This window comes from Streptosporangium sp. NPDC049046, from assembly GCF_040649155.1.
GTDB lineage: Bacteria > Actinomycetota > Actinomycetes > Streptosporangiales > Streptosporangiaceae > Streptosporangium.
The window spans coordinates 269,343-358,559 of the sequence record NZ_JBEZEZ010000006.1 but is presented as its reverse complement, the minus strand read 5'-3'; the positions used below and the strand labels follow the sequence as shown (position 1 = coordinate 358,559).

Below are 89,217 nucleotides of genomic sequence, written 5' to 3'. Positions count from 1 at the left end.
AGGTCAACGCCGACCTCGCCCTGCGCACCCCCGTCGACGTCACCGCCGGCGAGTACAACTCCACCCTCACGCTCTCGCTGTTCAACCAGTCCTGAACCAACGGCGGAGGCAGGACGCCACCGCCCGCTGTGCGTGTCCGGGACGTGTGCGAACCTGGCGTACGTCCCGGATGTTCACGATGAGACATTCGCGCTTCGGTGGCGGGCACCCGCCGTGCCCCGCCGCCACCCCCGGAAGGGAATCACGACCCGTGAACAAGGCCCTCAGATACGCCGCGGCCATCATGCTGGCCGGGCTCGGGCTGCTGCTCGGCGCCCCGGCCGCCTCCGCCGCACCCAAGTCACCCCTCAAGCTGGAGGTCGTCGGAGACGGCGGCCGCAACGTCAACGTGCTGGTCACCTGGAAGAAGGACAGCCGCCCGGTCACCGAGATCGTCGCGGCGACCCTGCTCGCGACGGCACCCGACGGCCGTACCTTCGGCCCGATCCCGCTGAAGTCGGCGCCCGAGGGACAGAACCTCTACAACGCGGCAGAACCGCTCCCTGTGGGTGAGTGGAAGGTCGCCGTGACCGTCACCAAGCCCGCCAAGGTCAGCAAGTCGGCGAGCGTGAAGGTACAGGACATCGTGCTTCCCCCGGACATCCAGCCGGCGTCCAGCACGGAGCTGGCCCAGCGCGCCCAGCTGGCCCAGCGTGCCCAGGAGAGCTCGTCGGACGACCTGTTCCTCCAGATCGGCGTCATCGCCGCCGCCGCGCTGGCCGCCATCGGGGTCATGTTCGTTCTCGTACGCCGCAGGAACGTTTCCGGCTGACCCTGCGTGGCCCGAGGGTCTGAGAGTCGAGGACAGCGCGCGTCGGGAACGTTCCGGCGGCGGGCCGGAGGATGCCCCGCCCGGCCCCCGGCCCGCCGCCGGAACGTTTCCGGCCTGAGAAGTCCCGGCCCACGTCCCGTTTCCCCCGCCGACGCGGGGTAGTCGACCCGGCATGCGCTATCACGTTCTGGCCTGTGACTACGACGAGACGCTGGCCACCGAGGGCCGCGTCGACGACGACACCCTGGACGCCCTCGAACGCCTCGCACGCTCGGGGCGGCGACTGGTCATGGTGACCGGCCGGCAGGTCGACTCCCTCACCCGGGACTTCCCGCGACTCGACCTGTTCGACCTGGTCGTCGCCGAGAACGGAGCCGTGCTCCACAACCCGGAGGAGCAGGAGAGCTCGCCCCTCGCGGAGGCACCGCCCGAGACCCTCGTCGAACGCCTGCGCGAGCTGGACGTGGAGCCGCTCAGTGTCGGCTCGGCGATCGTGGCCACCACGGAACCGCACGCAGAGACCGTTCTCGACGCCATCCGCGAACTCGGCCTGGAGATGCAGGTCATCTTCAACAAGGGCGCGGTGATGGTGCTGCCCTCGGGGATCAACAAGGCCACCGGCCTGACCGCCGCCCTGGCGGAGCTGGAGATGTCGGCGCACAGCACGATCGGCGTGGGCGACGCCGAGAACGACCACGCGTTCCTCGCCGCCTGCGAGTGCGCGGTGGCGGTGGCCAACGCGCTGCCCGCCGTCAAGGAACGGTGTGACCTGGTGACCGAGGGAGAGCACGGAGCCGGGGTCGTCGAGCTGATCGACCGGATCCTGGAGAACGACCTGGCCGACGTGGACGTGACACGCCACCATCTGCTGCTGGGCACCGACGACGCCGGAGAGGTGCGGTTCTCGCCGTACGGCATGCGCGTGATGGTCGCCGGCCCCTCGCACAGCGGCAAGTCCACCGTCACCGCCGCGCTGCTGGAACGGATCGCCAAGGCCGGCTACCAGTTTTGCCTGGTCGACCCGGAGGGCGACTACACCGAGGGGATCGAGGGCGCGGCCGTGCTCGGCGACGTCCAGCGCGCGCCCACCCAGGAGGAGATCCTCCAGGTGCTGGGCGACCCCGGCCAGAGCGTCGTGGTCAACCTGCTGGGCATCCCCCTCGACGACCGGCCCGGCTTCTTCCAGGACTTCCTGCCCCGCCTGCTGGCACTGCCGGCCGACTCCGGGCACCCGCACTGGCTGGTGGTCGACGAGGCCCACCACCTGATGCCCGACGGGTTCAAGCTGCGCTCGGTTGAGCTGCTGCGCGAGGTGGGCGGGCTCCTGCTGGTCACCGTGCACCCCGAGGCGGTGAGCGAGGCGGTCGTCCAGACCCTCAACACCGTCGTCACGGTCGGGGACGAGCCCGGGGGCGTCCTGGGCGCGTTCGCCGCCGCCACCGGCAACGACGCTCCCGACCGCGACCTCCCCGACTTGCCGACCGGGGAACTGCTGTTCTGGAGGCTCGGCGAGGAGCCGGTCAAGGTGCGGCTCGCCCCGCCCGAGGAGGAACGCCAGAGGCACCGCCGCAAGTACGCGGCCGGCGAACTCGGCGAGGACGCCAGCTTCTACTTCCGCGGCCCCGAGGGGGCGCTGAACCTGCGAGCGGGCAACCTGATCACGTTCTGCCGCATCGCCGACGGCGTCGACGAGGACACCTGGAACCACCACCTGCGCCAGGGGGACTACTCGCGCTGGCTCGCCGACTGCGTCAAGGACGAGGACCTCTCGGCCGAGGTGGCCGAAGTCGAGCAGGATCCCGGCGACTCCGTCGACGAGGCCAGGAAACGAGTGCGCGAGCTCATCGAGGCCCGCTACACCGCCCCCGCGGAACCGAGCGGGATCACCTCCTGACCCTCCGGCCGATCCGTGACGGTGCCGGACGGCGTGACCCCGCCCGACACCGTCACGGACATCCCACGGCCACCACCGCTGACACGCGTTGCGAACTCCGCGGTGCTGGCCTGCACTAAGGCGGACGCCCTTTTCTTGTCGGCTTCCACCTTCTCCAGGCTTCCGTAATGCTCCTTCGGGCGAACCGCACCGGGGTCGCTGGAGACTTTGATGCACTCCGACGCGATTCAATGTTCGTACGGCCGCAAATTACATGCCCCGCCATGAAGAATGTAAATTACATTCCCTATCACGAAGAAACCGCATGACAGGCCAGGTTCTGGCGATCGAGTGGTCAATGCCGTCTTTACCTTGGTCCGTTCGAAATTTATCCTCGGTCGATCCAATGATCCGGTCCTGTAGGAGAATCATGCGAAAAGGTACTCGGCTCCGCCGGCTCGGTCTCGTCTCAGCGGTGGTGGCGGCCGGCCTGGCGACCGCGCCCGTGGCCGCGCACGCCGACGGCTACGACACTCCCCGCAGCGCCACCGTCGTGGGGGCGGGAAACACCTACGCGGAGGGGTTGGCGGCGGCCCAGCAGCGGGCACGGGCGGCCGTCCTCGCGGTCGGCCACGACTGCACCCCCGGGACCTATTCCGCCATGTTGACCTATATGTCCCCGGGCGGCGGCACGTGGGTCTTCCAGGTCACTCACCAGGCGGTGTGCGTCGACTGATCAAGCTCGGCCTCGGCCACGGGAGAGTACACGGAGGGCTCACCACTCTCGGCATCACGGTCGTGGCGTTCGCGCCCTGGGAGATCCCCGGGCGAGATGGGTCGATCCGGCACCCGAGCGGGCGACCACCACCTGTGCCGACTTCCTACGTTCCCAAGCCGAGGCCATGCCTGTATGTGACTTCACCGAGACCGTCACCCTTGATGGACGGCGTCAGTACGTCCGGATCAAAAGTCCGCGGATCCGCCGGTAACCGTTCTTCACGTGTGAAGGTCGGAGAGGGGCCTCGACCTGGCAGTCCGGGAAAGAGCATGATGGCTGGATGTCGTACGCTGACGCCTTCGCCCGCAGCATCGCCGATCCCGAGGACTTCTGGGCCGAGGCCGCCGAGGCCGTCACCTGGAGCAGGCCGCCGCGCGAGGTCCTGGACGCCGGGGCGCCGCCCTTCTACCGGTGGTTTCCCGACGGGGAGCTCAACACCTGCCACAACGCGCTGGACCGGCACGTCGAGGCCGGGCACGGTGACCGGGTCGCGCTGATCTACGACAGCCCGGTGACGGGCACCGGCAGGCGTTACACGTACGCCGAACTGCGCGACGAGGTCGCGAGGTTCGCCGGGGTGCTGCGCTCGCTCGGGGTGGAGCAGGGCGACCGGGTGGTGGTCTACCTGCCGATGGTGCCCGAGGCGGTGATCGCGATGCTGGCGTGCGCGCGGCTGGGGGCGGTGCACTCGGTGGTGTTCGGCGGGTTCGCGCCCAAGGAACTGGCGGCCAGGATCGACGACGCGCGGCCCAAGGTGGTCGTGTCGGCCTCCTGCGGGATCGAACCCTCGCGCGTGGTGCCGTACAAGCCGATGCTCGACGCCGCGCTCGACCTGGCCGGGCACCGGCCCGCGCACTGCGTGATCCTCCAGCGCGAGCAGTCCCCCGCCGAGCTGGTGGAGGGGCGGGACGTCGACTGGGCGAGCGCGAAGGCCGACCCGGCCGAATGTGTGCCGGTGCGCGCGACCGACCCGCTCTACATCCTCTACACCAGCGGCACCACCGGCCTGCCGAAGGGCGTCGTGCGCGACAACGGCGGGCACGCGACGGCGCTGCTGTGGAGCATGGCCAACGTCTACGACATCGCGCCGGGCGAGGTGTTCTGGGCGGCCTCCGACGTCGGCTGGGTCGTCGGGCACTCCTACATCGTGTACGGGCCGCTGCTGCGCGGCGCCACGACCGTGCTGTACGAGGGCAAGCCGGTCGGCACCCCCGACGCGGGCGCGTTCTGGCGGGTGATCGCCGAGCACCGGGTGAACGCGCTGTTCACCGCGCCGACCGCGTTCCGTGCCATCAGGAGGGCCGACCCGCAGGCGGCCCTGCTCGACGGGTACGACATCTCGTCGCTGCGGACGCTGTTCCTCGCCGGTGAGCGTCTGGACCCCGACACCTACCACTGGGCGGCGGACAGGCTTGGCGTGCCGGTCGTCGACCACTGGTGGCAGACCGAGACCGGCTGGCCCGTCGCCGCCAACCTGCGCGGGCTGGAGCCCATGCCGGTCAAGCCGGGCTCCCCCACCGTGCCCGTCCCCGGATACGACGTGCGCGTGCTGCGCGCCTCGGGCGAGGAGTGCGCCCCCGGCGAGGAGGGCGCGATCTGCATCCGGCTACCGCTCCCGCCGGGCACGCTCCCCACGCTCTGGCAGGACGACGAGCGCTACGTGCGGTCCTACCTCACGGCCTTCCCCGGCTACTACCTGACCGGCGACGGCGGCCACCTCGACGAGGACGGCTACCTGTTCGTGATGGGCCGCACCGACGACGTGATCAACGTGGCCGGGCACCGGCTGTCGACCGGGTCCATGGAGGCGGTGCTGGCCGCGCATCCGGCGGTGGCCGAGTGCGCGGTCATCGGGGTCGCCGACGAGCTGAAGGGGCAGGTGCCGCGCGGCTTCGTGGTGCTGAAGAGCGGGACGGAGATCGACCCCGAGACCCTGCGGGCCGAGCTGGTCCTCGCCGTTCGCGAGCAGGTGGGCGCCGTGGCCGCCTTCAGGCAGGTGGACGTGGTCCCTGCCCTGCCGAAGACCCGGTCGGGAAAGATCCTGCGCAAGACCATGCGCGGGATCGCGGAGGGCTCCGACGAGCCCGTTCCCTCGACCATCGAGGACGCGACGGTGCTGGACGCGCTGCGCCCCGTCATCGGACGCCGCACCACGGCGGACGGGTAGGTCCCGGAGGGCCAACGCTCGGCATCATCACGGTCACAATCCGTTCCCTTTTACGGCTTATCGCACCGTGTCATCGTTAAGGTTTCAGCGTGGCGCATGAAGCGGGCATGCTGGTCGCCGGGCGATATCGGCTGATGAACGTGCTGGGCCGCGGCGGGATGGGCACGGTGTGGCGGGCACGGGACGAGAGCCTGGAGCGCCAGGTAGCGATCAAGGAGCTCATCCTCCCCGACTACCTGGACGTTGCCGCACGTGAGACCCTCTACCGGCGGATGGGGCGCGAGGCCCGCGCCGCGGCTCAGCTGAAACATCCGGCGATCATCACCGTCCACGACCACGTCGTCGAGGCCGACGGCCGCCCCTGGATCGTGACAGAGATCATCGACGGGCCCTCCCTCGACGAGTTGCTGAGAACCCAGGGGCGCCTGCCGCCCCGGCGGGTGGCGGCGATCGGCGCGCAGATCCTCGCGGCACTGCGGGTCGCGCACGCCGCCGGGATCACCCACCGCGACATCAAGCCCGCGAACGTCCTGCTCGAAGGTGAGCGGGTCGTGCTGACCGACTTCGGGATCGCCGCCGTCGAGGGAGACGTCACCCTCACCGGCGCCGGCGTCACCCTGGGCACCCCCGCCTTCATCTCCCCCGAGCAGATCAACGGCCACCCCGCCACCGCCGCGTCGGACCTGTGGTCGCTGGGCGCCACCCTGTACGCCGCGGTCGAGGGCCGCCGGCCGTTCGCCGGTACGACGCATGGATCGATCTACGTCTCGATCGCCACCCGGCCATTCGCCCCGCTCGTACACGCCGGTCCTCTCGCCCCCCTCCTGGAGGGACTGCTGCGCAAGGAACCCGCCCTCCGCCTCACCGGAGCCCAGGCCGCCGCCGTCCTCGCCGAGATCGCCGCCACGCCGGGCCCCGGGGAATCCTCCACCGGGCCGGATCCGGACGAGGGCGACACCCGGATCGCCGATCGGCCCGCTCCCGGCACATCGGCTCCTTCGCCGCCGACCGAGCCGTACACCGCGGCACACCAGGAGACCCGAAAGGCCCAGGAGACCCAGGAGGCACGCCCCGACACCCTGCGGTTCACCGCCGTGTCGCCCACGGCGCCACCCGCTGTGTCACCCGCTGTGTCGCCTGCGCTGTCCCCCTCGGCCCTGCCGCCCGCTCCCCTGTCGTCCACCGCCCCGGTCACCTCACCCGCGCTCGCGTCCGTATCCGAGGCCGCCCCCGAGGCCGCTTCCGCGTCCGAGGTCGCGGCTGCGGAGAGCGCGGCGCGTCCCCCTCGGCGCCGGCTCCTCCCGGTGGTCGCCGTGGCCGGGGCGCTCCTCGCCACGGCCGCCGTCGTGGCCTACCTGCTCTGGCCCGCGACGGGTCCCAGGAAGGTGACCGCTCTCGCACAGCTCAGAGGGCACACGGAAACGGTGAACACGGTGGCGTTCAGCCCGGACGGCGAGACGCTGGCCGCCGGCGGCGGTGACGGCGCGGTGATCCTGTGGGACGCGCGGACCCGGCGACCGATCGGCGAACCGATGAAGGGCCACACCAGGGCGGTGGACTCGATCGCGTTCAGCCCGGACGGCAGGCTCCTGGCCGGTGGCGGCAACAACGGCGAGGGGACCGAACCCGGCGACCACACGGTGATCCTGTGGGATGTGGCGACCCGCCGGCAGGTCGGCGACCCCCTCACCGGCCACACCAACTGGGTACGGTCGGTCGCCTTCAGTCCCGACGGGAAGATCCTCGCCACCGCGAGTGCTGACGCGACGGTGATCCTGTGGGATACGACGACCTGGCAGCCGATCCGCGACCCTCTCACCGGCCACGGCGACTGGGTGCAGTCGGCCGTCTTCAGTCCCGACGGCAAGATCCTCGCCACCGCGAGCGACGACGCGACGGTGATCCTGTGGGACACGACGACCTGGCAGCAGATCGGAGCCCCCCTCACCGGTCACACGGGGCCGGTGTGGCCGGTCGCCTTCAGCCCCGACGGCACAACCCTCGTCAGCGGCGGCAGTGACAAGACGGCGATCGTGTGGGACCTCGCGACCCGCCGTCCGGTCGGAGACCCCCTCCCACATCCTGGCGAGATCCACGCTCTCGCGTTCAGCCCGGACGGCGACATCCTCGCCGTCGGCACCGGCCCCGTCATCCGGCTGTGGAACACGCGGACCTGGCGACCGGCCGGCGATCCGCTCACCGGTCACACCGGGTCGGTGTGGTCGGTCGCCTTCGGCCCCGACGGCAGGTCTCTCGCCACCGCGAGTGACGACAGGACGGTGATCCTGTGGGACACGTCCTCACCGGTCGGAGCCGCGGCTTTTCCGTGACCGTGGCTCGTCGGAGCGGGCGTGCTCGTCATCGCGGCGGCGGGAGCGGGGGGCGGGGGTAATCCGTGGAAACCCCCTACTGTCTTGTCGGGGTTTCTTGAGCCTTGCCGGATCTCCCGGCAAGCCCCTGCGGCGCCAGGTACGCCCACTGCCAGAGAGTCTCGACGGGACCCCGCTCGAAGCGCCGCAGCCAGAGCGTGGACAGCGTCATGAAGAGCGCGCAGACTCCCGCCCAGGCCGCCACGACCCACCACGGCCGCAGGCCGTCGAGCGTCGCGGCCAGGCCGAGCCCCCAGCCGTAGCAGAGCGCCGAGGCGACCAGGTTCTGGAAGATGTAGGAGCTCAGGGCCGTACGACCGACGTTGGTCAGCCCTCGTCTCAACATGCCGGGGGCACCGCTCGCCCGCCGCGCGAGGGTGGCGACGAGACCGAGCAGCCCCAGCGCCACCAGCGGGGGCAGCAGGTACCGGTCCACCAGGAACCAGCCCGGACCGGCGAACGCGGTGGCCAGGTTCAGCGGCAGGCCCACGGCGAGTCCGCCGACCATGAGCCTCCGGCGCAGTGCCGCGCCCCGCTCCGAGTCCTCGAACACCCCGGCGCGCATCAACTGGGAGCCGAGCAGGAACAGCACGATGCCCATCGGAACGATGAGGAGGATCTCCAGCCGGTAGAGGACGATCATCTCGATCCGGGCGGCGACCTGCTGCGGGTAGGTGCCGTCGGTGAAGAGCGTGGACGACTCCGCCCCGGTGTCCAGGCTCGCCGAGCTGGTGCCGACGGTGAGCAACCCGATCAGCGCGGCGAACACCGACCCGACGGTGATCATCCACACCCTGATCACGCGGTCGCTCCTGCCGATCAGGTACGCCACGATGATCGAGGTCAGCGCGTAGCCCATGAGCACGTCGAACTCGAAGATCAGCAGGTAGTGGATCAGACCTTCGACGAACAACAACCCGGCCCGCCACAGATACCAGCCGGGCCACGGTACGCCACGGCGTGCGGCCGAACGGTACTGGAGTTCGAGCCCGACCCCGAAGAGCAGGGTGAGCAGTGCGAGGAACTTGCCGTTGGTGAGGAAGCGGAGGAAGGTCTCCACGGTTCCCGGCTGCCCCAGCGCCCCGATGATGTCGGCAGGACCGCCGGGATCGGTGAAGATCCAGATGTTCGTGCCCAGGGTGCCGGCGATGGCGATGCCTCTGAGCAGGTCGAGCACTTCGATACGACGACTTGTCACTCCTTCACGATCCCGTCCCGCGGGCCCGCGGACATCGTCTCGCAGACCCATTCGGGACGTACATCGATGTATGTACCGTGCCCGGATTCCGGTCCATGAGGTCCGTGCTCCCCACCCGGTCCCCGCGGCCGGTACGGTCGGCCCCGTGCTCGGCGCGTGCGCGATCGCCCCGGAGTGATCACACGCCGCACCGGATGCCGTCTCCGGCCCGCGGCACCCGTGGAGAACGGGGCCGGTCCGCCCGGGCAGCCGACCCGGCGGCTCCCGTCAGTCGCCGGAGACGACGCGGGCGTGCAGCCGGACGGCGGTCGCGGGGTCCCAGCCGAACGCCTCCCGGCCGGCCAGCCACGCCGCCGCCCCCGCGCCGTCGCCCGCCAGGACCGCCGAGGGCCCCAGCCTCTCCCGTACGGCGGAGGCGATCGGCCCCTCGCTGGTCAGCACGCTCCCGGCCAGCACGATCGGGCTCGTCTCGCCCGCCCGGCGGACCTCTGCGACCGTCTCGCAGAGCAGCCGGGCCGCGCCGGACACGATCGTGAGGGCGGCCGGGTCGCCCTCGGTCGCCGCCCGGCTGACGAGCGGGGCGAGCCTGGCCAGTTCCAGCGGGGGCCGCGACTGCGCGCGGACCACCAGCCTGATCGCGAGCGCCCTCAGCTCCTCCACCGTGCCCGAGACGGGCGCGCCCGAGGCGAGCGCCCCAGACTCCACCGCACCCGCCTTCACCGTGCCCGAGGCGGGCGTGCCCGAGTCCACCGTGTTCGAAAAAAGCGGCTCGCCCTCCAGCAGGGCGCCCATGACCAGGCCGGTGAGCCTGCCGCCCGCGTCGCCCCTGCTGAGGGCGTGGACGGCGGCGGACGCCGCCTTCCTGCCCAGCCAGAACCCCGAGCCCGCGTCGCCCAGCAGCCAGCCGAGCCCGTCGGCGATCATCACCGGCTCGCCGTCCTCGATCCTGGCGGCGATCGCCCCGGTACCGGCGATGAGGGCGGTGCCGCGCGGTTCCGCCGTCCCCGCGGCGAAGGCGATGCCCAGGTCGCCGGTGAGCCGGGGCGGGACGCGCAGACCGGCGGCGGCCCACATGGGGTCGAAGACCAGGCGGTCCAACGCCCCGCCACCCGCCAGCCCGATGACCGCCCCGCTCACCAGGCCCGGGTCGATCCCGCGCAGCGCGAGCCCCAGCGCCCGGCCGATGTTGGCCACCGCGGCGGCGTTGCCGTGGGCCGCGGGGTTGCCGCCCGGCGCCCTGCCGTACCCGGCCCGCCGTCCCGAGGCGTCGAGCAGCAGCGCCCGCGAGGAGGTCCCGCCGACGTCCAGCCCGAGGACGTACATCGCGCTCAGAGATGCTCGCCGAAGAACGCGGTGACGGCCTCGACCGCCCGGGTGACGTGCGGCTCGGTGTCGTAGAGGTCGATGTGCAGCCTCGCGTCCAGCCAGACGATCCGCTTGGGGTCGTCCATCCGCCGGTACGCCTCCTCGGCGCCCTCGGGTGAGCAGAAGCGGTCGACCAGGCCGTGCACGATCAGACCGGGCTTGGGCGAGAGGAAGTCGGCGCCCATCATGTTGTCCACAGTGATCAACTCGCGGATGGAGGCCCGGGTGACCTCGTTGCGCCAGTGCTCCGAGGCCCCCCTGGAGGTGCCGTAGTAGGCGAACGGCTCGTCGCCCGGCATCGCCGCCTCCCCCTCCTCGGCCACCGCGGGGAGATACTCCACCTCAGCACCCCCGTCCTGGCGCTCCAACACCTCCGTGAACGAGGCCAGCGCCTCCTGGTATCCCGAGGGGGACATTCCGGCGCGCATGCCGTAGGGGTTGTTGTAGGCCCCCGCGACGCCCGCGAACGCCTTCACCCGGGGGTCGAAGGCGGCGAACCTGAGCGCGTAGCCCCCGCCGAGGCAGATCCCGAGCGCGCCGATCCTGTCGCCGTCCACCTCCGGGCGCGAGCGCAGCAGCGAGACCGCGGCCCGCAGGTCCTCCAGCTTGCCCTGGGGGTCCTCGTGGTTGCGTGGCTGTCCGCCCGACTCCCCCCAGTTGCGGTGGTCGAAGGCGAGCGTCGCGTATCCCGCGCCGGTGAGCCGGGCGGCGTACAGGCCGGTGACCTGGTCGCGGGTGCCGGTGAACGGGCCCGTGAGGACCACGCCGGGGTGCGGGCCCGGCCCCGCCGGGATCCGCAGGTCGCCGAAGAGGGTGATCCCTCCGGCGGTGAACTTCACCTTTTCCGACATGCTCCAAGTCTGTACGGTCCGCGCCGCGGAAGCCAACGAGCCCCCCGCCGCCCCCGCACACCCGCGGACCTCCGCTGTCTCCACACCCCCGGGTGTCTCCGGGCCGGCCCGTTCCCGCTCGTCCGGCCTGAGCCGGAAGCGGGAACGGGGACGGGACTTACCAGGATCTTCCGGGCCTCAGGAGTCGAATCCGAGCCCCATCCGATCCAGGGTGCGCAGCCAGAGGTTGCGGCGGCCCTGGTGCAGGTCGGCCTGGGCGATCGACCAGCGGGTCATCTGGATCCCGGCCGAGCGGACCGGCTCGGGCGGGAACGGGACGGGCTTCTCCTTGACCATCCTGAGCTCGGTCCGCTCGGTCCGCTCTCCGGCGAGCAGGTCGAGCATGACGTTCGCCCCGAACCGGGTCGCGCCGACACCCATGCCGGTGTATCCGGCGGCGTAGGCGAGGCGCCCGCCGTGCGACTGGCCGTAGAAGGCGCTGAAGCGGCTGCAGGTGTCGATGACCCCGCCCCACCTGTGGGTGAAGCGCAGCCCGGACAACTGGGGGAACGTGGTGGAGAAGTGTTCGGCCAGCTTGACGAAGGTCTCGTCGCGCTGGTCGTACTCGGGCTTGATCATGCCGCCGTTGTAGTAGACCGCGTCGTAACCGCCCCAGAGGATCCGGTTGTCCTCGGTCAGCCGGTAGTAGTGGAACTGGTTGGCCGCGTCGCCGACCCCCTGCCGGTTGTGCCAGCCCACCGAGGCCAGCTGGTCGGCCGAGAGCGGCTCGGTCATCAGGGCGTAGTCGTAGACCGGCACCAGGAAGTGCTTCAGCCGCCGCAGCAGCGGCTGGAACACGCCGGTGCCGAGCGCGACCCTGCGCGCCCTCACACTGCCATGCGGGGTGATCAGGTCCAGGCTGGTCGGGGTGTCCCTCATCGTCCGTACCGGCGTGCGCTCGTAGATGCGCACGCCCAGCGAGAGGCAGGCCTGCCGGAGCCCCCAGGCCAGCCGGGCGGGGTCGAGCATGGCGCAGCCGTCGCGCTCCCAGTGGCCGCCGATGTACGTGGGCGAGTTCACCTCCGCCCGGACCTGTTCGGTGTCGAGGACGTCGAAGCGGACGCCCAGGTCGCGGGCGATGCCGAGGTTGCGGTTCATCTCCTCCAGCTGCCACGGCTCGGTGGCCACGTGCAGCTCGCCGGTACGCTCGTAGCCGCAGTCGATGCCGTATGCGGCGACCGCCTCGCCGATCTCGTCGAGGTTGTCGACGCCGAGGCGTTCGAGCGTGTCGATCTCCTCGGGCCAGCGCTCCAGCCCGTTGGCGATGCCGTGGGTCAGCGTGGCCATCGCGAAGCCGCCGTTGCGACCGGACGCCGCCCAGCCGATCCTGCGCCCCTCAAGGAGGACGACGTCGAGCGACGGGTCGCGTTCCTTCGCCATCAGGGCGGTCCAGAGCCCCGAGAAGCCTCCGCCGACCACCGCCAGATCGGCGCCGGTCTCGCCGAAGAGCCGCGCCTGCGGCTCGGGTTTCGCCGGACTGTCGAGCCAGTACGGCTTGCGCTCCGCGTCAGCAAGAGCCTTCAGCGGATCCACAAATCTCACTTCCCTACGTGAGTCAGGTTGTCTTTGTGTGTATCGCGTGGTCGTGGAGATCACGCGCGGGTTCCCCCCGCCTGAGTCCGATCTCGCCTCCCTGTTCTGTGCCGGGAATCTGTACTCTGCCGGATTCTGCCTCTGCCGGATCCTGGTCTTTACCGGATTTCGCTCTCCTGCGGGACATTGTCCGCCGGAGTCCTCGTCACTGGTGATCCGGGTACACCGAATCCCCGTGGCCCGGTGAGGGCACGGGGATCGACGGCGGCTAGGTGCGGCGGCGCGCAGTGACCGTGTTGACCACGGCGATGGCGACGCCTACCGCGAATATAAGCGTTCCGAGGATGTTGACCTGAGGCGGCACCCCGATACGGGTGGCCCCCCAGATCCACAGGGGGAACGTCTGGGTGGCTCCGCTGGTGAACTGGGTGATCACGAAGTCGTCGATGGACAGGGCGAAGGCGAGCAGCGCGCCGGAGAGGACGCCGGGCAGGATCATCGGGAAGGTGATCCGCCAGAACGTGATCCACGTGGACGCGCCGAGGTCGCGCGCCGCCTCCTCGATCGACCGGTCGAGCCCGATCACCCGGGCCCGCACGGTGATCGCCACGAAGGAGAGCGAGAACAGCACGTGCGCGACGACCACGGTCGCGAAGCCGGTCTGCACGCCGACGCTGATGAACAGCGACAGCAGCGAGGCGCCCATCACGAGCTCGGGCGAGGCGATCGCGGCGAACATCACGAGGTTGGTCGCGCCCTGCCCGCGGAACCGGTAGCGGCCCAGGGCGAGCCCCATGAGCGTGCCGAGCACCGTCGTGATCATCGTGGAGAGCACCGCGATGTAGATGGAGTTGCGCACCGCGTCAAGCAGCTGGGGGTACTCGTCCAGGCGGCCCCACCACCGGAGGGTGAAACCCTGCCAGGTCACGTTCGACTTGCTCTGGGTGTCGTTGAAGCCGAACAGGATCATGACGAAGATCGGCAGGAACAGCCAGGCGATGATCAACCAGACGTAGCCGAGGAGCAGCCGGTCGCCGAGCCGCCTGCCGCTGCGCGGGGTCCGCCGCCCGGCGGGCGCGCTCGTCGTCGTGCTCTCCGGGCTCTCCGTGACGTCGATGGTGCCGCTCATCGGGCCGCCGCCTCCAGGACGTTCTCGGTGCCGAGCGCCTTGGCGTAGGCGAAGATGCCGATCAGCATCGCCGCCATCAGCGTGAACGACAGCGCGGCGGCGGTCGGGTAGTCGTTGTTGACCAGATACTCGGTCTGGATGATGTTGCCGATCATCGTGTTCTCCGGGCCGCCGAGGATGCCCGCGTTGACGTAGTCGGCGGTCATCGGGACGAACGTCATCAGCACCCCGGCGAACACTCCCGGCAGCGAGAGCGGCAGCACGATCTTGGTGAACGCCTCCCGCTTGGCCGCGTACAGGTCCTGGGCGGCCTCGACCACCTTGGGATCCACCCGCTCCAGCGCGACGTAGATCGGCAGGATCATGAACGGCAGGTAGTTGTAGACCAGTCCGCCGATCACCGCGTACGTCGTCTGCAGCACGTGGAAGTCCTCGGGCAGCAGCCCCGCCGACTTCAGCGGTCCGAGCAGCATTCCGTCGTCGGCGAGCAGGAACCTCCACGACACCGTGCGCAGCACGAACGAGACGAAGAACGGCAGCAGCACCAGCAGCAGGTAGGTGGACTTGCGGCTGCCGCCCCTGAAGGCGATCCAGTACGCCATCGGGTAGGCGAGCGCGATGGAGACGACGGTCGCGGTCAGGCCGTACCCGGCCGAGCGCAGGAACTGCGTCTGGTACTGCGCCAGCGCCTCGCCGTACACCGGGAAGTTGAACGTCTGGATGAATCCGTCGACCACGTTGCCCTCCTGGGTGGACACCGAGGCCATGAAGACCATCGGTACCACCAGGAAGATCGCGAGCCAGAGGCCGCCGGGCAGGATGAGCAGGTAGGGGGTGAGGCGCTTCACCGGCCGATGACCCCTTCCGGTCCGATTCGCTCTCTCATCCGCCTAGCCCTGCGTGACGGGTTGGAAGATGTCCTCGAAGATCTTCTCATCCGCGGAGGTGAGCGTCTTGTACGACCGCAGCTTGGCCATGTCCTCCTCCGAGGGGAAGATCAGCGGGCTCTCGGCGATCTGCTCCAGCGTCTTCTTCTCCTCCCCCGTCGCCTTGGCCGCGTCGGCGAGGACGAGATCCTTCGCGGAGGAGACCGGGGTGATGAAGTTGATGTACTCGACCAGCATCGTGGCGATCTTGGGCTGGTAGACGTAGTCCATGTAGGTGAGCGCGTCGACCGGGTTCTGCGCGGTCTTCGGGATGCACATGTTGTCGGTCCAGATCGTGCCGCCCTCCTCGGGCACCACGAACTTCAGGTCCTTGCCCTCGGCGACCTGCTGGAAGATGTCGCCCGACCAGGCCATGGTGATCCAGATGTCGCCCCTGGCGAGGGCGTCGACGTAGTCGTTCTCGTAGTACTTGCGCACCAGACCCGCGTCGCGCTGCTCCTTGAGCTTCTCCCCCGCCTTCTTCCAGTCGGCCTCGGTCGACTTGTCGGGGTCGATGCCCAGGGCGAACATGCTGAAGTTGGCGACCTCCTGGGTGTCGAGCATCATGCCGACCTTGCCCTTGTACTTGGGGTTCCAGAGGTCGTGGATGCTCTTGACCTCGTCCACGTACTTGGGGTTGTAGGCGATGCCGGTTACGCCGACCGTCCACGGGATCGTGTGGGCGTTGTTCGGGTCCCAGGTGGGGTTCTTCACCGCGGAGCTCGCGTTCGCCGCGAAGTTCGGCAGCTTGGAGTGATCGAGGGGGACGAGATAGCCCAGCGCGAGGGCCTTGCTCAGCTGGAGGCCGTTGGTGAGGACCATCAGGTCGTAGCCGATGTCGTTGTTGGCGGCGAGCAGCGGCTGGACCTTGCCGAAGAACGTGCTGTTGTCCTGGATCGCCTCCTGGTACTCCACCTTGATGCCGGTGTCGGCGGTGAACAGCTCCAGCGAGGGATACCGCTTGCCGTCCTTGTCGATGTAGAGCGGCCAGTTGGCGAAGCGCAGCGTGTTGTTCTTCTGCTTGGAGCCCCAGTATTCGGCGAGGGCGTCCTTCTGGGGAACGGCCTCCACCTTCTTGCCCTGCACACCGCAGGCGGCGAGGGCGAGGCCGGCGGCCGACATCCCGCCGAGGCGAAGGGCGTCACGACGGGTTACGGAGCGGCTCTGCGTCATGCCTCGCAGAAAGGCGGGGTTCGTGCGGGGGTCCATATCGAGCTCAACTTCCGATCGCGTACGAGTGGTGCGGCAGCCACGACAGCCAGACGGCGTCTCCACGCTCCGCCGTACTCGCGCTGTCCAGTGCGTTCTGCTGGAAGACGGTCACCTCTTCGCCGTGTGCCAGGCAGACCGTGTAACTGGTGTAGAGCCCCAGGTACACCACCTCTGAGACGGTGCCGCGCACGACGCTGAGGTCTCCGACGGGTTGCTCCTCCGTGGTTATCCTGATCTTCTCCGGGCGTACCGTGATCGCGATCGGCTCCCCGGCTCCGAACGATCCGCCCTCGGTGAGGACATGGTCGTCCTCACCCAGCTTAAGCACCGCAAAACCTGACCGGAACCGGTCGACAGTGCCGCTGAGCAGGTTGGACGTGCCGATGAACCCTGCCACGAAGGCGGTCGCGGGCCGCTCGTAGATCTCTCTGGGGCTGCCGAGCTGCTCGACCATGCCGTCGTTCATGACGGCGATGCGGTCACTCATCGTGAGCGCCTCGCTCTGGTCGTGAGTGACGTACACGAAGGTGATGCCGACCTCGCGCTGGATGCGCTTGAGCTCGATCTGCATGGCCTGGCGAAGCTTGAGGTCGAGGGCGCCGAGGGGCTCGTCCAGCAGGAGGGCACGGGGGTTGTTCACCAGGGCGCGGGCGAGGGCGACCCGCTGCTGCTGGCCTCCGGACATCTCCCTGGGGCGGCGTTTCTCGCGCCCGGTGAGGTCGACGATCTCCAGGATCTCGCCGACCCGGCGCTTGATCTCGGCCTCGGCGACCTTCTTGCGCCTGAGGCCGAACGCGACGTTCTCCCAGACGTTCATGTGCGGGAAGAGGGCGTAGGACTGGAAGACCATGTTGACGTCGCGCCGGTTGGGAGGGACGTCGGTGACGTCCTGACCGTGCAGCCGTACGGTGCCACCCGAGGGATCCTCGAACCCGGCGATCATGCGCATGGTGGTGGTCTTGCCACAGCCCGAGGGGCCGAGGAGGGAGAAGAACTCCCCCTCGGCGATCGACAGGGTGACACCCTTGACCGCCTGGACGACCTCGCCGTGGGAGACGTACTCCTTGACGACCCCGTCGAGTTCGATCGCGGGCACGTGGGACGAGTGGGAGACGGCGTCTGCCGTCTCCGTGCCCGCCTGAATTTCGGTCATGCCAGGCTTATCCCTCTGTTCGCGGCTATTCGCCGATGTAGTGCATGACGTGCTTGACGCGCAGGTAGTCGTGCAGGCCGAAAACGGACAGGTCCTTGCCGTAACCGGAGTGCTTGAAGCCTCCGTGCGGCATCTCCGAGACGAACGGGATGTGGGTGTTGACCCATACCACGCCGAAGTCGAGGCGGTTCGACACCCTCATCGCCCGGCCGTGGTCGGAGGTCCACACCGAGCCGGACAGGCCGTACTTGACGCCGTTGGCCTTGGCGACCGCGTCGGCCTCGTCGGTGAAGGTCTGGACGGTGATGACCGGCCCGAACACCTCGTTCTGCACCATCTCGTCGTCCTGCCTGAGGCCGTCGACGACGGTGGGGGCGAAGAAGTAACCGCGGTCGCCGACCCGGTTCCCGCCGGTCAGGACCTTGGCGTGGCCGGGGGCCCGGTCGATGAAGCCGGTGACGCGGGCCAACTGGTCGGCGTTGTTGAGCGGGCCGTACAGGGCGCTCTCCTCGGAGAGGTCTCCGGTCACGGTGCTCGCCGCCGCCTCGGTGAGCGCGGCCACGAACTCGTCGTGGACGTCCTCGTGGACCAGCACGCGGCAGGCCGCGGTGCAGTCCTGCCCCGCGTTGTACAGGCCCGCGGTGGCGATGGACTCCGCGGCGGACTTGAGGTCCTTGACGTCGTCGAACACGATGACGGGCGCCTTGCCGCCCAGCTCCAGGTGGACCCGCTTGAGGTCCTCGGCGGCGCTCCTGGCCACGGCCATTCCCGCGCCGACGGAACCGGTGATCGCGACCATCGAGGCGGTCGGGTGACCGACGACCAGCGCGCCGGTCTCCCGGTCACCGACGACGACGTTGAAGACGCCCTTGGGCAGGACGTCTCCGATGATCTCGGCCAGCTTGACCGTGGAGACGGGGGTGGTGTCGGAGGGCTTGAGCACCACGGTGTTGCCCGCGGCGAGCGCCGGGGCGATCTTCCAGACCGCCATCATCATCGGGTAGTTCCAGGGGGTGACCTGGCCCACCACGCCGATCGGCTCGTGCCTGATGACGGAGGTGTGGTCGGCGAGGAACTCGCCGGACGTCGGGCCCTCCAACGTGCGCGCGGCCCCCGCGAAGAAGCGGAAGTGGTCGGAGGCGACCGGAGTCTCGTCCTCGGCCATCCGGGCGCGCGGCTTGCCGGTGTTGAGGCACTCGGCCTCGTTCAGCTCCTCGGCCCTCGCGTCGATCGCGTCGGCCACCTTGAGGAGGAGGTTGGCGCGCTCGCCCGGGGTGGCCTGGCTCCATGACTCGAACGCGGCGGCGGCCGCGGCGTACGCCGCGTCGATGTCCTCGGTGCCCGAGACGGGGGCCTTAAGGTAGATCTCGCCGGTGCACGGATCGATGACGTCGGAGAACCGGCCGCTCCTGCCCTCCACGAGCTCGCCGTCGATGTAGTTCCGCAGGCGGGGGAGTTCGTTGGTCTCAACCGGGGTGGTCACCGTCGGCCTCCTATGGATCGGGGCTGAGTTGTCGCGACTCTTACAGAGCGAGAGTCCCACGACAAGGGATTTCGTTGTTAAGATACCAAATTGCTACGAAATCGCTTGACAGAGGCGCCGGAACTGACAGCATGTCGCATCGGAGCCGCAACATGCCGGCAACAGCCCCGCAACATGACGCCAGGGAGCGCCCATGACGACGCCGCCCAAGGTTCGCCGCGAAAACGACGCCAGGCCCGGCCCCGTCGTCCTCGACGAGATCTCCAAGCAGATCATCGAGCAACTGCAGACGGACGGGCGCAAGCCGTACGCCGCGATCGGCAAGGCCGTGGGGCTCTCCGAGGCCGCCGTACGCCAGCGGGTGCAGCGCCTGCTCGACGCCGGAGTCATGCAGATCGTCGCGGTGACCGACCCGCTCACCCTGGGCTTCCCCCGTCAGGCCATGATCGGCATCAAGTGCGAGGGCGACCTGGAGACGGTGGCCGACGAGCTGTCCGCCATCAGGGAGATCGACTACGTGGTGCTGACCGCGGGGTCGCTCGACATCATGGTCGAGGTCGTCTGCGAGAGCGACCAGCATCTTCTGGAGATCCTCGGCAAGATCCGGGCCATCCCGACCGTCAGGGCCACCGAGACCTTCGTCTATCTCAAGCTTCACAAGCAAACCTACTCCTGGGGTACCCGCTGACAGGCCCCCGAGCACTCCCCCGCCGTGTGGCGGCGAACCGGGAGAGGCCGAGAAATCGAGCGTGGTGAGCCGGGTGACCTACCGAGCGCGGCTTCCTGGAAATCCTCTTATTTTCTTGTCTATCAGGTCGAGCCCGCTTCCAGGGGGTAGATCGCATCACGGCCGGCGATCAACGGCGAACTCCGGCATGATCACCGGTAATGTTGCGGTTCATGCGGCTCTCCACGGTGTCCTTTCGATACTCGCGGCGCGGCCCCTGGATCCTGCGGGACGTCGAGCTCACCGTCCGCCCCGGTTCCGTCATCGAGGTCACCGGCCGCAACGGCGCCGGAAAATCGACGCTGCTGCGGCTGATGGCGGGATTCGTCCCTCCGTCCCAAGGTTCGATCGCCGACCGGCCAGAGGTCATCGGCTACGCCCCCGACGTGTTCCCGGTGGACCAGCCGTTCACCGTCGCCGCCTACCTCGCCCACATGCGCAGGATCCGGGGGCTCTCCTCCTCCGCCTCCGCGGCCGGGGACCTGGCGGAGCGGCTGAACGCGGCCCATCTGCTGGACCAGCCGCTCGGTGACCTGTCCAAGGGCAGCGCGCAGAAAATCGGGCTCATCCAGTCGCTGCTCGCCCCGCCGGACCTGCTGATCCTGGACGAGCCCTTCGCCGGGCTCGACGAGCAGACCCGCACCGAACTCCCCGTGATCATCGAAGAGATCGCCGCCCGCGGCGGTACGGTCGTGGTCAGCGACCACCAGAACCAACTTCGGCACTTCCCCGGCGCCGATCACTGGCTCGTCGCGAACGGCGACGTCACCGTCGGCGCCCGCGACTCCGCGGCACTTCCCACCCCCGCTCCGCAGGACTCCCCCGCTCCGCGAGACACCCCGGAAACCCGGCCCTCCCCGGACACCGCGAAGGAGCTCTCGCCGCCCCCTCGATCCCCCTCGGAAAGCTCGTCCTCGCAGGTGGTGATCGAGGTGATCGTGGACGCGGGCGACGCCGACGAGGTGGAGCAGAAGCTCCGTGCCGACGGCTACCTCACCAGGCGGTCATCGTGATCCATCTCGTCCGCTTCAAGCTCTCCGCCTACGCCCGGTCACACCGGCTGTTCCAGCCGACGATCGGGCTCTTCGCCATGCTGTTCGTCTTCTACTCGACGCTCGCCCCGCCGGGTAAGGAGCTGCCCGCGTACGCGGACTCGGCCGGTTTGCTGATCCTCGTCTTCGCCTGGGCCGCCCGAGGGCTGCTCGACACCGAACCCCCGACGCAGCGGCTGATCTCCATGACGGCCGCCGGACGTCCCGGCCGCGAGGTCGGAGCCGGGCTGCTCGCCGCGCTCACCGTCAACCTCGGCATGGCGGCGATCGCGGTCGGGCTACCGCTGCTGCACGGCTTCGCCGCCATGCCCGCCCCCGCCGACCTGGCGAGCGGCGTCGCGCTGCACGGGCTCGGCGTGAGCGCGGGAACGGCCCTGGGCGCCCTCACCAGCCGCCCGATCCTCGCCTCCCCGGCCGTCTCGATGCTCGCCCTCCTCGGTGGCTATCTCGCCCTGCTGCTGATCAGCCTCACCCCCGCGGGCCACCTCGCGGTGCCGATCATGCCCTGGATGCGCGCCGCCAACGCCGGCCTGCTCGGGGAGGTCCTGCTCCCCGTCTCCGCCGCCACCCTCTTCTGGACCGCCGCGAGCCTCCTGCTGTACACACGCCTGCGCCGCCTGAACCCCTGAACCCCTGAACCGGGGTTTTCCTACACGGTGAGGGCTACTCGGCGGCGGCGAGCTGGCCGCAAGCGCCGTCGATCTCACGGCCTCGGGTGTCGCGGACCGTCACCGGCACGCCGTGATACTCCAGGCGCCGGACGAAGGCCCGCTCGTCCTCCGGACGGGAGGCGGTCCACTTGGAACCCGGGGTCGGGTTGAGCGGGATCAGGTTGACGTGCACCAGCTTGTTCTTGATCAGCTTGCCGAGCAGGTCGGCGCGCCACTCCTGGTCGTTGATGTCCTTGATCAGCGCGTACTCGATGGAGACCCGGCGCTTGGTCCTGGCCGCGTAGTCCCAGGCCGCGTCGAGGACCTCGGCGACCTTCCAGCGGGTGTTGATCGGCACCAGGGTGTCGCGGAGCTCGTCGTCGGGGGCGTGCAGCGAGAGCGCGAGCGTCACCGGCAGGCCCTCGGCCGCGAGCTTGCCGATCGCCGGGACCAGGCCGACCGTGGAGACGGTGACGCCCCTGGCGGAGATGCCCAGGCCGTCGGGGGCGGGCTCGACCATGCGGCGCACGGCCCCGATCACGGCCTTGTAGTTGGCAAGCGGCTCGCCCATCCCCATGAAGACCACGTTGCTGACCCGTCCCGGACCACCCGGGACGTCACCGGCCGCGAGCGCGCGGGCCCCGGCGACGACCTGCTCGACGATCTCGGCGGTGGTCATGTTACGGGTCAGACCCGCCTGGCCCGTGGCGCAGAACGGGCAGTTCATACCGCATCCGGCCTGCGACGACACGCACATCGTCGTACGGTCGCTGTAGCGCATGAGGACCGACTCGACCAACGCGCCGTCGAAGAGCCGCCACAGCGTCTTGCGGGTGGTGCCGGCGTCGGTGGTCATCTCCTTGACCGAGGTGAGCAGTTTGGGGAACAGCGCGGTGGCGAACTTCTCCCTCGCCGCGGCCGGAAGGTCCGTCATCAGCTCGGGATCACCGTTGAGCTTCTCGAAGTAGTGCCGGGAGAGCTGGTCGGCGCGGAACGGCTTCTCACCCAGCTCGGCGACGACCGCGCGGCGCTCGGCCATGGTCAGGTCGGCCAGGTGGCGGGCGGGCTTGGCCCGGCGCGGCGCCACGAAGGTGAGCTGGCCGGGTGCGGGGGTCCCGGACGGGCTGACGGTCGACAAGTCCAACGCCTTCTCTCAACGGTTACGCGATTGCTCGAAGCGGTGCCCGACAGTGATCTAGAGTCCGGAGGTATGGCGACAAACCGCCCCACGGGCCCCGCAGGAGAGCGGGGAGACGGCGTCGAGGTCGTGCTTACCGACATCAATCCCTACGGAAGCCGCACCCTGGTGGTCGAACGTGACGAGACTTCCTCGGTAGCTTACCTGTGCGGGCCGGGAGGGACGGTGCACGGAGCCGTCTGGCTGGCCAACCACGGCCCGGCCCCGGACGGAATCGACCAGGACCGCCTGGAGGCCGAACTACCACCGGTCGCCCTCAGGGCGAACACCCGTCACCCCGGCGGCAGAGGACCCCTGGGCGCGCTGCGATCGCTGTGGTTCGAGGAGGGCGACGGCGTCGCCCTGTACGAGAACGACGAGCTGCTCGCGGTCATTCCTGGATGGGCGGACATGAGCCGGGGAATGCCCGGCTACTCCCGTGACGCTCTGGGCGAGTCCCCGTTCGCCTGGTCGCTGGAGGATGCCCACGACGGCCTGGCCCCTCGGATCTCCAAGGCTCGCGCCTACTGGGAGTGGCGTGGCGGAGACGGGGCCTGGGCCTCGTTCCAGCAGTTCGTGATGGGTCACCTGGACCGCAAGGTCGGCACCGCGGGCAGATTCTGGGACGCGGGGGGCGAGCGGATGCCCGCGGTGGGCATCACGGAACGCCCACCGGAACGCGGCAGGGAGCACACGATCCTGTCCACGGTCGGGATGAGCTGCCAGCGGATGCCCACCGTCGAGCAGTACATCGACCGTCCGGACGCGTACGCGCGGGTGGAGCTCGCCGTCGCCTCCCCTGGTGACGCCCGCGACGCGGCCCGGCTGTTCCTGTGGCTGGGGCAGTATCCGTGGCACTCGGTCACCTGGCTGGGGCACGGCCACACCGCCAGGTGGTATCACCGCCCTGAGACCTTCCCGCTCGGCTCCGCCTACGGCGGTGTGATGATGCTGACCGGGCTGCCGGGACTGCCCGACCTGTCGGGTTTCTCCTTCGGCGGCGACTCCGTCCAGTGGCTCTGGCTCGTCCCGATCACCCCGGACGAGCTGAGCCTGGTCTCCGCCGAGGGCTACCGGGCGGTGCTGCCGCGCCTGTCCGCGACCCGGCTCACCGGGGCGGGATGATCGACGCCCTCCCTGACTCGTACGGGTGACGACCGCACCGCGCCCGGGCGGGATACCACGGGCGGCCTCAGAGCAGGGCAGGTCCGGACCGGGGCGGGGCCCGACCGGGGCGGGCTCAGACCAGCAGGGTGAGCAGTACCCAGACCGGGATCAGCGTGGCGACGAGGGAGTCGAGGCGGTCCATCATGCCGCCGTGGCCGGGAAGCACGCTGCCCATGTCCTTGACCCCGAGATCTCGCTTGATCACCGACTCGATCAGGTCGCCGAGCGTGGCGAAGACCACCACGACCGCGCCGATCAGGACGCCCTTCCAGATGTCGGCCTCCAGCAGCCACGCCACCAGCCAGCCGCCCACCGCCATGCAGGCCAGCGCCGACCCCGCGAAGCCCTCCCAGGTCTTCTTCGGGCTGATCACCGGGGCCATCTTGTGCTTGCCCAAGGTAATTCCGGCGAAATATCCGCCGATATCGCTCGCGGCGGTGGTGGCGATGAAGACGACCACCCGGTCGGGACCCTGGTCGGGGTTGGCGAGCAACAGCGCCACGAACCCGACGAGCAGGGAGGGATAGACGACGACCAGGATGGTCGCGGCGGTGTCGCGGACGTAGTTCTCCGTGCCCAGGAACATCCGCCAGATCATCAGCCCGAGCACGGTCATCGCGAAGACGCCGACCAGCCAGGCCGTCCCGCCCCAGGCCGAGCCGGTCAGATCCCCGCCCCAGTAGGCCGCGGCCAGCATCGCGGCCATGCCTGCCAGCACCGGGACGAGGGGGACCTTGATGCCTCTGGCCTCGAACGAGCGGACCAGCTCCGTCACTCCGATACCCACCGCGGCGACCACCACGGCGAGGAAGAGCACCTTCACGAAGTAGAGGGAGGCGATGATGATCGCCGCCAGGGCGAGCCCCACCGCCACCGCGACGGGGAGATTACGGCCGGTACGGCTACTGCCCGCCACGGGTTCCACAGGGGGTCCTACTTTCATACCTACACAAAATCCTTGTCCCGCACGGACGGCCCGCGCGGGACAAGGATCATGGCTCAAACCTCGAGCAGCTCGGCTTCCTTGTGCTTGAGCAGCTCGTCGATCTTGGCGACATGCTTCTGGGTGAGGTCGTCGAGCTCCTTCTCCGCCCGGCGCACCTCGTCCTCGCCGGCCTCGCCATCCTTGATCATCTTGTCCAGGGTCTCCTTGGCGCTGCGCCGGATGTTGCGAATGGAGACCTTGGAGTGCTCCGCCTTGTTCCTGGCGACCTTGATGTACTCCCTGCGGCGCTCCTCCGACAACTCGGGGAAGGCCACCCGGATCACCGCTCCGTCGTTACCGGGGTTCACACCGAGGTCCGAGTTGCGGATCGCCTTCTCGATCGCGGCCATCGAGCTCTTGTCGAAAGGCTGGATGATGACCATGCGCGCCTCGGGCACGTGGAACGAGGCGAGTTGCTGAATGGGGGTGGGTGTCCCGTAGTACTCAGCGCTGATCTTGTTGAACATCGACGGGGTGACCCGACCCGTGCGGATGCCCGCGAAGTCGTCCTTCGCCACCGACACAGCCTTGTCCATCTTTTCCTCGGCTTCGAGGAGGGTTTCGTCGATCACAGCGGCTCCCTGTCTTCTCGGTCACTCCCCATCCTCACGCACTTCGCGGGAGGCCATCACGCCGGAGGTCCACCGGACCACCACAATGGCGTACCGCTCGGCTCGCTACGTCAGGTTCGCACCCTGTCTTCTCGGTCACGCGCCCTCCTCGCTCGCTTCACGGAACGCTCCTACCTCGCGTACCACTCCGCCGGCTACGTCGGGCTCGCTTCCCGTCCTCTGGTCGCTCACCACTCCTCGCTCGCTTCACGGGACGCTCCTACCTCGCGTACCACTCCACCAGCTACGTCGGGCTCGCTTCTTGCGCTACCGGCTCGTCACCGTGCCGACCCTGGCACCGTGTCGGCCCCGTGCCGGTTCGTCACCGTGCCGGGCTCACCAGCGTGCCGATCTTCTCACCGCGTACCGCCCGCATGATGTTGCCCTCACCCATGAGGTCGAAGACCACGATGGGAAGGTTGTTGTCCATGCACAGGCTGATGGCGGTGGCGTCCATGACCCCGAGGCCACGGGTCAGCACCTCACCGTATTCGAGATGGTCGAACCGGACGGCGTCAGGGTTCTTACGGGGGTCGGCATCGTAGACGCCGTCCACCTGGGTCCCCTTGAGCAGCGCCTCGGCGCCGATCTCCAGCGCTCGCTGGGCGGCGCAGGTGTCGGTGGAGAAGAACGGCGAGCCGAGCCCCGCCCCGAAGATGACCACGCGGCCCTTCTCCAGGTGGCGGATGGCACGGCGGGGCAGGAACGGCTCCGCGACCTGCTGCATGGTGATCGCCGTCTGAACGCGGGTGTCGATCCCCCGCTTCTCCAGGAAGTCCTGGAGGGCCAGACAGTTGATGACCGTGCCGAGCATGCCCATGTAGTCGGCCCTCGCGCGGTCCATGCCGCGCTCGGACAGGGTGGCGCCCCGGAACATGTTGCCGCCGCCCACGACGACCGAGACCTGCACGCCGCCGCGGACGGCCTCGGCGATCGAGTCCGCGAGGTGGCTCACGACGCCCGGGTCTATGCCCAGCGGCTCACCGCCGGCGAACGCCTCCCCGGACAGCTTCAACATCACCCGCTTCCAGCGAAGCGGATCCGAGTACGAAGAAACCGCCGGCGTAGCGGGTCCTGTGTTCTCCTGCACGGCGGCGGCCTCCTCGTTTGATGCTCTGCCTGAAGAGCGGATGTCAGGGATCAGGCCTGGCCGACCTTGAAGCGGACGAAGGCCTGGACCTTGACGCCGTTCTCGTCCGCGAACTTCGCGACCGACTTCTTGTTGTCCTTGACGAAGGACTGCTCAAGGAGGGTGAAGTCCTTGTACCAGCCGTTGACCCGGCCATCAACGATCTTGCCGATGGCGGCCTCGGGCTTGCCCTCCTCGCGGGTCATCTCCTCGAAGAGCGCGCGCTCCTTCTCGATGACGTCGGCCGGGACCTCGGCGGGGCTGAGGTACTTCGGGGCCATCGCCGCGGCGTGCTGCGCGATGTCCTTGGCGACGTCGCCGTTCGGCGAGTCGAGCTGCACGAGCACGCCGACCGCCGGGGGGAGCTGAGGGTCGGTCTTGTGCATGTAGGCGCCGATGAAACCGCCCTCGAGCACGGCGAACCGACGGATCTCGATCTTCTCGCCGAGCGCGGCGTTGGCCTCGTCGAGGTGCGTCTTGACGGTCTTGCCGGCGAGCTCGGAGTCGAGCAGCGAGGGCACGTCGGACGGCTTGGTGGCCAGGATGTGGTCGACCACCTGGGCCGCGAGCTCCTGGAAACGCTCGCCCTTGGCGACGAAGTCGGTCTCGCAGTTGAGCTCGAGCAGCGCGGCGGCGGAGTCACCCTCCTGCTTCAGGGCGACCAGGCCGTTGGAGGCGGTGCGGGCCTCACGCTTGCCGACGTCCTTGGCGCCCTTGAGGCGGAGGATCTCGACCGCGCGGTCGAAGTCGCCCTCGGACGACTCGAGAGCCTTCTTGCAGTCCATCATGCCGGCGGCGGTCAGCTCACGAAGCCGCTTGACGTCGGCCATGTTCACGGAAGCCATTGTCTTTTCCTCGTGGGAATCGTCGTGGATCGGGTGGGTGCCCCAACTGAGCGGCACCCACCCGGAAGGGTCTTGCGGGTCGTACGGCCGAAGGAGCCGTACGGAAGTGACCTAGGCCTGCTTCTCGGTGGACTCGGCCTCGGCGGCCGGAGCGTCCGCGACCTCGGCGGCGGGAGCCTCCGCAGCCTCGGCGGGGGCCTCGGTGGTCTCGGCCGGGGCCTCCGCGGTCTCGGCCTCGGCGGCCGAAGCGCTGTCGGCGCCGCCCGCGAGCAGCTCCTGCTCCCACTCGGCCAGCGGCTCGGCGCCACCGGCGACGGCCGGCTTGTCGTCCCCGCCACGGTTGGCGCCGGCGCGGGCCATGAGACCGGCGGCGACGGCGTCGGCGACGACGCGGGTCAGCAGACCGACGGCGCGGATCGCGTCGTCGTTACCCGGGATCGGGTAGTCGACCTCGTCGGGGTCGCAGTTGGTGTCGAGAATGGCCACGACCGGGATGTGAAGCTTGCGAGCCTCGCTGATCCCGATGTGCTCCTTCTTGGTGTCGACGACCCACACGGCGCTCGGGATCCGGGACATGTCCCGGATGCCGCCGAGGGTGCGCTCAAGCTTCTCCTTCTCGCGGCGGCGCATGAGGAGCTCCTTCTTCGTGAGCCCCGAGGCGGCCACGTTGTCGAAGTCGAGCTCCTCCAGCTCCTTCAGGCGCTGGAGCCTCTTGTGCACGGTGGAGAAGTTGGTGAGCATGCCGCCCAGCCAGCGCTGGTTGACATACGGCATGCCGACACGGGCGGCCTGCTCGGCGATGGCCTCCTGGGCCTGCTTCTTCGTGCCGATGAACATGATCGTGCCGCCGTGCGCGACGGTCTCCTTGACGAAGTCGTAGGCCCTGTCGATGAAGGCCAGCGACTTCTGGAGGTCGATGATGTAGATGCCGTTGCGCTCGGTGAAGATGAAGCGCTTCATCTTCGGGTTCCAGCGCCGGGTCTGGTGGCCGAAGTGAACGCCGCTTTCCAGCAGCTGTCGCATGGTGACGACGGGGGTGGACATTGATCGTCCTCCAGATCGGGGCACCCATCTCTGGGCGCTGTTCTCGGTTGGACGCGACAGCCCTCGGCTGTCGCCCTGATGCCCCGAACCGGATCCAGCCGAGCTCTCGCCCGGACCGAGGGATCCCGGTTCTTGACGGGGCATGCGAAGTCGGCCCATGACTCACAGGCCACCAAAAAGTGTACCCGTAACCGCGCCTCTCCCCGACCTTGGGATGTCAAGCACCCCTTACGCGTCGCGTGGAAGGCCGTGCGGCCGGCGCCGGGCCCGGGGGAAGAGGCTGACCTGCGCCTCGGAGACCCGCGCCCCGGGCGGGGCGTCCTCTCGATCCCTGACGGTGGTCTTGTAGGGGGCGAGCAGTTCCTCGATCCGCTCGTTCAGCGCCTTCAACTCCTCGGCGTCGACCAGCAGGAGGAACCGACCGAACAACGCGGCCTCGCGCCACTCACGCGACTCCCGCTCAAGATTCTCCAGCGCCCTGCCCTCCTCGTCCGCCGCCTGCTCCCGATACGCCTTGATCAGGAACTCCTTGGCACCGCGCACGTCCGGGCCGTCGTCCGGGTCTGGGCTGACGCTGAAGCCTGTCGCGCTGGAGCGCCACAGACGCTCCCTGCCGTCACCGCGGCCGTCGTCGCGCACGGGCGCGTCCTCGACGAAGCCGTACTTGGCGAGCATGCGCAGGTGGTAGCTGGCCGCACTGGGGGTGATCCCGACGACCTCGGCGACCTCGGTCGCGGTGCAGGGCCCCTCGGCCTGGAGCCGGTTCAGGATCGCGAGCCGCGCGGGGTGCGCCAGCGCGCGCATCGCGGTGGGATCGGTGAGGGACTTGCGCGTCGATGCCTCGGTCATGTGCAGACCGTACCCACTCCATACGTGAAGCATTGCCTTCATAACTATGAAGGGTTATCTTCACAGTTATGAAGCATTCCTTTCAAAATTTTCGGAGGCGGAAAGGGGACGGGTCACCGTGACCTCCACCACCCCCGTCACCCCTGACGACTCCGCGCCTTCCGCGCGCTCTACGCCCCCCGAGCCCTCCCTGTCCCCCACCGCTCCCGAGTCCTCTGCGGTCAAGCCGGGGCCCCTGCGGAGACAACGCGACTACCGGCTCCTGCTCTCCGCCCGTGCCGTCACCGAGACCGGCACGGAGATCTCCCGGCTCGCGGTACCACTGACCGCCGCCGTCCTGCTCGGCGCGTCCCCGGCCCAGATGGGCATGCTCACCGCCGCGACCTCCCTGCCCTACCTGCTGATCGGTCTCCAGGCGGGTGCCCTCGCCGACCGGCTGAGGCGGCACCGGCCGGTCATGGTCGCCTGTGACACGGTCTCGGCCGTCGCCATGGCCACGATCCCCGCGGCCTGGATCACCGGGTCGCTGAGCGTGCCGTGGCTGATCGCGGTGGCGTTCGTCGTCGGCACCTGCTCGGTGATCTTCCGGGCGGTCAACTTCCCGCACCTGGTCACGGTGGTCCACGAGAGTCAGCGGACCGAAGCCCTCGCGGGTTTCCAGTCGGCCTTCGCCGTGGCGACCGTCGCCGGCCCCGGTCTCGCCGGACTGCTCGTCCAGCTGATCACGGCGCCGTTCGCGCTCCTGGTCGACGCGGTGTCCTTCCTGGCCTCGGCGTTCCTGATCAGATCGATCAAGGCGCCGGAGAACCACGCTCCCGCTCCCCGGCGTGGCATGTGGACCGAGATCCGCGAGGGCCTGGCCACGGTGGCCGGGCACCCGACGCTCCGCGCGCTCTGCGGCGCCGGTATCACGATCAACTTCTTCGGCAGCGCCTACATGGCACTGTTCGTGATCTACGCGCTCAACGAGCTCGACCTGGCCGGAGGGCTGGTCGGCGCCATCACCGCCTTCTTCGGCGTCGGCGGCCTGCTCGGCGCGGCCGTCGTCTCGCGCCTGACCGGACGGTACGGCGAGAACCGCATACTGGCCTGCTCCGTACTGCTCTTCCCCGTCGACTTCGTGATCGTCGCGCTCACCTCAGGACCGGTGTGGCGCAGCTTCCTTCTCTTGGCCGTCAGCGCGGTGATCTCCGGCGTGGCCGTCGTGGCCTTCGCCGTCTGCATGGGCGCCATCACCCTGCGCGAGACCCCTGCCGAACTGCGCGGCCGGGTCAACGCCACGCAGGCCTTCATGATCCAGGGTGTCCTCACCCTCGGCGGTCTCGCGGGCGGCCTCTCCGGTGAACTGCTCGGACTGCGCCCGGTGTTCTGGATCTCCGCGGCCGGGGTGCTGACCGCGGCCGCGTGGATCTGGCTCTCCCCGCTGCGCCACCCCTCCGCCCCCCGAACCCGATGACCTCACCCTCCCCCTGACTCGCCTTCCAGAGCCCGCGGAAGACCTCACCACCAGGTGGGCGGGTGCTCGCCCCTCTCCGGAGGCGGGCTCGACCAGTACGGCGACACACCGTCGATCGTTCCTGGCGCCCGGAGATAGGTCAGGCGGCCGAAGGCGCTGTCCATCTCCTCGATCATGCCGGTGACATCGGGCTCCGGCGTGACCGCTCCGTCGACCCTGCCGAGGTCGTCCAGCCATCGCGCGGTCCGGGCCAGGGAGAGCTCCACCCGCCAGGAGCCCCCCTCGGCGGATCGGCGGAGCAGTGCGGCCATCGCGCCGAAGGCGGCCAGGTAACCGGTGGCGTGGTCGAGGACCTGGGCGGGCAGCGGGCGGGGCCGCGCCCCGTCGCCGCCCTCGTGAGCGATGCCGCACACCATCTGCACCAGGCTGTCGAACCCGCGCCTGCCCGCCCACGGCCCCTGCCCTCCGTACGCCGAGACGTCGACGCACACGATCCCCGGCCTGATCTCCGCCAGCCTCCGGGGGCCGAACCCCAGCGCCTCGAGAGCCCCGGGACGGTAGGACTGCACGAACACATCGGCCCCCGCCACCAGGTCGCGCAGTGCGGCGTGCCCGGCCGGGGTCCTCAGGTCGAGATGACAGGAGCGCTTGCCGAACGCGGTGCCGACCACCAGCCCCGGCACCTCGGGAAGGTGCCCGGCACCCACCCGGAGCACCTGGGCACCGTGGGCGGCCAAAGCGCGGGTCGCCACCGGTCCGGCGATCACCCTGGTCAGGTCGAGCACCCGCACCCCGTCGAGCGCCCGCCCTTCCCCGCCTTTCGAGGCGCCGGTCCTCGCACCACCCCGGGCTCCGACCCGGGTCAGGTGGACCAGCGGTGACGCGGCGACCGCCCGTGACTGCGGATGCCCACGCCACCCGGCGTGGTCGCGCATGGCCGCGGCGCATCCTCCCGAGGCCGTCACCGCCTCCTCGACCTCAACGGCGCCACGGCTCGCGCAGGCGCGTTCGACGGCGTCCCCGTCCGCCCCCTCGGGCAGTCCGAGCGCCGCGAGGGCCGCGTCACGGTGATGGTCGAAGTTGCAGTGCAGCCGAACCCAGCCGTCGGCGGTGCGGTAGTCACCGGAAAGGGGCGCCCACGGATCCACGGCCGCTCCGTCGATCCTGAAGTGGCGCTCGTCCAGAAAGGCGATCGCCGCCTCCCGCACGTCCACGGCGGCCCGGCTTCCGCCTCCTCTGAGCGCGGCCGCCGCCCCGGTGGCGGCCCCGACGGCGACGGCGGCGGCGGTGCCCACCCGGAAGACGGAGGGCAGTACCGGATCGTCCCCGCTCACCCGTACCGGCGGCAACTCGACGCCCACCTCCGCCGCCAGCTCGCGAATACGCTCTTCGACCACGCGATCCCCGCTCTCACGACGTCCTGGGCCGTCCTTTCTCCCCATCCTCAGTCACGCCTCCCGGCTTGGCCACGTCTACCGCCCACTGTCCACAGAATCCCGTTCGGTCCATCTCCGCCGCAGCACGGGTCTTCATGCTTGCCGACATGAAGACCGTCCACCCCGTGGGGCTGCGAGCCCTGCTGTGCTCACTGGTCCTGGCCACACCGGCTGGCGCCCACCGCGTGACCTCCCTCGCACCCCCCGTAGACGCGACCGGCCGCGCATATGGCACGGCGGCTCCCATGAGCACCCCCGCGACCGCCCGCACGGCCGCGCACGGCCACGCGGGGACGACACCCCCCGCTGGAGCACCCGTCACCTTCCCTTCCGGGGAGTCCGCTTCCATCGCTCCAGGGGGATCCCGTGGCAGGAAGTCCGCTCCCCCTTCCGGAGGGTCCTCTCCTTCTGAGTCCTCCCTCTGGGAATGGCCGCTCAGCGGACGGCCACGGGTGCTCAGGGGCTTCGCGCCACCCGCCCAGCCGTGGCTGGCCGGTCATCGGGGCACCGACCTCTCCGCGTCTCCCGGAGCCGAGGTGCGCGCCGCGGGAACGGGAACGGTCGGTTACGCCGGGCCGCTCGCGGACCGGGGCGTGGTGACCGTGCTCCACCCCGGTGGCCTGCGGACCACCTACCTGCCCGTCCAGCCCTCGGTGCGGCGCGGGCAGGCGGTGGCCGTCGGCGAGGTGATCGGCACCCTTCAGGACGCCCCCGGGCACTGCCCCGCCACCTGCCTGCACTGGGGCCTGCTCCGTGACCGCGCCTATCTCGACCCGTTACTCCTCCTCGGCCACGGCCAGGTCCGTCTGCTTCCCGTGTGGCCCGCCCCGCCCCCATGACCCCACCGAGACCGCGCTGACCGTCACCATCGGCTGGAAGCCACCCGGCCCACCCCGCCCCCATGACCCCACCGAGAAGAGGGCTTCACCCGCCGGGAGGGCGGTCGGGGCGGAGACGCCAGCCCCGGGAGACGCGTTCGACGTAACCCGCGGCGGCCAGACCTCCGAGGCAGGAGAGCACGGTCTCCAGGTCGACGCCCGCGGCAACGGCTATCGTCGCGGGCCCCACACCGACCCGGGTGGGCATGACCTCGACGACCTTCCGGCTCTCGGGGTCGAGCCGATCTCGGGGAAGCACCGGGCCGCGCGGCTCCGGGGCCAGGTCGGTGCCCATCGTTCCGACGAGCTCGATCACCTCTTCGGGACCGGTGACGCAGGTGGCCCTGCCCTGGCGGATCAGCCGATGACACCCCACGGAGAACTCCGAGGTCACCGGGCCCGGCACCGCGGCCAGATGACGGTTGAGCGCGATCGCGTGTCCGGCGGTGTTGAGCGCCCCGCTTCGCACGGCCGCCTCGACGACCACGGTGCCCCTGGTCAGGGCCGCGATGAGGCGGTTTCTGATGAGAAACCTCGGCCTGGTCGGGTGCGCACCCATGGGGCACTCGCTGACCAGCACCCCCTGCGACCGGATGGCGGCGAACAACTGCTGGTGCGCGCTGGGATAGGCGACGTCGGCGCCGCAGGCGAGCACGGCGACGGTCGGCCCCTCACCGGCGAGGGCACCCCGGTGGGCGGCCCCGTCGATGCCGTGCGCACCGCCGGAGACGACCCCCCACCTTCGCTCGCTCAGCCCCGCTCCGAGCTCCGCCGCCACGTGCGCGCCATACGGCGTGGCGGCTCGGGAACCGACGACCGCGACGGATCTGAGGCAGGAGAACCGCAGGTCGGCGTCACCGTGGAGCCAGAGGGCGTGGGGCCGGGAGTCTCCCAGGTCGTCCAGCTGGGTCGGCCATTCGGAATCACCGGGAGTCACCAGCCTCGCCCCTATCCGCTCGCCCTCGGCCAGGTCGCGCTCAGGGTCGGCCGTCCTCAGCCTGGCCGCCCAGGAGGCGACCGTCCTGTCGATCCTGGCCGCGAGCCGCCCATCCCGCACCGCCCCCGAGCCGTCACCCGCCTCAGAGCACTCGCCTTCGGAGCGACCGCATTCGGAGCGACCGCCGAACAGGACACCGCCGGACGGGACACCGCCGGATGGATCGAGCCTCCCGACCGATAGGCCGGTGACCCCACCCGGCGAGCCGAGGTTGCCGGCAGGTGAGCGGGGGCCTCCAGAACCGGGGCCTCCAAAAGCCGAGCCGGGCTCTGCAGCCGATGAACCGAGATCTCCAAAACCGAGGTCTCCGGCCGATGCACCGAGGTCTCCGACCTGCGAGCCGGGATCTCCAACCGGTGGACCGGGGTTTCCGGCCGGGCGGCCGTGGGCGTCGGCGAACCATCGGGTGAGATCCGCGCCCGCGGCGCCCTCGCGGATCAGGGCGACGGCGGCCTCGGGACCGCGTAGGGCCACGAGGGCGCCCATCACGGTGTCGCCCGGCTCGGCCAGGCGCATCAGGGTGAGTCGTGCCAGTCTGTCGCTCATCGTTCCTCCCCCAGCCAGAGCCCGAGCGCGGACTGGGTCTCGTGGAGCTCCGGCCGATCCTTGTCCGCGAGATCGGCGAGGGTCCAGGCCACCCGGAGAATCCGATCGAGGCCCCGGGCGCTCAACCGGCCGCTGTCGAGATGCCCGAGCAGCGGGGACATCGCCACTGCCGGTGGCCGGTATTCGGTATGGAGGGCACGGGCGGGCATCTCCGCGTTGCAGCGCCACGGCGTGTTCGCGAACCGCTTGGCGGCCCGCTCACGCGCGAGCAGCACCCGCTCGGCCACCACCCGGCTCGGCTCGATGAAGCGGCGGTCGGCGAGAAGCTCGCGCCTGGTCGAACGGAACAGGCCGACCTTGATGTCCACCCGGTCGAGCAGTGGGCCGGAGAGCCGGGCGAGATAGCGGCGGCGGGCCGCAGGAGCGCACGCGCACGGGTCGTTCGGGGTGGAGGGCCGCGCGCACGGGCACCTGTTGGCCGCCAGCACCAGCACGAACCTGGCAGGGAAGGTCACCGTGGCCAGCGCCCGGGAGACCGTCACCTGCCCCGATTCGAGCGGCTGTCTGAGCGCGTCGAGAACGGTCGTCGAGAACTCGGGGGCCTCGTCCAGGAAGAGCACCCCCCGATGAGCCAGCGAGACGGCCCCCGGACGGATCATCCCACTGCCCCCGCCGATGACGGACGCGACGGTCGCGGTGTGGTGGGGCGCCACGAACGGCGGGCGGACCAGCAGGGGACGGTCCTTGGGCAGCACACCGGCGACCGAGTGGATCGCGGTCACCTCCAGCGCCTGGTCCCGCTCCAGGGTGGGGAGCAGAGTCGGCAACCGCTCGGCGAGCATGGTCTTTCCCGTCCCCGGAGGACCGAGCATCCAGAGGTTGTGCCCGCCGGCGGCGCAGATCTCCAGCGCGCGACGGGCGAGAGGTTGCCCGGCGACGTCTCCCAGATCGGGGACGTCACCGGACTCCTCCCCCGCACCGCAGGCGTCTTCGGGGCCCGCCGCGCCGGGAAGTCCCCGCAGGGCAGGACCCCCGGCTCTCGAATCGCGATCCGCGGCACCGGCCCCGCCTCCCCCGCCCCCACCGGAACCGGCTCCTCCAGAACCGGGCGGGAGGCCCCCTACCGGCCCTTCGGTCCGCAACCAGCTCACCAGCGCGCTCAGCGTGGTCGCCGGAACCACGGTCACCCCCGGCACGAGACCGGCCTCGGCGGCGTTACGAGCCGGAACGACGACGGTGCGGGCACCGGCGGCGACGGCCGCCAGCACGGCGGGGAGCACGCCCCGCACCGGCCTGATCGAGCCGTCCAGGCCCAGCTCGCCCAGGAAGAACGGCTCGGCGACCCTCGCCGCGGGCACGAATCCCGCCGCCGCGAGCAGGGCCATCGCGATCGCGACATCGAACAGGCTTCCGCGTTTGGGCAGGCTGGCGGGGAACAGGCTCACCGTGATCCGGGAGTCGGGCCAGGCGTATCGGCTGTTGACCAGCGCGGAACGGACCCGGTCGCGGGCCTCGCTCAGCGCGGTGTCGAGCATCCCGATGAGGTGGAGACCCGCCACTCCGCTGCCGACATCGGCCTCGACCTCGACGAGACGGCCGGTCACCCCGACCAGGGCCACACAGCGCGTGCGCGCGACGGCCACTCACCTCACCCCCCGAGGGGAGCGAACGATCCATGACAGGCCGGGAGCCTCCGGAGCCCCTGAGGGTCGGGGAGGCATCAGCACACCCCCCGCTCGTGGCGGACGACGAAATCCCCGGCGAACCGCTCCAGGGCGACGACATCGACGCGGATCGCGTCGAACCGGCACCGGTCCTCACACTCGGCGAGCCATCTGGCCGCGAGTCTGCGCAGGCGGGAGATCTTCGCGTCCGTGACCGCCTCGAAGGCGGTGCCGTGACTGCGACCCGAGCGGGTCTTCACCTCCACCGCGACGAGCGTGTCCCCTTCTCGGGCGACGACGTCGATCTCCCCGTCGGGGCACCGCCAGTTGCGATCCAGAATCTGCAGGTCGTGTGCGAGCAGATAGTCGACGGCGAGCTGTTCGCCGTGTTTGCCGAGCTCGTCCTTCGCGGCCATGGAACCACCTCCGGTTCCAGACCTTCGCTCAGCTCACCGCACCGTCGAGGAACCGAATGCGGATCTGTGGAAAACCGGCCGGGCAGCGCGCACGCCTGTGGACAACCTCTCGTGTCCACTCGATCACGTACGGTGCCTCAGGCCGCTCGGCTGCCCTCACCTGTCCTCAAGAACCCTCTGAGCCTCAAGAGCCCCCTGGAGCCCCCGACCGTCCGTGGGCGAACCCCCTCAAGGCCGTCGAGGAAAGCCGCTCAGGAGGAGAAACCCTCCTTTGGCATCTCCAGGTCGGGCTTGGCGAGCTCCTCGACGTTCACGTCCTTGAAGGTCACCACACGGACGTTCTTGACGAACCTCGCCGGGCGGTACATGTCCCAGACCCAGGCGTCCTGCATCTTCACGTCGAAGAACACGTCACCGTTCTCGGCGGTGCGCACGTCAAGATCGACGGAATTGGTGAGATAGAAGCGCCGCTCGGTCTCCACGACATAGGTGAAGAGTCCGACAACGTCGCGGTACTCACGGTAAAGCTGCAGCTCCATCTCGGCTTCGTACTTTTCGAGATCCTCTGCGCTCATACCGGTCCTCCTGTTAAACGCCCACCCCGGCCCGCCCGATCAGACGGCACCGGCCCCCACTTCATTCTCACCCATCACCTCGCCCGCTCCTGACCGCGCCACCGTCGAGAACGAGAAGCGGTGATCCGGACACGGGCCGTAGGTTCTGAGAGCCCTGCGATGGTCGGCGGTGCCATACCCCTTGTGCACGGCGAAGCCGTACCGGGGATGGCGTTCGTGCAGCGCCACCATCATCTCGTCCCGCGTCACCTTGGCCACGATCGAGGCCGCGGCGATGCAGGCCGCCACCTGATCTCCCTTCCACACACCCAGCGACGGTGCGGGCAGGCCGGGGACGGGAAACCCATCGGTCAGAACGTAGCCGGGGTGACAGGGTAGTCGCGCCACCGCCCTGCGCATTCCTCCGATGTTGGATCTGTGCAGCCCTTGGGCGTCGATCTCACCCGGCGGGATCACCACCACGCTCACCGCCCGCGCGGTCGCCGTGATCCGCTCGTACAGCGACTCGCGCCGGGAGGCCGTGAGCAGCTTGGAGTCGTCCAGGCCGTCGATCCGGCCGCCCAGCACCACGGCGGCGACCACCAGCGGCCCCGCACAGGCACCTCGACCGGCCTCGTCGACCCCCGCCACGGGACCGAGCCCTCGGCGGCCGAGAGCCCGCTCGTAGCCGTACAGTCCCGAATCCCGCCGGACCACGCTGGGTCTGGGGCGAAACGCGACCGTCATGGCACCACGGGTAGCACAGCGACCATGACCAGAGAGTACGCCCCCTACGGGGCATTCGGTACCGCTATCTCACCTTCAGGAAGCTCTCCGGTCTGCTGAGAACGGCGGCCCTGGAGAACGGCCAGTAGATCGCGACGGCACGGCCGATGACGTCACTCTCGGCGACCGTCCCCTCCCCCAGTCTCTCCTCGTGGGCACGCGAGTCGGCGGAGGCGGTGCGGTGATCGCCCATCACCCACAGCCGCCCCTTGGGAACGACCTTCTCGAACGACTCCCCCGAGGGGAAGTCGTCAGGGTGGAGATAGGAACCCTCTTCGAGCGGCACCCCGTTGACCGTGATCCGCTTCTTGGCGTCGCAGCACTTCACCGTGTCACCGCCGACCGCGATGACCCGCTTGATGGTGTCCTCGCTGTTCCAGCCCTTGAAAACGACAAGATCGCCGCGCTCGGAGTCACCGTGCAACTTGTTGACGACCACCCGGTCGCCCACCAGAAGGGTGTTCTCCATCGACTCGGACGGGATGTAGAACGACTGGAAGACGAAGGCCTGCAACAGCAGCGCCACCACCACCCCGCACACCAGCAGGAACAGTGACTCGCGCAGGCCACCGCCCTTACCGTTCTTCTTTTTCTTCTCAGCCTCGGGTTCGACGGTCATGAGATCCGGCTACCGCCTTGAGAGCCGGCGACGACGCCACAGCACCAGCGGCGCGGCTCCCGCGAAACCCGCGAGGAGCGGTGTCGCCCCTCCCACGGCCGCGGCCGCCTTGAGGGCCGGTTGGCCGAAGATGTCGGGAATGGGAAGGGTCGTGGCCCTGGAGAACGGCCACACGATCACGAAGGCCCGGCCGATCACCTTGTCCACCGGGATCGTCCCGCCACCGGGGTCGCCGAGGTGGGAGCGGGAGTCGAGGGACACCATCCGGTGGTCGCCCATCACCCACAGGCGGCCCGCACCGACCTTGGCCTCGAAGAAGCTCTGGGACGGCACGTCGCCCGGGTAGAGGTAATCCTCGTCGAGAGGAACCCCGTTGACCGTCACCCTGCCCTTGTCGTCACAGCACTTCACGGTGTCGCCGGGGACGCCGATGACCCGCTTGATGTAGTCCTTCTCACCGGGAACCACCCCGAAGGCGGTGCCGACCCAGCGGAAGAACCCCGCGACCGGGTTGGACGGCTCCTCGATGGAAACCTCGGGGTCCCAGGAGTCGACCCCGGAGAAGACCACCACGTCGCCGCGCTCGATGTCACGGACGTGATAGACGAGCTTGTTGACCAGCACCCGGTCGTTCGTGAGGAGGGTGTTCTCCATCGACTCCGACGGGATGTAGAACGCCTGGATCACGAAGGTCTTGATGACGAGGGCAAGCACCAACGCCACGACGACCAGGACGGGCAACTCCTTCCAGAAGGAGCCCTTCTTCTTGCCTTTGCCGTCCTCGGCGCTCTTCTGAGTGTCTTCGGCGACCACGTCCACCTCGTCCTCGACAGGTCGACGCGAAACCGCGCCGTACTCCCGGTCCTCGCTAGTCATCGCTGACGAGCCTAGATGATGGGCGGTACCAAGTGCTTGAGTGACGGGGTACCGCATAGCCATGCGTATTGCCATAGGAGGTCAAACCTCCTTACATGCGACTGGCCCGCTCCCCGGTGAAGGGGGCACGGGCCAGGCCGACGGGCGCTGACGCGCCTAGCGGGCTTCGCGCTTCTCGCGGATGCGGGCGGCCTTGCCGCGCAGGTCACGCATGTAGTAGAGCTTGGCGCGGCGGACGTCGCCACGGGTCACCAGGACGATCTTCTCGATGACCGGGCTGTGCACCGGGAAGGTCCGCTCGACGCCCACGCTGTAGCTGACCTTGCGGACGGTGAAAGTCTCACGGGAGCCGCCGCCCTGACGGCGCAGGACGAAACCCTTGAAGACCTGGACACGGGACCGGCTGCCCTCGATGACCCTGACGTGGACCTCAAGAGTGTCACCGGGCCGGAAGTCCGGGACGTCGGTGCGGAGCGAGGACTTCTCAAGCTCGCTGATCAGCGTGTGCATGGCAGTGGTACCTCATTTACGAACGCACCCGGAGGTCCATCCGGCCGCGACGGAGCGGCGTCGCGATGGACACGCGTGCTGAAGTGGACTATGTCTCGGGACTGGCCGGCCGACCGGCCGCGATGAAACCGGTCTGGGGACCGGATGGGCAGTCGGCGGCAACGCTTCAGTCTGCCATATTTTCCCGACCGACCGGAAATCAACCGGTCAGAGCGGCCGAACCGGCCTGGCCCGCCTCGGGCAGCTCCAGCTCCGCCAGGACCTGCCTGTCGTGCTTGTCCAGGCTCTCCCGGTCGAGCGCCGCCAGGAGTTCGGGCCGGTTTCTCGCGGTACGGCGCAGCGCCTGGTCGCGCCGCCACCTGGCGATCTTCCCGTGGTGCCCGGAGAGAAGGATCTCCGGCACCTCGTGCCCCCGCCACTCGGGCGGTTTGGTGTAGACGGGGCCCTCAAGAAGGTTCTCCATCGCGCCGGGCGCGAAGGAGTCGTCCACCGCCGAGTTGACGTTGCCGAGCACGCCCGGCAGCAGCCGCCCGACGGCCTCGATCATCACCAGCACCGCCACCTCACCCCCGGCGAGCACGTAGTCGCCGACGCTGACCTCGTCCACGCGCATGCGGGCGCCGTACTCGGCCATCACCCGGGAGTCGATGCCCTCGTAGCGGGCCGGGGTGAACAGCAGCCACGGCTCGGCGGCGTACTCCATCGCCAGCCTCTGGGTGAAGGGCACGCCACTGGGGGTCGGCACGATCATCCTCGGGACTCCGGCCGGGCCCGAGGCGAGGACCGCGTCGAGGGCCTCCCCCCACGGGCCGGCCTTCATCACCATGCCGGGACCACCGCCGTAGGGGGTGTCGTCCACGGTGCGGTGCACGTCGTGGGCGTGGTCGCGGAGCTGGTGGAGGTGGACGTCGAGGATGCCGCGCTCACGGGCCTTGCCGATGAGGGAGACGTCGAGGGGGGCGAAGTACTCGGGGAAGATGGAGATGACGTCGACCCGCATGTCAGACCATCTCGTCCGGGTCGAGCAGTCCGGCAGGGGCGTCCACGACGAGGAGGCCCTTGGCGAGGTCGATCTCCGGGACCAGCGCCTTGACGAACGGCACGTAGACCTCGGCGGCCCCGGCAGCCCTGGCCCCCGGCTTCCCGCGCCGTACGACGAGCAGGTCCTGGCCGTGGTGGAGCACGTCGGACACCTCTCCCACCGGCTCGCCGTCCGGCTTGACCACGGTGAGGCCGATGAGCTGGTGGTCGTAGAACTCGTCCGGATCCTCGGGGGGCGGGATGTCGTCCGAGTCGATGACGAGCATGGTGCCGCGGAGCTCCTCGGCCCGGTCGCGGCCGGTCACACCCTCGAACCTGACCAGCAGGATCCCGGAGTGCCAGCGGCGGGACTCGACGACCAGCGGGCCTGTCGACGCGGGGTCCGTGGCCAGTGCGGTGCCCGGGGCGAAGCGCCTGTCCGGCTCGTCGGTGCGCACCTCCACGGACACGTCCCCGCGGAGTCCGTGCGGGCGGCCGATCCGGCCTACGACGAGCTGCACGCCCGCCTCCTCACGTAATGGTGTCTGTGAAAAACGGACGGGCCACCCACACTGGGCGGGTGGCCCGTTCGCTCGATGGACGCGTCTCGCCGGCTAGCGGGCCTCGTTCAGGTCGAGAAGATCGACCCGGACGTACTTGCCGTCACCAAGGGCGTTCACGACCGTGCGAAGCGCCTTGGCCGTCCGACCGCCGCGGCCGATGACCTTACCGAGGTCCTCGGGGTGGACCCGGACCTCAAGCACACGCCCGCTGCGGATGCGGCGAGCGTGAACCTGGACGTCGTCAGGATGCTCGACGATGCCCTTCACCAGGTGCTCGAGGGCCTCCTCGAGCACCTCAGGCCTCGCCTTCCGGCTTCTCCTCGGCGGCCGCAGTGGGCTCAGCCGGGGTCTCGGCGGCGGCCTCTTCGGCCTTGGGGGCCTCGGCCTTGGGAGCGGCCTCCTCAGCCTTGGGAGCCGACTTGCGGGTCGACTTCTTCGGCGTGGTGGCGGCCTCCAGGGAGAGCGACTCCTTGGCCGCGGCCTCGTAGACGGCGTGACGGTCGGCCTTGGGCTCGGCGACCAGGAGCGGGGCCGGAGCCGGCTCGCCCTTGAACTTCTGCCAGTCGCCGGTGAGCTTGAGGAGCTTGAGCACGGGCTCGGTCGGCTGCGCGCCGACACCCAGCCAGTAGGCCGCCCTGTCGGAGTCGACCTCGATGCGCGAGGGGTTCTCCTTCGGGTGGTACAGGCCGATCTCCTCGATCGCCCGGCCGTCACGCTTGGTGCGGCTGTCGGCGATGACGATGCGGTACTGCGGGTTGCGGATCATGCCGAGCCGCTTGAGCTTGATCTTGACTGCCACTGGTGTGGTCTCTCCTGCATTAGAGCGTGGGTGAGCGGCGTCTCATCGAGTGGGGCACGAGGAGAGGACCGTCCAAGGGACAGGCATGGCACGCGGGAGTGAGAGGGCAACCGCGTGTCACGATGTTCCAACATGTCATTGTGCCAGACGTGCGGGGGTGCCCTGCCAACTCGCGGCCATCCGGTACGGCGGCCGGAGGGCAAATCTCGGTAATCCCCGTGTGTCCGGGCCCCCCTCCGGGGCGGCCTGGTGCGCTAAATGGCCGCCGTGGCAACCACCCTCAGATCCCTGCTGCTGACCGCGACCGGATCCATCGCCGTGCTGGGCACGGTGCTGGCCATCAGGGCGACGACTCCGGCGGGCCAGGCCGACGTGTTCCCGGCGCCCGTCTCGTCCCCCACCGGCGGCTCTGCCGACAGCTCCGCCAGGACCTTCGCAGGACCTTCGGGAGCCGTGGAAAGCCCGGAGAACCGGGGAGCGCCCACCTCACCGGTGATCCCGGTCCCGCTGGAGGACTCGGCCCCGCTGGGGCTTCTGCCCCCGTGGGGTATCCCGATCCCACCGGGGGCACCCGCGCGAGTCGCGTCCCCGCCGTCCTGGCCGTCCCTGGCACCCCCGCTCTCGCCGTTGGCGCCTGTGCCGCTCCCCCCGCCGTTCCCGCTGTACTCACCACGCGAGGGGGAGGCCGGGGCGCCGAGGTGGGAACACTATCTGGGGCGTACCCCGAGGAGTTCGAGCACGGCGACGAGGATGAACCCCCCGACGATGATCACCCAGATCCACCTGGCGCGCGCGTGGAAGCCGTCGTCGCTCATTTCTGGCCGGGGAACTTGAACTTCGAGGGGTCGAAGCCCGGCGGCAGCTCCATGCCGGGCGGCAGCTGCTGCCGGGAGCCCAGCTTGCCGAGGAGTCCGTTGCCCGCGGAGGGCGCGGGCTCGTCGGCCTTGCCGGGGGCGGCCTTGCCGAGCGCCGCCTTGCGCGGGTCTCCGCTGACCCTGCGCCCCTTGGCCGCCTTCTTCTGCGCGGCCTTGCCACCCTTGCGACCACCCGGCATGCCGGGGATGCCCATGCCGCCGGCCATCCGCTTCATCATCTTCTGGGCGTCGAAGAAGCGGGTGACCAGGCCGCTCACCTCGGTCACCGTCACACCGGAGCCCTTGGCGATGCGGGCTCGGCGAGAGCCGTCGATCATCTTCGGGTTGTGACGCTCGGCGGGGGTCATCGAGCGGATGATGGCGGCGATGCGGTCGAGGTCGCGGTCGTCGACCTGGTTGAGCTGATCACGCATCTGCCCCATACCGGGCATCATCCCGAGCAGGTTCTTGATGGGGCCCATCTTCTGGACCATCATCATCTGCTCAAGGAAGTCTTCCAGGGTGAAGTTCTCGCCCGAGGTGAGCTTGCTCGCCATCTTGGCGGCTTCGGCCTCGTCGAAGGTCTTCTGGGCCTGCTCGATCAGGGTGAGGATGTCACCCATGTCGAGAATGCGCGACGCCATCCGGTCGGGGTGGAAGGCGTCGAAGTCCTCGAGCTTCTCACCGGTGGAGGCGAACATGATCGGCCTGCCGGTGATGTGGCGGACCGACAGGGCGGCGCCACCGCGGGCGTCGCCGTCGAGCTTGGTCAGCACGACGCCGTCGAAGCCCACGCCCTCCATGAATGCCTGGGCCGTGGAGACGGCGTCCTGGCCGATCATGGCGTCGACGACGAACAGGACCTCGTCGGGCGAGACCGCGTCGCGGATGTCGGCCGCCTGCTTCATCAGCTCCTGGTCGATGCCCAGGCGGCCCGCGGTGTCGATGATGACGATGTCGTGCTGCTGCCGCTTGGCGTGGTCGATCGACTGACGGGCCACCGCGACCGGGTCGCCGACGCCGTTGCCCGGCTCGGGCGCGTAGACCGCGACGCCCGCGCGCTCGGCCACGACCGAGAGCTGCTGGACGGCGTTGGGCCGCTGGAGGTCGGCGGCGACGAGCAGCGGCGTGTGGCTCTGTTCCCGCAGCCAGCGGGCAAGCTTGCCCGCCAGGGTCGTCTTGCCCGCGCCCTGCAGGCCCGCGAGCATGATGACGGTCGGCGGGTTCTTCGCGTAGCGAAGCCGCCGGGTCTCACCGCCGAGGATCTCGATGAGCTCGTCATTGACGATCTTCACGACCTGCTGCGCCGGGTTCAGCGCCTGGGAGACCTCGACGCCGCGGGCGCGCTCCTTGACCTGGGCGACGAACGCCTTGACCACGGGCAGCGCGACGTCGGCCTCGAGCAGCGCGATACGGATCTCGCGGCAGGTCGCGTCGATGTCGGCGTCGGACAGCCGACCCTTGGATCGAAGGGAGGAGAAGACCGATGTCAGCCGGTCGGAAAGCGTCTCGAACACGTGATTGGCCAGCCTCTGCGCTACAGGTCTGCGACTCGACCTCCCAGCCTATCCGCTGGGAGGTGCGACTGACGCCCTCCCTCGGTCAGCGACCCCAGCCGGGGACGGCCATCCGCATGGTGAGCGCGTGCTCGACAAGCGTGATGAGCGTGGCCTTCACCGCGTCGCGCGAGCGGGCGTCGGTCCGGGAGATGGGGATGTGAGGCGCGAGTGTCAGAGCCTCGCGTACCTCCTCCTCACCGTGGAGGTAGGTGCCGTCCCAGCCGTTGACCGCGACGACGAAGGGGAGTTTGGCCTCCTCGAAGTAGTCGATCGCCGGGAAGCTGTCGGCCAGCCGCCGGGTGTCGACGAGCACGATCGCACCGATCGCGCCGCGCACCAGGTCGTCCCACATGAACCAGAACCGGTGCTGACCCGGCGTACCGAACAGGTACAGGATCAGGTCACGGTCCAGCGAGACACGGCCGAAGTCCATCGCGACCGTGGTGGTCGTCTTGTTCGGTGTGAGGCCGAGGTCGTCGATCCCGGCGCTGGCGTCGGTCATCACCGCCTCCGTGGTCAGCGGCAGAATCTCCGACACCGCCCCCACGAAGGTGGTCTTGCCGACACCGAATCCACCGGCGACGACGATTTTCGTCGATGTCAGGCCGCCGCCGCGGCTAGAGCCTGCGAAGTCCACTGAGCACCCTTTCCAGCAGGTTGAGATCCGGCTTACCCGCGTCCAGCTGCGGCTGGTGGATCTGCACCAGGCCCTCGGCGGCCATGTCGGCCACCAGGATCCGGGTCACGCCGAGCGGGATGCGGAGCATCGCGGAGATCTCAGCGACCGAACGCACTTGCCGGCACAGGCCGCTGATCGCCTGATACTCCGGGGTGCGGGTGGATAAATCATGATGTATGGAGGTTGCCGAGGAGACCAGGGCCTCCAGGGCGAGTTGGGTCCGGGGGGCTGTGCGCCCCCCGGTCACCGCATACGGACGGACGAGGGAGCTCTGCTCCGACGGCGCCGGGTGCATGAGATGCGAAGGAGCGCCCTGATTCCGGTAGGGGTCGTCCATCGATTGATAGGGACCGCCCTGTTGCCGATGGGGGTCGTCCATTGATTGATAGGGATACCCGCCGTGCGGGTCCCCCTCACCGATCCAGCCACGGCCTGCCACGGCAGCCTCCTCGCGTCATCGCCGTTACCGTGAATGGGAAGACTGCAGCTCAGCGCGAACGGCAGGAGTCAGCACCTGGCCCGCCCGCTCGACGAGCATCGTCATCTGGTAGGCCACCAGTCCCATGTCACAGTCAGCGGCGGCCAGCACCGCCAGACAGGAACCGTCACTGATCGACATGATGAGAAGCAGCCCTCGCTGCATCTCCACCACGGTCTGGGTGACCGCTCCGCCCTCGAAAACCCGGGACGCCCCCTGGGTCAGGCTGATCAAACCCGCCGCTACCGCGGCCAACTGGTCGGCCCTGTCCCTGGGGAATCCATCCGAATACGCCAACGGCAGACCGTCTGCTGACACGACGACCGTGTGCGCCACACCCGGGACGTTGTTCACAAAGTCAGTGATCAGCCAATTGACCCCCCGGGCGGCCTGGCTCATTTCGCGCACGTGTCATCCTCCTTGGCGACCATGATGAGCTCGCTCACCGGTCCTCCTTGTTTCCTTCAACGTCCCGGCCGAAGTCGGGATACGGCCGCCCGTCTCCGGCTCCGCCCCTGGCGGCCGCGCGCCCCTGCCGTACTCCCTGCTGGAAGCTCGCCAGTCTGTTGCGCACCGCCTCCGGGGAGATCGTCGGCCGGTGCACGGGAGCTTGGGGTGCCGCGCTCAGGTCGGGCGCGGCCGTACCGGGTACCAGGTTCGCCTTGGGCACCCGCTTGGGCAGCCCGGAACCGGTGATCCCCCCGAGTGAGGGTTCGCTGGCGGCCTTGGCCGCCTGCCAGCCCACGTCGGCGGGCGACGACCAGCCGTTCCCCTGGGAGGGGGCGGCCGGCTGCGAGAGCTGGACGGTCTCGTGGGCGACCTGGGTCTCGGGGGCCGCCTCGGCCCGTTCCTGAACGGCCGGAGCCGGCTCGACCTTCCTGAACCAGTCGGACTCGACGGCCGCGAAGATCGGCAGGAACTCCTCCTTCGCCTCTTCCATGGGCGAGGAGTCGGGGATCACCGGCAGCGGGCCGGTGTTGTCCGCCGGGTCGAAGACGCGCCGCCCGAACGGTCCGGAGTCGCCGGTGGACGGCCATCCCCCGGAGTCGCCGCGCGAGGCGGCCGACCAGACGTCGGAGCCGCTGTCCCTGCTCTGCTGCCCGCCGGGCCAGACGGGGGCGTCGCCACGCGCGGGCGCGCTCTGGCCCGCCGACCACGTCCCCACCTCGCCACGGGGTCCGCCCCGTCCCTGCCACCCCGGGGGGTCGGGCTGGGAGACGTTCGGCCAGCCGTTGGGATCGGCGCCGGGCGGCGGTACCTGTCCCGGCCAGGGGGTGTCGACGGGCGCCTGCCCGAACTGGCCGCCTCCGAGGGGAGGCTGCGAGGCGTCGAAGGAGTTGAACTGCTGCCCCAGGTCGAAGGAGGCGAACGAGTTCTGGTGGGCGGCCTCGAACGAGGCGAAGGAGGGTATCGGGGGGGCCGCGGGGCTGGCCAGCACGGGCGGGCGGTCCATGGAGGCCATCGACCCCGCCCAGTCGCCGCTCTGCATGCCACCGGGAGGTCCGCCCGGACGGTTGGCGACGGCGAGCAGGTTCTCCGGGAGCAGGACCATCGCGGTCAGACCGCCACTGTCCTGCTGCCTGAGCTGGACGCGGATGCCGTGCCTCAGGGCGAGGCGGCCGACCACGAACAGGCCCATCCTGCGGGAGACGGAGACGTCCACCACCGGCGGGTTGGCCAGTCGCCAGTTGGCCTGGGAGAGCTCCTCGGCGGTCATGCCGATGCCGATGTCGGTCACCGAGACCATCACCCCGCCGCCGTCGATGCGGTTGCTGGAGACGATGACCTTGGTCTCACGCGGGGAGAAGGAGATCGCGTTCTCCACGAGCTCCGCGATCAGGTGGACGACGTCGTTGACGGAGGTGCCCGCCACGGACACTCCCGCGGACAGCTGCAGGTCGACCCGCTCGTAGTTCTCGACCTCCGACAGCGAGGCGCGGACCACGTCGATGAGCGGGACCGGCTGGCTCCACCGGCGGGCGGGCTCCTGGCCCGCGAGGACGAGGAGGTTCTCGGAGTTGCGGCGCATGCGGGTGGCGAGGTGGTCGAGGCGGAAGAGGCTGCCGAGCCGGCCCTCGTCCTGCTCGCCCTGCTCCAGGCTCTCGATGAGGGAGAGCTGGCGCTCGACCAGGGTCTGGCTGCGCCGGGAGAGGTTGACGAACATCGAGTTGACGTTGCTCCGCAGCGTGGCCTCCTGGCCCGCCAGTCGCACGGCCTCGCGGTGGACCTCGTCGAAGGCCCGGGCCACCTCACCGATCTCGTCGTCGGAGGCGACGCCGATCGGGGTGATGTCGGTGGTCGAGACCTCGCCGCTCTCGCGCATGGTCTGGACGGTCTCGGGAAGACGCTGGCCGGCGATGGACAGCGCCTCGGTGCGGAGCCTGCGCAGCGGCCTGACCAGCGAGCGCGCCATGACGGCGGTGATGATCAGGACCAGGAGGAGCAGCAGTCCGCTCAGCCCGGCGGCGATCAACGCGCCGCGCTGCTCGGTCGCCTGCAGGACCTCGCTCTGCATGATGAGGGCGCCGGCGACCTCTTCCTCCACCGTGCGCATGCGCTCGACGACGTGGTTCGAGGCGTCGAGCCAGGTCGCCTGATCGGTGAGCGCGCTTTTCGAGACGTCGACGTTCCTCAGCGGCTGGCCGTTGAGCGCCATGAAGACGGCGCGGGCGCGCATCGCCGCCGCGCGGTCCTTCTTCTGGCCGCTGACCGTGTCGTCGTAGAACTGGCGCTGTTCGACCGACGCCTCGGAGCGGAAGGTCGCGAGCTCTCCGTCGAACTGCGCGCGGGCGGCCAGCATGGCGTTGAGGCCCTCGGCGCTGAACCCCCTGACGGCGAGGGCGACGGCGAGGTTCGCCCGCTCCCTGGACACCTGTTCCTTCGCCCTCGCCAGCGCGGCGAACGCGACCGCGCCACCGGCGAGCTCCTGGTCGGAGACGCCCTGGATGATCTCGTCGTGCAGGGCGAGCAGGTCGGCGATGGTACGGGAGTACATGGCGATCGTGGGCTGGGCCGGCAGCTGGGTGTTCTCCCCCGAGGCCAGTTCGCGCACGCTCTTGATCTCGTCGATGCGACGGCGGATCTGGGTGAGCTCGGTCTCGCCCCGGGTGCCGAGGGTCTCCAGCAGACCGCTGTCGGCCATCGCGGCGTTGACGCGGGGGCTCACCTGCCCGACGGCCTCGTCGACCTCTTCGTACTGCTTGCGCAGGTTCGGCTTGCCGGTGGACGGACGGCCCTGCGCCACGAACCTGGCCGACAGGTCTCGCTCAAGCTGCAGCTCGTCGACCAGGTCGCTGAGACCCGCCGTGAGCTCGGCGGTGGTGCGCACGCGCTCGTAGTCGGCGGCGCTGCTGATCGAGCCGGTGACCCGCAGGCCTCCCAGCACGATCGCGGCCACCGTGGGAACGACGATGAGCGCGATGAGCCGCGACCTCACCCGCCAGTTCTTGAGCGCTAGCTTGCTGCCGTTTCTCGCGGACTCCTCGGAGTCGCGACCGTCGAGGTCCTGACCCGGGCCGCTCCGCGGCCGCCCCCCCTGGTTGTCGAATCCCAGGGCAGGTGCCGGCCCGGATTCGCGTTCGCTGGGGATTGACGCTGTCCTCACTGGCCTCCGCTGCCTCTCCTCGGATCGTCTGCTTGGAGGGGATCGCGTCACGCAAATGATGTGCGAGTGACGCCGACGCATCCATGGGGTAGGGGTTATTGGAGCACAGCCGGATCAGTTCGGCCAACAGCACATAACTCGCATTCTTCACTTAACGGGTACACAGCACCCGTAACCGGGCGATGACTCTCCGCCCTGTAACCGCAAACTTCCACAAAGTTGCCAAACATATTTATTGACATCTTTCGCTATGCCCGCTACATCCGCTCACCCGGTTGATTGATACGCATGTGACAACCGAGACAGCTATGACCGCTTTGTGGCTTCGGGGCGATAGGGGCGAAAGAGGTGATATTTGTAATTTGACTGATCTACTCCGCTACTCTGATCCGCGGTCGGCATACCCCCCTTTGACCAACATGCCTCCCGGGACCCTCTCCATGTCGCCCGTTGAGTTATCGCGAGTTCCGGCAAGGGCGGTCAAACGCAGCTAAGGAGACCCATGAGGTTCAAACTTGCGAGCCGGGCCGTCGTCGCGGGAGTGGCCGCGGCCCTCGTGCTCACCGCCTGCGGAGGATCTGACACCCCCACTGACACCACCGCGGCGAACGCGGGTGGCCTGGAGAAGACCAGCCTCAAGATGGGGGCGCTGCCGATTCCCGACTCCGCCGCACTCTACATCGCCAACAAGAGGGGGTTCTTCAAGGAGGAGGGGCTCACCGTCGACATCGAGCCGGTGCCCGGCGGCGCCCAGGCCCAGCAGGGCCTCATCGGCGGCAGCCTGGACGCCACGCAGACCAACTACGTCTCCACCTTCCTCGCCGTCTCCAAGGGCCAGAAGATGAAGATCATCTCTGACCTCTACCAGGCCGCCCCCAACTCCTTCAACCTCATGGTGCCGAAGGACTCCACGATCAAGACGCCGGCGGACCTCAAGGGCAAGAAGATCGCGGTCAACAGCAAGCAGAACATCGGCACCCTGGCGGTGACCACGGTGCTCAAGACGCACGGCCTCTCCGAGAAGGACGTGGAGTTCGTCGAGTTCCCCTTCCCCGAGATGGGGGCCCAGCTGGCGAGCGGGGTCGTCGACGCCGCCTGGATGACGGAGCCGGCCCTCACCGCGTCGCAGAAGGTCATCGGCGCCCAGAAGCTCGCCGACACGATGGTCGACTCCACCGCCGACTTCCCCATCGCGGGAGTGGCCGTCACCGAGAAGTTCGCCGCCGACAACCCCAAGACGGTCGCCGCCTTCCAGCGGGCGATCGCCAAGGCCCAGCAGATCGCCGCCACCGACCGCAAGGCCGTCGAGGAGATCCTGCCGACCTACACCAAGATCGACGCGGCGACCGCGGCCGTCATCACGCTCGGGTCCTTCCCCACGAGCCTCGACGAGACCCGCCTGCAGCGGGTCGCCGACCTCATGCTTGAGCAGGGCTACCTCACCAGCCCCATCCAGGCCAAGTCCATCCTTCCCGGAAACCTCGGGTGACACGGCGCAACCCGCTCGACAACAGACTGCTCTGCGGCGCCCTCGGCGTCGCGGGGCTGTTCTGCGTCATGGAGGCGGCGGGCCGGGCCGGGCTGATCGACCCGCTCGCGTTCCCGCTCGCCTCCACGGTGCTCGTCCGGGCGGCCGCTCTCGTGACGGACGGGGAGTTCCTCTCCGACGTCGCCTCGACCCTCGGCGCGTGGGCGACCGGGCTGCTGCTCACGGTCGCGATCGCGGTGCCCGCCGGGTTCCTGCTCGGCAGCCTGCCCCGCGTGGAGAGCGCGCTGCGGCCGATCGTGGAGTTCCTGCGCCCGATCCCGTCGATCGCGCTGATCCCCCTCGCGCTCGCCGTGTTCTCCGACAGGTTCGACATGAAGGTCACCCTGGTCGTCTACGCGGCGACCTGGCCCGTCCTGATCAACACGATGTACGGCCTCAAGGACGTCGACCCGCTCGCCAAGGAGACGCTCCGCAGCTTCGGGTTCGGCAAGCCGGCCGTGCTGTGGCGGGTCTCCCTGCCGAGCACCGCGCCGTTCATCGCCACCGGTGTCCGGCTGGCGTCGGCGATCGCGCTCATCGTGGCGATCAGCACGGAGCTGATCGGCGGTGGCTCCGACGGCATCGGCAGCTACGTCCTGGAGAGCGCGGGCGCCGTGGACACGACGGAGTACGTCATCGCCGCCGCCATCTGGGCCGGTGTCATCGGGGTGGTCACCAACGGCCTGTTCGTGCTCGCCGAGCGGCGGCTCTTCCGCTGGCACACCGCCCGTACGGAGGTGGTGTGATGAACGGCGCGATGCGTGCCGTCGGCCGGCTGTGGCCGGTGCCGGTCGTCGTGCTGCTGTGGGAGCTGGTCACCCGCTACCTGGAGATGCTGAGTTTCCCTCCCCCGTCGCAGATCGCCGCGAGTGGATACACGATGTGGCTGACCGGCCCCGCGGAACAGCTCTGGCTCACCGACGCGGCGCTGGAGAACCTCCCGGCGAGCGTCGGCCGTCTGCTGGCCGGATGGGTGCTGGCCGGGATCGTCGGGGTCGGCCTCGGGGTCGCCCTGGGCCGCTCCCCGCTGCTCTTCCGTCTCGTCGATCCGCTCGTCCAGTTCGCCCGCGCCATCCCTCCCCCCATGCTGCTCGCGCTGTTCCTGGCGCTGTTCGCCATCGGCCCCCGGATGCAGATCAGTTTCATCGCGTTCGGCATCGTCTGGCCGATCCTGATCAACGCCTGCGACGGCGCCAGGCACGTCGACCGTCAGCACCTGGACACCGCGCGCGTCTTCGGGCTGTCGGGCCGCGAGCGACTGTTCCGGATCATCCTGCCCTCGGCGATGCCGAAGATCTTCGCCGGTCTCCGGGTCAGCCTGTCGCTCGCGCTGATCCTCATGGTGCTCTCCGAGCTGATCGGCAGCGTCGACGGGATCGGCTTCCAGCTCCTGGACGCCCAGAGGTCGTACGACTTCCCCGGCGTGTGGGCGACCATCGTGGTGCTCGGCGTCCTGGGATACGCGCTCAACTCGGCGTTCCTCGCGGCCGAGCGACGTGCCCTGTCCTGGCACCGATCCGCCAAGCAGACGACCTGAGGACCTGTTGTGCTCGAAATCACGAACCTGTCCCATACCTACGGCAGCGGTCCGAGCGCGCACAACGCGCTGGGCGGCATCAACCTGAAGGTCGCCCAGGGCGAGCTGGTGTGCGTCGTCGGCCCCTCCGGGTGCGGCAAGTCCACCCTGCTGCGCTCCATCGCGGGGCTGCTCCGGCCCAGCGGCGGCCAGGTCACGCTCAACGGCGCCCGCGTGGAGCGGACCCCCGACGATCTGGCCGTGGTGTTCCAGGACTACAGCCGGTCCCTGTTCCCCTGGATGTCGGTGGCCGACAACGTCTCGCTCCCGCTGCGCCGCAAGGGGCTGGACAAGCAGCGGCGCAGGCAGTCGGCGCTGGAGGCGCTGGAGGAGGTCGGCCTGCGGGGCGCCGCGGCCAAATACCCGTGGCAGCTCTCCGGCGGCATGCAGCAGCGGGTGTCCATCGCCCGCGCGCTCGCCTACCGGCCCGCCCTGCTGCTGATGGACGAACCCTTCGGCTCCGTCGACGCCCAGACCCGCGAGGATCTGGAGGACCTCACCCTGCGGGTTCGCGGCCTGCACAACATGACGATCGTGCTGATCACCCACGACATCGACGAGAGCGTCTACGTCGGTGACCGCGTCGTGGTCCTGTCCAAGGCCCCCGCCGGGATCGTGGGCGACCTGCGCGTGGACCTGCCGGGCCCCCGCGACCAGATCACCACCCGCGAGCACCCCGACTTCGTACACCTGCGCGCCGAGGTCGGCCGTCTGGTGCGCGGCATGCGCAGCCCGTCGGCCTCGGCCTCCTGAAGACGACACGACCTTCGCAAACACGGCTCCCCCTCCGGCCCCACCCCGGAGAAGAGAGGATTCTCATGAGCGACCCACAGGCACCGGTCTGGGATGCGATCGGCGGTGTATCCCGTTTCGCCGCCCTGGCCGCGATGGCCGAGCTGGGCTGCGCCGACCACCTGCGAGACGGCGCCCTCACCGTCGACGAGCTCGCGCTGCGCTGCGGCGCCGACGCGTCCGCGCTGGGCAGGGTGCTGCGCCAGCTCGCCTCCATGGGCATGGTCACGACGGTCGCGCCCGGCACGTACGAGCTGACCGAGGCCGGTGCCGTCCTCCGCGAGGACACACCCGGCTCGTTGCGCTCCGCCGTACGGATGATCGCCGAGGACGGCTTCTGGTACGGCATGGGCAAGCTCCCGCAGAGCGTTCGCAGCGGAAAGTCGGCCTTCGTGGAGCGGCACGGCCCCCTCTACGAATACCTCGGGGCCCACCCCGAGGCGGGCGCTCTGTTCGACGACTACATGGTGGCCAGGGCACAGCCGTTCGCGGACGCGGTGGCCTCCCGCTACGACTTCTCCGGCCTGCGGACCCTGGTGGACGTGGCCGGCGGCAAGGGGCACATCCTGGCCGCGGTACTGAAGGAGTATTCAGATCTCAGCGGGGTGTTGTTCGACCGGGAACGCGTGGTCAGCGGGGCTCGCAGGTTCTTCGCCGAGGCCGGTCTTGAAGATCGGTGCAGTTTCGTCGAGGGCGACTTCTTCGTCTCCGTGCCCGCCGACGCGGACGCCTACCTGCTGAGCAGCGTGATCCACAACTGGTCGGACGAGGACTCCGTACGGATCCTGCGCAGCATCAGGGAGGTCATCCCCGACGACGGCCGGGTGCTGATCGTGGAGTTCGTGGTCCCGGACGACGACCGGCCGCACATCAGCAAGGACGTCGACATGCGGATGCTCGCCCTTTTCGGCGAGGGGATGGAACGCAGCACCGACGAGTACGCGGAACTCCTGGGCAAGTCGGGTTTCCGGCTCAACCGGCAGATAGAACTCACCGCCGGTTCCTCCATCATCGAGGCTCTGCCGATGTAGGAGTGCGAACGACGGCCGGTGGCGTGAGGTTCACGCCACCGGCCGTCGCTGTTTTGTCCGCCTTTCAGGTGGAACCTCTTCCACCCGCGACCGCCTTTCACCCGGGATCGTTTTCGCAGGCCGTTTTCGCGCGAGGCCGTTCCCATCCGGATCACCGTCATATGACCCGCCTTTCGCACCGCCCGGCTTTCGTCCGGCGCCGTTTTTCGCACAAAAAGAAAATGACCACCGTGAAATCGGTGGCCACATGAGCGATTGACGGCGCGTGCCGTCGGACCGCGGGCGAAGACGGGTGTGGGCCCCGCCCCCGAAGGGACGAGGCCCGCACCGGTGACGTCAGACCCTGAGCGTCAGGACGTGCTCGACCAAGGTGATCAAGGTCGACTTCACGGCGTCGCGGGACCGGGCGTCGGTCCGGACGATGGGGATGTGCGGGGAGATCGTCAGAGCCTCCCGCACCTCCTCCTCACCGTGGACGTGCGATCCGCCGAACCCGTTGAGGGCCACGACGAACGGCAGGCCGGCCTCCTCGAAATAGTCGATCGCCGGGAAGCTGTCGGCCAGCCGCCGGGTGTCGACGAGCACGATCGCACCGATCGCGCCCTTCACGAGGTCGTCCCACATGAACCAGAACCGGTGCTGACCCGGCGTACCGAACAGGTACAGGATCAGGTCACGGTCCAGCGAGACACGGCCGAAGTCCATCGCGACCGTGGTGGTCCGCTTCGTGGGAATGTGCGAGAGGTCGTCGACGTCCGCACTCGCCTCCGTCATCACCGCTTCCGTGGTCAGCGGCATGATCTCGGAGACCGCACCGACGAAGGTCGTCTTGCCGACACCGAACCCGCCGGCAACAACGATCTTCGTCGACGTCATTCCGGCGTCAGAGCCTGCGAAGCCCACTGAGCACCCTTTCAAGCAAATTGAGATCCGGCTTACCCGCATCCAGCGACGGCTGGTGGATCTGCACCAGGCCCTCGGCCGCCATGTCCGCGATCAACACCCGGGTCACGCCGAGAGGCATGCGCAACAGAGCGGAGAGCTCGGCAACCGAGCGCACCTGCCGGGACAGCGAGATGATCGCCTGATATTCCGTGGAGAGCGTGGTGGGGTCCACGCTCGCGAACGTCGCCGAGGAAACCAGCGCCTCGAGAGCGAGCTGCATCCGGGGAGCGGTCCTGCCCCCGGTCACAGCGTACGGGCGAATCAAACGATCTCGTCCGCTCTTGGCCTGAGGCGTGCTCGGGGGGTCGTCCCCCGGACCACGCCAACCTGGTGCGTCCATATCACCCCCCTATCGCTGAACCGACTGCAGCTCGGCCCGGAGCGCAGGCGTAAGCGCCTGGCCGGCACGCTCTGCGAGCAGTGTCATCTGGTAGGCCACGAGGCCCATGTCGCAATCCGGCGCGGCCAGCACGGCCAGCGCGGAACCGTCGCTGATCGACATGGTCAGCAGGAGGCCCCGCTGCATCTCGATCACCGTCTGTACCACAGGACCGCCCTCGAAGACCCGCGAGGCACCCTGGGTGAGGCTGATCAGACCGGCCGTGATGGCGGCGAGCTGGTCCGCCCTGTCCTTGGGGAAGCCCTGGGAGTAGGCCAGCGGGAGTCCGTCCGTGGAGACGATCACCGCGTGCGCGACTCCGGGCATCTCCTTCACGAACTCGGTGATCAGCCAGTTGAAGCCGCGAGCGGCCTGGCTGAGTTGGTTGTTCACTGCTGGTTCTCTCCCTCGACGGCGTTGGCTCGCTCGCTCATCTCAGCGCGCCCCTGCCGTACGCCTTGCTGGAAACTGGACAGACGGCTGCGTACCCGTTCCGCCGATATCGGCGGCATCGGGGGGGCCGGAGCCGCCTGGGCCGCCGAGGCGGCTCCGGGGACAAGGTTCGCCTTGGGTACCCGCTTGGGAAGGCCCGCTCCGGTCACGCCACCCTCGACGGGCTTCTTCGCGACCTCGGCGGCGGCCCAGCCCTGGTCGGACGGGGTGCTCCACGGCTGCCTCTCGGCCGCGGGCTCGGCCGGCCGCGACGGCTGCCCCTGCTGCTGCGGCGTCCGCTGCGGCAGTGGTTGCGCCTGTGGCTGCTGCGGCGTCCGCTGCGGCAACGGCTGGGCCTGCTGCGCGGGCGGCGGCGTGGAATGCGTGATCTGCGGGATGTTCTGGGTCTCCAGGCCCTGCGGACCCCGCCTCACCCGCTGTTCCATCGGCCGCGGCTTGACCTCCGGCTCCGGCTCCGGTTCCGGCTCGAGCTCGGGCTCCGGAGTGATGGGCGCGCTGCGGCGGAACCAGTCGGATCCCACCGCCTCGAAGATCGGCAGGAACTCCTCGGGCTCCGGTTCCGTCGGCGGCACCTCGACCACGGGAAGGGCCTGGGTGTTCTCCACCGGCTCCAGCCGGCGCGGCGTCCACGGGTCGATCGCGGGCGGGTCCGGCCAGGCCGAGGGGAACGACGGCGGCGCGGTCGACGCGAGCGGGGACGACCACAGGTCCTCCACCGCCGAGGCGGGCACCACCGGCCCCGACCACATGTCCGCGGACGTCGGCATCGGCACCTGGGGAGGCGGCTGGGAAGGCGCCTGGGCGGGCGGCGTGCCGAGACCGGTCGGCTGCCGGGATCCGCGCGCCGCACCGGTCCCGAACGGGTCCGGGTTCGGAGCGGTCCCGAACGGGTCGGGGTTCACCGAGGCGAACGGGTCCTGGTTGGACATGGACCCGAACGAGCCCGGCTGGCCGTCGAAGGAGCCGGACTGCATGCCCTGCCCCGACATGGCCATCTCGGGCATCAACGGGGACTGGGCGACCACCTGCACCGGCAGGAGCACGACGGCGCTGAGGCCACCGGTGTCCGGGCGCCTGAGCTGGACCCTGATGCCGTGGCGCATGGCCAGGCGGCCGACCACGAACAGACCCATCCGGCGGGAGACCGACAGGTCGACCGCGGGAGGCTCGGCCAGGCGGCGGTTCGCCTCGGCCAGTTCCTCGTCGCTCATGCCGATGCCGGAGTCGGTGACCGCCAGGATGACGGCGCCCGTCTCGTTGCCGTTGCTGGACACCGTGATCTTAGTGTCCTGCGGCGAGAAGAAGATGGCGTTCTCGACGAGCTCCGCGACCAGGTGGACGATGTCATTGACGGCCTGGCCGATGATCGAGATGCCCGACTCGACCCGGAGGTTGACCCGCTCGTAGTTCTCGACCTCCGACAGCGAGGCGCGGACGACGTCGCTGAGCGGGACGGGCTCGCTCCACCGGCGGCTCTGCTCCTGACCTGCGAGGACGAGGAGGTTCTCGGAGTTGCGGCGCATGCGGGTGGCGAGGTGGTCCAGCTTGAAGAGGCTGCCCAGCCGCCCTTCGTCCTGCTCGCCCTGCTCCAGGTCGTCGATGAGGTCGATCTGCCGTTCCACCAGCGACTGGGTGCGGCGGGAGAGGTTGACGAACATCGCGTTGATGTTGCTGCGCAGGCGGGCCTCGTCACCGGCGAGCCGGATCGCCTCACGGTGGACCTCGTCGAAGGCTCGGGCCACTTCCCCGATCTCGTCGCGGGAGACCACTCCGATGGAGGGCACCTCGACCTGGGGGGCGTGGTCACCGGACTCGCGCAGCACCCGGACGGTCTCGGGCAGCCGGGTGTCGGCGACCTCGAGCGCCTCGCTGCGCAGCCTGCGCAGCGGCCGCACGAGCGTGCCGGCCACCCAGGCGGTGATGAGCAGGATCATGACCAGCAGGACCAGGATCGCCGCACCGGAGATCATCGCGCTGCGCTGCTCGGCGCTCTGCATCTCCTGGCTGCGGGAGACCACCGCGGACGCCAGCCGGCGCTCGACGGTCCGCATGCCCTCCACCGCCGCGGTGGAGTCGTCGTACCAGACGGCCGCGCTCCTGGCCCAGGTGCGGCCGGTCATCCGTTCCAGCGGCTTGTTCTCGCGCATGAGGGACATGACGAGGGCACGGGTGGCGTCGGCCTGGTCGACCTTGGGGCCGTTCACCGAGTCGCGGAAGCTCTTGACGTCGGCGGCCGAGGCGGTGGCCTGGAAGGCGTTCTCCTCGCTCTGCTGGCTCCGGTAGGCGCCGAGGAGGTCGGCGGGGTCGTCGAAGTCGAACTTGCGGTCGAGGAAGCTGATCAGGAGCGTTCCCCGCTGCCTGGCGACCTGCTCCTTGGCCCGGGTCAGCGCGCCCAGCGCGAGCGCGTCTCCGATGAGGCGCTCGTCGCCGCCGCTGCGACCCAGGTCGTCGTGGAGGGTGATGAAGTCGGTGATCATCCGCGTGTACATGCCGAGGGCCGCTCGGGGGAGCACGCTCCCCTCGGCCATCAGCCTGCGCAGGCCGGGGAGCCCGTTGAGCCAGCGGCGGATCTGGGCGACCTCGGTACGGACGCGGGTGGCCTGCGAGGAGTCGAGGGCGTCGATGGCGGCCAGCACCTGGCCACTGCTCCGGTCGACCACGTCGCGCTGATCCCGCACCTTGTTGAGGTTGGCGCGGTTGGTGGCGGCGATGTACCAGGCGGTGAGGTCGCGTTCCTCGGCCATCTCGTGGGAGAGGGTGCCGAGCGAATCGACCAGCCCGGCGACCTGGCTCATCCGGCGGTATCCGTCGGCCGTGGACAGGGCCGTGGTGAGCTGGAGGCCGGTGAGAAGTACGGCCGCGGCGGTCGGGAGCAGGATCAGCGCGACCAGACGGGGACGCACGCGCCAGTTCGCCGGCAGGAGTCGACTGCCCACCCCTGACGCGCGGTGGCTCCGGCGGTCTTGTGTCATCACTGGCCTACGTAACCCCTCGCCGGATTTGGAAGCGGCGGAAGCAATTTGAGCACATCCTTTATGTCACTTCGAATGGAGTAAGTGTGGATATATCCCCACAAAAGGGACATGCGGCATCAAAGCCGTCAGGCCGGTCGGAAGGAATCCCTCACCTCCGGAGCCTGATGTTTGATCATCAGATGGCGGGTCACAGAGTATTCCTGAACCGCCTCCTGACTCATGTCCTTACCGAAGCCACTTCCCTTGACACCGCCGTGCGGCGCCTCGGACGCGATGGGCAGATGGTCGTTCACCCAGGTCACGCCCACGTCGAGCCGGTGCGAGACGCGCAGCGCCCTCGCCACGTCCCTGGACCAGACCGAGGAGGCCAGGCCGTAGGGAGTGTCGTTGGCGAGCCGTACCGCCTCGTCCTCACCGTCGAAGGGCAGGGCCACGAGCACCGGACCGAAAAGTTCTCCCTGAACGATCTCACTGTTCTGCGCCGCGCCCGAAATCAGGGTGGGCGGGTAGTAGAAACCGGGCCCTTCGAGCGGGACACCGCCGTGGAGCACCGAGGCGCCCGCGGCCGCGGCGCGCTCGACGAAGCCGTGGACGCGGTCGCGGTGCGCGGCGGAGATCAGCGGACCGATGTCGGTGGCCGGGTCCCAGGGGTCGCCCACCGTGATCTGGGCCAGCGTCGCGTGCAGCGCCTCGACCGACTCCTCGTACACGTCGCGGGAGATGTAGACCCGGGTCGCGGCGGTGCAGTCCTGGCCGGTGTTGTAGGTGGCGCCCATCGCGACACCCCTCGCCATCTCGGACAGGTCCGCGTCGCCGAAGACCAGCGCCGGCGCCTTGCCGCCGAGCTCCAGGTGGACCCGCTTCAGCGAGCCGGTGGCGCCGCGCATGACGGCGCGGCCGGTCGCGGTGGAGCCGGTGACGCTCACCATGTCGACGCCGGGGTCGGTGACGAGGGCCTCGCCCACCTCCGCGTCGCCCAGGACGACCTGGAACAGACCGTCGGGCGCGCCGGCGCGGGCGAACAGCCGCGCCATCCTGAGCGTGGTGCCGGGGGTCTGCGGGGCGGGCTTGATGATCACGGCGTTCCCCGCCGCCAGCGCGGGACCGATCTTCCATACCGCCATGACCAGGGGGAAGTTCCAGGGGGCGATCGATCCGACGACCCCGACCGGGCGGCGTACCAGCACCGAGGTGTAGCCGGAGCTGAGCACCCCCGCGCCGGTGCCGTCCAGGGAGCGGGCCGCACCGGCGAAGAAGCGGAGGTTGTCGGCCGCGAACGGCAGCTCACCGTCGCGGAAGACCGCGGCGGGCTTGCCGGTCTCGATGACCTCCAGCCGGGTGAGCTCCTCGGCGTCGGCCTCGACGAGGTCGGCGAAGCGCAGCAACACCCTGGACCGTTCGGCCGGGGTCGCCGTGCTCCACTCCTCGAACGCCGCGCGGGCCCGCCGCACGGCGGCGGCCACCTCCTCGATCGAGGTCTCGGCCACCTCCCGCAGGAGGTCGCCGGTCGCCGGATTGATCAACTTGCCCATGGAACTTCCCTTGTCGTGGTGATGCGAAAAGCGATCAGGCCCCTGCCCGCTCGATCAGGTCGGCCGCCTTGCGCAGGCCGTCCCTGCGACGGATCTCCTCACCCGCGGCGGCCAGGCGCTCGCGCAGCGCGGTGTCGCCCAGCAGCCGCTCCAGCGCGCCGGTCAGCTCCTCGTCGGAGAAGCCGTAGGTGGACAGGCGCACACCGTAGCCGAGCTCGTCGACGCGCTGCGCGTTGTCGTACTGGTCCCAGAACAGGGGCAGCAGGATCATCGGCTTGCCGAAGTGCAGCGCCTCGGTGGTGGTGTTGTTGCCGCCGTGCGTGATGACGAGGTCGACCAGCGGAATGATCTTCGTCTGCGGGACGAACTCGGCGCCCCACATGTTGTCGGCCAGCTTGATCTCCTCGTGCAGCGGGCCCTTGGAGACGATGAAGCGGTACGGGGTGGTGGCCAGCACGTCGACGACCCGCTGCATGAGGCCGACGTCCGCCGAGCCGAGCGAGCCGAGCGAGAAGTAGACCAGCGGCCCCTCCTGGCCGGCGAGCGAGTCGGGGAGCTCGAAGCTCTCGTCCGTCTCGCGCACCGAGGAGTCCAGGCGGTGCCAGGAGTCGCCCAGCGGCCGGGAGTCGGTGTAGTCGGCGATCTCCGGGAAGACGTACAGGTTGAGGTCGCCCTCGTGGATGAAGTCCAGGTCCGGCAGCGCGGGGGCGCCCTGCTCGACGACCCACTCGTTGAAGGCCGTCCAGATCTCGCGGTGGGTGCGGTCGTACTCGGCGTTGAATGCGTCCCACTCGGAACGGTCGTCGGCGGGAAGCCCGGAGAAGACCGGAGCGACGCCCTCGCCGCGCACCTCCAGCGGGTTGCAGGACACGATGCGGACGAACGGCTTGCCCGCCGTCACCAGCGCGGGGAAGGCGATGACGTTGTCCTCGACGATGACATCCGGCCGGACGCGCTCGATAATCGCCTTCAGTTGAGGCTCGCAGTACTTGGCACCGTCGATAAGCGCGTCCCAGATCGGCTTGGTGACCGTCTCCAGCTGTTCCAGGGTCGACTTCCTGTATTCAGGGGCGGTGTCCCTGATGAAGTCCTTCCAGAACTGTCCCGCGTCCTGCTCCTCTTCGGAGGGCGGCGCGAGATCGACAAGGTCCTCCTCGAATCCAAGGGCCTCCAATTTACCCTTCCATGAGGCCTCAGCTGCGAAAACGACTCGATGACCGCGCTTACGAAGAATGTCACCGATGCCGATGCAGTTGTTCGTGGGCCCGTAGGCACTCTCCGGCATGAACAGGATCGTGAGCGACATCACGCCTCCTTGCGTCTAGGGGTTGCGGCTCTTTAGGAATGATTCAATTCTCGGCTGGCAAAAACGCGGGGAAAGGGCCACTATGGACCCCGGCACAGAGCGTGGTTTTCAACGAACGGGGGAGTATGACGCGCAAGGGACGGGCGGACCGGCGCCTGGATCTCATCGCGGCCGCACACCGGGCGATCGTCCGGCACGGCACCGAGGGGGTGCATCTCAACCACGTCGCCGAGGAGGCCGGTCTCACGTCCGGAGCGGTCCTCTACCACTACCCGCGCCTGAGCGAGCTGCTCGTCGACGCCCACCACGCCGGGATGGAACGCTTCTACGAGCAGCGACTCAAGCGGATCAGCGGGATGCGCGACCCCGCGGAGAAGCTCGTGGTGACCATCCGCTCGGGGCTGCCGCACGGCCCGGACGATCCGGACGTCCGGCTGCTCAACGAACTCGGCGGCGCCGCGGCCCGCAACAGGATGTACGCCCTCCTGCTGACCACCCTCTACGACCGCCAGGTCTCGCTCTACCAGAGCATCCTCGACACCGGGGCCGCCCTGGAGACCTTCAGGCTGTCGGGCGACTCCCTGCCCATCGCCCGCAACCTGGTCGCGCTCGAAGACGCGTACGGCTATCGCATAACGGCCCGCCACCCGGTTATCGGCCCGCAGGAGGCGGCGGAACTCATCCTCGTCTACGCCAGGACCGCGACGAACAACCCGCTCAAGTCTTCTCATTGAGGGATCAGCACTCCGTCCCCGTCCGCCCAGCCGAGCGCGACGACGGAACCCGCCCGCACCTGCGTGGCCCCCGGGGTGGCCACCAGGACGGGCGTGGAGCGCCCGCCCACCTGAACCGACACGTGCGAGACGCCGCCGAAGAAGCTCACGTCGACGACCTCGCCGCGCAGCACCCCCTCGTTCCCGATCCTGAGCCGCTCCGGCCGTACGGCGAGCAGCGCGGGCGTGCCGTCGGGCAGGTTCGAGACCCCCGGAAGGATGCCGAGCCCGTCGCCGGCCAGGCCGACCGAGCAGGCCCTGCCGGGGAAGATGTTGTTCGCCCCCACGAAGTCGGCGACGAACGGGGTGCGCGGGCGCTCGTACAGCTCCACCGGGGCGTCCACCTGCTCGACCGAGCCGGCGTTGAAGACCGCGATCCTGTCGGCGAGCGACATCGCCTCCTCCTGGTCGTGGGTGACCACGACGAAGGTGATGCCGACCTCGTTCTGCAGCCGCTTGAGCTCCAACTGCATCTCCGCGCGCACCTTCTTGTCCAGCGCGGACAGCGGCTCGTCGAGCAGCAGCAGGCGCGGCCGCTTCACGATCGCGCGGGCGAGCGCGACCCGCTGGCGCTGGCCGCCGGAGAGCTGATGCGGCCTGCGCCCGGCCATCGCGTCCAGCCCGACCTTCTCCAGCACCTCGTCGACCCTGCTGCGGATCTCCGCCCTGCCCAGCCTCTCCCGCTCCAGGCCGTAGGCGACGTTCTTCGCCACGGTCATGTGCGGGAACAGCGCGTACGACTGGAACATCAGGTTGACCGGGCGGCGGTGGGCCGCCTGGCCGAGCAGGTCGTCGCCGTCGAGCGTGACGGAGCCCTCGTCGGGTGTCTCGAAGCCCGCCAGGATCCGCAGGAGCGTCGTCTTGCCGCAGCCGCTGGGACCGAGCAGCGCGAAGAACTCGCCCTGCCGGATCTCCAGGGAGACGTCCGACAGCGCCGTGACGTCGCCGAACCGGCGGCTGACACCTGTGATCTTCAGCATTAGGACAGCGACTCCGTCAGTCGGGTCATCCGCTGGGTCACGATGACCGCGGTGAAGCTCACCAGCAGCAGCAGCGTGGCCAGCGCGTTGATCTCGGGGGTGACCCCGAAGCGGACCATTGAGTAGATGACGATGGGCAGGGTCGGCGTGGTGGGCGCCGCCGTGAAGTACGCGATGACGAACTCGTCGATCGAGAGGGTGAACGCCAGCAGCGCCCCCGCCATGATGCCCGGCGCCAGCTGCGGCAACGTCACCCGCAGGAACGTGGTGAACGGCGTCGCCCCCAGGTCTCTGGACGCCTCCTCCAGTGAGGTGTCGGCGCCGGTGAGCCGGGTGCGGACCACGGCGGTCACGAACGCCATGCCGAAGACCGTGTGGGCGAGCAGCACCGAGTGCAGCCCGAGGGTCGACTTGATCGTGGCGTAGAACATCAGCAGCCCGATGGCGAGCACCAGGTCGGGCAGGATCGCGGGCAGCACGCCGAGCGCGTCCAGCGTCCGCGACCTGGTGTGCCTGGCCAGGCCCACGGCGAGCAGGGTGCCGAGCACCGTGGCGAGCACGGTGGAGCCCGCGGCCACGACGAGGGTGTTGACCAGTCCTTCGCGGATCTTGGCGTCTCTGGCGAGGACGCCGTACCAGTCCAGGCTGAAGCCCTCGTAGACGTAGGGGGACTCGCCCGCGTTGAACGACATCACGACGAGCACGGCGATCGGCGTGTAGAGGAAGACGTAGGTCACCCAGAAGGGGACGTACAGCAGGCGTGATCTACGCACGTCGGGTACTCCAGGCCTGCAGGAGCAGCAGGACGATCAGCACGGCGATCAGCGCCAGCGCGAGGGTGGATCCGAACGGCCAGTCGCGCGCCTTGAGGAACTGGTCCCTGATCAGGTTGCCGACCATGATGGAACGGCCGCCGCCGAGCAGCTCGGGGATGACGAAGTTGCCGAAACTCGGCACGAAGACGAACAGGCAGCCGGTGAGCACCCCCGGCAGGGTGAGCGGCAGCGTCACCGACACGAACGTGCGCGCGGGTGAGGCGCCGAGGTTCGCCGAGGCCTCGCGCAGTTGCGGGTCGAGCTTCTCGATCGCCGCGTACAGCGGCAGGACCATCAGCGGGAGGTACGAGTAGATCAGGCCGGTGACGATGGTGCCCTGGTTGTAGAGCAGTTCCAGCGGGCTGTCGATCAGCCCCAGGTCCATCAGCGTGCTGTTGACCAGGCCCGGACCGCTCAGCAGGATGATCCAGGCGTAGATGCGGACCAGGAAGTTGGTCCAGAACGGCAGCACGATCGCCACCAGGGCGATCGTCTTCCACTTCCGCGGGAGCTGGGCGATGAGATAGGCCGTCGGATAGCCCACCAGCAGGGCGATCAGTGTCGCGATCGTGGCCAGCTTCAGCGAGCCGAGCACGATCTCCAGATAGAGCGGGTCGAGCAGCCGGGTGAAGTTCTTCCCGGTGACCTCGTAGACCACCCCGCCGAACCGGCCCCTGCGGAAGATCGTGAAGCTGATGAGCAGGGCGAGCGGTACCAGCAGGAAGACGAGCAGGTAGATCAGGCCGGGCCCCAGGAAGACGAGCCTTCCCAGCGCACGCGACCGGCGCGCCCGCGATCTCGCGGACGCGCCGGAAACGGCGGAACGTGTCACTGCTTCGCCGTGACCTCGGTCGCGAGCTGGGTGAACTTGGCCGAGTCCTCGCCCAGGTCGATGATCGACTCGCCCTTGAGCAGGTCGGAGGGGCTCATCTGCAGCGGGGCGTTGTCAGCCTTGAGCTTGGGGTCCAGCGCGTCCATCGCGGCTTTGTTCGGGACCTTGTAGAGGATGTTCTCCGCGGCCCAGGCGTGGACCTTCGGGTCCAGGATGTAGTTGATGAAGGCGTGTCCCGCCTCCTTGTTCTTGGAGGACTTCAGCACGACCATGGTGTCCACCCACAGGTCGCTGCCTTCCTTCGGCACCACGAACTTGATGTTCTTCTCGGTGGTCGGGCACCAGCCGTCCCACGCCTCGACCATCACGGCCTCGCCGCTCTTGAGCATGTCTCCGAAGGTGACGTCCTCGTACTTGAGCAGCTTCGGCTTGGCCTCCTCCAGCTTCGCCTTGACCTTGGCGAGCTCCTCGTCGCTCCTGGTGTTGACCGAGTAGCCGAGTGCCTTGATGGCGGGAAGGGCGAGCCAGCGCTCGGTGGTCATCATCGTGACCTTCTTCACCGCGTCCGCCGGCGGGTTGAGAATATCGTTCCAACTCGTCGGAGGCGTCTTCACCAGGTCGGTGCGGTAGCAGATGCCCGTGGTGCCCCAGGTGTAGGGAACCGAGAAGACGTTGCCCTTGTCGTAGGACAGCTCCTTGGCCTCGGGGTAGAGGTTCGCGAGGTTGGGGATCAGCTCGGGGCTGAGCTGCTCGAGCAGTCCGGCCTCGTTGAGCGCCTGGGCGTACTGGCCGGAGACGAAGGCCACGTCGATGCCGGTGTCGGCGCCGCTGGTGAGCTTCGCCATGACGTCCTCGTTGGTGGCGTGCTCCGTCACCTTGAGGGTCGTCTTGAGGTTGTCCTTGATCCTCTGGGGCAGGTCCTCGGGCGTATAGCCTGTCCAGACAGAGATGGTGATGCTCTGCTTGGAAAGGTCCGCGTTGGGGTTGAGCTGCGCCGTCGAGGCACCGGCGGCGGGCGCGGCGGAGTCCGCGGCCTCCCCGCCACATGCCGAGACTGCGAGCGCGAGACCGGCGGCCAGGGCGGCGGCCGGAAGACGACGGGTGTACCGGGTGCGGGACACGACCGCTACTCCTTCAGAATTCAGTGTAAGTGGGGTAGACCGGCCGTAAGGGACACGGCAGACCAAAGCAGGAGTGTTGCAGTCAACATTAACTTGAGCAAGACTTCCACCGACATCACCACTGGAGAGTTTGGTCCGTTTGTTAAATCCTGCTTCAATCTGGCACCGGATCGACACGGTCCCCAGGGCCGGCGACGGGCGGACCAGCGAGCTCGTCGAGGCTCTGACCTGTGATGTTCCCGCCCCATTCGGTGTACGGAGATTCCACTCACTCCCCGTAACGATCACTCCTCTTTCCTCAATCGACACTCAATCGTCATCGAGGGCAGCGGCCGAACGAGGGTTCGAGGTCGATCAGACCAACTATTCGGTGGTCGTCGGCGAGAAGGTCGTTGTGAAATGGCTCACCCCGCCCGCACCGCTCCCCCACCCCACACCCGACATGTTCGCGCACCTCACGTCGGTCGGTTTCACCGCGACCGCGACGCCGTACGCGTCCGTCTCCCGGCGCGCCGACGGCGGCTCCGAGCTGCTGCTCGCCCTCGTCACCGCGTACCTGCCCGGGGCCGGTGACGGCTGGGAGTGGTGCGTGGACGAGGCCGTCTCGCACGGCACCTCCTTCGCCGTCGACCTTGGCGTCCTCGCCGCCGACCTGCACACGGCGATGGCGACCCCCTCCGCGACCTTCCCCACCCCCGTCAGGCGGTCGGACGCGGTACGGGCGGGAGAGAGCCCGTGGTCCCTCCGGGCGGGCGAGGCCCTGGCGGAGGCACTCGCGCTGACCGACGGCGAGGACGGCGACTGGCTCGCGGAGCGCGCCGACGCGCTCCGCGCCGAGCTGGCGCCCCTCGCCCGGGTGGGGGCCACCCCGTTGATCCGCATCCACGGGGACCTGCACGTCGGCCAGATCCTGCGCTGGCGGGACGGCTACGCGGTGATCGACTTCGACGGCAACCCGACCGTCGCGGGCGCCGACCCCTTCCAGCCCGCGGCCCGCGACCTCGCCCAGCTCACCATGAGCCTCGAACACGTCGGCCAGGTCGCGATCAGGCGCCGCGACGCGGACCCCGCGATGATCGCCGGGTGGTCCGCCACGGCCCGCGCCGTCCTGGAGTCGGCCTACCTCAGGCGGCTGGACGAGCTGGGGCACGCCGCCCTGCTGGACCGTTCCCTGCTGCGCCCCTTCGAGATCGAGCAGGAGTGCCGCGAGCTCGTCTACGCGGCTAGGCATCTTCCCCGCTGGCGCTACGCCCCGATGGGCGTGCTGCGCTCCCGGTACCGCTGATCCCGGCGAACCCGGCGAACCCGCCGAATCCGCTGTTCCCCACGAAGGAGACCCCGTGATTCCCGACCTGTACCTCGCCGACCTGGAGGCCAAGCCCGCCGCACTGGCCGCCCTCGCCGGCACCCTGGAGGCGGGCGATCCCTTCGCGGGGATTCCCGCCGGGATCCGGCGGGTGCTCCTCCTCGGCATGGGCAGCTCCCGGTACGCCGCCCAGGTGGCCGCGCTGCGCCTGCGGGCCGCGGGGATCGACGCCGTGGCCGAGTACGCCTCCGCCGCGGCGTCCTACCCGCCGGGCCCCGACACCCTGGTGGTCGCCATCTCCGCCACCGGCGGCAGCCGGGAGACCCTGGACGCGGTCGCCCGCCACCGGGGCCGGTCCTTCGTCCTCGCGCTGACCAACCACCCGGACTCGGCCGTCACCGAGGGTGCGGACCTGGTGGTCCCGATGGTGGCGGGCGAGGAGCGCGGCGGTGTCTCCTGCCGGACCTTCCAGCACACCCTCGCCCTGCTCCTCGCACTCGGCGAGCGTCTCACCGCGTCGGGCGGGGACGTGCCCGGGTTGATCCGCCGTACGGCCGAGGCCACCGCCGACCTGCTCGACCGCCGCGACGAGTGGCTGGAGCCGGCCGCGACGCTGCTCGACGGCCCGAACGGCGTCTACACGATCGCTCCCGCCGAGCACCTGTCCTCGGCCGAGCAGTCGGCCCTGATGTTCCGCGAGGGGCCCCGCAGGGCGGCCGACGCGTGCGAGACCGGTGACTGGGCCCACGTGGACGTCTACCTCACCAAGACCCTCGACTACCGCGCCATCCTCTTCCCCGGCTCCCGCTACGACGAGCAGGCCATGGACTGGATCCGGCAGCGCGGCTCCACCGTCCTGACGGTCGGCGGCGAGCTTCCCGGCGCCAAGGCCTCCGTCCGCTACCGCCACGACGACGACCCCGACGTGGCGCTCCTGACCGAGACCCTGGTGGCCGAGCTCGTCGCCGCCCGCTGGTGGCTCGCCTGAGACCGGCGTCCGCTCCGCCTGACGCGGGACGCCCGCCGTCCCGTTCTCCGCACCCGTACCGGATCTCCGCGAGACGCGGCGCGTGCGAGGAACGGGCCTATTCCTTGAGGTGGTTGAGTACGCGTTCGAGGAGGTCGGGCCCGGGACCCGCCGCGCTGACCCGGGGGTGGTGGATCCGCACCAGCCCTTCGGACTCCATGTCGGAGACCAGGACGCGGGTGACGCCGAGGGGGACCCCCAAAAGCGCGGATATCTCAGCGATCGAGCGGATACTTCGGCACAGATCACTGATGAAACGATATTCCCGGATATAGGAGAGGCCGAGCGGGGCCGTGGTCGTGGTCGAGACGAGTGCCTCCATGGCGAGCTTGGAACTCGGGACGACCCGCCCCCCGGTCACCGCGTACATCCGGATCAGCGAGCTCTCCTCCTCGGCCGGCTCCTCGTCCTCGTCCTCGGACGCGTATCCGAAGCGCCCGCCCCGCCGGGCCCCGGCCGTCTCCTCCTGAGCCTCGTACCCCCGCGCCCCGGCCGCGCCGACGAACGGCACGAACCCCGGCCTCTCCTCCGGCGAGCCGTATCCCCGCGCCCCGGCGGAAAACCCGTACCGAGGCGTGTCGTCCCACCGCTCCTGCCATGAGGAGGCCCGGCCGTCGGGAAGCTCCCGCCCCTGGTCCCGGTTGTCGGCCCGCACGCTACCCCTCCCTGTCCGGGAGCTCGTTGCGTGCCCTGCGCACACCCTCCTGGAAGCTCGACATGCGGCTGCGCATCTGCTCCGGCGAGAGGCGCGGCGCGTCCGGCGCGGGGGACGGCTCGGGTCCCGCGACCGGCGCGACCGAGCCGGGGACCAGGTTGGCCCGGGGGGTGCGTCTGGGCAGGCCGGCCTCGGTCGTACCGCCGTGCGCCGGAGCGCTCACCGCCTGCGCGGCCTGCCAGCCGCTGTCACCGGGCGAGGTCCACGGCTCCGGCTCGACCGGCGACCCCTCCGGCGCGGAGTCGTCGGGAGCGTCGTCCGCCTCGGGGCGGGCCGTCTCCGCACCGGAGTCCCCGGCGGGATCGGCGATCCGGAACCAGGCGGACTCGACCGCGGCGAAGATCGGCAGGAAGTCGTCCTCCCGCTCGGCCGGGACCTCGCCGGCGAGGGGGTCGGACGCTCCCGGAAGAGGGTCGAACAGGCCGGGGGGCGGCTGCGGGAACTCCCCTCGCTCCCCCGGAGGACGGAACCGCTCCGCGGGCGGGCTCCACACGTTCCGCTCGGTCGCGTCCGGCCCGCCCTCCTCGGTGAGAGGTGCCTGCGTGACCGTGGGCGCCGCGAACACGGGAACTCCCCGGTGCGGGAACGGCGCGGGCGCGTCACCCGGGACGTGCGGGAACGGCGAGTCGGGTGAATCGGGCGCCTCGCCGGGGAACAGGTGACCGGTCTCGCCCTGCGGGAAGCCGACCACACCGGCGGGCAGCCCCGCGCTCGGCGACGTACCGGGGAAGACGGCCGAGGACCGCGAGGAACCGGGCATCTGTTCCCCGATGGGCGGCAGGACGAGAAGCGACTCCGGGAGCAGGACCATCGCGGCCAGACCGGAGTCCTGCGGGCGGAGCTGGACGCGGATACCGTGCTTGAACGCGAGGCGGCTGACGACGAACAGACCCATGTGGCGGGCGACCGAGGCGTCGGCGGCCTGCGGGTTCGCCAGCCGCCAGTTGGCCTCGGAGAGCTCGTCGAGCGTCATGCCGATGCCCTTGTCGGTCACCGACACCATCACACCGCCGCCGTCGATCCGGCTGTCGGACACCGTGACCCTCGTGGTCGGCTGCGAGAACGAGACGGCGTTCTCGATCAGCTCGGCGAACAGGTGGACCACGTCGCTCACCGCGGGACCCGCGACGGCGACCTCCGCCCGGACCCGGTTCGTCACCCGCTCGTAGTTCTCCACCTCCGACAGCGAGGCCCTGACCACGTCCATCAGCTCGACCGGCTGCCTCCAGCGCCGCGCCACCTCCTGTCCGGCGAGGACGAGCAGGTTCTCGCTGTTGCGGCGCATCCGGGTGGCGAGGTGGTCGAGCTTGAACAGGTCCGCCAGCCGCTGGTCGTCGCGCTCGCCGCGCTCCAGCCGCTCGACCAGGGTGAGCTGGCGTTCCACCAGGGTCTGGCTCCGCCTGGAGAGGTTGACGAACATCGCGTTCACGGTGTTGCGCAGCCTCGCCTCCTCCCCCGCCAGCCGGACCGCCTCCCGATGGACCTCGTCGAACGCCCTGGCGACCTCGCCGATCTCGTCACGCGACAGTACCCCGATCGGTGACACGTCGGCGACCATGCTCTCACCGTGCCCACCGTGCGATTCGCGAACCCGCTGGACGTACGCGGGCAATCTCTCCCCCGCGACCTCCAGGGCCTCCCTGCGCAGCCGCCGCAGCGGCCTGACCAGCGAGCGCACCACCCAGATGGTGACCACCAGCACGAGCGCCATCAGGGCGGCGACGGCCGCGGCGACCATCAGGGCACGGTTCTGCTCGTCGTCGCCGAGTTGCTGACTGCGCGCGACGATGACCTGGGCGTGCCGCTCCTCTGCCTCGCGCATGTGGCCGATGGTGACGGTGGCCGCGTCGTACCACTCCTTGGCGTCGTCCTTCCGCTCCAGGTCCAGGCCCTTCAGCGAGTCACCGGAGGCGGCGCGGAGCAGGACCAGTTCGCGGATGAGGTCGGCGCGTTCTGCGGTGCGGCCGTTGACGGTCTCGTCGAAGAGGCGGCGCTCCCTGCTTCCGGCCTCGGCGGCGAAGGTCCTGCGCTCGTTGCGCTCGATGGAGATCGCGCCGAGGAACTGCTCCATCTGTCCCTGCTCGAACCGTCCCGCCACGAGCACCACCGTGAGCAGCGCCCGTTGGAGGGAGAGTGCCTCCTTGGCGCGGGCGAGCGCGTCCAGGGTGAGCGCCTGGCCGAAGAGGACGTCGTCGTCGCTGCCCTTGCCGAGTTCGTCGTGCAGGGAGAGCAGATCGGCGATGACCAGGGAGTAGGCGGCGATGGTCGCGTCGGGCAGCAGCGTCGACTTCAGTGCCTGCTCGCGCAGCAGGTGAAGGTCGTCCAGACGGGTGATCGCGCTCTCGATCTCGTCCCTGGTACGCCCGCTCACCCCCTCACCGAGCAGCGAGCCGCTCTCACGGACGCGCTCCGCGGAGCCGTCGACCAGATCCATCTGGGCCCTGATGTTCCTTACGCCGCCCTCAGGGCGGCCGAGGGCGACGAACCAGGCGGTGCGATCGCGTTCCTCGGCCAGCTCATGGGTGAGCGCGCCGACGCGGGCGGAGAGCCGGGCGAGGTCGTTGACCCGCTGGTAGTCGCCTGCCGCGCGCAGCGAGGCCACTACCTGGACACCGCCGAGCAGCACCGCGGCGATGGAGGGCACCAGAACGAGCGCGACGAGGCGACGGCGCACCCGCCAGTTCCGCAGGCGCAGGCGGCTGCCCGCGCCCTGGATCTCGTGTGTACTCACCGAACGCTGCCCTCTCGGTGGATGAACCCCCTGGCCGAATTTCCTGTGGTTCCCGGCAATTCGAGCACATATCAACCGGTGGGGCCAAGCGAACGCAGCTCTATAGATGCGTATTCGTGGTGAAGCAGGGACCGTATCCGGAGCTCCAGCTACGACTGGAACTCCGGTTCTGGTCAGCCGAATAATCTTATTAGGAACTTCCGGGCCCCTATGGCCGTTTGCATCGTTCCAAACAGAGGAGGATGGAGGCATCCCCGACGAGCTCCCGAGGAGCGTGACATCGTGATGCACGATATTCGCGATTCGCGCCATACCTTGCCCCCTGCATCCGCAGTTCTCACCGTGCACCCCGGCCCGCCGAGCCCGGGTGGCGGGCCCTGGAGGAGACCGTGGCCACACCCGGCGACGCCGCGCGTCAGGTTCGCGGCTCCCGCTCGACCGTTCGTGCCCTGCCGGTGCTCATCGCACTGCTCCTCTCACTCGCCGCCTGCACCGGGGAGGCGGTCGCACCCGCGCCCCGGGCATCCGACGGCGAGACCGTGAGGATCGCCGTCAACGGGTGGGCGGGCTCCGAGGCGAGCGCCGCGGTCGTCGGCCGCCTGCTCACCCAGGAGCTCGGCTACCGGGTGGAGACGGTGAGGCTCGACCCGCTCCAGTCCTGGGAGGGGCTGGAGCGGGGCACGGTGGACGTGATCGTGGAGAACTGGGGGCGGGAGGCCCTGAAGCGGGCCTACATCGAGGAGAAGAAGGTCGCGGTCTCCGCGGGAAGGAGCGGCCCCACGGGGGTCGTCGGCTGGTACGTCCCCCAGTGGATGGCGGACGAGCATCCCCAGATCACCGACTGGCGGCAGCTCAATAAGTACGCACATCTCTTCAAAACGGATAAATCCGGCAATTTAGGTCAACTGCTCGACGGGGATCCCTCGCAGGTCACCAACGACGAGGCCCTGGTCCGCAATCTCGGCCTCCACTACAGGGTCGTCCACGCGGGCAGCGAGAAAGCGCTGATCGACGCGGCCAGGCGAGCGACCCGCAACCGGACCCCGCTGCTGATGTACTTCTACGAGCCACACTGGCTTTTCGGCCAGATCAAACTGGCGAAGGTCAACCTTCCGCCGTACGCGATCGGCTGCGACGCCGACCCCGCCAGGATCAGGTGCGACTACCCGCCGTACCTGCTCGACAAGATCGTGAGCAGGCGGTTCGCCGACACCGGCGGCAGGGCCTACGAACTGGTCAGGAACTTCAACTGGACGAGCGAGCAGCAGAACGCGGTGGCGAGCGACATGACCGACAATGGCCTCGGCGCCCCCCAGGCGGCCCAGAAATGGATCGACGCCAACAAACTAACCTGGAAGGAGTGGGTGCCGGGCTGACGACTCCCGGCTCACGCCCCGCCGGGGAAGACTCGGGCCCCTTCTCCGGAGACGACCCCGCCGAGCACGGAACCGTCCCGGAGAGAACGCCGGACTACGCGGACGTCCCAGAGGCCGTGCGGACCCGCAGAACATGCTCGACCAGAGTGATCAGCGTGCGTTTGACGGAGTCGCGGGAGCGGGCGTCGGTCCGCACGACGGGAATGTGCGGAGCCAGCGTCAGCGCCTCCCGCACCTCCTCCTCGTGGTGCGGGAACTCCCCGTTCCAGCCGTTGACACCGACCACGAACGGAAGCTTGGCCTCCTCGAAGTAGTCGATCGCGGGGAAGCCGTCGGCGAGCCGGCGGGTGTCGATCAGAACCACCGCGCCGATCGCGCCGCGGACCAGGTCGTCCCACATGAACCAGAACCGGTGCTGACCCGGCGTACCGAACAGGTACAGGATCAGGTCACGGTCCAGGGAGAGCCGGCCGAAGTCCATCGCGACCGTGGTGGTCGTCTTGTGGGGAGTCAGCCCGAGGTCGTCGATCCCGGCGCTGGCGTCGGTCATCACCGCCTCCGTGGTCAGCGGCAGAATCTCCGACACCGAACCCACGAACGTGGTCTTGCCGACACCGAACCCGCCCGCGACAACGATCTTCGTTGACGTCAGGCCACTCTGGCTAGAGCCTGCGAAGTCCACTGAGAACCCTTTCGAGCATGTTGAGGTCCGGTTGTCCCTCGTTGAGATGCGGCTGGTGGATACGGACGAAGCCCTCATCGACCATATCGGCCACCAGCACGCGGGCCACGCCGAGCGGAACCTTCAGGAGAGCGGATATCTCGGCGACCGAACGATACGAACGACAGAGCCTGATGATCGCATCCTGTTCGGGAGTGAGCAGCGCCAGGTCCTCCTCCATGATGAAGGAGGAGGAGACCAGTGCCTCCATCGCCAGGTGGAAACGAGGTTCCGACCTGCCACCGGTCATGGCGTACGGGCGGAACAGAGGCTCGTCGTCCTCGGTTCCGTCAATCCCGAGCACGGGCCTCTCCCGTGATGAGACCGAGCGGGAGCGCGGTCATCACCGGCCCCGGGAAGACTGCAGCTCGGCGCGGAGCGCCGGGGTGAGCACCTGTCCCGCCCGCTCGACGAGCAGGGTCATCTGGTAGGCCACCAGACCCATGTCGCAGTCGGGGGAGGCGAGCACGGCGAGCACGGAGCCGTCGCTGATCGCCATGACCAGCAGCAGGCCACGCTCCATCTCGACCACGGTCTGGGTGACGGCGCCCCCCTCGAACACCCGCGAGGCACCCACCGTCAGGCTGAGCAGTCCCGCCGCGACCGCGGCGAGCTGATCCGCCCTGTCCGGCGGAAACCCCTCGGAACTGGCGATCCTCAGCCCGTCGGCGGAGACGCACACCGCGTGCGCGACACCGGGTGTGCCACGGACGAACTCGGTGATCAGCCAGTCGAACCTGCGTGCCTCATGACTCAGGGTCGTCACGAGCCTTCCTCCTCGTCAACCAGGCTTCTGGTGGTGGTTTCGACTACTTCGGCGCGGCCCCGCCGTACGCCTTGCTGGAAGCTCGACAGACGGTTGCGCACCCTGTCCGGCGACAGGGGCGGCATGGGGCTGGCCGGTACGGCCGCGGCCGTACCGGGTACGAGGTTCGCCTTGGGGGTGCGTTTGGGCAGCCCCGCCGCGGTCACCCCGCCGAGCGAGGGTTCACTCGCCGCCTGGGCGGCGCGCCACCCGGCGTCGGCCGGGGTGTTCCAGCTGTCGGGCTCCTCCGCCGGAACGGACTGCTCGGCGGCCATCGCCCCCTCCTGCTCTCTCGTCCGCGGTGTCTCGTGAGCCGGCATGCCGTCCGGGGGCGTCGGCTCCTCCGGCCCGGCGCCCTCGGAGCGGCGGAACCAGGCGGACTCGATCGAGGCGAAGATGGGCAGGTACTCCTCCTGCTCGGCGTCGAGCGAGGAGACGCCCACCGTGGGCATCTCCTCCGCCGTCTCCTCGTACGAGGACTGGCTCCAGGCGGAGAAATCGGAGGCGGGAGGAGCACCGTTGCCGTTGACCTGGCGCTTGGGCAAGGGCTGGCCGCCTCCCTCGGAGGCACCGGAGGAAACCGGCCAGTCCTGGGCCGGGCGGTCGGCGGAGCCGAACGAGGGCAGATCCACGGAAGCCTGCCCGAAGGAGGTCTGTCCGAAAGGATCACGTCCGAACGGGTCCTGCCCGAACGGAGACTGCCCCTGCTCGAACGAGGGGTGGGTGTGTCCCAGCCCCGGCTGGGACTGCCCGTAGGAGAACTGCTGAACGGGCGGGCGACCCGCGGTGGACGGCTGGGCGGAGAGATCCCGCGAGGAAGCCTGCTCGCCACCCCACGAGGGCGTCTGCACCGGCTGGGTCGCCTGGACGACGAGCGCGGGCGGGAACAGGACCATGGCGACGAGACCGCCACCCTCCTGCGGGCGCAGCTGGACCCGGATGCCGTGGCGCAGCGCGAGGCGGCCGACCACGAACAGGCCCATGCGCCGCGACACCGAGACGTCGACGACGGGCGGGTCGGCCAGCCTGCGGTTCGTCTCGACCAGTTCCTCGTGGGTCATGCCGATGCCCGGGTCACTCACCGCGAGCAGTGCGCCGCCGCCCTCGATCATGCTGCTGGAGACCACGACCTGGCTCGTCCGGGGGGAGAACTGGATGGCGTTCTCCACCAGCTCGGCGACCAGGTGCACGATGTCGTTGGCGGCGCTGCCCGCGACCGAGATCGTCCGGTGCACCTTGACCTGGACCCGCTCGTAGTCCTCGACCTCCGACAGGGAGGCGCGGACGACGTCGACGAGCTTGGCCGGCTGGCTCCGCCTGCGGGTCGGCTCGTGACCCGCGAGGACCAGGAGGTTCTCGGAGTTACGCCGCATGCGGGTGGCCAGGTGGTCGAGCTTGAACAGGTCGGCCAGGCGGCGGCCGTCCTCCTCGCCCTTCTCCAGACCGTCGATGAGCGAGATCTGCCGTTCGACCAGGGTCTGGGTGCGCCGCGACAGGTTGACGAACATCGCGCTGATGTTGGACCTGAGCTCGGACTCCTCGGAGGCGAGGCGGACGGCCTGCCGCTGCACCTCGTCGAAGGCCCTGGCGACCTCCCCGATCTCGTCGCTGGTGTCGATCGAGATGAGGTCGACGTCGGGCTCGCGGGCGTCGCCGGAGACCCGGAGCCGTCGCACGATCTCGGGAAGCCTGAAGCTCGCGACCTCCAGTGCCTCGGCGCGCAGACGGCGCAGCGGCGTCACCATCGAGCGGGCGATGACGACCGTGAGTCCGAGCACCAGCAGGAGCAGCAGCAGGATCAGCCCCGCGGTGATGATCGCGTTGCGCTGCTCGGCGTCCTGCAGATCCCTGGCCCGGGTGACCACGTCACCGGCGACCTTGTTCTCGACCTTCCGCATCTGGTCGAGGACCACGGCGTTGTCCGAGAACCACTGCTTGACCTCGTTGAAGTTCGACAGCAGCCGCCCGGTGCGCGCGGGGTTGCTGGCGAGCACGATGACCCTGGCCTTGGTGAGCTCGGCTCGGTGGACCCTCTCGTCGATCAGGGCGCTCGCGAGAAGCTGCGCGTTCGCCGGGGTCGACTCGACGCCGAAGTCAGCCTGGTACTCGTCCATCCGGGAGCGGGAGGCGATGAACTTCTCGATCTCCTGCGGGGTGATGAGCGAGGGCGCGTAGTAACCGGCCAGCAGCCGGGCGCGCTGCTTGGAGACCTCCTCCTTGGCGTACGCCAGATCGCTGAGCGCGCGGGTGTTACCGACGATCTCCGGATCGTCGCTGACCAGGGTGAGCTCCTCGTGGAGTGTCAGCAACGGAGCGATCATGAAACTGTATCGTTCCATCCGGTTGATACCGGGCAGAGCACGCAGCGCGGGGAGGCCGTCCAGCTGGTAGGTCACGTTCTTGGCCGCCTCGACGATCCTGGCTCCGTAGGAGTCGTCGATCGCCTGGACTTCCTGCCGCACCTTCCTCACCAGCGCGTCCACGGTCTTCCGCTGCGCGTCGGAGCTGTCCTTCAGGCTCTTGTTCGTGGGCTGGAACGACGACCAGGCACCGCGGTCACGCTCCAGGCCGAGCGCCTGGGCGAGGTCGCGGAGTCCACCGGAGTACTCCGCCGCGGCGGCGGTCCGCTGGTAGACCGCCACACTGTCGATGGAGGCCACCACCCGCGTGCCGGCGAGTACGACACCCACCGCCGTCGGAACCAGGATCAGGGCCGTCAGGCGCGAACGCACGCGCCAGTTCTTCAAACCGAAGCGGGCGGCAGGCCGCTTAGCGCGGTCGGGTGCCGAAGCGCCCCCGCCCTCGGATGTCGCCGTAGTCACCGCTCTCGATACCCCTCAATCACGACACAAGTGGACAACATCACACCACAAGGTCACGAGTAAGAATCGGCAAAACCGACATAGCGCCTTTAATCGTTACGAAGGCGACTAGGGACCGATTTTTTACGGTTATCGCAGGGCAGCGAGCACTTGATCGCGTACCTGTGCCCGCTGGACCTCGTCGGTCAGTGGGCGACCGGCTCTGTCGACCACGTAGAAGACGTCCACCGCCTCTGCGCCGAGAGTCTCCACACGGGCGGCCCGTACGTCAAGGCCACATTCACCAAATGCTCTACCAATCCGCCACAAAAGACCCGGACGATCATGGGCGCGTACCTCGATGACGGTCGCGGTGTTGGAGGCGTCGTCCACCAGGTTCACCCTCGGCGGCGCCACCGGCACCCGGGCCGGGCGCATCGACCTGGTCCTCCTGGCCAGGCGTTGCTCGATGTCGAGACGACCGGCCAGGACGAGGCGCAGGTCGGCCTCCAGCGTCGCGGGGTCGGGCGGCGAACCGTACTCGGGAACGACCGAGAACTCGATGACGGCGGTCGCCCCCGCCGAGGCCGCCGACGCGGAGCGGACCACCATCCGATGCGCGGCCAGCACCCCGGCCGCGCGCCAGAGCAGGCCGGCGCGGTCGGGCGCGACCACGGTGACCGCTCCCCCGTTGATGCGCACGGCGCCCCCGCCGTGGCGGGCGAGGGAAGCCTGCTCCACCGAGAGCGAGGGCGCGGGACGCAGCGGGGTTCCCGAGAGCGCGGAACGCACCCGGCGTACCAGGTCGGCGACGAGCGAGGCCTTCCACGAGTTCCAGGCGGCGGGCCCGGTGGCGTGGCCGTCGGCCACCGCGAGGGCCGCCAGCAGTTCGAGGACCTCACGCGAGCCGACGGCCTCGGCCACCCGGGAGATCGTCACCGGGTCGTCCAGGTCGCGGCGGGTGGCCGTCTCGGGCAGCAGCAGGTGGTGGCGGACCACGGTCTCCAGGATGTCGACGTCCGCCGGGGGCAGGCCCATCCGGGTCCCGATGTCGCGGGCGACGACGGCGCCGGTGGTGGAGTGGTCACCGGGATAGCCCTTGCCGATGTCGTGCAGGAGCGCGGAGATGAGCAGCAGGTCGGGCCGCGAGACCTCGCGGGTGAACGAGGCGGCCCCCGCGGCGGCCTCGATCAGATGCCGGTCGACGGTGTAGCGGTGCACCGGATTGCGCTGCGGTCGGTGCCGCACCCGCTCCCAGTCGGGCAGCAGGCGGACCAGCACTCCCGCCTGGTCGAGCTCCTCCCAGACGGGCACGGCCGCGCGGCCGGCCCCGAGCAGCGCCACCAGCGCGTCACGCGCCTCGTCCGGCCAGGGCACGGGCAGCGGCGGCGACTGGGCGGCCAGCGTGGTGACCGTGGCGGGCGCCAGCGGCAGCCCCGCCTCGGCCGCCGCGGCGGCGGCGCGCAGCACCAGCACCGGGTCCTTGCGCGGGTTCACCCCGCGAGCGAGCACGACCTCTCCGCCGTGCTCGACGACGCCGTCGGCGAGCGGGCGACGACCACGGGGGGTGGGGCCGGTGAGCAACCGGTCGACGGTGCGCCAGGTGGCGTCGAAGGCGTGCCCGATCGTCCTGGCGGCCTCGGCGAGCCTGCGCATCAGCGCCTCGGCGTCGAGCAGCCCGAGCATCCCGGCCACGGCGTCCTGCTCCTGGAGCACCAGCCTGTCCGCGCCGCGGGCGGTCACCAGGTGCAGACCGTGCCGGATGTCGAGCAGCAACTCATAGGCCTCACGGACCCGGGGACCCGGGGCCGAGGCGACCCAGGCCGCCGCCACCGCCTGCATCGCCTGCACGTCGCGGATGCCGCCGCGGGAGTCCTTGAGGTCGGGTTCGAGCAGGAACGCCAGCTCGCCGCTCGCCTCCGCCCGCTTGTCCGCGGCGTCACGCAACTCGCCCAGGCGGCGCCGGGAGTCGGCACGCCACTCGGCGAGCACGATCTCACGCGCCGAGCGCGTCAGCTCCGGGTCTCCGGCCACGTGCCGCGCCTGGATCAGGCCGAGGACCGCCTTGAGGTCCTCCCTGGCGACCTTGGCCGCCTCGTCCACCGTCCGCACCGAGTGGTCGAGACCGACCCCCGAGTCCCAGATCGGATACCAGATGCGGTCGGCGACACGCGCGACGTCCTCCCGCCCGTCGTGCAGCAGGACCAGGTCGAGGTCACTGCCCGGCGCGAGTTCGGAGCGGCCAAGGCTCCCGACCGCGACGAGCGCGACCCCGTTGAGGGCGCCGCGCTCGTCGTTTCTCGTCGTTCCCCCGTTAGGCCCGTACGGCGTACCGCAGGCGGTGCGGACCAGGTCCGTCAACCAGCGGTCGATGTCCGCGGCCCGTTCCTTACGGGCCGCGGCGTACGAGCGAGCGTCGCCTCTCACCGGTTAGAGCGCCTCAGGTCCGCGTTCCCCGGTGCGGACGCGGATGACCGTGTCCACAGGGACGGACCACACCTTGCCGTCACCGATCTTGCCGGTCTGCGAGGCCTTGACGATGACGTCGATGACATCCTCGGCGTCCTCCTCCTCGGCGAGCACCTCAAGGCGGACCTTGGGCACCAGGTCGACCTGGTACTCGGCACCCCGGTAGACCTCGGTGTGACCACGCTGGCGGCCGTAACCGCTCGCTTCGCTGACCGTCATTCCCTTGACCCCGAACTGCTCCAGGGCCGCTTTCACGTCATCGAGCTTGAACGGCTTGATGATCGCTGTGATGAGTCTCATGCGTCCACCTTCTTAGACGCCGGGGTGGGGGCCGGACCGTTGACGGCGGCCACACCCGAGGAGTGGATGGTGCCGAGGTCGTAACCGGTCTCGGCGTGGGAGGTGATGTCGACGCCGGTGATCTCGTCTTCCTGCGAGATGCGGAAGCCCATTGTCTTGTCGATGATCTTAGCGATGATCCAGGAGATAACGAAGGAGTAGGCGCCGACCGCGACGGGACCGAGCACCTGCACACCGAGCTGGGAGACCGGCCCGCCGTAGAAGAGACCCTTCTCCTGGCCGTCGGCGAACGGGTAGGCGGCGACGAAGCCCAGCGCCACCGCACCCACGACACCGCCGACGAGGTGGACGCCGACCACGTCGAGGGAGTCGTCGTAGCCGAGCTTGTACTTCAGGCCGACCGCGTAGGCACAGGCGACACCGGCGAGCGCGCCGATCACGAACGCCGCCCAGGGGTCGACGAAACCACAGGCCGGGGTGATCGCGACCAGGCCGGAGACCGCACCGGAGGCGACACCCAGGGTGGTGGAGTGACCGTCGCGGATCTTCTCGACGAGGATCCAGGCGCCCGCCGCGACGGCGGTGGCGATCTGGGTGTTGATGAACGCCAGGCCGGTCGTGCCGTCAACGGCGAGCTCGGAGCCCGAGTTGAAGCCGAACCAGCCGAACCACAGCAGGGCCGCGCCGAGAAGGACCAACGTGAGGTTGTGCGGTCGCATCGGGTCCTTGCGCCAGCCGACGCGCTTGCCGATCACCAGGGCGACCGCGAGGGCCGCGGCTCCGGCGTTGATGTGGACGACCGTACCGCCGGCGAAGTCCTCGATGCCGAGGCTGCTCAGCCAGCCGCCGCCCCACACCCAGTGGGCCACGGGGAAGTAGACGACCGTCGCCCAGACAATGGCGAAGACGACCCACGCGCCGAACTTCACCCGGTCGGCGAGCGCTCCGCTGATCAGCGCGACCGTGATGATCGCGAAAGTCATCTGGAACGTCGAGAAGACCAGGCTCGGCATACCGGTGCCGTCATCCTTGGTCGCCGTCTCGACCAGGCCGCTCAGACCGATGTTGTCGAGTCCACCGATAATCTTGTTGAGGAATCCCGAACCGTCTCCGACGGTGTCGAAGGCGAGCGAGTGACCGTAGAGCACCCAGGCGATCGTCACGACGATGATGCTGACCCACGACATCATCATCATGTTCAGAACACTCTTGGCCCTGGTCATGCCCCCGTAGAAGAACGCGAGACCCGGTGTCATGAGTAGGACGAGTGCGGTACTCGCGAGCATCCAGGCTGTGGAGCCGCTATCGATCTCCATGCGAAGCGACCCTCCTTCCAATTGGCTTTTGCCGGTTTCACATGCAGTGATCGCTTCTGGGCTCCATCGACCGGCCGCGCACTGACGTTGCGCCACAGCGTGTTCTTCTACCGTTTCAAGGTGTGACCTTGTGTGTTTCACATCTGTGAATCTCGGCAGCAGGGTGTTTCAGATGTGTTTCGGACAAGGTGTGCCATGACTTGGAGATGGCCTTAAAAGAGCCCAGGTCAACTCCACTTGGCAGTTACCAGGGCTTCCGCCACCCCTACGCCACGCCCACCGGACCCCCTCGATCCGGGCGAATAGGCTGGCCCGTAACCCCTGGTCACCCTCGGCCCCCTTCCCCGGAACGGACCCCGGCAGGCTTCTGGGGACGGATCGGGCCCGCGACCGTTCACGCTGCGGTGGGCGGGTGCTCCGGCCGGCCGTCTCAGTTGCGCTCTGGTGGTTCAGGCCTCCGGCCTGCTCGGGCGCGGTGGTTGCGGGCTCTTTTCAAGCCGGCCGGAACACCCGCCCACCTCCGCTGCGCACGCCCCCGCCGCACGGCGCGCGGACCGTAGTCGCTCTCTCTCCGGCCGCCCTGTGACCTCTGTGCGGCTGAAGCGATCCGTACGAGACCGCTCAGCGTGAGCCGCCGTAACTGAAGCGTTACTTTCGAAAGGAGCGCACGGCGCGCACCGTAGAAAACCAGACCCCCACCGCACCGATCCCTCTCACCACACAATGCGGCGGAACACATAAACAAACCACGAAACAGCCCGAGCCATGCCGGTTCAGACCCTTACGAATAGCCGACGTCCCATAGCGCAGAGGCGGCAGGCATTCGTCACAGTGGTCACGTTGCCCGTCCTGTGAGGCGAGTCCCACATCCTGCGCAGCGACCGCGCGCATTCGGACCGAACACCGGCGCACGATTCCGACGACGAAAGCAGCCGCTCTCACAGAACCTCCGACCCGCGCTGCCCCCTCCCTACGCCCGTCGTGTCTCGCTCATGGAAGACCGACGCCCCGCCCTGCGCACCTTTCCGAGGTAGAGCTTCAGCTACGGCGCTCCCTCTCGACGGTCCCGTACGGATCGCTTCAGCCATCCACGGAACCCAGGGCGGCCGGAGAGAAAGTCACTACGGTCCGCACGCCGTACGGCGAGAGCACGTGCAGCGGAGGTGGGCGGGTGTTCCGGCCGGCTTAAAAGAAGCCCGCAACCACCGCGCCCGAGCAGGCCGGAGGCCTGAAACGCCAGACGGTGACTGAGACGGCCGGCCGGAGCACCCGCCCACCGCAGCGTGAACGGCGACGCACCACAGCCCGAACAAGTACGAGCGGCATCACCAGCCGCCGGCCCCTGATGGCACACCGCCGGTGTCCGGACTACGGGGGAGGCTCAAAGCGTGAGCAGCGATGGAACTCACCACAGCCTGCACAACACCGCCACAGCGACAAGCCTCACCGTAAAGAACCCCACGATCCGGCACGGTCCAAACGAGACCGTGCCGGATCACGAAGCTCAGGCCGCCGTCGCCATCTTCCGCAGCCGGGCCAGAGCGTCACGCTCGATCCGGCGGGCGCGGTCGCGACCGATGCCGTACCGCTCGCCGACCTCGGTCAGCGTGTGCTCGCGGCCGTCCATCAGGCCGTAGCGCCAGCGGAGCATCTCACGGGTCTGCCCCTCAAGCCCGGTCAGCCACTCCTCGAGGCGCTCGCGCTCCAGGATGTCCATCGCCTGCTGCTCGGGGTCGGCCCACGTGTCATCGGCGATCATGTCGCCGAGCTCGGTCTCGTCCTCGTCACCCACGCCCAGTTGCAGGGAGACGGGGTCGGAGGCCCAGCGGCGGAGCTCACGGACCCGCTCGATGGGGAGTTCGAGCACCGTGGCCAGATCGGCGTCGGTCGGCTCGACGTCGAACTCGGCCAGCATGTCGCGACGGACCCGCATCAGCCTGGTCATCTGCTCGCCCGCGTGGGTGGGCAGGCGCACCGGCCTGGCCTGCTCGTGGATGGCGCGTCCCACCGACTGCCTGATCCACCACGTGGCGTATGTGGAGAACTTGTAACCGCGCCGGTAGTCGAACTTCTCGACCGCGCGGACCAGCCCCAGGTTTCCCTCCTGGACCAGATCGATCAGCGGCATTCCCCGCCCGGAATATTTGCGCGCGACGGCCACCACAAGACGTAGATTGGCCTGGATGAATTCATCCTTGGCCCTCTGTCCGGAAACGGCCAGCCGTTCAAGCTCCTCATCGGCCGCGTCACCGATCCGCGGCTCCGTCAATCCGCCCAACCCACCGTCCAGCAACTGCTCAGCGAAGAGACCCGCCTCGATCCGCTTGGCGAGCTCGACCTCTTCCTCCGCGGTGAGCAGGGGCACCCGTCCAATCTCTGCCAGGTAGGTCCCGAGCAGGTCTCGATCAGAGACATGCTGATCCTGCGTCCGATTCCCCGTCGGCCTTGCCATCCGATGGCACCTCGCTCCGCGTGCTTATGACGTGTCCAACCGCTCGCTCAAGGCCCCGTGCGCTCAGACACATCGCTTGTCTTTTCAACGGACGGATCAGGGCAAAGATTCCCTCAAGAAGTACGCCTGGAGAATGGTTTTGGATTTCCTCCTCAAGGAGGATGTTTCCCTGCGCCGCGACGAGGGCCACCACTAACCCCAGCAAAGGGGCTCAAACCAGGCGGCGCCCCTCCTTCCAGACCTGCCTCACCAGCGGTACCCCCGGCCGGTAGGCGAGGTGGACGTAGGTGGGTGTGTCGAGAATCACCAGATCCCCCCTGCTGCCCACCCGCAGCGTGCCGACGTCCCCGCGGCGCAGCGCCCTCGCCCCGCCGTACGTGGCGGCCCTGATCGCCTCCAGCGGTGTCATCCGCATCTCACGGACCGCCAGTGCCACGCAGAACGGCATGGAGGAGGTGAAGGAGGAGCCGGGATTGCAGTCGGTGGCGAGCGCGACGGTCACCCCGGCGTCCAGCAGGCGGCGGGCGTCGGGGTAGGGCGAGCGGGTGGAGAACTCCGCGCCGGGCAGCAGGGTCGCCACCACCCCCGACGACGACAGCGCCGAGACGTCGTCGTCGCTCAGATGGGTGCAGTGGTCGGCGGAGGCCGCGCCCACCTCGGCGGCGATCCGCACCCCCGGCCCCTCACCCAGCTGGTTGGCGTGGATCCGCGGCAGCAGTCCCGCCTTCACCCCGGCGAGGAGGATCTCCCTGCTCTGGTCGGCGTCGAAGGCTCCGCGCTCGCAGAACACGTCGATCCACCGGGCGTGCGGCACGCACGCCTCCAGCATCTCCCCGGTGACGGTGCGGACGTACTCGTCGGCCGAGGAGGCGTCGGGGGGGACGACGTGCGCGCCCAGGTAGGTGGTCTCCTCGGTGAACCTCCGCGCGATCTCCAGTGACCGGCGCTCGTCCTCGACCGTGAGACCGTAGCCGCTCTTGATCTCGACCGTGGTCGTCCCCTGGGCGAGCATCTCGGCGACCAGGGCGGCGGTGCGCGCCGCGAGTTCGGCGTCGGAGGCGGCGCGGGTGGCCGACACCGTCGTACGGATACCTCCCGCCGTGTACGGGCGCCCCGCCATGCGGGCGGCGAACTCGGCGCTGCGGTCGCCCGCGAAGACGAGGTGGGCGTGGCTGTCGACGAAACCGGGGATGACGCAGCGCCCCTCCACATCCACCCGTTCGTCGGCGTGCGGAGCCGCGTCGGCGGGACCCGCCCACACCACCTCGCCGCCCTCGACCACCAACGCCGCGTTCTCGATCTCCTCCCGCGCCGGGTCGCCCGTGTAGAGCAGGCCGATGCCGTCGAAAAGGGTGCTCGTCACCGGACGGTCCTCGCTCGTCATACCGACCTCTCCTCCCGCGCCTCGGCGAGTACCTCGCCGACCGCTTGCGCGAGCATCGCGCCCACGTCGCCGAGTACGTGCCCGCCGTCGACGACCACGTGACGCCCGCCCGACACCACGGAGTGCACGTCGGCGGCCGTCGCGGCGAAGACCACGGTCTCCGCCAGGTGCGCCGGGGATGCTCCGGCCGTACGGACCGAGTCCAGGCGCACCGACACCAGGTCCGCCCAGGCACCGGGGACGAGCATGCCCGCGTCGGCGAAGCCGAGCGAGTCGTGCCCCGCGGCCGTGGCCGCGTTCAGGAGTTCGGCGGCCGACCAGTGACCGCGCCGCTCGGTCGCGAGCCGCTCGTCCAGTTCGACCGCGCGGGCCTCCTCGAACAGGTCGATCACCGCGTGGCTGTCCGAGCCGAGCGTGATGGGCGAGCCCGCCTCGAACAGCCTCCTCGCCGGCCCGATGCCGTCGGCGAGGTCGCGCTCGGTCGTCGGGCACATGCACACGCGCGTGCCGGAGGCGCCGAGCAGCGCGACGTCCACGTCCGACAGGTGCGTGGCGTGTACGGCGGTCGAGCGGGGACCGAGCGCGCCGTGCGCGTCCAGCAGCTGGACCGGGGTCGCGGCGTAGGCGTCCACGCAGGCGGCGTTCTCGGCCCGCTGCTCGGAGACGTGGGCGTGCAGCGGGACCGCGTGGTGCCGGGAGAACTCGGCGACCACGGGGATCTGCTCGGCCCGCACCGCGCGGACCGAGTGCACGGCCACGCCGATCTCCACGTCCCGATCCTCCCGGTATCCGGCCACGAGCGCCTCGGCCCGCGCGGCCCACCCGTCGGCGTCCCCGTCGCCGAAGCGCCGCTGCGCACCGCTCAGCGGGGTGCCGACGCCGCCGGTCAGGTAGCAGGCGTCCAGGAGCGCGATGCGCAGCCCCGCCTCCCGCGCGGCCTGGACGAGCGCGTGTCCCATCGCGTTCGAGTCGTCGTACGGCCTGCCGTCCGGCCCGTGGTGCAGGTAGTGGAACTCCCCCACGCAGGTGATCCCGGCCAGCGACATCTCGGCGAACGTGGCCCTGGCGAGCCTGAGGTAGGAGTCGGGGTCGAGCGTTCCCGCCACGCCGTACATCCGCTCGCGCCAGGTCCAGAAGCTGCCCTTCTCGCGCTGCGTCACCCCGCGCAGGGCGCGGTGGAAGGCGTGGGAGTGCGCGTTGGCGAGCCCGGGAAGGGTGAGGCCCGCGAGCCGGACGGCTCCGCCGGGCGGGGTCGTCACGCCGGTGACGATCTCGGCGATCAGGGTGTCCCTGACCTTGACGAGTACTCCCGCGACGGCCTCGCCCGGCGGCAGCCAGGCCAGCTCGCACCAGTAGTTCAGCTCCCGCACAGGTCCTCCACGACGGCGGCGAGGGCGGTGACCCCGGCGTGACAGTCGGCCCGGTCCGCGTGTTCCTCCGGAGAGTGCGAGATTCCCGTTGGATTGCGGACGAACACCATCGCGCTGGGCACGCCCGCGGAGGCGAGGATGCCCGCGTCGTGTCCGGCGCCGGTCGGCAGGACGGGTGCGCCGCCCGCGGCCTCGGCGACCCGTTCCCGCAGGGCCGCGTCGAAGTCGACGACCGGGGTCCACGACTCGACCGTGACCTCGGCACCGGAGAAGTCGGTGAGTTCGGCGACGAGCTCCCTCACCGCGTCCTCGTCGCCGCCCCTGGCGTCCAGCCAGGCGCTGACCAGGCCGGGGATGGCGTTGGCGTTGTTGGGCGACACGCGCGTCTTGCCGAAGGTGGCGACCACGCCGCCGCGCTGGGCGGCCTGGCGGGCGTGCAGGACGGTACGGGCGAAGGGCAGCATGGGGTCGTCGCGGTCGGCCAGGCGGGTGGTGCCCGCGTGGTTGGCCTGGCCGTGGAAGTCGAACCGCCAGCGGCCGTGCGGCCAGATGGCCGAGGCGACGCCGACCTCGGCGCCGACGTGGACGAGGTCCTGTCCCTGCTCGACGTGGAGTTCGACGAAGACGCCGATGTGCCGCAGGGTCTCCTCGTCCCTGCCCAGAGCGCCGGGGTCGCGCCCCGCCGCGCGCAGCACCTCGGCGAGCGAGTCGCCCTCGTCGTCCTTCAGGGCGCGGGCCCTGTCGGGGTCGAGGATGCCGGTCAGCAGGCGGGAGCCGACGCACGGGACGCCGAACCTGGCGCCCTCCTCGTCGGTGAAGCAGGCGATTCCCACGGGGCGCGCGGGCCGGAAGTCCTTCGCCCGCAGCAGGTCGAGGGCGGCGAAGGCCGACACGACGCCGAGGGGGCCGTCGAAGGCGCCGCCCTGGCGCACCGAGTCGAGATGACTGCCGGTGACCACGCCGGGCCGGTCCGAGGGGTCACCCCACCAGGCCCACAGGTTGCCGTTGCGGTCCTCCCTCAGGTCGAGGCCGCGTCTGTCGGCCTCCTGCCCGAACCATCGCCGGAGTTCCAGATCCGCGGGCGACCACGCGTCTCGCAGGTAGCCCCGGGTCCGGCCGTCACGTCCGAGGTGCTCTATGGCACCCCACATCTCGTCGAACACCCTCCCATTATGTGAATGAGACCATTCATTGGCGAGCCCGCCGCGCCCTCGGCCCGGCGCCCTCCCGACCTGAGGCGCCTTCGGTCACCGCGCTCAGTTCGAGGGCTTGCCGGTAGGACGGATGGTGATCTCGGTGATGCTGGCGTCCGGGGACGCGGTCAGAGCGGTCAGCACCACCCTGGCCACCGAGTCCGCGTCGAGGTGATCCTCCTGCCGGTAGGGGCCGCCCTCCTGTGCCCGTACCTCACGCTGCATGTCGGTCGCGACCCGCCCCGGGTAGATCGTGGTGACCTGGAGCTCGGGCTCCTCCAGGCGGAGCCCGTCGGCGAAGGCGCGCAGCGCGTACTTGCTCGCCGCGTAGGAGACCCAGCTCGGGTTCGCCCGCAGCCCGGAACCGGAGTTGATCAGCACCACGTGGCCGTGCGCCGCGCGCAGGGCGGGCAGCAGCAGCCGGGTGAGCTCGGCCACCGCGACCACGTTGATCTCCATCGTGCGCCGCCACACCTCGGCGGGGGTCTCCTCGACACGGCCCAGGTTCACCACGCCCGCGCTGTGCACCAGCACGTCGAGCCGGTCGATGTCGGCGACGTCGGCCTCGGTGACGGCGGTGAGCTCCACCGGCCAGGGCCGCGCGCCGGGCAGCTCGGCGACCATCCCGGACAGCGCCTCGGTGTCGCGTCCGCCGAGCAGCAGGTCGTGCGTGGGGGCCAGGGCACGGGCGATCGCGGCGCCGATCCCTTTGGAGGCGCCGGTGATCAGCGCGGTAGGTCGTTCTGACATGGCAGTCACCTTACCCACGACAAAAACGATCACCGCGGGCCGTCAG

General features: G+C 69.6%; 80 protein-coding genes (1 of these 80 cut by a window edge). 21 read left to right on the top strand and 59 right to left on the bottom strand.

Annotated features, from left to right (window positions below):
* The first annotated feature begins 250 nt into the window (after window positions 1-250).
* From AB0B96_RS11325 to AB0B96_RS11305, 5 genes are all read left to right on the top strand, one after another.
* A complete protein-coding gene (locus AB0B96_RS11325) occupies window positions 251-811 on the top strand; it encodes a hypothetical protein (RefSeq protein WP_362897768.1) in 561 nt (186 codons plus the stop codon).
* Window positions 812-983: 172 nt separating this feature from the next.
* Entirely contained in the window at window positions 984-2,705 is a 1,722-nt protein-coding gene (locus AB0B96_RS11320; protein WP_362897766.1) for an HAD-IIB family hydrolase, read from the top strand.
* 409 nt (window positions 2,706-3,114) lie between these two features.
* Entirely contained in the window at window positions 3,115-3,420 is a 306-nt protein-coding gene (locus AB0B96_RS11315) for a hypothetical protein (RefSeq protein ID WP_362897764.1), read from the top strand.
* Window positions 3,421-3,742: 322 nt separating this feature from the next.
* Entirely contained in the window at window positions 3,743-5,629 is a 1,887-nt protein-coding gene (locus AB0B96_RS11310; protein WP_362897762.1) for a propionyl-CoA synthetase, read from the top strand.
* Window positions 5,630-5,718: 89 nt separating this feature from the next.
* Window positions 5,719-7,959: a protein kinase gene (locus AB0B96_RS11305; protein ID WP_362897760.1), complete on the top strand. Its 2,241-nt coding sequence runs from the start codon at window positions 5,719-5,721 to the stop codon at window positions 7,957-7,959.
* 76 nt (window positions 7,960-8,035) lie between these two features.
* On the opposite strand, the gene AB0B96_RS11300 is transcribed toward AB0B96_RS11305, so the two are convergent.
* From AB0B96_RS11300 to AB0B96_RS11260, 9 genes are all read right to left on the bottom strand, one after another.
* Window positions 8,036-9,196, bottom strand: coding sequence for a DUF418 domain-containing protein (locus AB0B96_RS11300; RefSeq protein ID WP_362897758.1), 1,161 nt, complete (start codon window positions 9,194-9,196; stop codon window positions 8,036-8,038).
* 267 nt (window positions 9,197-9,463) lie between these two features.
* The gene (locus AB0B96_RS11295; RefSeq protein ID WP_362897756.1) at window positions 9,464-10,519 is read right to left on the bottom strand and encodes a BadF/BadG/BcrA/BcrD ATPase family protein; all 1,056 of its coding nucleotides are present in this window, start codon (window positions 10,517-10,519) and stop codon (window positions 9,464-9,466) included.
* A gap of 5 nt (window positions 10,520-10,524) precedes the next feature.
* Window positions 10,525-11,412 (bottom strand): alpha/beta hydrolase, encoded by an 888-nt coding sequence (locus tag AB0B96_RS11290; protein WP_362897754.1) that lies wholly within the window; start codon window positions 11,410-11,412, stop codon window positions 10,525-10,527.
* Window positions 11,413-11,589: 177 nt separating this feature from the next.
* The gene (locus tag AB0B96_RS11285; protein ID WP_350948728.1) at window positions 11,590-12,984 is read right to left on the bottom strand and encodes an FAD-dependent oxidoreductase; all 1,395 of its coding nucleotides are present in this window, start codon (window positions 12,982-12,984) and stop codon (window positions 11,590-11,592) included.
* 268 nt (window positions 12,985-13,252) lie between these two features.
* Window positions 13,253-14,113, bottom strand: a complete 861-nt coding sequence (locus AB0B96_RS11280) for an ABC transporter permease subunit (RefSeq protein WP_362897752.1) — start codon at window positions 14,111-14,113, stop codon at window positions 13,253-13,255.
* Window positions 14,110-14,961, bottom strand: a complete 852-nt coding sequence (locus AB0B96_RS11275) for an ABC transporter permease (protein WP_362897750.1) — start codon at window positions 14,959-14,961, stop codon at window positions 14,110-14,112. Before AB0B96_RS11275 ends, AB0B96_RS11280 begins: the two co-directional genes overlap by 4 nt.
* 42 nt (window positions 14,962-15,003) lie before the next feature.
* Window positions 15,004-16,248, bottom strand: a complete 1,245-nt coding sequence (locus AB0B96_RS11270) for a spermidine/putrescine ABC transporter substrate-binding protein (RefSeq protein WP_350948670.1) — start codon at window positions 16,246-16,248, stop codon at window positions 15,004-15,006.
* Between the two features lie 7 nt (window positions 16,249-16,255).
* Entirely contained in the window at window positions 16,256-17,404 is a 1,149-nt protein-coding gene (locus AB0B96_RS11265; protein ID WP_362897747.1) for an ABC transporter ATP-binding protein, read from the bottom strand.
* Between the two features lie 25 nt (window positions 17,405-17,429).
* Window positions 17,430-18,887 carry a gamma-aminobutyraldehyde dehydrogenase gene (locus tag AB0B96_RS11260; RefSeq protein WP_362897745.1) on the bottom strand — a complete coding sequence of 486 codons (1,458 nt, stop codon included), beginning with the start codon at window positions 18,885-18,887 and terminating at the stop codon, window positions 17,430-17,432.
* A gap of 193 nt (window positions 18,888-19,080) precedes the next feature.
* Between AB0B96_RS11260 and AB0B96_RS11255 the strand changes: the two genes are divergently transcribed.
* The 3 genes from AB0B96_RS11255 (at window position 19,081) to AB0B96_RS11245 (ending at window position 21,295) form a co-directional block, all read left to right on the top strand.
* Complete coding sequence (locus AB0B96_RS11255) at window positions 19,081-19,575, top strand: Lrp/AsnC family transcriptional regulator (protein ID WP_329091340.1); 495 nt, start codon at window positions 19,081-19,083, stop codon at window positions 19,573-19,575.
* 200 nt (window positions 19,576-19,775) lie between these two features.
* Window positions 19,776-20,627 (top strand): ATP-binding cassette domain-containing protein, encoded by an 852-nt coding sequence (locus AB0B96_RS11250; protein ID WP_362897743.1) that lies wholly within the window; start codon window positions 19,776-19,778, stop codon window positions 20,625-20,627.
* Window positions 20,624-21,295, top strand: coding sequence for a hypothetical protein (locus AB0B96_RS11245; protein WP_362897741.1), 672 nt, complete (start codon window positions 20,624-20,626; stop codon window positions 21,293-21,295). Before AB0B96_RS11250 ends, AB0B96_RS11245 begins: the two co-directional genes overlap by 4 nt.
* A gap of 34 nt (window positions 21,296-21,329) precedes the next feature.
* Here the strand turns inward: AB0B96_RS11245 and rlmN are convergent, their stop codons facing one another.
* The gene (gene rlmN / locus AB0B96_RS11240) at window positions 21,330-22,454 is read right to left on the bottom strand and encodes a 23S rRNA (adenine(2503)-C(2))-methyltransferase RlmN (protein WP_362897739.1); all 1,125 of its coding nucleotides are present in this window, start codon (window positions 22,452-22,454) and stop codon (window positions 21,330-21,332) included.
* A 72-nt stretch (window positions 22,455-22,526) separates the two neighbouring features.
* On the opposite strand from rlmN, the gene AB0B96_RS11235 reads away from it, so the two are divergent.
* A complete protein-coding gene (locus AB0B96_RS11235) occupies window positions 22,527-23,618 on the top strand; it encodes a suppressor of fused domain protein (protein ID WP_362897737.1) in 1,092 nt (363 codons plus the stop codon).
* Window positions 23,619-23,733: 115 nt separating this feature from the next.
* On the opposite strand, the gene AB0B96_RS11230 is transcribed toward AB0B96_RS11235, so the two are convergent.
* The 6 genes from AB0B96_RS11230 to AB0B96_RS11205 form a co-directional block, all read right to left on the bottom strand.
* Window positions 23,734-24,585 (bottom strand): phosphatidate cytidylyltransferase, encoded by an 852-nt coding sequence (locus AB0B96_RS11230; RefSeq protein ID WP_362897735.1) that lies wholly within the window; start codon window positions 24,583-24,585, stop codon window positions 23,734-23,736.
* Window positions 24,586-24,659: 74 nt separating this feature from the next.
* Window positions 24,660-25,217: a ribosome recycling factor gene (frr, locus tag AB0B96_RS11225; protein ID WP_362505019.1), complete on the bottom strand. Its 558-nt coding sequence runs from the start codon at window positions 25,215-25,217 to the stop codon at window positions 24,660-24,662.
* Window positions 25,218-25,578: 361 nt separating this feature from the next.
* The gene (pyrH, locus tag AB0B96_RS11220; RefSeq protein ID WP_350948679.1) at window positions 25,579-26,274 is read right to left on the bottom strand and encodes a UMP kinase; all 696 of its coding nucleotides are present in this window, start codon (window positions 26,272-26,274) and stop codon (window positions 25,579-25,581) included.
* A 122-nt stretch (window positions 26,275-26,396) separates the two neighbouring features.
* Window positions 26,397-27,230 (bottom strand): translation elongation factor Ts, encoded by an 834-nt coding sequence (tsf, locus tag AB0B96_RS11215; protein WP_362897733.1) that lies wholly within the window; start codon window positions 27,228-27,230, stop codon window positions 26,397-26,399.
* A gap of 111 nt (window positions 27,231-27,341) precedes the next feature.
* Window positions 27,342-28,274 (bottom strand): 30S ribosomal protein S2, encoded by a 933-nt coding sequence (gene rpsB, locus AB0B96_RS11210; RefSeq protein WP_362897731.1) that lies wholly within the window; start codon window positions 28,272-28,274, stop codon window positions 27,342-27,344.
* 228 nt (window positions 28,275-28,502) lie between these two features.
* Window positions 28,503-29,123 carry a metalloregulator ArsR/SmtB family transcription factor gene (locus tag AB0B96_RS11205; RefSeq protein WP_362897729.1) on the bottom strand — a complete coding sequence of 207 codons (621 nt, stop codon included), beginning with the start codon at window positions 29,121-29,123 and terminating at the stop codon, window positions 28,503-28,505.
* Window positions 29,124-29,241: 118 nt separating this feature from the next.
* Here AB0B96_RS11205 and AB0B96_RS11200 point away from each other — a divergent pair, with 118 nt between their 5' ends.
* On the top strand, window positions 29,242-30,579 hold the full coding sequence (locus AB0B96_RS11200) for an MFS transporter (protein WP_362897727.1): 1,338 nt from the start codon (window positions 29,242-29,244) through the stop codon (window positions 30,577-30,579).
* A 44-nt stretch (window positions 30,580-30,623) separates the two neighbouring features.
* Here the strand turns inward: AB0B96_RS11200 and AB0B96_RS11195 are convergent, their stop codons facing one another.
* Window positions 30,624-31,976 carry a CoA transferase gene (locus AB0B96_RS11195; RefSeq protein WP_362897725.1) on the bottom strand — a complete coding sequence of 451 codons (1,353 nt, stop codon included), beginning with the start codon at window positions 31,974-31,976 and terminating at the stop codon, window positions 30,624-30,626.
* Window positions 31,977-32,467: 491 nt separating this feature from the next.
* Between AB0B96_RS11195 and AB0B96_RS11190 the strand changes: the two genes are divergently transcribed.
* Complete coding sequence (locus AB0B96_RS11190) at window positions 32,468-32,854, top strand: M23 family metallopeptidase (RefSeq protein WP_362897723.1); 387 nt, start codon at window positions 32,468-32,470, stop codon at window positions 32,852-32,854.
* A gap of 85 nt (window positions 32,855-32,939) precedes the next feature.
* Here AB0B96_RS11190 and dprA read toward each other — a convergent pair whose 3' ends face one another.
* From dprA to rpsP, 12 genes are all read right to left on the bottom strand, one after another.
* The gene (dprA, locus tag AB0B96_RS11185) at window positions 32,940-34,436 is read right to left on the bottom strand and encodes a DNA-processing protein DprA (RefSeq protein WP_362897721.1); all 1,497 of its coding nucleotides are present in this window, start codon (window positions 34,434-34,436) and stop codon (window positions 32,940-32,942) included.
* Window positions 34,433-36,079: a YifB family Mg chelatase-like AAA ATPase gene (locus AB0B96_RS11180; protein WP_362897719.1), complete on the bottom strand. Its 1,647-nt coding sequence runs from the start codon at window positions 36,077-36,079 to the stop codon at window positions 34,433-34,435. Before AB0B96_RS11180 ends, dprA begins: the two co-directional genes overlap by 4 nt.
* 77 nt (window positions 36,080-36,156) lie before the next feature.
* A complete protein-coding gene (locus AB0B96_RS11175; RefSeq protein ID WP_362897717.1) occupies window positions 36,157-36,516 on the bottom strand; it encodes a YraN family protein in 360 nt (119 codons plus the stop codon).
* Between the two features lie 251 nt (window positions 36,517-36,767).
* Window positions 36,768-37,091 (bottom strand): DUF2469 domain-containing protein, encoded by a 324-nt coding sequence (locus AB0B96_RS11170; protein ID WP_350948689.1) that lies wholly within the window; start codon window positions 37,089-37,091, stop codon window positions 36,768-36,770.
* A gap of 39 nt (window positions 37,092-37,130) precedes the next feature.
* Complete coding sequence (locus AB0B96_RS11165) at window positions 37,131-37,817, bottom strand: ribonuclease HII (RefSeq protein WP_362897715.1); 687 nt, start codon at window positions 37,815-37,817, stop codon at window positions 37,131-37,133.
* A 64-nt stretch (window positions 37,818-37,881) separates the two neighbouring features.
* Window positions 37,882-38,475 (bottom strand): signal peptidase I, encoded by a 594-nt coding sequence (lepB, locus tag AB0B96_RS11160; protein WP_362897713.1) that lies wholly within the window; start codon window positions 38,473-38,475, stop codon window positions 37,882-37,884.
* Between the two features lie 9 nt (window positions 38,476-38,484).
* Window positions 38,485-39,351: a signal peptidase I gene (gene lepB / locus AB0B96_RS11155; protein WP_362897711.1), complete on the bottom strand. Its 867-nt coding sequence runs from the start codon at window positions 39,349-39,351 to the stop codon at window positions 38,485-38,487.
* 156 nt (window positions 39,352-39,507) lie between these two features.
* On the bottom strand, window positions 39,508-39,861 hold the full coding sequence (gene rplS, locus AB0B96_RS11150) for a 50S ribosomal protein L19 (RefSeq protein ID WP_350948693.1): 354 nt from the start codon (window positions 39,859-39,861) through the stop codon (window positions 39,508-39,510).
* A gap of 199 nt (window positions 39,862-40,060) precedes the next feature.
* On the bottom strand, window positions 40,061-40,861 hold the full coding sequence (trmD, locus tag AB0B96_RS11145) for a tRNA (guanosine(37)-N1)-methyltransferase TrmD (protein ID WP_362897708.1): 801 nt from the start codon (window positions 40,859-40,861) through the stop codon (window positions 40,061-40,063).
* Window position 40,862: 1 nt separating this feature from the next.
* Window positions 40,863-41,402 carry a ribosome maturation factor RimM gene (gene rimM, locus AB0B96_RS11140; protein WP_362897706.1) on the bottom strand — a complete coding sequence of 180 codons (540 nt, stop codon included), beginning with the start codon at window positions 41,400-41,402 and terminating at the stop codon, window positions 40,863-40,865.
* 93 nt (window positions 41,403-41,495) lie between these two features.
* Entirely contained in the window at window positions 41,496-41,738 is a 243-nt protein-coding gene (locus AB0B96_RS11135) for an RNA-binding protein (protein WP_329091253.1), read from the bottom strand.
* Between the two features lies 1 nt (window position 41,739).
* Entirely contained in the window at window positions 41,740-42,243 is a 504-nt protein-coding gene (gene rpsP / locus AB0B96_RS11130) for a 30S ribosomal protein S16 (protein WP_350948696.1), read from the bottom strand.
* A 258-nt stretch (window positions 42,244-42,501) separates the two neighbouring features.
* Here rpsP and AB0B96_RS11125 point away from each other — a divergent pair, with 258 nt between their 5' ends.
* A complete protein-coding gene (locus AB0B96_RS11125; RefSeq protein WP_362897704.1) occupies window positions 42,502-43,077 on the top strand; it encodes a hypothetical protein in 576 nt (191 codons plus the stop codon).
* Here the strand turns inward: AB0B96_RS11125 and ffh are convergent.
* The 5 genes from ffh to AB0B96_RS11100 all read right to left on the bottom strand — a co-directional run bounded on the left by ffh (window position 43,055) and on the right by AB0B96_RS11100 (window position 49,417).
* Window positions 43,055-44,614 (bottom strand): signal recognition particle protein, encoded by a 1,560-nt coding sequence (gene ffh / locus AB0B96_RS11120; RefSeq protein WP_350948698.1) that lies wholly within the window; start codon window positions 44,612-44,614, stop codon window positions 43,055-43,057. The two genes, AB0B96_RS11125 and ffh, sit on opposite strands and share 23 nt — an antisense overlap.
* 85 nt (window positions 44,615-44,699) lie before the next feature.
* Window positions 44,700-45,260: an ATP/GTP-binding protein gene (locus tag AB0B96_RS11115; RefSeq protein WP_031158879.1), complete on the bottom strand. Its 561-nt coding sequence runs from the start codon at window positions 45,258-45,260 to the stop codon at window positions 44,700-44,702.
* Between the two features lie 13 nt (window positions 45,261-45,273).
* On the bottom strand, window positions 45,274-45,672 hold the full coding sequence (locus AB0B96_RS11110) for a DUF742 domain-containing protein (RefSeq protein ID WP_362504964.1): 399 nt from the start codon (window positions 45,670-45,672) through the stop codon (window positions 45,274-45,276).
* Window positions 45,673-45,798: 126 nt separating this feature from the next.
* Complete coding sequence (locus tag AB0B96_RS11105; RefSeq protein ID WP_326646986.1) at window positions 45,799-46,212, bottom strand: roadblock/LC7 domain-containing protein; 414 nt, start codon at window positions 46,210-46,212, stop codon at window positions 45,799-45,801.
* Between the two features lie 43 nt (window positions 46,213-46,255).
* A complete protein-coding gene (locus tag AB0B96_RS11100; RefSeq protein WP_362897702.1) occupies window positions 46,256-49,417 on the bottom strand; it encodes a nitrate- and nitrite sensing domain-containing protein in 3,162 nt (1,053 codons plus the stop codon).
* Between the two features lie 502 nt (window positions 49,418-49,919).
* On the opposite strand from AB0B96_RS11100, the gene AB0B96_RS11095 reads away from it, so the two are divergent.
* The 5 genes from AB0B96_RS11095 (at window position 49,920) to AB0B96_RS11075 (ending at window position 54,344) form a co-directional block, all read left to right on the top strand.
* Entirely contained in the window at window positions 49,920-50,906 is a 987-nt protein-coding gene (locus tag AB0B96_RS11095; protein ID WP_362897700.1) for an ABC transporter substrate-binding protein, read from the top strand.
* Window positions 50,903-51,691, top strand: coding sequence for an ABC transporter permease (locus tag AB0B96_RS11090; RefSeq protein ID WP_350948702.1), 789 nt, complete (start codon window positions 50,903-50,905; stop codon window positions 51,689-51,691). Before AB0B96_RS11095 ends, AB0B96_RS11090 begins: the two co-directional genes overlap by 4 nt.
* A complete protein-coding gene (locus AB0B96_RS11085) occupies window positions 51,691-52,482 on the top strand; it encodes an ABC transporter permease (protein WP_350948703.1) in 792 nt (263 codons plus the stop codon). Before AB0B96_RS11090 ends, AB0B96_RS11085 begins: the two co-directional genes overlap by 1 nt.
* Before the next feature lie 9 nt (window positions 52,483-52,491).
* Window positions 52,492-53,274: an ABC transporter ATP-binding protein gene (locus AB0B96_RS11080; protein WP_362897697.1), complete on the top strand. Its 783-nt coding sequence runs from the start codon at window positions 52,492-52,494 to the stop codon at window positions 53,272-53,274.
* Between the two features lie 65 nt (window positions 53,275-53,339).
* Complete coding sequence (locus AB0B96_RS11075) at window positions 53,340-54,344, top strand: methyltransferase (protein ID WP_362897695.1); 1,005 nt, start codon at window positions 53,340-53,342, stop codon at window positions 54,342-54,344.
* Between the two features lie 336 nt (window positions 54,345-54,680).
* Here the strand turns inward: AB0B96_RS11075 and AB0B96_RS11070 are convergent, their stop codons facing one another.
* The 6 genes from AB0B96_RS11070 to AB0B96_RS11045 form a co-directional block, all read right to left on the bottom strand.
* The gene (locus AB0B96_RS11070) at window positions 54,681-55,220 is read right to left on the bottom strand and encodes an ATP/GTP-binding protein (protein ID WP_350948706.1); all 540 of its coding nucleotides are present in this window, start codon (window positions 55,218-55,220) and stop codon (window positions 54,681-54,683) included.
* A gap of 7 nt (window positions 55,221-55,227) precedes the next feature.
* The gene (locus AB0B96_RS11065) at window positions 55,228-55,629 is read right to left on the bottom strand and encodes a DUF742 domain-containing protein (protein WP_350948707.1); all 402 of its coding nucleotides are present in this window, start codon (window positions 55,627-55,629) and stop codon (window positions 55,228-55,230) included.
* Between the two features lie 9 nt (window positions 55,630-55,638).
* Window positions 55,639-56,061, bottom strand: coding sequence for a roadblock/LC7 domain-containing protein (locus AB0B96_RS11060; RefSeq protein ID WP_350948708.1), 423 nt, complete (start codon window positions 56,059-56,061; stop codon window positions 55,639-55,641).
* A complete protein-coding gene (locus AB0B96_RS11055; protein ID WP_362897693.1) occupies window positions 56,058-59,024 on the bottom strand; it encodes a nitrate- and nitrite sensing domain-containing protein in 2,967 nt (988 codons plus the stop codon). Before AB0B96_RS11055 ends, AB0B96_RS11060 begins: the two co-directional genes overlap by 4 nt.
* A 197-nt stretch (window positions 59,025-59,221) precedes the next feature.
* The gene (locus tag AB0B96_RS11050) at window positions 59,222-60,628 is read right to left on the bottom strand and encodes an aminobutyraldehyde dehydrogenase (RefSeq protein WP_362897691.1); all 1,407 of its coding nucleotides are present in this window, start codon (window positions 60,626-60,628) and stop codon (window positions 59,222-59,224) included.
* A gap of 34 nt (window positions 60,629-60,662) precedes the next feature.
* Window positions 60,663-61,802 carry a nucleotide disphospho-sugar-binding domain-containing protein gene (locus AB0B96_RS11045; RefSeq protein ID WP_362897689.1) on the bottom strand — a complete coding sequence of 380 codons (1,140 nt, stop codon included), beginning with the start codon at window positions 61,800-61,802 and terminating at the stop codon, window positions 60,663-60,665.
* Window positions 61,803-62,059: 257 nt separating this feature from the next.
* On the opposite strand from AB0B96_RS11045, the gene AB0B96_RS11040 reads away from it, so the two are divergent.
* Window positions 62,060-62,668, top strand: a complete 609-nt coding sequence (locus AB0B96_RS11040) for a TetR family transcriptional regulator (RefSeq protein ID WP_350948712.1) — start codon at window positions 62,060-62,062, stop codon at window positions 62,666-62,668.
* On the opposite strand, the gene AB0B96_RS11035 is transcribed toward AB0B96_RS11040, so the two are convergent.
* From AB0B96_RS11035 to AB0B96_RS11020, 4 genes are read right to left on the bottom strand one after another with little or no spacing between them, the layout of a single operon-like run.
* On the bottom strand, window positions 62,662-63,687 hold the full coding sequence (locus AB0B96_RS11035) for an ABC transporter ATP-binding protein (RefSeq protein WP_362897686.1): 1,026 nt from the start codon (window positions 63,685-63,687) through the stop codon (window positions 62,662-62,664). The genes AB0B96_RS11040 and AB0B96_RS11035 overlap by 7 nt on opposite strands.
* The gene (locus AB0B96_RS11030; protein WP_362897684.1) at window positions 63,687-64,460 is read right to left on the bottom strand and encodes an ABC transporter permease; all 774 of its coding nucleotides are present in this window, start codon (window positions 64,458-64,460) and stop codon (window positions 63,687-63,689) included. The genes AB0B96_RS11035 and AB0B96_RS11030 overlap by 1 nt, the downstream gene beginning before the upstream one ends.
* Window positions 64,453-65,334, bottom strand: a complete 882-nt coding sequence (locus AB0B96_RS11025) for an ABC transporter permease (protein WP_362897682.1) — start codon at window positions 65,332-65,334, stop codon at window positions 64,453-64,455. The genes AB0B96_RS11030 and AB0B96_RS11025 overlap by 8 nt, the downstream gene beginning before the upstream one ends.
* On the bottom strand, window positions 65,331-66,455 hold the full coding sequence (locus tag AB0B96_RS11020; RefSeq protein WP_362897680.1) for a spermidine/putrescine ABC transporter substrate-binding protein: 1,125 nt from the start codon (window positions 66,453-66,455) through the stop codon (window positions 65,331-65,333). The genes AB0B96_RS11025 and AB0B96_RS11020 overlap by 4 nt, the downstream gene beginning before the upstream one ends.
* A 394-nt stretch (window positions 66,456-66,849) precedes the next feature.
* Here AB0B96_RS11020 and AB0B96_RS11015 point away from each other — a divergent pair, with 394 nt between their 5' ends.
* Window positions 66,850-67,740 carry a hypothetical protein gene (locus AB0B96_RS11015; RefSeq protein ID WP_362897678.1) on the top strand — a complete coding sequence of 297 codons (891 nt, stop codon included), beginning with the start codon at window positions 66,850-66,852 and terminating at the stop codon, window positions 67,738-67,740.
* Between the two features lie 55 nt (window positions 67,741-67,795).
* Window positions 67,796-68,749: an SIS domain-containing protein gene (locus tag AB0B96_RS11010; protein WP_362897676.1), complete on the top strand. Its 954-nt coding sequence runs from the start codon at window positions 67,796-67,798 to the stop codon at window positions 68,747-68,749.
* Window positions 68,750-68,846: 97 nt separating this feature from the next.
* Here the strand turns inward: AB0B96_RS11010 and AB0B96_RS11005 are convergent, their stop codons facing one another.
* Both AB0B96_RS11005 and AB0B96_RS11000 read right to left on the bottom strand, forming a co-directional pair.
* Complete coding sequence (locus AB0B96_RS11005) at window positions 68,847-69,443, bottom strand: DUF742 domain-containing protein (RefSeq protein ID WP_362897674.1); 597 nt, start codon at window positions 69,441-69,443, stop codon at window positions 68,847-68,849.
* Between the two features lies 1 nt (window position 69,444).
* Window positions 69,445-72,234, bottom strand: coding sequence for a nitrate- and nitrite sensing domain-containing protein (locus AB0B96_RS11000; protein WP_362897672.1), 2,790 nt, complete (start codon window positions 72,232-72,234; stop codon window positions 69,445-69,447).
* A gap of 389 nt (window positions 72,235-72,623) precedes the next feature.
* Between AB0B96_RS11000 and AB0B96_RS10995 the strand changes: the two genes are divergently transcribed.
* Window positions 72,624-73,610: an ABC transporter substrate-binding protein gene (locus tag AB0B96_RS10995; RefSeq protein ID WP_362897670.1), complete on the top strand. Its 987-nt coding sequence runs from the start codon at window positions 72,624-72,626 to the stop codon at window positions 73,608-73,610.
* Window positions 73,611-73,704: 94 nt separating this feature from the next.
* Here the strand turns inward: AB0B96_RS10995 and AB0B96_RS10990 are convergent, their stop codons facing one another.
* The 13 genes from AB0B96_RS10990 to AB0B96_RS10930 form a co-directional block, all read right to left on the bottom strand.
* Entirely contained in the window at window positions 73,705-74,292 is a 588-nt protein-coding gene (locus AB0B96_RS10990; RefSeq protein WP_350948722.1) for an ATP/GTP-binding protein, read from the bottom strand.
* A complete protein-coding gene (locus AB0B96_RS10985; RefSeq protein ID WP_362897668.1) occupies window positions 74,273-74,635 on the bottom strand; it encodes a DUF742 domain-containing protein in 363 nt (120 codons plus the stop codon). The genes AB0B96_RS10990 and AB0B96_RS10985 overlap by 20 nt, the downstream gene beginning before the upstream one ends.
* A gap of 39 nt (window positions 74,636-74,674) precedes the next feature.
* Entirely contained in the window at window positions 74,675-75,088 is a 414-nt protein-coding gene (locus tag AB0B96_RS10980; RefSeq protein WP_350948729.1) for a roadblock/LC7 domain-containing protein, read from the bottom strand.
* Between the two features lie 5 nt (window positions 75,089-75,093).
* Window positions 75,094-77,868, bottom strand: a complete 2,775-nt coding sequence (locus AB0B96_RS10975) for a nitrate- and nitrite sensing domain-containing protein (RefSeq protein ID WP_362897666.1) — start codon at window positions 77,866-77,868, stop codon at window positions 75,094-75,096.
* A gap of 219 nt (window positions 77,869-78,087) precedes the next feature.
* A complete protein-coding gene (locus AB0B96_RS10970) occupies window positions 78,088-80,364 on the bottom strand; it encodes a [protein-PII] uridylyltransferase (protein WP_350948725.1) in 2,277 nt (758 codons plus the stop codon).
* Between the two features lie 3 nt (window positions 80,365-80,367).
* Window positions 80,368-80,706 (bottom strand): P-II family nitrogen regulator, encoded by a 339-nt coding sequence (locus tag AB0B96_RS10965; RefSeq protein WP_350948726.1) that lies wholly within the window; start codon window positions 80,704-80,706, stop codon window positions 80,368-80,370.
* Window positions 80,703-82,022 carry an ammonium transporter gene (locus AB0B96_RS10960; protein ID WP_362897663.1) on the bottom strand — a complete coding sequence of 440 codons (1,320 nt, stop codon included), beginning with the start codon at window positions 82,020-82,022 and terminating at the stop codon, window positions 80,703-80,705. The genes AB0B96_RS10965 and AB0B96_RS10960 overlap by 4 nt, the downstream gene beginning before the upstream one ends.
* Before the next feature lie 1,504 nt (window positions 82,023-83,526).
* A complete protein-coding gene (locus AB0B96_RS10955) occupies window positions 83,527-84,474 on the bottom strand; it encodes a sigma-70 family RNA polymerase sigma factor (protein ID WP_362897661.1) in 948 nt (315 codons plus the stop codon).
* Between the two features lie 211 nt (window positions 84,475-84,685).
* A complete protein-coding gene (gene hutI, locus AB0B96_RS10950) occupies window positions 84,686-85,858 on the bottom strand; it encodes an imidazolonepropionase (protein WP_362897659.1) in 1,173 nt (390 codons plus the stop codon).
* The gene (locus AB0B96_RS10945; protein ID WP_362897657.1) at window positions 85,855-87,228 is read right to left on the bottom strand and encodes a formimidoylglutamate deiminase; all 1,374 of its coding nucleotides are present in this window, start codon (window positions 87,226-87,228) and stop codon (window positions 85,855-85,857) included. The genes hutI and AB0B96_RS10945 overlap by 4 nt, the downstream gene beginning before the upstream one ends.
* Window positions 87,216-88,379, bottom strand: coding sequence for an allantoate amidohydrolase (locus AB0B96_RS10940; RefSeq protein ID WP_362897778.1), 1,164 nt, complete (start codon window positions 88,377-88,379; stop codon window positions 87,216-87,218). The genes AB0B96_RS10945 and AB0B96_RS10940 overlap by 13 nt, the downstream gene beginning before the upstream one ends.
* Window positions 88,380-88,484: 105 nt before the next feature.
* Window positions 88,485-89,171 (bottom strand): SDR family oxidoreductase, encoded by a 687-nt coding sequence (locus tag AB0B96_RS10935; RefSeq protein WP_362897655.1) that lies wholly within the window; start codon window positions 89,169-89,171, stop codon window positions 88,485-88,487.
* Window positions 89,172-89,213: 42 nt separating this feature from the next.
* Window positions 89,214-89,217, bottom strand: the final stretch of a protein-coding gene (locus tag AB0B96_RS10930; protein ID WP_362897653.1) for a MurR/RpiR family transcriptional regulator. The gene runs 821 nt beyond the window's last position; only the last 4 of its 825 coding nucleotides appear in the window; its start codon lies beyond the right edge, outside the window; it ends in the stop codon at window positions 89,214-89,216.

Excerpts from the sequence above, each read along its gene's own strand:
- AB0B96_RS11320 (WP_362897766.1), top strand. The coding sequence starts at position 984 with ATGCGCTATCACGTTCTGGCCTGTGACTACGACGAGACGCTGGCCACC.
- AB0B96_RS11315 (WP_362897764.1), top strand. The coding sequence starts at position 3,115 with ATGCGAAAAGGTACTCGGCTCCGCCGGCTCGGTCTCGTCTCAGCGGTG.
- AB0B96_RS11310 (WP_362897762.1), top strand. The coding sequence starts at position 3,743 with ATGTCGTACGCTGACGCCTTCGCCCGCAGCATCGCCGATCCCGAGGAC.
- AB0B96_RS11295 (WP_362897756.1), bottom strand. The coding sequence starts at position 10,519 with ATGTACGTCCTCGGGCTGGACGTCGGCGGGACCTCCTCGCGGGCGCTG.
- AB0B96_RS11290 (WP_362897754.1), bottom strand. The coding sequence starts at position 11,412 with ATGTCGGAAAAGGTGAAGTTCACCGCCGGAGGGATCACCCTCTTCGGC.
- AB0B96_RS11280 (WP_362897752.1), bottom strand. The coding sequence starts at position 14,113 with ATGAGCGGCACCATCGACGTCACGGAGAGCCCGGAGAGCACGACGACG.
- AB0B96_RS11270 (WP_350948670.1), bottom strand. The coding sequence starts at position 16,248 with ATGGACCCCCGCACGAACCCCGCCTTTCTGCGAGGCATGACGCAGAGC.
- AB0B96_RS11265 (WP_362897747.1), bottom strand. The coding sequence starts at position 17,404 with ATGACCGAAATTCAGGCGGGCACGGAGACGGCAGACGCCGTCTCCCAC.
- AB0B96_RS11255 (WP_329091340.1), top strand. The coding sequence starts at position 19,081 with ATGACGACGCCGCCCAAGGTTCGCCGCGAAAACGACGCCAGGCCCGGC.
- AB0B96_RS11250 (WP_362897743.1), top strand. The coding sequence starts at position 19,776 with ATGTTGCGGTTCATGCGGCTCTCCACGGTGTCCTTTCGATACTCGCGG.
- AB0B96_RS11235 (WP_362897737.1), top strand. The coding sequence starts at position 22,527 with ATGGCGACAAACCGCCCCACGGGCCCCGCAGGAGAGCGGGGAGACGGC.
- pyrH (WP_350948679.1), bottom strand. The coding sequence starts at position 26,274 with ATGTTGAAGCTGTCCGGGGAGGCGTTCGCCGGCGGTGAGCCGCTGGGC.
- tsf (WP_362897733.1), bottom strand. The coding sequence starts at position 27,230 with ATGGCTTCCGTGAACATGGCCGACGTCAAGCGGCTTCGTGAGCTGACC.
- rpsB (WP_362897731.1), bottom strand. The coding sequence starts at position 28,274 with ATGTCCACCCCCGTCGTCACCATGCGACAGCTGCTGGAAAGCGGCGTT.
- AB0B96_RS11205 (WP_362897729.1), bottom strand. The coding sequence starts at position 29,123 with ATGACCGAGGCATCGACGCGCAAGTCCCTCACCGATCCCACCGCGATG.
- dprA (WP_362897721.1), bottom strand. The coding sequence starts at position 34,436 with ATGAGCGACAGACTGGCACGACTCACCCTGATGCGCCTGGCCGAGCCG.
- AB0B96_RS11175 (WP_362897717.1), bottom strand. The coding sequence starts at position 36,516 with ATGGCCGCGAAGGACGAGCTCGGCAAACACGGCGAACAGCTCGCCGTC.
- AB0B96_RS11170 (WP_350948689.1), bottom strand. The coding sequence starts at position 37,091 with ATGAGCGCAGAGGATCTCGAAAAGTACGAAGCCGAGATGGAGCTGCAG.
- AB0B96_RS11165 (WP_362897715.1), bottom strand. The coding sequence starts at position 37,817 with ATGACGGTCGCGTTTCGCCCCAGACCCAGCGTGGTCCGGCGGGATTCG.
- lepB (WP_362897713.1), bottom strand. The coding sequence starts at position 38,475 with ATGACCGTCGAACCCGAGGCTGAGAAGAAAAAGAAGAACGGTAAGGGC.
- lepB (WP_362897711.1), bottom strand. The coding sequence starts at position 39,351 with ATGACTAGCGAGGACCGGGAGTACGGCGCGGTTTCGCGTCGACCTGTC.
- rplS (WP_350948693.1), bottom strand. The coding sequence starts at position 39,861 with ATGCACACGCTGATCAGCGAGCTTGAGAAGTCCTCGCTCCGCACCGAC.
- trmD (WP_362897708.1), bottom strand. The coding sequence starts at position 40,861 with ATGCGGGTCGACGTCATCTCCATCTTCCCCGAGTACTTCGCCCCCCTC.
- AB0B96_RS11125 (WP_362897704.1), top strand. The coding sequence starts at position 42,502 with ATGGCCGCCGTGGCAACCACCCTCAGATCCCTGCTGCTGACCGCGACC.
- AB0B96_RS11110 (WP_362504964.1), bottom strand. The coding sequence starts at position 45,672 with ATGGACGACCCCTACCGGAATCAGGGCGCTCCTTCGCATCTCATGCAC.
- AB0B96_RS11105 (WP_326646986.1), bottom strand. The coding sequence starts at position 46,212 with ATGAGCCAGGCCGCCCGGGGGGTCAATTGGCTGATCACTGACTTTGTG.
- AB0B96_RS11095 (WP_362897700.1), top strand. The coding sequence starts at position 49,920 with ATGAGGTTCAAACTTGCGAGCCGGGCCGTCGTCGCGGGAGTGGCCGCG.
- AB0B96_RS11085 (WP_350948703.1), top strand. The coding sequence starts at position 51,691 with ATGAACGGCGCGATGCGTGCCGTCGGCCGGCTGTGGCCGGTGCCGGTC.
- AB0B96_RS11075 (WP_362897695.1), top strand. The coding sequence starts at position 53,340 with ATGAGCGACCCACAGGCACCGGTCTGGGATGCGATCGGCGGTGTATCC.
- AB0B96_RS11070 (WP_350948706.1), bottom strand. The coding sequence starts at position 55,220 with ATGACGTCGACGAAGATCGTTGTTGCCGGCGGGTTCGGTGTCGGCAAG.
- AB0B96_RS11065 (WP_350948707.1), bottom strand. The coding sequence starts at position 55,629 with ATGGACGCACCAGGTTGGCGTGGTCCGGGGGACGACCCCCCGAGCACG.
- AB0B96_RS11050 (WP_362897691.1), bottom strand. The coding sequence starts at position 60,628 with ATGGGCAAGTTGATCAATCCGGCGACCGGCGACCTCCTGCGGGAGGTG.
- AB0B96_RS11040 (WP_350948712.1), top strand. The coding sequence starts at position 62,060 with ATGACGCGCAAGGGACGGGCGGACCGGCGCCTGGATCTCATCGCGGCC.
- AB0B96_RS11035 (WP_362897686.1), bottom strand. The coding sequence starts at position 63,687 with ATGCTGAAGATCACAGGTGTCAGCCGCCGGTTCGGCGACGTCACGGCG.
- AB0B96_RS10965 (WP_350948726.1), bottom strand. The coding sequence starts at position 80,706 with ATGAGACTCATCACAGCGATCATCAAGCCGTTCAAGCTCGATGACGTG.
- AB0B96_RS10960 (WP_362897663.1), bottom strand. The coding sequence starts at position 82,022 with ATGGAGATCGATAGCGGCTCCACAGCCTGGATGCTCGCGAGTACCGCA.
- AB0B96_RS10955 (WP_362897661.1), bottom strand. The coding sequence starts at position 84,474 with ATGGCAAGGCCGACGGGGAATCGGACGCAGGATCAGCATGTCTCTGAT.
- hutI (WP_362897659.1), bottom strand. The coding sequence starts at position 85,858 with ATGACGAGCGAGGACCGTCCGGTGACGAGCACCCTTTTCGACGGCATC.
- AB0B96_RS10940 (WP_362897778.1), bottom strand. The coding sequence starts at position 88,379 with ATGTGGGGTGCCATAGAGCACCTCGGACGTGACGGCCGGACCCGGGGC.
- AB0B96_RS10935 (WP_362897655.1), bottom strand. The coding sequence starts at position 89,171 with ATGTCAGAACGACCTACCGCGCTGATCACCGGCGCCTCCAAAGGGATC.